Genomic DNA, 111,528 nt, shown 5'->3' on the forward strand with positions numbered 1-111,528 from the left:
CCGGTCCCACAGTTCCGCTTCGGACCGGTCGTTTCCGACGAGAACCGCCTCGCCGTACGGGTCGAGGTGGGGACGCCCCGCCCGCCCGCACATCTGGTGGACTTCGAGGACGGGGAGCCACGCCATCTCCTCGCCGGTGTAGCGCTTTTGGTCGCGAACGACGACGCGCCGCGCGGGGACGTTGACGCCCGCCGCCAGCGTCGGCGTCGCGCAGATGACCTTCAGTTTCCGGTCGCGGAACGCCGACTCGACGAGTGCGCGGTGACCCGTCCGGAGTCCGGCGTGGTGGAACGCCACGCCGTTTTCGACGCACTCTGCGAGTCTCTCGCCCGTCTCCGTTCCGTCCAACTCGGCGACGGCGTCGGCCGTCTCCGGGCGGGAGACGAGTTCCTCCCGCGCGAGGCGTTCGGCGAGCGATTCGGCCTCGCGGCGCGACCGGACGAACGCGAGGCTCTGCCCACCGTTCTCGACGGCGTCGGCGACGAGTGCGGCGGTGGCCTCCGTGTCCTCGTCGTCGTTCGGCCCGGCGTCTTCGGGCGGACAGTCGAGCGTCGAGCCGTCGTCGAACTCGACGGAACCGTCGGCGTAGACGCCGGTCCGAAGCGAGACGGGCCGCCACGTCGTCTCGACGAGTTCGGCGTCCAACCACGCCGCGATGTCTTCCGGGTTGGCCACCGTCGCGGAGAGCGCGACTATCTGGACGCCGGGCGCGCGCCGTTGCAGGGTGGCGAGAGTCACTTCGAGCGTCGGCCCGCGCCCGTCGGACCCGAGGAGGTGCACCTCGTCGACGACGACGCAGGCCAACTTCGACACCCACGACGCGCCGTTTCGGATGGCCGAGTCCACCTTCTCGGAGGTGGCGACGACGACGTCGTTTTCGCCCAGGTCCTCGGCCGGCGAATCGAAGTCGCCCGTCGAGATGCCGACGCTGACGCCGGGCAGTTCGTCGAACGTCTCGTACTTCTCGCGGGCGAGTGCGCGCAGGGGGACGATGTACAACGCGGGGCCGTCGGCGGTGAGCATCGCCAGTTCGGCGATGAACGTCTTCCCCGAGGCGGTGGGAATGGCGGCGACGAGACGGGCACCCTCGGTGACGCCCGCCTCCACCGCGGCGGCCTGCGGAGGGTAGAGTTTCTCGATGCCGTTCGACTCGTAGTGGGCCCGTATTCGGTCCGGCAGGGGGAGGTCCCGGACGTGCATCGTCCGTGTCTGGTCCCGCGGTGGCATAAAAACTCGCGCGTACGCACGCACCGAGAACCGAAGACGGGGCGACGGCTCGCCGGAGCGAGGGCGCTACAGTCTATGGATTACGACGGTACTCTTTTCACCCATCCTGTGGAAGTTTGAGTGAGATTACATGAAGCGAGCCCTCCTTTTGACGGCAGTCGTCCTCGCCTCGGCGGTGGCGGGCGTCGGACTGGCGGACGGTGCTCCGGCGAACGCCTTCGTCACGAACGTCACGGTGTCGCCCGACCAACCGGCTCCCGGCGAGCGGTTCACTATCTCGACGACGGTCCGAAACAGCGACCAAAACGGGACGTCGTTCGAGATTACCGACGTCTACGTCCGTCCCCGCGGCGGAACGAACGACGTCGCCCGCGTCGAGAACCTCGGCACCCTCCCGGCGGGGTCGGAGATGACCGTTCCGCTGACGGCGTCGTTCGACGACCCCGGGACGCGCGAACTCCGCGTGTTCGTGGTCGCTCGGAGCGACGGCGAGTTCGTCCGCCTCCAGTACCCCGTCGTCGTCACCGTCAGAGAGGGCGGACCGCAGGTCGGCATCGACGCCGGAGACGGCGTCGTCGGAGCGACGAAGACGGTCGAAGTGACCGCCGCCAACGGCGAGGACGCGCCGGTTCGAAACCTCAGGCTGTCGCTGAACGGCACCGACGCCGCCGTCGAGAACACGACGCGCGTCCTCCCGACGCTCGCGAGCGGCGAGTCGCGCACGTTCAACTTCTCGGTCACGCCCTCGGCCGAGCGGTCACGACTCGAAGCGCGCCTCCAGTACACGACGCAGGGCGGAAACACGCGCTCCGTTTCCGAGACGCGGACCCTCCGCTCTGACCCCCTCCGCGACGACGTCCGGGTCGACGCGAGCGTCGTCGGGTCCGGGTCGTCCCCGCCCATCGCCGTCGACGTGTCGAACGTCGGCAACGCCCGCGCGGAGGACGCCGTCGTCGAGGGTGTCCGAAACGGGACTGTCCTCTTCAGACGCCCCCTCGGGACCGTCGGTGCGGGGTCGTCCACGACGACGCAGTTCAACGTCTCGAACGTCTCCGGCGGCCCCCTCGACGTGCGCGTCAGATACGAGACGGGCGGGCGAGAGAGCGAGACGACGACGAGGCTCGACTACGCCTCGAACCCAGGCGCGGTCGAACTCACGGGCATCGACTACGAGATGGAGGACGGCCGACTCCACATCTCCGGCAGCACGAGCAACGTCGGCCTCTCGCAGGTCGATAGCGTCGTCGTCCGCGTCGTCCCCGCGGAGAACGTCACACCCGCGCGGCCCAACCGCGAGTACTTCGTCGGGTCGATACCGCCGAGCGACTTCGTCTCGTTCGACCTCTACGCGGACATCGGCGAGAGCGTGAGTTCGGTTCCGATAGAGGTGACCTATCTCTCGGACGGCCAACGCCGGACGGAACGCACCGAGGTAGACGTGCGCGACCTCCAACCCGCCGGGACGACCGACGAGAGTTCCTCGCTCGGGACGCCGCTTCTCGTCGCCGGTGTCGTCGCGTTGCTCGTCATCGTCGGCCTCGGAACGTACGCGTACAGACGGCGGTGAACCGATGCCGATAATCGAACTCGAAGACGTCTGGAAGCGCTACGAGAGCGGGACCGAAACCGTCGAAGCGCTGAAAGCGGTCGATTTCGCGGCCGAACCCGGCGAGTTCGTCGCCGTGATGGGACCGTCCGGGAGCGGGAAGTCCACGATGCTCAACGTCTTGGGCCTGCTCGACGTGCCCACCGAGGGCGTCGTCAGCCTCGACGGGCGAGACGTGACCGACCTCTCGGACGAGGAGATGACGCGCGAACGGAAGCGCTCTATCGGCTTCATCTTCCAGAACTTCCATCTGATTCCGACGCTTTCGGCCGTCGAGAACGTCGAAGTGCCCACCCTGTTCGGAAACGACCCGACGGCCAGACAGCGGGCGTCGGAGCTGCTCGAACGGGTCGGCCTCGGCGAACGACTCCACCACCGGCCCGACCAGCTCTCGGGCGGCCAAAAGCAACGCGTCGCCGTCGCGCGCGCTCTCATCAACGAACCGCGCATCCTGCTTGCGGACGAACCGACGGGGAACTTAGACCGCGACACCGGGCGCGACGTGCTCGAACTGTTCACCGAACTCAAAGTCGAAGCGGACGTGGCCGTCATCGCCGTCACGCACGACGACCAACTCCGGCAGTACGCCGACCGGGTGGTGAACTTGGTGGACGGACGCCTCACCGAGGAGGCGACGGAGGAGTTCACGACATGAGCCGGATAGACGAACTCTACCGTCGGTTCCCCGCGCTGTTGATGGCTCGGCGCAACCTCTCTCGAAACCGGCTCCGGTCGGGGCTCGCGGCGTTGGGTATCATCATCGGCGTCCTCGCCATCGCTTCGCTCGGCATGTTCGGCACGACGCTTCGCGCGGGGGCGACACAGGAACTCGGCGACATCGGCAACGAGATTTCCATCTCGCCGAACACCCAAGAGGGGTTCGACGAACTCACCGACCGCGACGTGACCGAGATACGCCGCGTCGCCGACGACGACGCGGCGGTGGTCCCTGTCCGACAGCGGAGCAGTACGGTCTCTCGCGGGCGCGAACAGTCGATAGTGACGACGTACGGCATATCGAACCCGGGGTCGCTCTACGCGGCGTCGGACGGGCGCGTCCCCGACCGTCTCAGACAGGGCGCGCTCGTCGGGTCGTCGCTCGCAGAGCGGTTCGACCTCGAAGCCGGGAACAGCATCACCGTCGACGACCGGACGTACCGCGTCACGGCCGTCCTCGAAGAGCAGGGCGGCATCTCGCTTTTGAGCCCGAACAACGCGATTATCGTCCCCGCCGAGGACTTCGAGGGGTCGGGCTACTCGCAGGTCGTCGTCAAGTCGCCGTCGGGGGCCGCCGCGAACCAGACGGCGGTGGCCGTCCGCGAGACGCTGAACGAACGCGAAGAGAAGGTTTCGGTGTTCGAGTTACAGAGCATCACCGAGGGAATCGGCCAGTTCTTCGGCATCCTCAACGCCTTCCTCATCGGTATCGGCTCTATCTCCCTCGTCGTCGCGGGGGTCAGCATCCTCAACGTCATGCTCATGAGCACCGTCGAACGGAGACAGGAAATCGGCGTCCTCCGGGCCGTCGGCGTCCAGAAACTCGACGTGGTCCGCATGATTCTCGCCGAGGCGGCTCTGCTCGGGGGCGTCGGCGGCGTCCTCGGGGCGATTCTCGCCGTCGGGGCCGGACTCGTGTTGAATCAGGTCGTCCTCTCTAACCCCCTGTTGACGTTCGACCCGACGAACCTGCTGTACATCGTCCTCGCGGTGGTGTTCGCCCTCGTGACGAGCGTTCTCAGCGGTCTGTACCCCGCGTGGAAGGCCGCAAACGAGACGCCCGTCGAGGCGTTACGGAAGTGACGCTCTGCGGTCCCGCGCTCCCCCGTTCGCCGTCAGAACTCGACCACGGGGATGCCGGTCGTCCCGAAGTCCGTCATCGAGTCGAGCGTCTCCGGGACCTCTTCGAGAGAGACCCGCTCTGAGACCACCGCCGCCGGGTCGAGTTTCCCGTGTTCTATCATCCGGAAGATTTCGTCGTAGCGGGGGCGCGGCATCCCGACCGCGCCGAGGAAGTCTATCTCGCCGAGAACCATCCTGTCTGTCGGAAGCGGCACCTCGCCGCCCTCGTCGCTCGACGTGAGACCGATCTGGACGTGTTGACCGTGGTTTCGGAGACAGCGCACCGAGTTCCGGCAGGTCTCCGCGATGCCGAGTGCGTCCACGGAGACGTCCGCGCCGCCGTTCGTTATCGCGGCCACCTCGTCGGGAACGTCCGCGACCGCCTCCGCGTTCACGGTCTCGACGGCACCTAGCTCCTCGGCGAACGCCAGTTTCTCGTCGAACAGGTCGACGGCGACGACGTTCGCGCCGAGGGCGTCGGCGACGTGGACCGCTGAGAGTCCGACGCCGCCGCATCCGTGGACCGCGACCCAGTCGCCCGCGGTGACGTCGGCCCGATGGACGAGTCCGTGAAAGGAGGTCATGAACCGACAGCCCATGCCCGCCATCTCTACCTGCGAGACGCCGTCGGGGAGGGGAACGACGTTGAAGTCGGCCCACGGGACGTGAAACTGCTCGGCGAACGCGCCCTTCGATTCGGGGGCGAGTCCGAGCGGAATCCGGTTGTCGCAGGTGTTCGAGTGGGCGTTTCGACAGGAGGGGCAGGTCCCGTCGGCGAGGTTGAACGGGACGGTGACCCGGTCGCCCTCGCGGACGTGTTCGACCTCCTCGCCGACGTCCACGACGACGCCCGCGGGTTCGTGACCGAGAACGTGCCCCTCCGGTAACCCCCGCGACTTCCAGACCGGGTCGCCCTGCCACGCGTGCCAGTCGCTCCGGCAGATGCCGCAGACGTCGGTCTCTACCACCACCCCCGTCGGGTCGGGGCGCGGTTCCGCGACGTCTCTGATTTCGAGCGGTTCTCCGTGGTCGGTGAACACTGCTGCGCGCATCGTACCGCGCTAATCGATGGCACGCGGCATAATTCAGGGGGTCGGAGACGAGAAGAGAGCCGAAAGACCCCCGACGTCGTCGAGTTAGATGTAGCCGTGCGTCGCGAGTCGGTCCACCGCCTCGCGGAGGCGTTCCTCGCTGGCCGCGTAGGAGATGCGGGCGTAGCCGGGCGACCCGAACGCGCTTCCGGGGACGGTGGCGACGTGGGCGTCCTCTATCGCGCCCTCGCACCAGGCTTGGTCGTCCTCGTCGACGGGAATCATCATGTAGAACGCGCCGTCGCCGACGGGCACGTCCACGTCGTGTTCGGCGAAGAGGTCGACGAGCATGTCGCGGCGTTCGCGGAAGGCGTCGCGCATCTCGGTGACGGCGTCGTCGGTGTCGGTGATGGCCTCGATACCCGCGCGCTGGACGAAGTTGACCGCACAGGAGACCGAGTGCGAGTGGAGTTTCGCGGCTTGGGAGACGAGTTCCTCGGGCGCACAGAGGTAGCCGAGACGCCATCCGGTCATCGAGTACGCCTTCGAGAAGCCGTTTATCGTTATCGTGCGGTCTCCCATCCCGTCGAGCGACGCGAGACTCGTCTGTTCGACGCCGTACGTTATCTGCTCGTATATCTCGTCGGAGATGACTTTGATGTCGTGTTCGACGGCGAGGTCACGGACGCCTTCGAGTGCCTCGTCCGAGTAGACCGCACCCGTCGGGTTCGACGGGGAGTTGACGACGAGCAGTTCGGTGTCGTCGGAGACGGCCTCGCTCAGGTCGTCTAAGGCGGGTTCGAGTTGGAAGTCGTAGGGCGCGAGGTCCACGCGGTTCAGAGAGCCTCCCGAGAGCTTGACCATCGCCTCGTAGGACACCCACGCGGGGTCCAAGAGAGCGACTTCGTCGCCGTCGTCGATGAGCGACTGGAACGTCTCGAAGAGGGCCTGCTTGCCGCCCGGCGTGACGATGACGTTGTCCGACGTGCAGTCGATGCCGTCGCCGCGGAGTTTCTCGGCGATGGCCTCGCGGAGTTCGGGGACGCCGTTCGAGGAGGTGTAGCCGGTGTGTCCGGACGCCATCGCGTCCTGACCGGCCTCGACGACGTTCTGCGGGGTGGGGAAGTCGGGTTCGCCGACCGAGAGGTCGACGACGTCGATACCGTCGGCTTCCAGTTCGCTCGCGAGGTTGCTTATCGCGAGCGTCGCGCTCGGTTCGACACGTTCTACGCGGTCGGCGAAGTCGAAGTCGCTCATGCTAACACCTCCACCATATCGACCGCGGCGTTTACCGCTTCCGCACCTTTCCCGACGCGTTCTCTGGCTTCGGCGCCGCTCTGTCCGGGGCCGGAGACGCCGAACGTGACGGGTACGTCGCGGTCTACGCTGACGTCCGTGAGTCCCTGCGCCGCCGCGTCGGCGATGACCCTATCGTGGTCCGTGTCGCCGGTGACGATAGCGCCGACGACGGCGACGGCTTCGACGTCCTGTCTCCGGGCGAGTCTGTCCGCGGCCAACGGCGAGTCGTACGCGCCGGGAACGTAGAGCACGTCCACGACGTCGGCGTCTCGTTCCGCGGCCGCGTCCCGCGCGGCCTGTTCCATCTGTTCGGTGACCGAGGAGTTGAACTGGGCCACCACCAGTCCGAGTGCGACCATACGCGTTCGGTTCCCTCCGGCGATAAAAGAACTACCGAAGCGGGTAGAAAGCGTCGCCGAGCGAAGCGAGGCAACAGAAAACGAGCGGGGAACGTAGTGGCCCGCGAGCAGAACGCGCGGCCGAGCGTAAAGGGGCCGGAGACGCGCCTCCGGGACGGGGCAGTCGCGCGGCTACGGTTTGACGAGTATCTTCACTTGGTCGCTCTCGTCGTCTAACAGCGACCGGAACCCAGAGTCGATGTCGTCGAGACCGATTCGGTCCGTGACGAGGGGTTCGACCGACATCTCCCCGCGCGAGAGCATCTCGATGACCGCGCCGAAGTCCTCGTCGGAGCGCGGACCGCTCTGGTAGGCGAGCGTTCCCGTGACGGTTCGCTCGCTCATCACCACGTCGTTCGGGTTCACCGGCACCGCCCCCTCCCAGATGCTCACGATGGTGCAGTTTCCCTGCACCGAGAGCGACTGCAACGCGGCCGAGAGCGTCGCTTCGAGGCCCGCAACCTCGAAAGAGCAGTCCGCCATCGCGCCGTCAGTTTCGTCGGCCACGGCGTCGATGAAGTCGCGTTCCATCGGGTTCACGAGAACGTCCGCCCCGCAGTCGGCGGCGCGCGCCCGCCGCGACTGCCGCGGTTCGGAGACGAGAATCTTCCCCGCCCCCGCCGCGCGGGCCGCTTGGATGACCGAGAGTCCGATGGGACCGCTCCCGACGACGGTGACGGTGTCGCCCGCGCGGAGGCCGGACCGCCGAACCGCGTGGAGACCGACCGCCAGCGGTTCGACTACCGCGCCCTCTTCGAGCGAGATGTCGCCGAGTCGAACGGCCTGATTTTCGTCTACGACGACGCGCTCCGAGAATCCGCCGCCGCCGCCCGAGAGGCCGACGAACCCGCCGTTGACGCAGAGGTGGTAGCGGCCGCGTTCGCACTGCCGACAGTCGCCGCACCATATCGTCGGGTTGACCGCCACCTCGTCGCCGACTGCGACCGATTCGACCTCCGGGCCAACCTCCGCGACGGTTCCGCTGAACTCGTGACCCATCGTTATCGGCATCCGCTCGCGAGTCACCGGATGGGGTTCGTCGTCCGGCACGAATATCGGACCCGCGGTGTACTCGTGAAGGTCCGTCCCGCAGATTCCGCAGGAGTCCACGTCCAAGAGGACGCCCCGCGGACCGACTTCGTCTTCGTCTATCGATTCGACCCGTACGTCCTGTTGTCCGTGGTACCGTGCCGCTTGCATGGCACGTTAACAATTGTCATGCGGACTAATCAAGATGGCAGTGAGGTTTCCTGAATATCTCGGTTTACGACTACATCGGCGGCTACGAACCGGTCGCAGCGCCCACGAGTAAACACAAGAGTTGTAATCTCGGAGTGGAGATGAAAGTCCATGAGTTCGGACGAGGCGTCGTCTCCGTCCGCACCCGCGTCTTCGTCTGCGACGGTCGAAGAGTCCGCTTCGACCCCGACGGAGGCGAAGGCGGGAGCGGAGCGTCGCCACCGCTACGATCACTCTCGCGTCCTCCTCGGCGTCCTCGCCATCACCGCCGCCGCACTCGCCCTCCGACTCGTCGCTCTCGGCGGCCGCATCATGCACTGGGACGAGGGGCGCGTCGGCTACTGGATACTGCGCTATCACGACAGCGGCTACCACGTCTACCGCCCTATCGTCCACGGCCCGTTTCTCCCCGTCGTCAACGACTGGCTCTTCGCCGTCGTCCCGCCCTCCGATTTCGCCGTCCGACTTCCGGTCGCAGTCGTCGGCGGGTTGCTCCCCCTCGCGGCGTGGCTGTTCCGCGAACGCCTCACTCGGACGGAAGTGGTCGCGCTAGCCGCCGTCCTCGCGTTGAACCCGCTTTTGGTCTACTACTCGCGGTTCATGCGCAACGACGTCCTCGTCGCGGCGTTCTCGCTTTTCGCGCTCGGATTCGCCGTCCGCGGCTTCGACACCGGAAGGCTCCGATACGCCTTCCCGGCGGCCGCCTCGATGGGCCTGGCCTTCACGACCAAGGAGAACGCGCTCATCTACGTGCTCTGTTTCGGCGGCGCGGCGTTCCTCCTTTTGGACCACCGGTTGCTCGCCGCGACGGCCCGCGGGGAGTCCACGCGCGACGTCGTCGGCGGTCGGTGGCCGCGCGCCCTCGCCGCGCGACTCCGCGGGCACGGACGGACCACCCGACGGGGTCTCCTCCGCGTCGGCGGGACGTTCGCCGCCTCGCTACTCGTGTTTCTCGCGGTCGTCTTCTTCTTTTACGCCCCGCGCCCGGACCTCTGGCAGGTGCTCGGCACCCCTTCGACGCTTCCGACCGTCGTCGAGGCCGGAACGGTCGGCGCGGCCGAGAAGTTCACCGACACGTGGGCGTCGGGCGGCCACCAAGACCACGCGTACCTCCCCTTCCTCCACGACTTCTTGGAGACGATGGTGTACGGCGCGCCCGGCGTCATCGCGTTCGCCCTCGTCGGCACCGTCATCGACCGCTACGGCTTCCGCGGCGGCCGGTACCGCGAGTTCGTCGCCTTCGCGACGTACTGGGGGTTCGTCTCCATTCTCGGCTACCCCATCGCCACCGACATCGAAGCGCCGTGGGCCGTCGTCCACGCCGTCGTCCCGTTGGCCGTCCCGGCGGCGGTGGGTCTCGCGTTCGTCTTCGAGTCCGGCCGGGACGCCCTCTCTTCGGACGACGCCGTCGGCGTCGGACTCGCGGCACTCGTCGTCCTCGCGTCTCTCGGCGGGGCCGTCGCCGCCAACGCGACGTACTTCAACAGCGCGTCCGAGGAGGACAAACAGGTCCTCCAGTGGGCGCAACCCGAGAACGACCTGAAGCCGACGATGGAGACGGTCGGTGCCGTCGCGCAGTCGAACGAGGGCACCGACGTGTTGTTCTACGGGACGACGGCTCCCGGAAGCGACGAGGAGATGTTCTACGTCGAAAACGAGTCGTCGCTGCGGACGCCGCCGCCCGGGGGTCCGGCGTGGCACGACAGACTGCCGCTTCCGTGGTATCTCGAACTCCACGGCGCGAACGTCACGAGTAGTTCGCCGTCGCTGTCGCCCGCCGAGGCGTTGGCCGACGCCCCGCCCGTCGTCATCGCGAAAGATTACAGCCGCGACGAAGTCGAACCGGAACTCGACGGCTACGAGGCGTACGAACACGAGTTCCGCCTCTGGAACGACGGCGTCGTGGTGTTCATCGACCGGGAGGCTCTCGACGCCGTGAACGGTCCCGACACGAACGCGGACGCGCCCGAAAGCCTGCGCTCGGCGGACGGGCCGAGCGGAACTCCGGCGAGCGCTTCGGTCGCGGTCTGACGGAGCGACGGCCTCTGCTTGGCCACGAACGTGCATACTCACTCGCTCGTTTCGGCAACGTTTATGCAGTTTTGTCCACAACCGAGCGACTGTGACCGTCACCGTACCCGGTCCGACCCTCGGCGTCGTCGGAGGCGGCCAACTCGGGCGCATGCTCGCGGAGGCCGCGGCCCCACTCGGCGTCGACGTGGTCGTCTTAGACCCCACTCCTGACTGTCCCGCCGCGCCGGTCGCGCGAGAACAGGTCGTCGGCGGTTTCGACGACCCCGAGGCGTTTCGCGAACTCGCCTCGCGGGTCGACGCACTGACGTTCGAGATAGAACTCGCCGATTCGGACCTTCTGGAGGAGGTAGCAGAGGAGTTCGGTCTCACCGTCCATCCCTCGCCGGAGACGCTCCGAACCATCGAAGACAAACTCGTGCAAAAGCGCGCCCTCGAAGACGCGGGGGTCCCCGTTCCGCCGTTCCGCGCCGTGGACGACGAGGCGGACCTTCGAGACGCCGTCTCGGAGTTCGGGAGCGTCATGCTGAAAGCTCGAACCGGGGGCTACGACGGGCGCGGGAACGTCCCCGTCCGCGACGAGTCGGAGGCGGCGGACGCTCTGGACGAACTCGACGGCCCCGCGATGGCCGAGGCGTTCGTCGACTTCGAACGGGAACTGTCCGTCATCGCCGTCCAAGGCGACGGCGAGGTGCGGACGCTCCCGCCCGGAGAGAACGTCCACGAAGCCGAGATTCTCCGCGAAACCGTCGTCCCCGCCCGGACCACGGCCGAGGTGCGCGAACGCGCAAACGAGGTGGCGAACGACGTCCTCTCGATGCTCTCGGGTCGCGGCGTCTTCGGCATCGAACTGTTCGAGACGCGAGACGGCGAGATTCTGGTCAACGAGATAGCCCCGCGCCCGCACAACTCCGGCCACTGGAGCATCGAGGGCGCGCGCACCTCGCAGTTCGAACAGCACGTCCGCGCCGTCCTCGGGTGGCCCCTCGGTTCGACCGCCCTCCGGTCACCCACCGTCTCCGCGAACGTCCTCGGCACCGTCGAAGAGACGCGGGCGGCCCGCCTCGGCAACGTCGAGTCGGTTCTCTCCGCCGAGGAGGCGTCGCTTCACTGGTACGGCAAAGACGACGTGCGCCCACTCCGGAAGATGGGGCATCTCACCCTCACCGGAGCGAACGACGCCGACGTGACCGACCTGCTCTCGCGCGCGCGAGACCTGCGAGACGGACTGACCTTCGAGTGAGATTCGACCGAGACCATGACCGAGAACACAGACGCAGACGTGGACGTACAGGACCTCATCGACCGACTCCGCGCGGAGGCAGACGCCGACGCCGACCCGGAGATGACGCCCGACGTGGGTATCATCATGGGGTCGGACTCTGACCTCGACGTGATGTCGGGGGCGCACGACGCCCTCTCGCGTCTGGGCTTTGCAGAACAGACCGACTTCCACGACGCGCCCGACGCGCGCTTTACCTACGAGACGTACGTCGTCTCCGCGCACCGGACGCCCGAACTCATGTACGCCTACGGCGAGACGGCCGCAGAGAGGGGTCTCGACGTGATAGTCGCCGGTGCGGGCGGGAAGTCCGCGGACCTACCGAACATGACCGCGTCGCTGGCGTATCCGCTTCCGGTCGTGGGCGTGCCGGTCCAAGAGAAATCGGTCGACTCCGTCATCGGGATGCCGACGGGCGCGCCCATCGTCGCCGTCGACGCGGGCAAGTCGTTCAACGCGGCGCTCTCTGCGGCGCAGATACTCGCTCGAAGCCACGAGGAGATAGAACGGCGACTCCTCGACTACCACGAAGAGCTGGTTTCCGGCGTCGCAGCGGTGTCTCGCGATATCCACGACTTCGGCGTCGATTCGTTCCGCGCGTCAAGAGAGTAGCCGGCCGGAGAATCTCCCGAGACGCGGTTACTCTTGTTTTTGGGTCATCGGGCGCGTCAGCCCCCCGAAACCGCGAGAGGAACCAAAATCAACGCTTATAGGGGGCGCCTTCTAACCCACGAACGTCAGGGAGACTACCGTATGAGCGAATGGATCGCAATCGGTGCGTTGGGCCTCGTCGGCGTCGGCATCCCGCTTGGGATGATGGCGGTGTCGGCGCTGCTACGTCCGACCGTACCGGAACAAGGGAAGAGCGCCACCTACGAGAGCGGAGAGATACCGACGGGTGCGGCTCGCGTCCAGTTCAATATTCAGTACTACATGGTCGCGTTGCTGTTTCTCGTCTTCGACATCGAAACCGTTCTCCTATTTCCGTGGACCCTCATCTACCGGTCCGCGCTGTCCCAGGGCGCCAGTCTGACGCAGGTGTTGCTGCCGATGCTCGTTTTCATCGGCATCCTCGTCGTCGGCCTGGTCTGGGCGTGGCGTAACGGCGCAGTCGAGTGGGTCAAAAGCCCGCTTGCCAACCGTCGAAAGACAGAGAGACAAACATGAGTAGCGAACACAACCGACCTTTCGTCACGGACGACACCAGAGTACAGACCGAGACGCAGGACGCCCGCCTCACGGGTGCGGACGACCGGTTCAACTCGAAACTTCGCGAGGCGTTCGGCTCGTCGCCGTTCATCCTCACGAAGTTCGACAAGTTCATGAACTGGGTCCGCGGGTCCTCGATGTTCATGCTGCAGTTCGGTATCGCCTGCTGCAGCATCGAAATGATGCACACCTACGCCGTGAAACACGACCTGGACCGATTCGGGTCCGGCGTCCCGCGCGCGTCGCCGCGACAGGCGGACGTCATCATCGTGCCGGGGACCATCGTCTCGAAGTTCGCCCCGCGCATGAAGCGCGTCTACGACCAGATGCCCGAACCGAAGTTCGTCGTCGGCATGGGGTCGTGCACCATCTCGGGCGGTCCGTTCCAAGAGGGGTACAACGTCATCAAGGGCGCAGAGGAGGTCATTCCGGTGGACATCCACGTTCCGGGCTGCCCGCCGCGCCCCGAAGCACTCGTCTACGGCGTCGTCAAACTCCAAGAGCGCATCGCGAAAGGCGAGTCCTCGCCCGTGACGGTCAAGCCGTACGAACTCGAACAGTTCGGCGACCTCTCGCGCGACGAAATCGTCGACAAACTCGCACAGGAGATAGACGAAGACGAACTCGTCATGCGGTACAACTGGGCTGATTCACCATGAGTCTGGAACGGAAGCGAGACGCGGAATCCGTCGAGACGGTCCCGACCACCGGCGACGAAATCGCCGACCTGCTCGGGGACCTCGTCGTCGACCGGGAGGAACACGTCAACGCGCCGGGCTTCGTCATCCGGCCCGACGACGTACAGGAGGTCCTGTTCAAACTCCGCGACGAGGCCGGGTTCGACCACCTCTCTTCTCTCACCGCCGAGGAATACGAGGACCGCTACGAGTCTATCTACCACCTCACGAGCTACGACGACCGGATGCGAGAGGTCAGCGTCGTCGTTCCCGCCTCGAAGGACGACCCGCGGAGCCAGACCGCCTCGCCGGTGTTCGACACCGCGAACTGGCACGAACGAGAGGCGTACGACCTCGTCGGTATCCAGTACGACGGGCATCCCGACATGCGGCGCATCCTCCTGCCCGAGACGTGGCAGGGTCACCCGCTGTCGATGGACTACGACCAAGACCGCCCGCAGATAGTCACGCTCAAAGAACACGCGAACCCCCTCGAAGAGGACCACCGCGGCGAGGACGGCAACACGATGTATCTCAACATCGGGCCGCACCACCCGGCGACCCACGGCGTCCTCCACGTCAAGACGGTTCTGGACGGCGAGCAGATAGCCGACGTCGAACCCGACATCGGCTACCTCCACCGCTGCGAGGAGCAGCTCTGTCAGAACGGGACCTACCGGCACCAGATCATGCCGTACCCCGACCGCTGGGACTACGCGTCGGCCGGACTGCTCAACGAGTGGGCGTACGCGCGCGTCGCGGAGGATATGGCGGACATCGACGTGCCGGAGTACGCGCAGGTCATCCGAACGATGAGCGCGGAACTCTGCCGAATCGCCTCTCACATGCTCGCGGTGGGGACGTTCGCGCTGGACATCTACGGCGACTTCACCGCCATCTTCATGTACGCCATGCGGGACCGCGAGAAGGTGCAGAACATCTTAGAGGACCTCACCGGTCAGCGGATGATGTTCAACTACTTCCGCCTCGGCGGCGTCGTCTGGGACCTTCCGGAACCCCGCGACGAGTTCTTCGAGAACATCCGCGACTTCCTCGACGACCTGCCGACGGCCCTCGAGGAGTACCACGACCTGATCTCCTCGAACGAGATTCTGCAGATGCGCACCGTCGGGACGGGCGTCCTCCCCGAAGAGGTCGCAAAGTCCTACGGCGCGACCGGTCCGGTCGCCCGCGGGTCGGGCGTCGACTACGACCTGCGACGCGACGACCCCTACGGCTACTACGAGGAACTCGACTGGAACGTCGTCACGGAGGACGGCGGCGACAACTACTCGCGCCTCCTCGTGCGCATGCGCGAAGTCGAAGAGTCCGCGAAGATAATCGAGCAGTGCGTCGACCTGCTCGAAGACTGGCCCGAAGAAGAGCGCGACATCCAAGCGAACGTCCCGCGGACGCTCCGCCCGGACGACGACAAGGAGATATACCGGGCCGTCGAGGGCGCGAAGGGCGAACTCGGCATCTACATGCGCTCCGACGGCACGGAAAAGCCCGCTCGGTTCAAGATTCGCAGTCCGTGCTTCTCGAACCTCCAGACGCTACCGGAGATGTCCACCGGCGAGTACATCCCGGACATGGTCGCCAGCCTCGGTAGCCTCGACATCATCCTCGGCGAGGTGGACCGCTGATGTCGGCGACGGTGCTACTCCAGAGCGGAGGCGGAGGTGGAGGCGGCGGGAACGGCCCCGTTCTCCTCCCCGAGACGATAGCGAACGCGCTCGGACTGTCGGGTCTGCTCGGCGACGTCGTCGGCGGACTCATCGGGGCGTTCCTCATCGCGAACATCATGCTCGCGATGACGGCCGTCGCCGGCCCGTGGGCGAAGCGGAAGATAACCGCCGCCTTCACCGACCGCATCGCGGTCGACCGCATCGGTCCGTTCGGCCTCCTCATCATCGTGGCCGACGCCGTCCGATTGCTCTCGAAAGAGCTCATCGTCCCCGAGGGCGTCGACCGCCCGGCGTGGGACATGGCACCGATAATCGTTCCGTTCTCGGCGCTCTTGGGCTTCGCCGTCATCCCGATGGGCAACGGCATCCAACTGGCCGACCCGGAGACGGGGCTGGTGTTCGCCTTCGCGGCGTCCTCTATCGCGTCGCTCGGTCTCGTGATGGGTGGCTACGCGTCGAACAACAAGTACTCGCTTCTCGGCGGTCTCCGCGCCGTCGCACAGAACATCGCGTACGAGATTCCGCTCATCGTCACGGCGGCGTCCGTGGTCATCTTCACCGGCACGCTCCGGACGAGCGAAATCGTCGCCGTCCAGACGGAGCCGCTTTTGACCGTCGCGGGCGTGACGATTCCGCAGTGGTTCGCGTTCGTCAACCCGTTCGCCTTTGCGCTGTTCATGCTCGCGAACCTCGCGGAAATCGGGCGGAACCCGTTCGACATCCCGGAGGCACCGACGGAGATTGTCGCCGGATACCAGACCGAGTACTCCTCGGTCTACTTCGTGCTGTTCTACCTCGGGGAGTTCATCCACATCTTCCTCGGCGGCGCACTCGTCGCCTTGCTGTTCCTCGGCGGTCCCGCGGGACCGGTCCTGCCGGGCATCGTCTGGTTCATCATCAAGATATGGGCGTTCTTCCTGTTCACGCAGTGGGCGCGGTCGGCGATTCCGCGCCTCCGAATCGACCAACTCATGGAAATCGGCTGGAAGGGGATGCTCGTACTCGCCTTCGCTAACCTGGTTCTCACGGCCATCATCGTGGGGGTGCTCGCATGATCGGAATTCTGAAAGGCATGGCAACGACGATGAAGCACGCATTGGACGGACAAACGTTCACGGTCGAGTATCCGGACGTCGCCCCCGAGGTGAGTCCGCGATTCCGCGGCGTGCACAAGTTCAGCCAAGAGCGCTGTATCTGGTGCCGCCAGTGCGAGAACGTCTGTCCGAACGACACGATTCAGATCGTTCAAGACGAACAGCGAAACGGCGAACAGTACAACCTCCACATCGGGCAGTGCATCTACTGCCGCCTGTGCGAGGAGGTCTGTCCCGTCGACGCGATACTGCTCACGCAGAACTTCGAGTTCACAGCCGACACGAAAGACGACTTCGTGTACAACAAAGAGCAGTTGAAGAACGTGCCGTGGTACAAAGACATCGACCCACTCAACTCCCGGAATCCCGACCGCGACGCGTGGATCGGCGAGGGAGAGGGCGAAGTCGACTACCAGTGAGGTGACCGGAGGGTCGCCTCACCGAACGTAGACGTCCGCGGACGAACCGGTTCGGTTCGGCGCTCGGGCGTTCTCGAAATCTACAAAAGGATTCCTCAAGGAGACACAAACAATGGTTTATGAAACCATCGCGTTCGCGCTGTTCGCCCTCGTCACCGTGGGCTGCAGCCTGGGCGTCGTCCTCGTGCGGGACATCTGGCACTCCGCACTCTTGCTCGGGGGCGCGCTCTTGAGCGTCGCGGTGCATTACGTGATGCTGCAGGCCGAGTTCCTCGCAGCCATGCAGATTCTCGTCTACGTGGGCGGGGTCCTCATTCTCATCACGTTCGCCGTGATGCTGACGCGAACCGAAGCGGAGGTGAGTCGTACATGACAACTAAACCCGAACTGAAACTGGGCTCGCATCTGGTGCCCGGTCTGGCCGCTGTTGCACTGTTCGTCGTGATGGCTGCCGTGTTCGTCACGGCCGCGTTCCCCGACCCGCAGGGCTTTGCGGACGGGGCGAACATCACGGCCAGCATCGGCTACGCGATGTTCAACCTCGGATTCGGAGACGTGGCCGGTGAGAGCTTCCTCGTCGCGTTCATCCTCATGGGGATAACGCTCGACGTGGCTCTCGACGGCGCTCTCCACCTCGCGAAACACGAGGGAGACGAGGGACAGACGGAGACGGTTCTCTTGGCCGACGGCGGTCGCAGACTGAAGAACAAGCTGTTCGACGAGGGGGGAGACGACTGATGGTTCCGCCGCAGTACTACCTGCTCTTGTCGGCCGCGCTCTTCTGTATCGGCCTGTTCGGCATCCTGACGCGGCGCAACGCGCTGCTGTTACTGATGTCGGTCGAACTGATGTTGAACGCCGCGAACATCAACCTCGTCGCGTTCTCCTTCGTCTGGGGGAACGTCACGGGACAGACGTTCGCGCTGTTCACGATGGCGCTCGCCGCCGCCGAAGTCGCGATCGGGCTGGGCATCGTCCTCGTCCTCTATCGCAACTTCGACGGCGTCGACGTCACCGACGCGACGACGATGAGGTGGTAACATGGCAGGAATACTCGATTTCACTCCGGCAATCGTCTTGTTGCCGTTCGTCTCGTTCCTCGTCGCCCTCTTCGTAGGCAATCGGTTGCCCAAGGGCGGCGCGCTGGCGGGCATCGCGGCGACCGCGGGTTCGCTCGTGCTGTCGCTCGCGACGTTCTTCGCCGTCAGTCAGGGACAGACGATCGACACGACCATCTACACGTGGGCCACCGGCGCGCAGGACGCGCTGACGCTCACGTTCGGCATCCTCATCGACCCGCTCTCGGCGATGATGCTCGTCATCGTGACGCTCATCGCCTTTTTGGTCCACGTCTTCAGTCTCGGATACATGAACGACGAGGGCGAGACGGGCCTCCCGCGCTACTACGCCGGGCTCGGCCTGTTCACCGCATCCATGCTCGGGTTCGTCGTCGCCGACAACCTGCTCATGGCGTTCATGTTCTTCGAGCTGGTGGGGCTGTGTTCGTTCCTGCTCATCGGCTTTTGGTTCCGCGAGCCGGGACCGCCGAGCGCCGCGAAGAAGGCGTTCTTGGTCACCCGCTTCGGTGACTACTTCTTCCTCGTCGGCGTCGTCGCGGTGTTCGCGACGTTCGGTACCGCGCAGTTCGCGGGCGAGGGCGCGTTCCCCGTGCTCGCAGAGGAAGTACTCGCCGGCAACGCCGAGGCCAACACGTTCGGCTTCGCGCCGCAGACGTGGTTCACCATCGTCGGACTGCTGGTTCTCGGCGGCGTCGTCGGGAAGTCCGCGCAGTTCCCCCTCCACACGTGGCTTCCGGACGCCATGGAGGGTCCGACGCCCGTCTCCGCGCTCATCCACGCCGCGACGATGGTGGCGGCCGGCGTCTACCTCGTCGCGCGGATGTACGGCTTCTACGCGGTTTCACCGACGGCACTCGCGATAATCGCGCTCGTCGGCGGCTTCACCGCGCTGTTCGCGGCGACGATGGCCGTCGTCAAACGCGAGATAAAGCAGGTGCTCGCGTACTCGACCATCTCGCAGTACGGATACATGATGCTCGGACTCGGGGCGGGCGGCTACGTCGCCGCGACGTTCCACCTCATGACCCACGCCTTCTTCAAGGCGCTCTTGTTCCTCGGCGCGGGGTCGGTCATCATCGCGATGCACCACAACGAGGACATGTGGGACATGGGCGGTCTGAAAGACCGAATGCCCGTCACGTACTACACGTTCCTCGCCGGTTCGCTGGCTCTGGCGGGCATCTTCCCGTTCGCCGGCTTCTGGTCGAAAGACGAGGTGCTGTACGAGACGCTCATCCACGGACTGGGCGGCAGTCCGATACTTTTGGCCGCGTACGCGATGGGCCTGCTCGCCGTCTTCTTCACCGGGTTCTACACGTTCCGGATGGTGTTTCTCACCTTCCACGGCGAACCCCGGACGGAAACGGCTCGCAACCCGCACGGCGTCCACTGGAACGTGAAGGGACCGCTCGCCGTACTCGGCGTCCTCGCCGCGACGGCCGGCGTCGTCAACATGGTCCCGGTCGAGAAACTGCTCGGCATCCACGGAATCGACTTCCTCCACCAGTGGCTCGACGGGAGCTATAGCGCGCTGAACGCGCACCACTACGGAGAGATACTCCCGTACAGTTCCTCGTACATCGGCGGCGAGACGACGACGGTGGCGCTCGGCGCTGCCGTCTCGCTCGGACTCGCCCTCGCGGGTGCTGGTCTGGCGTACGCGCTGTACAACGTCCCCGAGCCGGTCGAACACACCGACAAGCTCGGCGGCATCAAGACCGTGCTGTTCAACAACTACTACCAAGACGAGTACCAAGTCTGGCTGGCCACCGGCGTGACGCAACCCGTCTCGCGCGCTGCGGACAAGTTCGACAACGGCGTCGTCGACGGCGTCGTAAACGGCGTCTCCAGCGTCAGCCTGTTTTCGGGTAGTCGCGTCCGGCGGGTCCAGACGGGGGTCGTGAGCAACTACGCCGCGCTCATCACCCTCGCTCTGACGGCGTTACTTCTCGGATTCGGTATCCTCGGAGGGTGGTTCGTATGATAATCGAAGCGCTCATCGCAGTCACGTTCGTCGCCGCGTTGGTCGTGTTCGTCGCACCGCGACAACACGCCGGCGAGTTGGCGGCCGTGCTCAGTCTGCTCCCCGTCGTCGGGAGCCTCTACATGTGGTCACAGTTCGACGCGACCGGAAACGCCTTACTCGGCGGCTCCGCCGCGTTCGAGACGCAGGTCACCTGGCTCACGCTGGGCGGACTCGACTTGAACTGGTACGTCGGCGTCGACGGCATCAGTCTCCCGCTCATCGTCCTCACGACGGTGCTCACGACGCTGGCGATAATCAGCGCGTGGACGCCCATCACGTCCCGGCAGTCCCAGTTCTACGGACTGATGCTGTTCATGGAAGCGAACCTGCTCGGCGTGTTCACCGCGCTCGACTTCTTCGTGTGGTTCGTCTTCTGGGAGGCCGTGTTGGTCCCGATGTACTTCCTCATCGGCGTCTGGGGCGGCCCGCGCCGGAAGTACGCCGCGATCAAGTTCTTCGTCTACACGAACATCGCGTCGCTCGTGATGTTCATCGGCTTCATCGCTCTGGTGTTCGGGCTGGGCGACTCCGTCAGTTCGCTCGGCTTGCCCGAGATATCACAGGCGTTACGCGCCGGCGAACTCGGCGGCTACGGCACGTTGGACGCCGCGACGCTGAAACTCGTCGCCTTCGTGGCGATGTTCCTCGGCTTCGCGGTGAAGGTGCCCGTCGCACCGCTTCACACGTGGCTTCCGGACGCTCACGTCGAAGCGCCGACGCCGGTGTCGGTGATGCTCGCGGGCGTCCTCCTGAAGATGGGGACGTACGCGCTGCTTCGGTTCAACTTCACGATGATGCCCGACGTGGCGCAGGCACTCGTCGTGCCAATCGCGGTCATCGCCGTCGTCAGCGTCATCTACGGCGCGATACTGGCGCTGGCTCAGCAGGACCTAAAGCGCATCGTCGCGTACTCCTCCGTCTCGTCGATGGGGTACGTCATCCTCGGACTCGTCGCGTACACGACGTACGGCGTCGGCGGCGCGACGTTCCAGATGGTCGCACACGGCCTCATCTCGGGGCTGATGTTCATGACCGTCGGCGTCATCTACAACACCACGCACACGCGCATGGTGGGCGACATGTCCGGCATCGCAGACCGGATGCCCGTCACCTCGGGTATCTTCGTGGCCGGCGCGTTCGGCTACATGGGACTGCCGCTGATGGCTGGCTTCGCCGCGGAGTTCTTCATCTTCCAGGGCTCCTTCCAGTCGACGGTCCACTCCGCGATGCCGCTCTTTACGGCGGCGGCGATGTTCGGCATCGTCATCGTCGCGGGCTACCTGCTGTTTGCGATGCAGCGGACGCTGTTCGGCCCGTTCCGGTTCGACGGCGACTACGAGATAACGGAGGCTGCGTTCCACGACGTGGCTCCGCTCGCGGTGCTTCTCGTCCTCGTCATCGTCCTGGGCGTGGCCCCCGACATCTTCTTCGAGATGATTCAAAAAGCAGTTAATCCGATCCTCGAGACGGGAGGTGGCGTCTGATGTCCGCAAGTGCGCTCGCGCTTCAGAGCTCGCTTCCGGACTGGGCGGCGACCGCTCCGGCGATCATACTGGCGCTCGCGGGACTCGCGTTGCTCCTCGTCGATAGCCTCAGGTCCAGCCGAGAGGGCGGCGTGAGCAACGCGCTCCTGGCCGGCATCGCGACGGCGGGGTCGCTTTCGGCGTTCGCCGTCGCGGGCTGGTTCCTCCTCTCGGGGACGGGACAGCCCCAGACGGGCGGCGCGATAACGCTGTACGGCGACGCTATCGTCGTCGACGGGATGAGCCTCTTTTTCACGCTCATCTTCACCGTCGTCGCCGCGATGGTCTCCGTCGCGAGTTACGACTACATCGGCGACAAGTCGACCCGCGGCGAGTACTACTCGCTCGTGATGTTCGCCGCCACCGGCATGACGCTCATGTCGATGGCGAACTCGCTCGCGACGGTGTTCGTCAGCCTCGAACTCGCCTCGCTCCCCTCGTTCGCCCTCGTGGCGTTCCTGAAGACGGACCGCGGGAGCATCGAGGCGGGGCTGAAGTACTTCCTCATCGGCGCGCTCTCGTCTGCGGTGTTCGCGTTCGGCATCAGTCTCGTCTACGCGGCGACGGGGTCGCTCCTCTTGGGCGATATCGCCTCTTCGGTCGGTGACACGCCGTTCGTCGGCGTCCTCGGCATCGGCGTGCTGATGCTCATCGGCGGGTTCTCGTACAAGACGGCCTCCGTGCCCTTCCACTTCTGGGCACCCGAGGCGTACGAGGGTGCGCCCGCGCCCATCTCGGCGTTCCTCTCGTCGGCGTCGAAGGCGGCCGGTTTCGCCGTCGCCTTCCGCGTCTTCGTAGAGGCGTTCCCGCTGGGACAGATTCCCGCGGGCGTCGATTGGGTGCTCGCGTTCCAGGTTCTCGCCGTCGTCACGATGACGCTCGGGAACTTCGCCGCGGCGACCCAAGAGAACGTAAAGCGGATGCTCGCGTACTCCTCTATCGGGCACGCGGGCTACGCGCTTATCGGCCTCGCCGCGCTTTCCGTCGGCGGGCCGAACGCGAACGTCCTCGGTGCGTCGATGGCGCACCTGATGGTCTACGGCTTCATGAACACCGGCGCGTTCCTGTTCATCGCGATGGTCGAACATTGGGGCGTCGGCCGCACGTTCGAGGATTACAACGGCCTCTCGACGCGCGCGCCGATGGCCTGCCTCGCGATGACCGTGTTCATGTTCAGCCTCGCGGGCCTCCCGCCGTTCGGCGGCTTCCTCTCGAAGTACGCCCTGTTCCTGTCGGCCATAGAGGCCGGGTTCTGGTGGCTCGCCGCCTTCGGCGCGGTAAACAGCGCACTGTCGCTGTACTACTACAGTCGCGTCGTCAAGGCGATGTGGATAGAAGACCCGAAGGAGGGGCTCGAACTCGGAACGAAGCCCGTCGGCCTGTACGCGGCCGTCATCTTCGCCGCCGTCGGTACCCTCCTGCTTTTGCCGGCGTTCGCACCCGTCATCGAGACGGCACAGACCGTCGCCGCGGCTCTCTTCTGAGAGTCCGCGCCCGTTTTTCTTTCGACCGCTCGACGCGTCGAGAGCCGTCACTGTACTCGCTTCGTTCGTCTACGCTCTCTGGGGGACCTCCCGTTCCGACAACACCGTCTGTAGCGCCGACGCCACGTCCTCGGACCGTCGCATCGTCAGTCCGTCCGTCGTGACGAACACGCCGTGTCCGTCGACGGTCACGCGGGTCAGGTAGCCGTTTTCGAACGCCCGGATCGTGAACGCGTAGTCGCCGAGTTCGGAACCGCGGTACGCTCGCTTCGCCCGAAAGCCGTCTGTTTCGTGTTCGACGAACCCCGCCAGGTCGGCGTCCGAATCGAGGTCCGAGCGGAGGTACACCTGCGCGAACGATTCGGGTGTAAAGTAGGTGATGCTGCGGAGACTGTCGCCGACTGTCGTCCGACAGGCTGCTTCCAGAGACTCTGCGAACTCGTTTCCGACGATGTCAGGGTCGGCCTCCATGACAGATAGTGACACAGGCGGCTGAGGCATAACTCCATCGCCGGACCGGGGCGACCCGTGACGGTAGGGTTTTCCGGCCAGAGACCGACTTTCCGGCAATGACACGGCGGTTGGTCCTCGGGTGCGGGACGGCCGCGCGCCGGTCCATAGAGCGGATGGCCGAGTGGCCGGGCGAACTCGTCGTCCTCTCGCAACGCGGCGGCGTCGTCGAGTCCTTCCGCGAGGACGGCGTCGTCGTCGACAGGCGCGCGCCCGACGACGCAGAGGCCTACCCCGACCACGCGGACGTCGTCTTCGTCGCGAGCGACGACGCCGAGACGAACGTCGAGGCGGCGCGTCTCGTCCGCGAGAACTACCCCGACGCGTACGTCGTCGGCTATCTCGGACAGGACGCCGCCCACGACGTCCAACGGACGCTCACTTCGCTCGTCGACCGGACGGTGGACGGGCGGGCGGTGCTTTTCGACCGACTCATGAACCTCGCCGGCGGCCAGTCTGCGGACCGCCTCCACCGACTCTATCGCGTCCTCCGGAGCATCGAGGGCCGCCTCGCGGTGGTGATGCACGACAATCCGGACCCCGACGCCATCGCGAGCGCTATCGCGCTTTGCCGCATCGCAGAGACCGTAGGCGTGCCCGCGGACCCCTGTTACTTCGGCGAGATATCGCACCAGGAGAACCGGGCGTTCGTCAACCTGCTCGACCTCGATTTGACGCAACTCGACCCCGGTGCGACGGTCAGCGCGTACGACGGTATCGCCCTCGTCGATCACTCCCGTCCGGGGGTGAACGACGGACTCTCGCCCGACGTCGACGTCGACATCGTCATCGACCACCACCCGCCGCGCGCGCCGGTCGAAGGGCGGTTCCTCGATTTACGTCGGGCTATGGGGTCGACGAGTACGCTCCTCGTGGACTACCTCGAACGTCTGAACGTCGACCCCGACGAGACGGTCGCGACGGCGCTTCTGTTCGGCATCCGAGTCGACACGAGAGACTTCACCCGCGAGGTGTCGCCCGCAGACTTCGAGGCGGCGGCGTTCTGTCTCCCCGCGGCGGACCTGTCCTTGCTGCAACGCGTCGAATCGCCGAGCATGAGTTCGGAGGTGTTAGAGACCGTCGCCCGCGCCGTCCGCAACCGCGACGTGCGGGGCGAGGCGTTGGCGACGAACGTCGGCGAGATACGGGACCGAGACGCACTCGCGCAGGCCGCAGACCGCCTTCTCGGGATGGACGGCGTGAAGATAGTCGTCGTCTACGGATTCAAGGACGGGACCGTCTTCGTCTCGGCGCGCGCGAGGGGAACGGAGGTGGACCTCGGCGAGACGCTCAGAGACGCGCTCGGCCCCATCGGAAGCGCGGGCGGGCACGCCGACATGGCGGGCGCGCAGATTCCGCTCGGCATCCTCGCGGACGTGGGCGAAGACTCCCGCGAGTCGCTCGAACGGGTCGTCTCGGACGTCATCGCGGGGCGGTTCTTCGAGACGTTGGAGGACGCGACGATGATGCTCACCCACGACGAGGACGGGACGGACCTCACGTTCGAGTTCCCGATGGACGAGTGGTGAGTCGGGCGAACGCCGACCGGCGACGGAGTCACCCTTTTGTCTCGGACGCCCGTACCTCCGCCAATGATCGGTAAGGCGACCGTCCAAGAGTACATGACGCGCGAAGTACAGACCGTGTCGCCGACGGATTCGGTCGCCGACGTCGCCCGCCGAATCATCGAGAGCGACGGACACAACGGCTTTCCCGTCTGCGAGGGGCGGCGCGTCGAGGGGTTCGTCACCGCCCGCGACATCCTGTTGGAGGACGACGAAGCGCCCATCTTCACCGCCATGACGGAGAACATCATCGTCGCGCACCCGGAGATGAACGTGACGGACGCCGCGCGCGTCATCCTCCGTTCGGGCATCCAGAAACTCCCCGTCGTCGACGACGCGGGCAACCTCGTCGGCATCATCTCGAACACGGACGTCATCCGCTCACAGATAGAGCGCGCGACGCCGGAGAAGGTGGGGAAACTGATGCGGACGCTCGAACAGATACACGACATCGACATCCACGAGGAGCGCCAGACGGTCGAACTGTCGAAACTCATCCCGACGCAGGGCCGCGTGTACGCCGACGAACTCGAAGGGCGCAAGTACGAACTCGAACGCGGACTCGCGGAACCGCTCGTCGTCATCGAGAACCAAGGGACGTTGGTGCTCGCGGACGGACACCACCGCGTGATGGCCGCAGACCGAGTCGGCGTCGAGGAGATGGAGGCCTACGTCATCGTCCTCGACGACCCCATCGAACTCGGCATGCAGCGAACCGCACAAAAGGAAGGGTTAGAGTCCATCTCGGACATCGAAGTGGTCGATTACGCGCGACACCCGTTGGTCGAGACGACAGAACGCCTCCAGTCGTAACCGTTCAGTCCTCCCCGTCGTCGAACTCCGCCATCCACGCCTCCGCCAGCGAACGCGCCTCCGTCTCGGTATCGACCCGTTCGCGCTCGTACCGCCGTTCCGTGGAGTCTTGATACAGTTGGTCCACTCTGACGACCCACGTCTCGTCGCCTCGCCGACGGAGGCGAACCGTCACGTGCCCGTCGTCTCGTTCCCACTCGGTGATTCGCTCGTCGGCTCTGACTTCGCGCCAACTCATACGCTCGGCTCCGTTCTCCCGCTACAAGTGCTTCCCTTCTCGGAGGCGACGCGCGGTGTCACTCGACGGCTTCGACAGAGTCGGTATCGACCTCCGCGGACGCCAGCGGTCCGCCTCGCTCTCCGCAGAGCGGACACACCGAGTACCCGAGCGAGTCGTATTCGACAGCGTCCGCCCGCGCGAGTTCGCCGCACGTCGCACACTCGAAGTACGAAACCCATTGGAACGACATACAGTCTCGAACGAGAGCATGTACCATAGTTACGCGGCGCTTACCGGCCCGTCGGCCGCCGTCGCGACGGTCGGTACGAGGCGCGTGACCGCGTTCAGACGCCGTCAGGACACGGTACGGACAGGGCCGTCGTCAGACCGCGGCGTCGCCAGCACCCGCGTCTCGCGCGTCGTCCGTCGGTTCGTCGGGTCGACCGACCACGTCGAGTCCGGAGTCGACGCCGGCGAGAAGCAAAAGCGAGTAGTACCGAAAGTAGACCGCGACCGGAACGCTGACGAACAGGCCCGCGACTGCGAGGGCGACGACGTAGAGGAAAACGACGGCACCGAGGAGGACAGACCCGACCGACAGGGCGCCCGAGAGCGGTGAGAACGCGAGGAAGAGAGCGCCGCCGAGGAGGACGAACGGAACCGCGACGACGAGAGCGACGAGGGCGAGCGCAACCGCCATGACCGCGCCCACGAGGATTCCGAGTCCGAAGCGGACGACGACGTACAGCGCGAACTCCTCCCACTCTGCGCGCATCGTCGGGAGGACGCGCCGCCATCCGGCGAGGACGCCGCAGTCCTCGACGAGCATCGCCGGGACGACGAAGTCCCGAGTCAACCCGAGTACGAGTGCGACGAGGAGAGCGACGACGACGCCGACGAGAAAGACGGGGATGACGACGAGGAACAGTTCGGGTCCGAGGGAGACGGCTCCGAGAAGCGCCGCCGCAACCGGCACGGCGAACAGCGAGAACGCGGCGACTCCGAGGAGCAGTCTGAACGCGAACAGTCGCGCTCCGTCGCCGAGGTGAGACCGGAACGGACCGCGGATGCGGACGTCTCGGTCCGCCACCCCGACGACGAAGACGAACTCGAACACGGCCGCCAGAAACGAGTGAAGCACGAAGAGGAGGGCAAAGATGAGGGCGATTCCCGCGGCGATTCGAAGCGCCGAGACGCCGCCGAGCGCAGAGAGCACCTCGTTCGGCGAGAACGCCCCGAGGTCGACATCCGACCCGAACGGGACCCCGGACCCCCCTGTACCGGATGAGGCGGACCCGGACCCGTTGGTCGTCACCGAGGCGTTGGTCCCGGTTCCGACGAAGAAGACGACGAGCGCCAACTTCGCCCACGTCCGGGCGTCGAACGGGAGGAGGAGCGACTCCGTCGCGGTGCGGGCGTCCGAGAGGGCGTCGACTGCGTTCCACGACATAGTCGTGAGTTGCACCTCCGAGCGGGATAAACTCCACTGTCGAGATGGAGACCAGACGACGGCGGCGACGCCTCTACTGGCTCGCGTCCCCGCAGATATTTGTCCGCCGACACGGAAGCGGATGCTATGCCCGCCGCCTTCGAGCGACGAACACGCGACGCTCAGACTGCGCTCTCGGACGCCGGTGCCGACGCGCTCGTCTGTTTCCCGAGCCAGAACCTGTTTTACCTCACCGGGTTCGACGAAGACCCCGGAGAGAGACATCTGCTCTGTCTTCTCCCCGCCGAGGGGGACCCGACGTTTCTCGTCCCCGAACTGTACGAAAAACAGGTCCGAGAGGCGTCGTGGATCGACGACGTGCGGACGTGGGCCGACGGCGACGACCCCCTCGCAGCGGTCGAATCTGTCGTTTCTGACCTCGGCCTCCCGGAGTCGCCGCACGTTCTCGTCGACGACACCATGTGGGCGCGCTTCACGCACGACTTGCGGGCGGCGCTTCCGGACGCGACGTTCGGACTCGCGAGCGAGGTGCTCTCCGCCATCCGGGTTCGGAAGGACGAGGCGGAACTGGACGCGATGAGACGGGCGGCCGCCGCCGCGGACGAGGCGATGGACGCCGTCCGCGCGATGGGCGCCGACGCCGTGGGACTGTCCGAACGCGAACTCGCACAGGAGATAGAGCGACGGTTGGCCGAGGCGGGCGGCGACGGCGTCTCTTTCGAGACCATCGTCGGGGCGGGACCGAACGGCGCGATGCCGCACCACCACCACGGGGACAGAGAGGTGCGCGCGGGCGAACCCGTCGTCCTCGACTTCGGGACGCGCGTGGACGGTTATCCCAGCGACCAGACCCGGACTGTCGTCTTCGACGGCGACCCCTCGGAGACGTTCGAGGACGTCCACGCCGTCGTGCGGGACGCGGTGGCGGCGGGCGTGGACGCAGTCGAACCCGGCGTCACGGCGGAGTCGGTGGACCGCGCCGCGCGAGAGGTCATAGAGGAGGCGGGCTACGGCGACCGGTTCGTCCACCGGACGGGTCACGGCGTCGGACTCGACGTCCACGAGGAGCCGTACATCGTCACCGGAAACGACCGCGAACTGGAGGCTGGGATGGTGTTCAGCGTCGAACCCGGCGTCTACCTGCCCGAGGAGTTCGGCGTCCGGATAGAGGACCTGGTCGCCGTCACGGCGGACGGTTGCGAACGGTTGAACCGCACCGACCGCGGATGGGAGTGCTGACCGCGGCGTCTCACGGCGAGTCGGTGGTAGCGTCCATCTCCCTCGCACCGTTCGTTCGCTCGCCGGCCCCCGACGACCCGCGGGGGAGCGTCACGCGAGAGACGGTGCCCGACTCGCCCGTGGACAGAGAGACGCAACCGCCCGAGTGGGTCACGAACCACTGTACCAACCAGAGACCGAACCCGCTCGCGTGCTGAAGCGGCGTCTCGCCGTCACCGCGTACCGCCTCCAGTTCGTGGTCGGGGATTCCGGGTCCGTCGTCGCTGACCGTGACGACCGTCTCGTCGCCGAGTTCGGCGCGAACCTCGACCGTCGGAGAATCGCCGCCGTGTCTGACAGCGTTCTCGACGAGGTTCTCGAAGGCGACGCCGACGAGCGGTATCGCCTCTACCGGAACCACGTCCGGTCCGACGTACTCTACCGTCGCGTCGGGAGCGTCCCGTTCGGCGTCTGCGACCGTCTCGCGGAGTTTCGGGCCGAGGTCGAACGACTCTCGCGGTCGCATCTCGCTGTCTAACGCGCGTTCGACGGAGCGAGCCTTGTCGGCCAGTTCGGTCATCGAATCGACGCGCCGGACGATAGTTTCGGCGGCGGCGCGGCGGTCGGCCTCGTCTTCTTCGTCGTCGGCGACGAGCGACGCGTAGCCGGAGACGACGTTGAGGTCGTTCCGGAGGTCGTGGCGGAGAACGCGGTTCATCACGCTCAACCGCTGTTCGCGTTGCCGCCGTTCGGTCACGTCCCGCAGCGTCAACACCTCTCCTTCGACCCGTCCCGTCATCGACGTGAAGGAGGAGACGCGCACGTCGTAGATGGCCTCCGAATCCTCCGGCGCGTACTCGAACGTTCGTTCACCGGCTTCGAGGCGGGCCGCCAGTTCCGGCGCGACGGCGGCCAGCGGTTCTCCGCCGATGCCGCCCGCGGTCGGTCCGAGCATCCGCTCTGCGGCGGGGTTGATGTCCGAGATATCGCCCTCGGCGGCGACGACGACTCCGTCGCGCAAATCGTCGATGACGTGGTCTCTGACCGCCTCGCGCGCCGCCGGAAGCACGTCGAACAGGTCGAACTCGACGGTGGCGAGAGCGAACAGGCCGCCCGAAACGGTGAACGCAAGCGGCGTCGGGTCGAAGCGTATGGGGAGCAAGCCGAGAAAGTGAAACACGTTCGTCAGCCACGTCGTCGCCAATCCGGTGAGAAGCAACAGGCTCTGGTCCCGATACTCCCGCCGCGAGACCAGCGCGAGACGGCCCAGAAAGACCGACCCGAGGACGACGAGCGAGTACGCGAAGACGATAAACAGGTAGAAGACCGGACCTTTCTCCGTGGCGATGTAGCTGACGCCGTTTACCGATTCGGTCGTCGCGGCGGTCCACAGGAGCCCCGACGCCGGAGACGTCCACGCCGCGGCCACGACGACGACCGGAACCGACCCGAGACCGGCCCACATCCACGGCCGGAACGCCCACTGGTCCGTGTACGCCGTCGCGAACACGAACCACGCGATGCTCGTGGTCCCGACGAACCCGTACGAGATGCGCGCGAACAGGAGTTTCTGTTCGATGCCGACGCTCGAAAGCTCGCCGAGCGACATCGTCGCCCAGCCCGCGAGTCCGAAAAACAGCAACGAGAGTTCCCGCGCACCGGGTCTGTCGCGCCGGTGCAGAAACGAGAGAGCGAGCGCGACCGAGACTCCCGCAGAGAGAACGAAGAGCGGACTGGCGAGAGTCGTCTGCCAAGCCATTTCATGTTGGTAACCAGTAAGTACAATCATACGTTTCTCATTGAGTATCCGCGACGGTATTCGGACTCGTCACCCTCGCCCGGCGACCGCACGCGGCGAGGACGGGACCCTCGGAGACGGAAGAACGAAGACGGTGGCCGGTTCGCATCGCCGCCACGCTATCCGTGACGGCGAAATCGCGGATCCGAGACGACTTACTCGCCGTCGGCGTCGGCGTCGGAGGTGTCGGACGGGTCGTTCGCGGGACCGACGAGCGAGTCCACGTCGGTGTGTTCGAAGAGCAGGTCGCGCATCCGGTTCACCGTCCGTTCGTCGCGCGTGCGGCCCGACCGGATGACGTCCTCCGCGCGATCGACGACGGTCAGCGTGTCGCCGTTGACCATCATGACCGGTACGCCCTTCGATTCGGCCTTGCCGAGGACGGCCCCCGAGGGCCGGTGGCCGCCGGTGAGGATGATGGTCTTGACGCCGGGGGCTTCGAGTGCGGCGGTGATTATCTCCGACCGGTCGCCACCGGTGATGACCGCGGCGTCCTTCGTGCGCCGGAAGTAGCGCAGGGCGGCGTCGCCGCCCATCGCGCCGACGAGGAAGCGTTCGACGTACGCCTCGGTCTCGCCGCCGGTGACGAGGTCAGCGCCGAGTTCGTCCGCGAGTCCCTCGACGGTGACGCCCGCCAGTTCCTGTTCTCGCGGGACGACGCCGAGGACGGGGATGCCGCGGCCTTCGAGGAACGGCACGACCTCCTGTTCGAGTTCGTCGAACGCGGCGTCGGTGACGCCGTTGAAGAGGACGCCCGTCAGTCGGTCGCCGAACTGCTCTGCGGCCGCGATGACGTCGTCTACGTCCGCCGTCTTCTGGTAGTTGGCGACGAGGACGACGCCCGCGTCGAGTCGGTTCGCGACGTCTACGTCGGTCAGGTCGACGATGCCGCCGGTGGACCAGACGCCGCCGCCCTCGACGAGCATGAGGTCTTTGCCCTCCGCGAGTTGGCCGAAGTATTCGTCGACTATCTCGCCGAGTTCCTCGCCGTCTTCTTGGCCGCGAATCGCGCCGTCGATGAACGTCGGCGAGTAGACGACGGGTTCCATCTGGTGCATCTCGGCGTCGAGTCCGAGCACTTCGCGCGCCAACATCGGGTCTCGGTCGAGGGTCTTGCCGACGTTCGACTGCAGGCGCGTGCCCTTGGGCTTCATGTAGCCCACGTCGAGGCCGCGTTCTTTCGCGAGTTGGCCGAGTGCGAGGGCGACGGCCGTCTTTCCGGTACTTTCGTGGGTCGAGGTGACGAGTAGCGAGTTCATGGGTCTACAGTTGGTCTGGGTCGACGGTGAGTCGCACGTCCACGGCTTTGACGCCGTCGGGCGTGGCGACGAGCGGGTTGATGTCCAGTTCGAGGATGGCCGGGAAGTCCGTGACGAGTTGCGAGAGGCGTTGGATGGTCTCCGAGACGCCCTCGACGTCCACTGGCTCCCGGCCCCGCGCGCCGCGCAGCAACGGCGCTGAGTCTATCTCTTCTGTCATCTCCGTGGCTTCGGACTCGGAGACGGGCGCGACGCGGAACGTCGTGTCCTCCAGCACTTCGACGAAGATGCCGCCGAGGCCGAACATGAGTAGCGGTCCGAACTGCGGGTCTTTGTTCGTGCCGACGATGGTCTCGACGCCGCTGTCTAAGTCCACCATCTCTTGGACCTGCACGCCGATGATGTTGGCGTCGGGTTGGTAGTTCCGCGCCCGCGTGATCAGGTCCTCGTAAGCGTCGTAGACGTTCTCGTTTTCGACGCCGACTTTGACGCCGCCGATGTCGGATTTGTGGAGGATGTCGGGGCTGACTATCTTCATCACCACGTCGCCGTCTATCTCCTCTGCGACTTCGAGGGCGGCGGCGGGCGCGTCCACGATGTCGCCCGTCGGCGTGTCGATACCGTACGCGTCCAACAGGTCCATCGCCTCGACGCCGAGGCGGGTGTCGTCGCGGTCCTCGACGCTCGCGAGGATGTCGCGGGCGCGTTCTCGGTCCACGTCGAACTCGACCGGGTCGTCGTACTGCCGCCGACTGATGTCGCGGTACCGCGCGAGCGAGTCGAGTCCGCCCACGGCCCGGGCGGGGTCGAAGTAGTTCGGGATGCCCGCGTCGGTGAGCACCTCGGCGGCGGACGTGACGCGTTCCCCGCCCATGAAGCAGGCCGCGACGGGTTTGTCGTGTTTCTCTTGGAGTTCGACGGTGTCCTCGGCGAGTTGCGCGTAGTCGAGGACGGCGGTCGGACAACTCAACACGAGGGCCGCTCCGACGTTCTCGTCCGCGAGAGCCACGTCCAACGCCTCGCGGAAGCGTTCGTTGTCGGCGTCGCCGACGATGTCGACGGGGTTGAATATGTTGCCCTCCTCGGGGAGCGTCTCGGAGAACGTGTCGAGCGTCTCGTCGGTGAACTCCGCCATAGAGAGCCGAGAGTCGCCGACGGCGTCGGTTGTCATCACGCCGGGGCCGCCCGCGTTCGTGATGACGGCGATGTCGTCGTTCTCGGGGAGCGGTTGGTTCTCCAGGACCCGGGCGGCGTCGAACAGTCCCTGCACGGACTCGGCGCGGATGACGCCCGCCTGTTCCAGACCGGCCTCGTACGCCTTGTCGGACCCCGCGATGGTCCCCGTGTGACTGGAGGCGGCCTGCGCACCGGCGTCCGTCCGGCCGGACTTGACGAGGACGATGGGGGTGTCTTTCGTCACGTCGCGCGCCGTGTCGATGAACTCCCGCCCGGCGTCTATGCCTTCGAGGTAGCCGATGATGACGTCGGTGTCCTCGTCGTCGCCCCACGTGTCCACGAAGTCCGCCTCGTCCAAGACGGCCTTGTTTCCGAGCGAGACGACGTCTTTGAAGCCGATGCCTTGGTCGTTGGCCCAATCGAGCACCGCGGTGATGAACGCCCCCGACTGGCTCATGAAGGACATAGAGCCCTCCGTCGCGTTCTCGGGACCGAACGTGGCGTTCATCCCCTTCGGCGTGGACATGATGCCGAGGCTGTTCGGACCGACGAGGTTCATGTCGTACTCCTCCGCGACGGCGGTCAGTTCCTGTTCTCGCGTCGCGCCCTCGGTTCCGGTCTCTCCGAACCCGGCGGTGATGACGACGACGTTCGAGATACCGGCCTCGCCCGCGTTCTCGACGACGTCCACCGCGATGTGCGGCGGGACGACGACGACAGCGAGGTCGGCGTCGGAGTCGCCGACGCCCGACACCGCCGGGAGGCCGAACACCTCGTCGTACTTCGGGTTGACGGGGACGACGTCCCCCTCGAAGTCGTCGACGAGGTTCTCCATGATGGCGCGACCGACGGAGCCTTCGCGCTCTGTCGCACCCACCACGGCGATGCGTTCGGGTACGAACAACTCAGATAACTCTCCCATCGCCCGACGGTACTCGCTCTCGCCGCATAAATCCGGGTATGTTATGAATCACATGGACCGTGCGGACAGTTACCGTTCACGGTTTTCGATAAATGTGTTCGAATTATTGTCGGAGTGTACGATTCGAGCGCCGGAACCGAGGGCCGGTCTCCTCGTGTCCCCGCCGGGCTATATCGCCTCGTCGGGTGCGTACTGCTCGCGCGTTCGCTCGACTTCCGCGGCGTACTGTTCGCGTCGTTCGTCGTCGTCCACCGTTCCGAGGCTTCCGGCTTTCGCGTCCACCGCCGCCGTCGTGTCGCGCACGTCGCCGAAACTCGTCAGCGACCGCTCTTTTCTGAGGTACTTCGACCCGTCCGGCGTCGCGTAGACGAGGATGATGATGTTCTGTTCGTCGTCGGAGTACGTCCGCTCGACGAGCCACACGCGCTCGGTTTCGACGGGGTCGTCGCTCTCACTCACGGAATATCACTCGGGTGAATCGACGCCCCGAGCGCGGATAAATCGCCCGCGGGTCGTAGATTGGGACGCTCGCGTTCATCCGAGGACACCGAACCCGAACTGCGGGAGGCCGAAGACGGCCGTCCACGTCAGGTGGATGGCGACGCCGACGAACAGGGCGGGTATCGTCGTGTAGATGCTCGCGACCACGGCGGCCGTCTTGTCGATGGCGATGAGCGGAAACAGGGCGTCGCCGTCCTGACTGATGGCGTTGGCCACCAGCGCGGAGAAGGGGATGGCACCCTCGGCGTAGGCCGCAGAGAGGACGATCTGCGGACCGCACCCGGGGATGAGACCGAGGGCCGCACCCCCTATCGGGGCGAGAATCCCCGCGGCGGCGGCGACGGCGGCGATGTCGACGCCCGAGAAGACGAGAGCGTACTCGTAGAGGAGGTAGGCGGCGACGACCCAGACGGTGACGAACGACGTCTCCATCGCCGCGTGCGTCCCCGTCTCGGCGAGGCTCTCGAAGGTGTCGCGGCCCCCGCCGACGCGTCCGTGCCCGATGTAGTTTCGGCCGACGAAGTAGAGAAACGCCGACAGCGCCGTCCCGGCGACGCCGACGGCGGTGAAGACGCCGGCGTAAGAGAGACCGACCGCGAGCGGAACCTCCGGCGCGCCGCGAACCAAGTAGAGGACGCCCACGACGAGAGCGACGGCCGCCGAAAGCCACCACGCGCCGAGTGCGACGCGACTGACCCATCGTCCGAACGCCGAGTCGCGCGCCGGTCCGTCGTCTGCGGCACACCCCTCCGCGTCCGCGTAGTGGTGGGCTTGGTTGCCCACCGCGGGCGCGGCCACACCACCGTCGGAGAGGGCCGGGCGGAGACTCGCCACCGCGGCGTCGACGCGCCCGACGCCCAGTCCGAACCGGTCTATCGCGTACCCGAAGCAGACGGCGGCGACGAGGGCGATGCCGTAGGCGTACAGCGCCGCCTCCGGAGCGAGTGCGAGCAGGACGAACGCCGAGTCGCCCGCGGTGGCGATGAGTGTCGCGACGACGGTGCCGAACGAGACGGAACCGCGGACGTACAGCGGCATCATCACGATAGCGCCCCCGCACCCGGGCGTAAGTCCCATCAGCGCACCGACGAGGGGGCCGGCGCGGCGATTCTCCTCTAACCGACGGACGAGGCGGCCGTCGGTCCGGTACTGCACGTAACTGAAGACGAGCACCGTCACCGCGACGAACGCGCTCACCTGCACGAAGCCGTCGCGGACGGACGCCAAGAAGATGTCGAGCAGTTCAGACATCCGAACCACTCCCCGTGCGGCACGGTTTTCGATGACGATGCAGAGATAGATTTTCCATTGCTCACCTAAAGATTAGACGCATCTAAAATAAATCTGTGTGTTCGGACCGACGGCGTCGTTCGAGGCGCAAAACTACCGGCAGAGAGCCGTACAGAGGAGTAAGACGCTATCTGGCCCGCCTGAATCGCTACTCGACCACGTCGGCGGACGTCGCGTCGGAGAGTCGGCGCAGTTTCGCCGGGTCGATGGGAAACATCGACGTCGGGGTCCCCGCGGCCGCCCAGACGGTGTCGTAGTCGGCCAACGAGGCGTCGAAGAGGACGCGGAGGTCGGTCTCGTGACAGAACGGGGGGACGCCGCCGATGGACCACCCGACGACGTCGCGTATCCGCCCGGGGTCCGCCATCGACACGTCTCCCGCCTCGACTCCGAGGTGAGTCGCGAGTTTCGCCTCACTCACCCGGTTCGCGCCACTCGTGACGACGACGACGAGTTCGCCGCCGCAGTCGAAGACGAGACTACTCGCTATCTGCCCGACGGAACAACCCACGGCGTCGGCGGCGTCCGCCGCGGTTTTCGTCCCCTCGGGGAACTCCGTTACCGTCACGTCGAAGCCGTATCTGTCCGCCGCCTCGCCGACGAACGTCTCCGCTCTCTGGTGCATACTACCGTGTCGCACGGAGCGGAGCGAAAAGTGATTCGCTTCTCTCCGGGGTGCGACTGTCGGCTCTCCGGGTTTAGGCGCGCCAAAAACATCAGAAATATGAAATGTATTTCAACGCGGGCGACGTACGTCCGGTATGGTCGACATCGGAAGCTTCGCGTTCGTCTTCGTCGCCGGGTTGGTCACAGCGTTCGCGACGGGACTCGGGGCAGTTCCCTTCTTTTTCGTTCGCCACATCGGCGACCGGTGGAACGTCGTGCTCTGGGGCGTCGCGTCGGGAATCATGCTCTCGGCGTCCGTGTTCGGATTGGTGTTGGAAGCGCTCGGCGAGTACGTGCAGGTGTCTCTCGCGGGCGTCTCCGCCGACCCGATACCCGGGCGGACGCTCGTTCTGTTGAGTATCGGGCTGGTCGCGGGCGCGGTGCTCGTCTTCGTCGCGAACCACGTCATCGAGGTGACGGAGGTGCACCCGAAGCGGTACGAACAGGCGGACTTCAAGAAACTGCTTCTCATCCTCGGCGTCTTGACCGTCCACTCGTTTCCCGAGGGCGTCGCCGTCGGCGTCGCGTTCGCCGACTTGGGCCTCGGCGGCGGCGTCGAACTGTTCGGCTTCGCCGTACCCGTCCTCGCCGTCTTCATGACCGTCGCAATCTCCATCCACAACGTCCCGGAGGGCGTCGCCATCTCGATTCCCCTTCGCGCGATGGGCGTTCCGAACTGGCGACTCGTCTGGTGGTCCGTCTTCTCCAGTCTCCCGCAACCCGTCGGCGCGGTCATCGCGTTCTACTTCGTCAACGTCGCCCGGGAATTTCTCCCCGCGGGGTTCGGGTTCGCCGCCGGCGCGATGGTGTTTCTCGTCCTCACCGAGTTCATCCCCGAGGCGGTCGCTCTCGGAGACGGACTCCCGAAGGGCGGCCGCCCGGAACTCGTCGCGGGACTCGTCGCCGGCGTCTCCGTGATGGTCCCGTTGCTGTTCGTCTGAACGCCTCGGCGACGACCGAAACCGGCCGCCGCGAGAAACCGTATTCGGGGATCGAACTGCGCGAAACCTCCGCCGCGAGAAACGGTGTACGAGTTAGTGACTGTGGCCCATCGCCTCGGAGAGCGAGATGCCGAACCGGTCCTCGAAGATGCTCTCCATCTCGTCGTTGAGTTCCTCTAAGTCGGCCGCCGTGTCGCCTTCGCTGTGGTGGACGACGACGTGTGACTGCTGTGCGAACGCCTGCACGACCAAGTCGCCGACGACGCTCGTCGGTTCCTCGCCCTGTTCTGCGAACACGTCGACGAGACCGTCCGGCAGTTCTATCGTCTCGACGTCGCCGTTCGGGCCTTCGATGGTGTAGAGTTCGGTTTCGACCATACGAGTCGTGGGGTCTCTCGACTTAAGGGTCTGTGGGAATCGGACGCCGCCGACGCGGCCAAAGAGGGCCCGCTACGGCCGGATGTACGCGTAGCCTTCGGTCTGCAAGCGCGTCACTTCGACCGCTCCCTCGGGCACCGTCTCGATACCGCCGACGAGGTCTGACTCTTCGAGGCCCTTCATCTGGAGCGTGTTGCTGCAGGCTTTGAACTCGACGCCGTCGGCCAGGAGGTTCTCGACCTCCTCGCCCTCGTCTTCGCGGGTGGTCACCCGCTCTATCCCGCCCGCCTGTGCGACGACGGCCACGTCGTCTATCGTCCCCGACTCGTCTTCGACGAGGTTCCGAACGATGTTGAGCGCCGTCTGCTGTTCTGTTTCGTCGGCCGAAACGAGGTGGACTACTGTCTGCATGCTCGTCGTTCGTCGCCCGGCGGATGGGAAGTCCTCGTGCCTGCGAACTCAGTCGTCCGACTCGACCGCGGCGGGTTCCTCGCTCGCGCGTCGGTCGCGTTCGACGTCTTCGAGATAGCTGTCGGCGTCGAGCGCCGCTTTCACGCCCATGCCGCCCGCCGTCGCGGCCTGCTGGTAGTGGTAGTCGACCACGTCGCCCGCGCCGAAGATGCCGGGCACGTCCGTCGCCGTCTGCCCGCCGTCGGTGCCGCCTTTCGTCTTCACGTAGCCGTCGGCGTCGCGTTCGACGCCCGTCCCTTCGAGGAAGTCCGCGTTCGGCGTGTGGCCGATGGCGTAGAACACAGCGCCCGCGTCGAAGTCGAACTCCTCCGTCTCCGGGTCGTCGAGTCTCTCGGTGGGGTGGCCCTCGGGGTGACGGACGAGGGTGACGCGGTCTATGCCCTCCTCCGGCGACCCGTGGAGTTCGGTCACCTCCGTGTTGAGCATCAGTTCTATCTCGCCGTCGTCGACTTTCTCTTGGACGCGATCTATCCAGTAGTCCTCAGCGCGGAACTCCTCGCGGCGGTGGACGAGATACACCGTCGAGGCGAACTTGGTGAGGAAGTTCGCCTCCTCCATGGCGGCGTCGCCGCCGCCGACGACCACTATCTTCTCGTCGCGGAAGAACGCGCCGTCGCAGGTGGCGCACGTAGAGAGACCGTAGCCCATCAGTTCGTCTTCGCCGGGGACGCCGAGCGTTCGGGCGGACGCGCCCGACGCGGCGATGATGGCGTCTGCGGTGTAGACGTCGCCGTTCTTCAGCGTCAGCGTGAACGGGCGGCCCTCGGAGTCGGGACCCTCCACGGACTCGACGATGCCGTGTCGAATCTCCGCGCCGAATCGCTCGGACTGTTCGCGCATGTTCTGGATGAGTTCGGGCCCGGAGATACCCTCGGGAAAGCCCGGGTAGTTGTCCACCTCGGTGGTGAGCGTCAACTGTCCGCCGGGTTCGTCACCCTCGAACACGAGGGGGTCGTTGTTCGACCGTCCGGCGTAGATGGCCGCCGAAAGTCCCGATATCCCCGATCCCGCGATGATCAGTCTCCGATGTTCGACGAAATCGTCAGCGTCCTCGCTCATGTCTCTGCGTTCGGTACTGCCGCCCTTTTAGGTTCCGCTGTCGTGCGCGCGGCGCGCCGTAACCCGAGAGTCGCCGTGCAGCGAACTCAGACCGCGTCCGCGGCGGGCCGAACCGCGCCGGCGATGCGACAGAGCATCGCCCCCGCGACGAATCCGAGCGAGGCGTACGCGAGTCCGACGAAAAGCGACGGACTCGTCGCCGCGAGGAGGACGCGCCGAGAGGCCACCTGCCGACCGATGCCGAAGTGATAGAGGTCGAACCCGAACGACGGACAGAGACCGAGAACCAAACAGACGAGGAGGCCGTCGTTGCGGTAGGCGTGCACCGCGGCGGCACCGACGACGAGTCCCGCGACGGGGTAGGGATACCAGACGGCCCCGGAGAGCGTCGAGTGCAGGACCAGTTCGTACGCGGCGAAGACGGCGACGCCGAGAGCGACGGCGACGGCGACTGCGCGCCGCGAGGTGCGGACGTCTCGTCCGAGGAGGGCGGCGCGTCGTGGAGGGCGCATACGCTCTGACTCTCGGCGCGCGGTAAAGACGTTCTGTGTCGCGGATGGGCGACTCGAACGGACGGCTTCTTGGTTCGCCGCCGCCCAGAGGGGGTATGTCCGCTGACCTCCACGAGAAGACCGACCGTTACGAGGAGATGTTGGCCGACGCACTCGCGGCGGCGGACGTCGCCGTCCCCGAGGGGACGCCACTCGCCGAGGCGGCAGAGGAGTGCCGCGAGATGGCGCGTTCGTATCTCGAAGACGGCCGCCACTTCCGCGACGCCGACGACTGGGTGAACGCTCTGGCCTCCTTCTCGTACGGCTACGGCTGGTTGGACGCGGGCGTCCGGATGGGTCTGTTCGACGTGCCCGACGACTCTCACCTGTTTACGATGTGAGTCCGGGCCGACCGGCGAACTCCGTCGCCCACAAGAGACTCCACTCCGGGCGACGCCCGTCACGGTATGGTCCGAAAGCGGACGCTGGCGTACGGCGGTATCGCCGCCGCCTCCCTCGTCGCCGGAACCGTCGCGAGAGTCGTCTCCGAACGTCGTTCGACGCCCGCCCTCTCTGCGGAGACGGTCGAAACCCTCGGCGACGCGGAGTTGCGGCGCTACCCGGCGACGGTGGCCGTAGAGACCGTTGCGCCCTCCGAACACCGAGCGTTCGGCCGACTCGTCCGGTACGCCTCCGGGAACAACGACGCCGAGACGGGACTCTCTGCGCTTCCGACCGTCGTGAGCGAAGGCGAGAGGCCCCCCGCGGCGTCCGGGTCGGAATCTGCCGACGACGCCGTCCGGATGGCGTTCTATCTGCCCGAGACGTACGACGTCGAGTCGACCCCCCGTCCCTCGGACCCGAACGTGCGCGTGGTCGAACGGCCGGCGCGAACGCTCGCGGTGACTCCCGTCCCGCGGTGGTCCGTCGGCAACCGCGTCGAACGCGCGCGGGAGAGACTGCTCTCGAACCTGCGAGGAGAGAGCCGAGATATCGACGTGGTCGGCGACCCGTTCGTCCTGCGCTACGACGGCCCGGGGGCGTCGTCGTCGCTCCGGGCGAGCGAGGTTGCGGTGGAGGTGCGGCGAGTCTCCGCGACGGGCGCGGCGGACGGGTGAGCGGTCGATACGGGCCCCGCAAGAGCCTACCGTCTCGGCGACGCTCTCTACGGTATGGTCCGAACACGTGCGCTGAAGTGGGGCGTCGTCGCCGCCGCCTCTCTCGGTGTCGGCATCGCCGCGCGGTCGCTCTACGAGAGTCGCTCCACGCCCGACGTGCCCTACGAGACGGTCGGTACGCTCGACGGCGTGGAACTACGTCGATACCCGACCGCGGTAGTCGCCGAAACCGTCGCTCCCTCGGGTAACAAGGCTTTCAGACGACTCTTTCGGTACATCGCCGGGAACAACGGCTCCGACGCGGAACTGTCGATGACGTCTCCCGTCGCGACCGGAGACGCGGCGCGAACCGCGCGCGCACCCGACGGCGACGACGGAGAGTCGGGTGCCGACGACGCGGGCGAGACACTGCCGATGACCGCGCCCGTGGAGACGACGCGCGACGCGGACGGCGTCAGGATGGCGTTCTACCTGCCGGAGTCGTACGACTACGAGTCCGCGCCTCGTCCCTCGGACCCGAACGTCCGCCTCGTCGAACTGCCGGCGCGAACGCTGGCGGTAAAGCGGTTCTCGTGGTGGGCGACCGACCGCCGGGTCGAACGACAGACGGACGAGTTGCTCTCGACTCTCCGCGGCGACGACGCCGAGGTCAGCGTGGTGGGCGACCCGTTCCTCCTGCGCTACGACGCGCCCGCGACGCCGCCGTTCCTCCGCCGGAACGAAGTCGCCGTCGAAGTCAGGCGAGTCGCCTCTCGGTCCCGGTGAGTCCTCACTCGAACCGGAACGCCGGGCCGTCGTCCGAATCCTGCACTTCCACGCCGAGTGCGGTGAGTTCGTCGCGGAGTTCGTCCGCGCGTTCGTAGTTCCCCGCCTCGCGTTCCGCCTCGCGAACCGAGAGGACGAGTTCGACGAGGTCCTCGGCGACGGAGACGTCGCCGCCCTCGCCGCTATCGCCGAGAGAGAGGCCGAACACGTCGCCGCCGAGTTCGTCGAACGTTTCGACCGCCTCGCGTAGCGCGCGGTAGTCGTACCGCTCTCTCTCGTCGAGGTGGCGGTTGACGGCCCGGACGAGTTCGAGAAGCGCCGCCATCGCCTCGCGCACGTTGAAGTCGTCGTTCATCGCCGCTCGGAAGTCGGTCCGGACGGTTTCGACCGCCTCGCGGAACTCGTCGTCTTCGACCGTCGCGTAGGCGTTCACGCCGTCGATGGCGTCGCGTGCGGCCTCGTAAGCCCGTTCGAGTCTCTCCCATCGCTCTCGGGCCTCCGCCATCTCGTCCTCGCCGAACGTCTGTTCGGACCCGTACGCAGTCGAGAGGTAGAACGTCCGAATCACGTCCACGCCGAACTCCGCGAGAGCGTCGTTCACGTAGAAGAAGTTCCCCAGAGACGAGGACATCTTGTCGCCTTCGGTCTGGAGTAAGCCGACGTGAAGCCAGTAGCGCGCGAACGTCTGGCCCGTCGCCGCCTCGCTTTGGGCCACCTCGTTCTCGTGGTGGGGAAAGACCAGGTCGCGGCCGCCGACGTGGATGTCTATGGTGTCGTCCAGATGCGTCATCGACATCGCGGAGCACTCGATGTGCCACCCCGGGCGGCCCTCGCCCCACGGCGACTCCCACGTGTCGCCGCACGGTTCGCTGACGGGGTCTAACCCGTCTGGACGGTGTTCGGCCACGTCGTCGGGGGCAACGGCACCCGCCTTCCAGAGGGCGAAGTCAGCCGGATTGCGCTTCTCGGAGCGTTCGTCCGCGGGGCCTTGGGACTCCATCTCCTCTACCTTCTGGTTCGAGAGTTTGCCGTAGTCGTCGAACGCCGAGACGTCGAAGTAGACGGACCCGTTCGACTCGTAGGCGTAGCCCTTCTCCATCAGGGTCTCGACGAGGTCGATTATCTGCGGAACGTGTTCCGAGACGCGGGGGTAGACTTCGGCGCGCTTGAGGTTCAGCCCGCGCATGTCGCGGATGACGTTCCCGGTGAACCGCTCTGCGACTTCGGATTCGGTGTCTCCGAGTTCGTCGTCGCCGATTCTGGCGGCTATCTTCTCGTTCACGTCGGTGAAGTTCTCGACGTGGTGGACGTCGTACCCCTCGTGGTCCAGCCATCGGTGCATCACGTCGGCGTGCATCCAGAGGCGGGCGTGCCCGAGGTGCGCGTCGTCCGAGACCGTGAGCCCACAGACGTAGAGCAACACGTCGTCGCCTGTTCGTGGCTCGAACTCCTCGCGTTCGCCCGTCAGGGTGTTGGTCACGGACAGCGTCATCGTGCCGGGTTTGTCCGGGTTCGGTGTTGAATCCGTCGGAAGCGTTGCCGAACGAAGTGAGGCAACGAAACGTGAGCGGGGAGGAACGACCCGCGAACAGCGTGTTCGACCGCAGGGAGAACACGAAGAAGCGAACGGGGAACGAAGCGACCGGATTCCGACGGCCCCGTCGAAATTAGTTTCTCTCTGCCCCGCCTCCGTAGCCCGTGCTTCCAATCATCGGGCATCGAGGCCGACGGCGGGTGGCGGCCGAGAACACGATACGGTCCTTCGAGGCGGCGGCGAACTGGGGAGCGGACGGCGTCGAGTTCGACGTTCGGCGGACGCGCGACGACGAGTTGGTCGTCGTCCACGACGCGACGGTCGACAGAACGACGACCGGCGACGGCCGCGTCGACCGACTCTCGCTCGCGGAGATACAGTCTCTCACCACCGGCGACGGTGAGACCGTTCCCACCCTCGAACAGTCGCTGTCGGCCATCGGCGAGACGGCGCTCGAAATCTGGATCGACCTGAAGGACCCCGACCTCGTCGACGACGTGGTGAGCGCGGTCACGCGCCACGGACTGGCGGAGCGAAGCGTCGTTTTCGCCGGTCAGAAATTCGCCGACGACATCCCGAGGCGTGCGCACGACGCCGGTATCCGAGCAGGAATCACGATCGGACCCGCGCTAGCCGGACGGTACGGCCCCGCCGACCCCTTCGCAGTCATCGAGACGTTGGACGCCGACGCTCTCTTGGTGACCGCCGAGGCGGTCACGGACGCCCTACTCCGGGAGGCGATAGACGGAGACGTCCACACCGGCCTGCTCGTCGACTGCTGAACCGGCGACGCGAGCGAGGTGCGAGGGCTTGGGTTCCGACCCGTTCGGCACCCGACAGAAGACGGACGGAACGCCGAGGCGGTGAGAGAACGCTGCGAGACGACCGCGGCCTATCGAACCATCCCCTCAAGCGAATCCTCCACGAGTCGAAGCGCAGTCGCGCCCTGCCGACGCGGGACGACGACGGCGAGTTCGCCGGCGGCGACGCCCGCGGCGTCCACGAGAACGTCCTCGGCCGCGAGGCGGTCCACGACGGCAGAGAGGGCGCGCGCGTCCACGTCGCCCGTCGCGACGAGTGCCGTCATCGGCCCGTCCGCGGCGACCATCTCGACGCCGCCGACGGTCACCACCCTGTCGTCGTCGGGCGAGGCGTCCACGTCCTCGCCCGCGAGTCCGACACCGCTTCGCATCCGCACCGTCGCGTCGCGGCGGTCCGTCGTCAGGTCGGGCAGGTCGTCGGCGAACCGGCGGAGAGCCGTCGCGACGGAGTCCGTATCTCCTTCGACGCCGAGCGATTCGGCGGCGGCGGTGTAGTTGACGACGCCCGCGCGGAGGGCAGATAGTAGATAGGGGCGCTCTCGGACGGCGTCGCGCGTCTCTGCGGCGAGTGACATACGAGGGAGGTAGCGAGACGGAAAGAAAAATCCCGCGGCGGTCGGTGCGAACTCCGCCTTCCGAAAGACGAAGATTCCTTTCCGTGATGCGAAGTCCCTAAGAGGTTGCTGTCGCTACCTACTCGTATGCAAGCGCTGGTCATCGTGGCGCACGGGTCGCATCTGAACCCGGATTCGAGTGCGCCGACGGAGAGTCACGCGGACACCATCCGCGCGACGGGCGCGTTCGACGAGGTGAAGACGGGCTTTTGGAAGGAGGAACCCTCCCTCCGAGAGGTTCTTCGGACGGTCGAATCCGAGGAGGTGTACGTCGTCCCGCTTTTCGTCAGCGAGGGCTACTTCACGGAACAGGTCATCCCGCGGGAACTCCGCTTGGAGGGGTGGGACGTCTCCGAGTGGAACTCCGACGGGTTGGACGCCGACACGGCGACGCTGAAAGCCTCGGACACCGGCCAAACCGTCCACTACTGCGGTCCGGTCGGCACGCACGAGGCGATGACCGACGTTCTCGTCCGCCGCGCGGAGACGGTGACGGGCGACCCGGACGTGGGTCCGGGGTTCGGACTCGCCGTCGTCGGCCACGGGACAGAACGGAACGAAAACTCCGCGAAGGCCATCGAGTACCACGCCGAACGCGTCCGCGAGATGGACCGTTTCGACGAGGTACAGGCCCTCTACATGGACGAAGAACCGGAGGTGGACGACGTGACCGACTACTTCGACGCAGACGACGTGGTGGTCGTCCCGCTGTTTATCGCCGACGGCTTCCACACCCAAGAGGACATCCCCGAGGACGTGGGCCTCACCGACGACTACCGGACGGGGTACGACGTGCCCGCCGAGGTGGACGGCCACCGCATCTGGTACGCCGGTGCGGTCGGTACCGAGGGCCTCATGGCCGACGTCGTCCTCGAACGCGCCGCCGACGCCGGTGCGGACATCGAAGACGCCATCGCGACCGTTCGCCAACAGACGCGGGAGACGCCGACGGCGGGTGACTGAGATGGAGACAGCACAGGTAGACAGCCTCCTCGCCCGCGCCGACGACGAACCGGTCGAGTTCGACGGATTGTTCGCCGCCCGGGAGGCGGACGGGTACGCGCTACGGACGCCGGAGACGGAACGCGACGGTCTCTCCGAATCCGCCCTCCGGGAGGCCGCCGCCGACGCCGAACCGTACGTGACGAACTGGTACTACTGGGAGATGGACGTGGGACACCGCGGACGGCACCGCCGCGCGTTCCTGCGGAAACTGGAGGCCGCCGACGACCGAACCGTCCCCGAACGCTACGACGACCTGCGGGAGGGACTGCGCACCGAGTGGGGCCAACTCCGCATCACGGCGACCCTCGGAGACGACGGCAGACGGCGGTACGAACTCAGACACGAGGCCGACGAGGGTGCGGACCGCTCGGAACTGGACGAACACGCCGACCCCCTCGACGCCCGGGAACTCGCCACGTACGACGAGAGAGGGCGCTACAGACCGCTGAAGACGGCCCCGACGCTGGCCGACGGATGGGTGTTCCCCGGGTTGGACGGCCGCGACTTGGCGGAAGCGGTCGACACCTTCTATCCGGCGACCATCGCGAACTGGAACCTCGAACGCGAGGGCGAACTCGACGTCTCCCACTGGGAGGAGACGATGGGTCGGCAGACGGGCATCTACAGCGTCATCGACACGTGGAATCGAGGCGAGGGCCACGAACACGTGAACTGGGTCGCAGAGACCTGCTGTGACGACTCGCAGTGTCTCAAACGGAGAGAGTGGCAGTACGACGAGGAGACCGAACTCGACGTCGACGGCGGAGACGGCGCGTTCCCCTGCCGAGAGCCGTGTTCGTTGGTCGTCGCCGCGTCTCGAAAGTGGACCCGACTCGAAGGCGAGGAGTCTCGGACCTACGAGTTCGAACTCACGCCCTCGGAGAAAGAACAGGTCGAAGAGATAATCGACGCCGTCGCGGACGGCCGTATCGACGATATCCGGGAGGCGGACGTCTACGAGGGCGCAAACCGGTACCGCACGCGGTTCCTGCGCGCAAAGCGATTCGACGACGACGGCAACCTCTCCGGCACGCCGACGAATCCCGACGAACAGGCCCGCGGCGACGACTGAGTCGGTCAGACCCCGACTGCCGCGGTCACTGCTCTCGGTGCCGAACGGGCTCGTCGGGGGATGAGTCCCCTCCGAGAGCCGTCTCGACGAGTTTCTCGACCCCCGCGCGGACGCGCTTCGAGACGGCCTGCGGAGTGACGCCCAACTCCGCTGCGAGTTCGTCGAGAGAGGTGCGACTGGGCGTCTCGAAATACCCGCGGCGGGCCGCGAGCGCCACCGCCTCGCGTTGTTTCCCGGTGAGTCGGTACTCGGAGAGTTCGGGGTCCGCTTCCGAGCGGATGCGCTCTATCTCGACGTCGGCGCCCGACCCGCAGACGGTCGCTCTCAGCGCCTGAAGCGCGTCGAAGGACGGGAACCGAGCTTCGATGTGGGCCCCGCGAACCGACCGCGACGACTCGAGGACGGTCACGTCGTTGTCGCGGAAGAACAGATAGAGCATCGTCCAGTCGGACGGTACCGGTTCGGTGACGATTCGATAGAGGCGGCGGTCGCCGACGTCCGCGAGTTCACGGAACTCGCCCACGGTCGGGTCGTCCGCCAACGCGAGTTCGTGCGCGTCGAAGTCGCCGGTGGTCACCCACCAGAAGAACACGTACCGCCTCTCCCCGGAGTCGCCTTCGAGGAAGTGGTAGTTTTCGACCGTGCTGTGCGCGTCGGGCACCGCCTCGAACGTCTTCTGAAACAACGGCGGGTTACAGACGGTTACCGTCGCGACGAAACTCACTGTCGACCCCGAAGGGCCCGCGAAGCATGAACGCTGTTCAGTGAATCGAGAACGTCCCCCGGTTCGTCACATCGGCGTCAGCGCACCAGAAGCATCGTAGCCACGAGCATCGCGCCGATGACGACGCCGACGCCGAGGACGAGAGCGGTGCTCTCGACTGTGGCGACGACCACCGCGGCGACCAGAAGCGAGACGAAGACGAGGCCGGCGAACGGGACGACCCTGCGCGAGGGGACCGGAAGCGACTCCACGAACTCTTCGAGGGGCGAAGGGTCGGGTTCTCGGCGCGGCGGCCGGGCGAACTCCTCGTCGACCGCTATCTCCGACTGCGGGGCCGACTCGGACTCCAGCGTCACCCGAACGTGCGCTTCCTCCGCGCCGTACCCGGTGACGATTCGAAGCGTCCCCGTCACCGGTTCGTCCGGAACGGAGGCGTATATCTGCACGCGTTCCGTGCTCTCGCCTTCGACGAAGTGGTTGCCGCTTTCGAGTCGCGCGACCGACGAGAGTGCGTCATCGAGATGGACGTGTACGTGGACCGCCGCCCCGGCGTTGTCGAGGACGACCGCGAAGGGGCCGTCGGACTCGAACGCCGCCGGGGCGACGATGGTGTGGAGACCGTCTCCGTTCAGTTCGACTCTCAGCGACTCTGACACGGTGTGAACCTCTCGGTGGGTAGTGAAAAACGTTCAGGTCTTGTTAGTCGTCTCGCATGTCCGGCGGAAGCAGGTTCGGGATGCCGTCCTCGATGGGGTACACCTCTCCCGTGACCGTCCCGACGAGGCGACCTTCGAGTATCTCGTCGCCGTCGCGTTCGTCGACCTCCAGTTCGAGGTCGCTCTTGTCGAGCGGATCACAGAGGATGTCCATCAGAGATTCCTTCATCGTGCGACGGATGGACCGGCCGAAACAAAAGGGTACGGATTCGCGGCGATACGACGGCCGGGCGGGCGGGCGATTCGGCCGACGACTCAGCCGTCGTTCTCGAACGGGTTCACGAGTTCGACGGTCTCGGCTCGGTCGGGGCCGACGCCGACGGCGTAGACGGGGACGCCCATCTCCTCGGTCAGGTAGTCGAGATACGCTCGGCCGTTCTCGGGGATGGCTTCGTACCCCTCCGCCGCGACGTCAGCCCAATCGACCTCCGGCCACGGTTCGAACTCGCGGAGAGTCGGTTCGCATTCGGCCCACCGTTCGGTCGTCGCGGGCATCGTCAGCAGTTCCTCGCCGTCTAACTGGTACGAGTGACCCACTTTCACCTCGTCGAGTCCGGCGAGGACGTCGAGGTGGTTCACCGCGATGCCCGTGAACCCGCTGACGCGCGCGGCGTGGCGGAGCATCGGCATGTCGAGCCAACCGATGCGGCGCGGGCGTCCGGTGACGGTACCGAACTCGCCGCCCTTCTCGCGGATGACGTCCGCGAGTTCCTCCTCTCGGTCGTCGTCTTTCAGTTCGGTGGGCATCGGTCCCTCGCCGACCCGCGAGAGGTACGCCTTGACGATGCCGACGACTTCGCCCCGGCCGACGACGGTCGGACCGACGCCGGTGCCCGTGGACGCGCCGCCCGCGGTCGGATTCGAGGACGTGACGTACGGGTAGCTCCCGTGGTCGATGTCGATGAGCGTTCCCTGCGCGCCCTCGAACATCAGGTTCTCGCCGTCGTCGTGGCGTTCCGCGAGGAAGTCGCCGCAGCGTACGGTCATGTTCTCCGCTCTGAGGCGTTCGCCGACTTCGACGAACTCCTCGAAGAGGGCCTCGACGTCGCACTCCTCGCCCGCTTCGAGGTCGTAGACGTTCTCGATGACCGCTCGCTTTTGCGGGACGACGTACTCGAGACGCTGTCGGAGCACCTCGGGGTCCAGAAGGTCGCCGACGCGGATGCCGCGGCGTCCCACCTTGTCCTCGTACGTCGGACCGATACCGCGACCCGTCGTCCCGACGGTCATGTCGGAGTCGGCTTTCGCCTCCTCTTCGATGCCGTCGAGGCGGCGGTGGTACGGCATGATGACGTGCGCTCGGCGCGCGACGCGAACGTCCGGGTCGAGTCCGCGTTCGCGGAGCGTGTCTATCTCCGAAAACAGCGTCCGGGGGTTGACGACGCATCCGTTGCCCAGAACGCCGATTTTCCCCCGAACCGCTCCGCTCGGAACGAGCGATAGTTTGTACTCTGTGCCGTCTTCGACGACGGTGTGGCCCGCGTTGTCTCCGCCCTGATAGCGGGCGACGACGTCGGCGTCTCCGCCCCAGAGGTCGACGAGCGCTCCTTTGCCCTCGTCGCCGAGTTGGGAGCCGACGATTGTGACGGTCATGGTCGGCGGTTCATCTCCCCTGATTAAACAGATTACGGTCCTGTACCGAGAGATATGCACGAACGTGCGGCTGCCTCGGACTCGGACGACGCCGCTACACAGTTCTGTGCATCACCCCGCGAGAAGCGTACCCAAACCGTTATCTACGTCTCACACGAAACGAAAGTCGCCGCGTGCGTCTCTATCGACGAGCTAGAGAGGGTAACTTTTAAAACGTGGCAAGACAAGTTAACAAATGCCATGATAGACCGACTGGAGAAGGAAGTGGACATGTTGGAGCGGCACCTGCAGGTTTTGAAGATGGTCATCGAGAGCGAGCCGATCGGTATCGTCAAGATGTCTAACGAGACCGGCTACCCGCACCACAAGGTCCGCTACTCCCTCCGCGTCCTCGAAGAAGAGAACCTCATCGAACCGTCGAGTCAAGGCGCAATCACGACGGAACGGACGGCCGAGTTCGTCGACGAACTCGACGAGAAACTCGACGAAATCGTCGACAAACTCGACTCGATGAAAATCGAGGAAGCCGCCGAGATAGAAGGCTAATCCGAATTCTGCCGTCACGGAGTGCGCCGCGTGACGCCTCCGTACAGCGCACGCGCCGCGGGTCCTCGACCATCTCTCTTTTCGACGGCCGACGCCCGCCGCGCGATCGGGGCACCCCCCGGACTGACCATCGACTCCGCGAGCGAGAGCGACCGCTCGCGTCTGTGAGTCGCGACCCGAAAAAACCGACCGGCGCGCGGTTCGCCCGCCCTCAGAGGTCGGGCACGTTCACGTGGAACTCGTTGTTCCGCGCTTCGACAAGACAGAGGTGAAAGCCCTGCTTTCGCGAGAGCTTCACGAACGACTTGCGCTTCGACCGAGAGAGGAAGCCGCCGCCCGTCTCCTCGGAGACGGCTTCGAGCGCTTCGGGGTCGAAGAACGACTCGGTGACGTAGAACGCGGTCGAGAACGCGTCGTCGCCCTCCGCGACGGTTCGGGCGTTCCCGATGAGAGAGCCGACCATCGCCTGCGTCGTCGCGTTCCGCGAGGTGTTCATGTCGGCGACGAACAGGGCGTCTCCCATCTGGTCTCGGAAGATGACGTCGAACTCCCGTTGTTCGACGCCGTCCTCGGTTTCGACGCCGACGGTGCCGTGGAGTTCGACGCGGTCTATCTTCGGGATGGCGTCGAACAACTGCGAGAGCGACGCCCGGTTCCCCGTCTCGCCGATCTCGTACAGGAGGTCGGTGACGACCCACTTCGCGAAGCCGTACTCGGTGCTCTCGTGGAGGAACTTCTCGTACGGTTCGCCGTCGACGCCGAGTCCCTCGGTGTCGAACGTCGTGTGGTGTTCGAGTCTGAGGTTGTCGTTGACCTCCTCGCGGGTCACCTCGCCCCTGTGGGCGCGTTCGAGCGTCGCCTCTCCCTTCCGGTCGTAGCGGACGAACAGGTTCGTCCCCGAAAGCGCCTCCCTCGGCGGCATCGACTCCTCGGCGACGAATCCGCCGGAGGCCGCTTCGAGTCGGGTCGAGAGACGTTCGACTTCGGCTTCGAGTTCCTCGACTTGCGCTTCGAGCGTCTCGGCCCGTTCGCGTTGCTCGTCGCGTTCGGCGCGCAGTTCGTCGCGTTCGGCTTCGAGTTTCTCTCGCTGCGTCTGGAGCGTCTCCAGTCTATTTTTCAGTTTCTCGACAGATTTGCGTGCGGGTCCCTCCGAACGCTCCGCCGGAGGCGACTTCGTCGTCGCGTCCTCCGCAGACTTCGAGGAGGTATCGGATGACGAACCCGACCCCGAACTGCGAGAACGCGAGACGGACTGTCTGTCCGGTCGCTTCCGCTTCTGTGCGGCCTGCTGTGACTCCGTTTTCGGCCGCGCGCGCGCCGTCGCCGCCGCGCCCGACCCTCCGTTCGCCGGACCCGACTCGGAGGGGTCTAAAGACGGGATAGAGCGCGCCTCGCGCCACTTCTCCTCCGCGGAGAACGGGTCTTTGTCCGAACCGCCGTCGTCGCTCTCACCGTCGTCGCCGTCCTCGCGGCCGCTACCGCTCTCGTCGTTCGACTCACCCCGCCGTCGCGCCCGTTCGGCGGCGCGCCGCCGTTTCACGCCGTCGTCGCTCTCGGTCGCCCGTCCGCCCGACTCGCGTGCTGTGTCCGCCGTCGCGTCCGCACTCGACGTCTCCGCCTCCTGTGCGTCGTCCGCCTCCGCCGTCGCGGCGTCCGCCGTCTCCACCGCGTCCGTCGCGTCCGGCGTCGGGGGTTCGGCGTCGGCGGCGACGGCGTCCGACGACTCCTCGGCCGTCGGATTCGGGTCGTCGTGGGGGTCCGTCCGACGGGCCGCCGAGGGCCCCTCGGCGACGTCGTCGGGTTCGGCGTCCGCCGCGGAGACGGGGTCGCTGGGCGGTTCCTCGGCGGACTCCTCCTCGCTCTCCGATTCGATTTCGGGGAGTTCGACGATATCCACGTCGACGTCTCTCACCTCGTAGATTCCCACCTCGTCGTTGGCCGTCTCGAACGCCTCCTCGCCGGTGACGAGGCGGCGACTGCTGCCGACGAAGGCGGCGCTCATCGACTTGCCGCCGTGGTAGACGATGTAGTAATCCCCCGACAGGACGTTCTCGCTCAGTTCGACGTAGCCCGTGAACCCGCCCGCGGAGAGCGTCGAGTCCGCGTCCGCGAGGGGCGTCTCGTTCGTGTAGTACTTCGCTCGCGTCTCCCCGCCCGTCTCCATCATCGCAAAGAGGATGGGAAGCGACATGTCGGGCGCGCGGTACGCGGTCAGTTCTGCGTCCTCGAAGTCCTCGATGCCGCCGTCGAAGACGCCGATAACGCGTCCGTTCAGCACGAACGCCCACGTGGTTCCCGTCGAAACGGCCCCGGAGAAATCTCGGTCGGCGAGGCGGTGGAGTCCCTCGTACCCGCCGTCTACGGAGACCGCGTCCCACTCGGTCACCGCGTCGATGATTTGGCTATCCATTTGTCGGTATATCACAGAATGCGAATCAAATACTTTCCGGAGGATTCGCCCCCGAAACCCGCCGTCGCGTCGGACGCGCGTCATATCTCCCGTCGCTCGTGCGCGAGCCGCGCACATCTCTGAGCGACGCTCCGACCCCGAAAACCGCACGACTGCGCCCCCTTCGAGCTCGTTCGTCCCCGCGATATGGTAATATGCCAGACATATCCTCTCGCCGCGTGCGACTGAGGGACGGCGCGCGCGACGAACGACGACACGACGACGCGCGAGAGGGGTGTCGGCCCCCGAACCGAGGCTTCGACGCCGGCGCGGGTAGGTGGGTTTTTGTCAGATCGCGGGTATTCGTTCTCGTGCCTCCGACGCCCCCCGAGACGTACTCGTTCACGCGGTATCTCCGCGCGAAAGAGTCCGTCGACGACGCCGCGCTTCACCGACCGACGCTCGAACGGTTCCGAACCGAACTCGGCCGACTCGCAGACCGGTCTTCGAACCCGGTTCGCATCGTCGACGTCGGTGCGGGAATCGCGTCGATGTGTCGGCGCCTCATCGAGTGGGGCGTCCTCCCCGATAACGTGACGTACGTCGTTCTCGACGCGGACCCGGAGTCCGTTCGAATCGGCCGCGAGACGACGCGCGCGTGGGTCGAAGAGAGCGACCGAGAGGCGGTCTGGGAGTCCGACCGGCGACTCTTCCTCCCCGAGTCGGCGACGACGGTTCGGTTCGTGGCCGACGACGCCTTCCGGCATCTCGAAGGGCAGACGTACGACGTTCTCGTCGGCCACGCGTTCGTCGACTTGCTAGATCTCCCCGACGCGCTTTCGGCACTCCTCGACGGCGTCGCGGCCGAGGGCGTCTGTTACTTTCCGATAACGTTCGACGGGCGGACGACGTTTCGGCCGCCCGGCGACGAGGAGACGGCCCGCGCGATAGTCGAGGCGTACCACGCGACGATGAATCTCGACGAGGGGTCGGCCCGGTTCGGACGGACACTCCTCGACGCCGCCGTCGCCGCCGACGCGGAACTGCTCTCGTCCGGCGGGTCAGACTGGGTCGTTTCCCCGCCGTACGACGACCAACAGGCGTACTTCCTCCACCACGTTCTCGAGTTCGTCGAGGAGTCGGTCGACGGTGAGGCACTCGACGCCGTCGGGGCGGCCGACACACTCGACGAAGAGGGAGTCAGGCGGTGGGTCGACGCGAGGCACGGAGCGGTCGAATCGGGGGAACTGACCTACGTCGCACGGAACCTCGACGTTCTCCTCTCGGCCTGAGCAGTCGGAGGCGCGCCGCCGCGCGGAGACTATCGCCGCCGTCGGGCGTCGGTCCGTCGCCCGGTGACGAGAAGCCAGTCTCGAACGAACCCGAGTAGCAACGGCAGACCACAGAGTGCCGCGCCGGTGACGGCGACGACGCGGGGAGTGGGCGGCGCGAGGGCGACGACGACGTACGCCATCTGGAGTCCCGCGAGGACCCGCCGACTCCGCCGCGGCGGCAGGTCGAACACCGGTCGGTTGCGGCGGCGGCGGACGGCGCGCGCCGCGACGAACGCGTACCGCGCGACGCCGACGGCGAGATACGGCCACGGGACGACGCCGCCGACGACGCCCGCAGTCGCCGCCGCCAGGAGGCCGAACGCGTCGTACTCGACGTCGAGTCGTTCGCCGAGTCGCGTCTCGCAGTTCAGCGCGCGCGCAACCGCCCCGTCGAGAGCGTCCGAGACGACGGCGACCCCGTACGCGAGAGCGGGGAACCACGCGTCGAACTCCGCGGGCCGCACAGCGACGACGGCGAATCCGAGCACCCACGCCGAGAGTACACCGCGGCCGACCGTCACCGCGTTCGCCGGGCCGAGCGTCGAACCGACCGCGTCTCCCGGGGAAGCCCGGTTTTCGGCTCGGTTCGAGACCAGGATCCAACAGACGGCGGCGAGGCCGACGGACGCGCCCGCGAACCACTGACCGGCGACTGCGTCTCCGGCGTCGGTCCGGACGCCCGTCGCGGCGAGGGCCGTGAGACCGAACGCGAGAGCGACCACCGCTCGCGTCCGCCTGACGAGTCTCGGGGGGACCGTCTCCGTTCGCCGGTTCTCCTCGGCGATGTCCGCGTCGCTCACGGAGGAGAGACGGACGGCGGCCGCTTAATCGTTGGCTGATACGACCGACGGCGGCGCCGTCACGCCGCACGCGCCGCGTCTCGGAGCGAGACGGCGGCGAGAACGAGGAGGTAGGTCACGAGAGCCGCTACGAGCACCGTCACGGCGACCGGACCGATCGAAAGAACGCCGAGGGCGGCGACGACGAACGCGACGACGACGGCCGCTACCTGAACGACGAAGCGGTCCCACACCCGGCGGACGCGCGGGGCATCGAGCGAGAGCAGTCCCTCCAGCGTGAGCGTTCCCGCCGCGCCGACGACTGCCGCGAGGGGGTCCGCGGGAGCGGAGACGACGACCCCCGCAGCGAGGAGGGGACAGAGGACGGCGAGCGTCGAGAGTGCGTCGCGGCGGCGGCCCATACTGTAGCTACTCTCGGGGAACTTTTAGCCACGGAGGGTCCACGGCGAGTATGCCAAACGGGTTGGAGTCGCGGGTTCCGGACGCGCGCCGTCGGTTTCTCCTGTTTGCCGCCGGATCAGCGGTGCTCATGCTGGCCTACGCGGCGGTGTACCAGTGGGCGCTCGGAACCTTCGAGGGCGTCTCGACCAGCTACATCCAGTCGCTTCAGGTCGTCGTCGAGACGTTCTCGACCACCGGGTACGGCGAGCAGGCGGGGCTGTGGTCTACGACCCCGATGTTCGTGCTCATGATTCTCATGCAGATAACCGGCGTGGCGATCATCTTCCTCACGCTTCCGCTGTTTCTCGTTCCGCTCGTCGAAGACGCGCTTCGGTCCTCTCCGCCGCCGAAGACCGACCTGACGGACCACGTCGTCGTCTGTACGTTCACCTCCAGGGGCGACGTGCTCGTGAACGAACTCGACTCGATGGGCGTCCCGTACATCGTCGTAGAGAAGGACCGCGAGCGCGCAGAAGAGCTGCACAAAGAGGGCTACAGCGTCATCTACGGCGACCCCGAGGACGTCGAGACGCTGGCGAAGGCCAACGCCGAGGACGCGCTCGCACTCGTCGCCGACGACGACGACGAGACGAACGCGAGCATCATCCTCTCGGCGAGACAGGCCGCACCGGACCTCCGTATCGTCAGTATCGTCGAAGACGGAAACGCGGTCGAGTACCACGAGTACGCCGGCGCCGACCGCGTCGTCTTACCGCGCCGACTCCTCGGCGAGAGCCTCTCTCGGAAGGCGGCGACTGCCCTCTCTACGTCGGTGAGCGACGCCGTCGAAATCGGCGACGACTTCGAGATAGCGGAGGTGTTGGTAAAGCGCGGGAGCGAACTCGAAGGCGAGACCATCGCCGAAAGCGCGATCGGCCGCCGCACCGGCGTGAACATCATCGGCGCGTGGTTCAGCGGCGAGTTCGTCACGCCGCCCGCGCCGACGGCCGTCATCGACGAGCACACGATTCTGCTCGTCACCGGCCGGGAGTCGGAACTCGAGCGAGTCAAAGAGCTCACCCAGTCTCAGACGCGCAGACACCGCCGCGGGAAAGTCGTCGTCGCGGGGTACGGCGAAGTGGGAACGACGGTGGCCGACGCACTCGGCAGTGCGGGCGTTTCGAGCGTCGTCCTCGACGTCGCGGAGATGCCCGGCGTCGACGTCGTCGGCGACGTGCGGAACGAGCGGAGCCTTCGCTCGGCCGGGATAGAAGACGCCCAGAGCATCGTCCTCGCACTCGACAGCGACACGAAAGCTATCTTCGCGACGCTCGTGATAAAACATCTCTCGCCGGAGACGGAGGTCATCGCCCGCGCCAACGACAGCGAGAACGTGGCCAAACTCTACCGGGCGGGCGCGGAGTACGTCCTCGCGCTCTCGACGGTCAGCGGCCGCATCCTCGCGTCGAGCCTCACCGACGAAATCGTCATCGCGCCCGAGTCACAGATCGAACTCGTCCGGACGAGAGCGCCCGAACTCGTCGGAACGTCGCTCGCGGAGGCGGACGTGCGCGCCCGGACGAACTGCACCGTCGTCGCCGTCGAACGAGACGGCGAACTCGTCACCGACGTGGGCCCCGACTTCGTCGTTCAGACGACGGACACGCTCGTCGTCGCGGGCACCGACCCGGACATAAACGCGTTCTACGAGCGCTACACCTGAGCGCTCGCATCGGCGTCGAACGCGGACCGAAGCGGCGCGGGCGAGGAGAGAGCGACCACCCACGCCGCGAACGCAACCGCGCCCGCGAACTCCGGCACGGCCAGTCCCGGACCGAGTCGCACGCCGCGGAGCCACAGTCCCCACGAGACCACGTGCCCCGCGGCCAGAAGTAACGCGAGTCTCCCCGACCGACTGTCCCGCCGTGCGACGCCGTCTGCGGTCATCGTCGCCGTCGACGCGACAAAAAAGGAGACGGCGACCGGAACGTGAAGCGCCGTCCCCGCGGGGAAGACGCCGACCAGACTCAGCGACGCGACAGCGACCGCGTAGCAGGCGGCGACGAGACGCGACTGTCGCCCGAGAGGGAGAGCGTATCCGACCGCGACCGCGCCGCCGACGGCGAGACTGCCGTTGAAAACCGGCGCGGTCGGCGGTCGGACGCCGAGGTCCGAGAGGGCGCTCGCGGCCCACGAGAACGTCGGTGAGAGGGCCGTCGCGAGGACGACGCCGCCGAGTGCGACGAGCGAACCGACCGCTCCGAGTGCACGCGCGGTTCGCCGAGAGACCGGAGCGAGGCGTATCACGGATGGCGATTCGAGAAGAGCGAAACGGTCGGAGACGCGTCCGAGCGTCAGGCTCCGATTTCCGCGCCGGCGTACAGGACGACGACGAGGAATATCCAGACGACGTCCACGAAGTGCCAGTACATCGACGCCGTGCTGACGGAGACGTGTCGTTCCGCGGAGTACTGTCCCATCAGAGCGCGGACGAAGACGATGCCGAGGATGACCGCGCCCAGACTCACGTGCAGTCCGTGGAGTCCGGTGAGCCCGTAGAACGCCGTCCCGAAGATGCCGTCCGTGAGCGAGAAGTTCGAGTGGACGATGAACTCGTAGTACTCGTACACCTGTCCGCCGATGAAGATGAGGCCCAAGAGGAGCGTGACGGCGAGTCCGCCGACGAACTTCTTGCGGTCGTCCTGGCGGATGCCGACGTGCGCCCAGTGGAGCGTGAACGACGAGAGCACGAGTATCGCCGTGTTCACGAGGACGAGCGACCCGAGGAGGTGCGGCAGTTCCTGCGGCGGCCACGTCCCCGCCCGGATGTAGAAGTAGTATCCGAACAGCGCACCGAACGTGCCGAGTTCGGACCCGAGGAAGGCGATCATACCCCACCTCAGTTTGCTTTCGCCTTTCTCGCTCGCACTCCGCGACCAGAAGTGGCTCACGAACGCGTGGTAGAGCCACCCGTATATTCCGACGAGGAACAGCGCGATGCTCCCGACGAACGCCGCCGGACCCACAACGGGGCCGACGATAGCGTCCTCGCCGCGCCCGAGGATGTAGAGTGCGGCGGCCACGTACACGCCTGCGCCGCCGACCGCGGTGACGAACGGCCACCAACTGGCCTCACCGAACCCGCGAGGCCAGTCCTCGACGGCCGGTAAGTGGTGGCCGTGGTCGTCGTGTGTTTCTTCGGTACCCATAGACGCTGGTTGCTTTTCGACTACTAAAAATCCTCCCAAGTTTCCCCCGCGAATCGGCGCGATGGCGAACCGACGCGACGCTCACGATAGCGGCGAGTGGGTCGTCTTCGGTCGCCGGGAGTCGTCAGTCGGCGGTCGACGGCGCGCGGTGGTACGGTCGGGCGAAGATTTCCGTCCGCAGGTCCGCGAGCGCCTCGCGTTCGACCTGCCCGCTACTCATCGCGGAGACGACGGCGAACACCTCCTTTCGAGACACCTTCACGCCTTTGTCCGTGACGGCGTCCTCGGGGTTCGAGAGCAGTTCTCTGAGCGTCCCGACCGACAGGAGAAACGGAATCGCCCACGCGGCGAGGGTGTTGCCGTTTCGGAGCGGAACCGTCTCCAAGTACGTCTGGGCGTCGTCTAAGAACGACGTGGCGTGTTCTGCGGTCCGGCGGACGACGGACGACACCGCACTCTCGTTTTCCGGGGCGAGTATCTCCTCTTGGGAGACGCCCTCCTCTGCCAACCACTCCTCCGGGAGGTAGACGTTGTTCTCTGAGGAGTAGTCGTCGTGGACGTCTTTCGAGATGTTCACGAGTTGGAGGAGGAGGCCGAACTCCTCTGCGGTGTCGTACAGACGCGACCGGCGTTCCGCGGTCAGGTCGTGGCGCGTGACGAGGTTGGTGATGAGGTTGCCGACGGTGCCCGCGGCGTAGTAACAGTACTCCTCTAGCTCCTCGGGCGATTGGATTCTGAGGCCGCCCTCGTCGGCGTAGCGTTCGACGAACATCACCATCCCCTGGACGAGTTCGCGAACCGGCGGCGTCACCGCCTCGCGGACGTCCGCCGGAAGCGCCTCGAACGTGCGGACGACGCGGGGCGCGTCTCGGACGACGCGCCAGTCGTCGTTCATCTCGGCTTCGGACGGGAGGTACGGGGAGACGGCGTCGCTGAACGCCTCGACGTCCGTCTCGTCGTCGGGGTCCAGCGCCGCGTCGTACGTCCGCAGGATATCCGCCTGCGCCTCCGGCGGAACGTTCGATGCGTCCTCTACGGTGTCGGCGACGCGACAGAGGAGGTATCCGATACAGATGTGCGAAGCCATCGGCTCGTCGAGAACGTCCACCGTCAGCGCGAAGGTACGAGAGACCCCTTGAACCGACTTGTGGCACCACTCGAGGTCGGCCCGGTCGACCTGGGGGCGGTCATCCTGCTGAGACATTCGAAGTAGGTGAACCTATGGCGTGAGACGTAAAAAGTTCGTGGGCATGGCCGAGGAGAGAGCGAAGCGAAACCTCAAGTATCGACGATGATAGATTCCTGCATGGACTTCGCGCTCTCCCCGGAACAGAGACAGATTCGCGACGTGGTTTCGGAGTTCGTCGACGAGGAGGTGCGGCCGCGGGCCGCCGAGATAGACGAGACGGACGAGTACCCCGCCGATTTGGTCGCCGAGATGGCCGAACTCGGACTGATGGGGATGCCGTTCCCCGAGGAGTACGGCGGGGCCGGACTCGACTATCACTCGTACGCCATCGGACTCGAAGAGATAAGCCGCGGAAGCGGCGGACTCGGAACCATCGTCGCCGCGCACACCTCTCTCGCGGGGAACATGCTGTACGAGTTCGGCGACGACGACCAAAGAGAGCGGTTCCTGACGCCTCTGAGCGAGGGCACGGAGTTGGGCGCGTTCGCTCTCTCCGAGGCCCAAGCCGGAAGCGACGTACCGGCGATGGGAACGACGGCGACGCGCGAGGGTGACGAGTACGTCCTGAACGGCGGGAAACTCTGGACCTCGAACGGGTCCGAGGCGGACACCGTCGTCGTGTTCGCAAAGACGGACCCCGACGCCGGGAACAAAGGTATCTCCTCGTTCGTCGTCCGCCCCGAGGACGACGACGGGTTCGTCGTCGAGGGAACCGAGCACAAACTCGGCGACAAGGGCTGTCCGACCGCCGAACTCCGATTCGACGAGATGCGTCTCCCCGCGGACCGACTGCTCGGCGAGGAGGGCGAGGGGTTCGTGCAGGCGCTGAAGACGCTCAACGGCGGTCGAATCACCATCGCGGCGCGCGGCGTCGGAATCGCCCGCGCGGCACTCGACGACGCCGTCGACTACGCCGGGGACAGAGAGCAGTTCGGCGAACCCATCGGCGAGATGCAGGCGATAACGCACAAACTCGCCGACATGGACACGAAAGTGCAGGCGGCGAAACTCCTCATGCACAAGGCGGCCGACCTGAAGATGCGCGGCGAGTCGTACGTCAAGGAGGCCGCACAGGCGAAGTTGTACGCGAGCGAAGTCAGCAGAGAAGTCGCGAACGAGGCGATTCAGATCCACGGCGGATACGGCTACACGAAGGACTTCCCGGTCGAACGCTACTACCGCGACGCGAAACTGAACGAGATTTACGAGGGGACGAGCGAGGTTCTCCGAAACACCATCGGCGACCGGGTGCAGAGCGAGCGGTGACTACCGCGTCGAACGCTCCGGCGGGGTCGTCCGTTCGGGTCCGCCCGTCTGCTCCGTCGCGCCCCTCGGTTTCGTTCCGTCCGACGCGACCCGTTCTGTCACCCACTCGTAGTACGACTCGACGCCCGCCTCGCCGCGTTCGGTGAGAGTGTACACGTCGTGGATGCCTTCGGTCCGGCGCGCGAGGTGGCCCTTCGAGACGAGGGCGTCGAGCGTTCCGTAGAACGATTTCGGGTCGATGCGCAGGTCGTACTGCGTCTCCAGACGCGTCTTCAGTTTCTGTCCGCGGAGTTCCCCCGCCTCGTAGAGGAGCGCACAGAGGTCGCGGCGGCGACCGCTCTGAAACCACATACGGAGACGGTCGGCCACCGAGCACACGTCAGTTTCGTTCCCGGTCGGAGCGAACCGGTAGTTTCGATTACCGCGACTCCCTAGGCCCGACCATGAGCGAACGCGAGGCGACGGACAACGGCATCACCGGCCGGTACTACGAGACGGAGACCGAACGCGTCTTGGAGTTCGTCGGCGAACGCGGGACGGCGGCGGTGGCACAGAACATCGAAGGTTACGCCATGCTGAAAGTCCGCCCGACGCCCGACGGCGACGAACTCGAACGCTACTACGGATTCGACATGGCTCTCGACCACGCCGCGGAACTCCTCGGCGTCTCGCCGACGGACCTGCCGGTTCCGGACCCGGCGGCAGACATGGGGATGTAAGCGACGCCGAGAGCGTCAGTCCCGCCGCCAGTAGAACATCGGCCCCAAGAACAGATACGCGAGCGCCAAAAACAGCAGTCCGAACGCGAACACCTCTCCTAACTCCCCGGTGCAGACGATTGCCAACCCCTGTACGACGCCCATGACGAGAGCGTCCTGTGCGTGCAGATCCGGGTAGACGACAGTCGTCACCATCAGGGCCGCAAGGAGGTAGATGAGGGGGACGAGAACCGGCGGTTGCGCGAATCCGGCGAGGACGCCCGCGGCGAGAATCGTCGCCGCCAGCGTCGTCTGGACGCCTTTCGTCTCGGCCACGTCGCCGTCGTAGGCGGTGTAGAGACCGAGTCTGACGACGGCCATCGCGACGAACGCCGCCGCCCCCGCGAGGCCGACGGCGAGTCCGGCGTCGCCCGCCCACCGCGTCTCCAACACGACGGTGGCCACGAGGAACGCCGGCGCGACGCCGAACGAGGCGACGTCGGCCAACGCGTCCAGATACTCGCCGACCGCGGTTCCCCCGCGACGGCGCGCGATGACGCCGTCTAAGGCGTCCGCGATGGCCGCAAGCAGGATGAGTCGCGCGGCGAGGGTGACGTCCACGGACGCGGCGACTGCCGCCAGAAATCCGAGGGCGGCGTTCGAGACGGTTACTGCGTCGGCGAGTCCCATCTTGCCGACGAACCGGGGCATCATACTTCGGCGTCGGCGACCGCGGTTTTTAGCTTTTATATTCTCCCGCCGCGCCGTCGTCGGGTGTCGGCGCGTCGAGAAGATTACGTTCGACGCCCGAACCGGGCCGCATTTACTTCCCGCGTCCCGAGAGACGTGCATGAACGGTTCTCAGGGTTCTGTCCCGTCCCGCCGGGAGTTCCTCGTCGGAGCCGGTGCGGTCGGAGCGAGCGCTCTGGCCGGTTGCTCGGGCGTCTCGGGGTCGAACTCTTCGGGGTCGGACGACTACGACGTGGGGATGACCGCGGTGGCGTTCACCACGCCCGAACTCACGGTGTCGGTCGGCGACGAAGTGGTCTGGCGGAACACGAGTTCGCGGGGCCACACCGTCACCGCCTACGAGGATTCGATCCCCGAGGAGGCCGAGTTCTTCGCGAGCGGAGGATTCGACTCCGAAGGGGAAGCGCGCGACGCGTTCGGAAACGGGCTGGGCGGCATCATAGACAGCGGTAGTTCCTACTCGCACACGTTCGAGGTTCCCGGAACCTACGAGTACGTCTGCATCCCGCACGAGCAGTCGGGGATGGTCGGCACTGTCGTCGTAGAGGAGTAGTCCGGCTCCGAAAAAGTCCGAGTGGTCGAATCGCTCCGCGGACGCGGCCGAGTCAGGCTTCGTCGACCGCGATGTCTTCTTCGTCGACGTCGACTGCGGCTTCCTCCTCGGCGGCGACCTCTTCGGGGCGCGCGCGCAAGGAGAGCTTCTGGACCTCCACCCGGCGGAGCGGGTAGATGGTCTTTGCTTCGCCGTAGATGGCCGACGAGAGGTGGCCCTCTACGATGCTGTCTATGAGTTCCGCGAAGGTGCGCTCCTCTGCGGCCTCTTCGACGAGGTCTATCATGACCCGGCGGATGGCCTTCTCTTGGGAGCGGTCGGCCTTCTTGGTCGTGAACGCCACGGGCTGAACCTGGACGCGGTAGTCGTCCGTCGTCAGAATCGTGATGTTCGCCGCAACCTTCGACGCGCCGCGGCGGACGAGACTACGGAGGTAGTCCCGCGTGAGTTCGTGCTTGACGAACTCCGTGTACGCCGCGTCGGTGGACACGTCGTTCACCTTGAAGGTGAGCTTCGTGTTGTTCGCACCCTGGTCTCCGGTGAGTTCGCCGAGGGTGACCTCGACGGTGCGTCCGTACACCTTCTCCGGCTCGTCGGCCATCGTAGAGCCGATTTCCTGCCGGTCGAACTGCTCCGGAGCCACGAGGGTGTACCATCGCTTGCCGCGCTTCTGCTTCGAGACTGATCGTTCGCTCATGATTGGTAGTTGCGTACTGTGTCGATGACGGCGTCTGCCACCGTCAGGTTGACCACGGCGTCGTCCACCGTGGACTGCAGCCCGCCCGTCGTCTCCCGTTCGATGGTCGTCGTGAGCGTCTCACCCTCGACGACCATCCGGATGGAGTCGGTGTTGTCCGGACGGAGCGACGCGGCCACCGCGTCGGCGGCGTCGTGCGTCGTCCGGAGGCGGGCCGACCGAGACTCGACGGCCCCGGCCGTTCCGTTCTCGCGTTCGTTCTCGCTTCGGTTCGTCACGTCGACGCCTCCCTGACTGCCGCGATTACCTCGGCTTCCTCCGCGTCCGCGTCGAACCGCGCGACGGCCCGTCGAGCGTCGCCGTTCCACGCGCCGCCGTCGTCGCCGAACTCATCGGCGACGGCGGAGGCGGCGTCCGCCGCCCCGCGTTCGACCGCCGCGACGGCCGCGAGGCCGTTTCCGACGGCGAGGACGACGGGTTCCGGCGACCGGAAGTCCCGGACGAGTCGCGCGACGGTGGCGAGGCGACCGACGCTGTCGGCCGTCTCCTTCGTTGCGCGAACGACGAAGACGCTCTCGTAGCGACCGGAACGCCCCTCTCTGATGCCCGCGTGGACGGCGGTGGCGTGGTCGCGCCACGCGTCGAGCGCCGGGACGCGGGCGTCGTGGCCCAACGCGAGGGCGACGCCGGTTCCGGGTCGTTCCCGCGCCGCGGCGTCGAGGACGTCGGCGAAACCGCCGAGCGTCGCGAACGTCGCGTCAGGCGTCGCGTACGGGCGAAGCGCGCGTTCGACGCTCTCGGCCGCCCGCGGCGTCGCCGCGTCGTCGCCCGCGACGTCGAGTGCGAGAAGCGACGCGACGGTCCGGTGGGCTTCCGCGTCGAGTTCGGCGGGCAGGCCGAGTTCCGCGAGCGCCGCGGTGGCCGCCTCTCTGTCGCCCGAAAAGCTCGCGTGCGCGAGCGTTCCGTGGGCGAGTCCGTCCGCGACGTCTTCGACGGGTGCGGCGATACCGGGCCGTCGCTCCACCGCGCCGGTCTGTTCGGCGACGGTGAGGAGACTCCCGTCCGCCGCGCCCGGATGGTCGCCGGCGGCGACGACGCCCGCGAGGGCGAGAAGCGGGTCGGGTCCCGTCTCTCCCTCGGGCGTCAACGCCTCGGCGACGCCGTGGGCGCGGAGACTGGTCGTCCCGTCGCCGGGCGCGATGGTCGCGTCCGCGCCGGGGACGCGCATCCCGACCGAGACGAGCGTGTCGTCCTCGGACGAGGACGCGGCGTCGGCCTCCGGGAACGCGACGGCGCGCACGTGGAACGGCACGCCGACGGTTCGGAGCGACCGGGCGACGAGTCCGCCCGCGGCGAGCGCGTCGCCGTCGGCGCGACAGACGACCCTGACGAACGGGGCGTCTCTCAGCGCGGCGGCGACGCTCTCTACGGGGGCGTCCGGAGCGTCGGCCGGGTCGGGGTGTGCGGACATCGGAGTCGAGGTATCGTGGTGTTACTCTTCGAGGAGGCGGACGGCGACGTCGTAGCTGTAGGTGAAGTCCTCGTCGAGTACGTCGCCTCGGTAGTAGTTGACGAGGCGGCGAATCTTCGACTCGGTGTTCTGGAGCGCTCGCTTGTTCTGCATGTCCTGCGAGTTCTCCTCCATGTGCCGGCGGAGACCGATTGCGCGCTCCATCAGGTTCCGGAGGTCTTCCGGAAGCTCGGGCGCGGCGTCGTTCTCTTCGAGAATCTCGGTGACTTTCTTACCGGTCGCGAGCTTCACGTTCGGAACCGGGGTTCCTTTGACGCCGTCGTCGCGAAGCTTCAGGCCGATCTGGCTGGGCTCGTAGCCCTGCTCCGCGAGTTCGACGACGCGTGCTTCGATGTCTTCGGCGTCGACGTCGCTCCACTCCGGGGGTTCGTCTGCCACCGGCTTGTCCGAGCTGGACGAGCCACGGCGGCGGGTATGCATTCGTGCCATTGTTGTTCGGTTGGAACGGCACAGACCGCAGAAATACGCGACTGGCGACTGACCGCGACCGGTCGAGCGCCACACTTCCGCAATCCCAAGCCGCGCGAGGCGCGGCGAGTCAGATTTGCGGCCGTGCTGTTCCCGTGTGAGTCCATCCGTGCGCCGCGGAAAAGGGTTGCGACCCGCGTCTCGTCTCCGAAAGTCGAAGGCCTTAATACCGACACCAGAAAAGCAGAGAGTGCGTCCGAGGGCTCGTAGATCAGTGGTAGATCATCCCCCTGGCACGGGGAAGGCCCCGGGTTCAAATCCCGGCGAGTCCACTTCCTTTCGCTCACTACGTTCGCTCCAGTCGGCGAGTCCACCACTCACTCTCTCGATACGACCGGCGAATCCACCCCGAACGTTCCGCGGTGACAGGGTTCACGACCGGAGGCACTCCGATGCGGCCGGAGTCGCCGTCAGTCCGAAAACGACACTCTCTACAGAGTCACCACCTGCTCGCGCGTTCGCGCAGTCGCACCTTCTCTCGGCGACGTGCCCTCGTCGCGGGCGTCCGGCCATGTATAGAACACCTGTCGCGACATCGGCGGAAGCGCTTATGCACTGCCCCGAGAGACGTTATCGGAATGACTGGTTCTCCCGGTACGGAGACAGATTCGGAGCCGCACGTCCGCATCCGCCAACAGGAGACCGTCGCGGAACTCGGCCAGGAGGCGCTCGAAACCGACGATATCGACCGGCTGATGGGCGATGCCGCGGCCGCCGTCGCCGAGACGTTGGCCACCGAGTACGCGGCGGTGTTCGAACTGCTCTCGGGCGGGGAGGAACTGCTCCTTCGACGCGGCGTGGGGTGGAGAGACGAAGTCGGGGCGGCGACGGTACCGGCGGACCGAGCGTCGCAGACGGGATACGCGCTGCGCTCCGAGCGTCCGGTCGTCGTCGAGGATATCCGCACCGAAGAGCGGTTCTCCGGCCCCGAACTTCTCACCGGCCACGACGCGGTGAGTGGAATCAGCGCCGTCGTGGGACCGGTCGAGGACCCTTGGGGCGTCTTGGGAACGTACGCGACCGACCGCCGGTCGTTCACGGAACAGGACGCGGACTTCGTCCGGAGCGTCGCGAACGTCCTCACCGCGGCTATCGAGGACGCGGAGACGAAGCGTCACCTCCGGAGGCGAGAGAGCGAACTCGAAGAGATGTTCGACCGAATCACGGACGCGTTCCTCGGGTTAGACGAGAACTGGGAGATAACGTACGTCAACGAACGCGGCGGAGAACTCCTCGACCCCGACGACGACGGACTGATAGGCGAGAACTTCTGGGACCCGTTCGAACCGGCGCTCGGAACGACGTTCGAAGACGAGTATCGAGAGGCGATGGAGACGCAGGAGCCGACGTCGTTCGAGGAGTACTACCCGCCGCTCGAGACGTGGTTCGAGGTCCACGCCTATCCGTCGGACTCCGGCCTCTCGATTTACTTTCGGGACGTGACCGAGCATCGGGCGCGCGAACGGGAGCGGGAACTCTTCAGAACCCTGCTCGACCGGAGCAACGACAGCATACTGGTCATCGAGTCGCAGACGGGGAAGATCCTCGACGCGAACGAGACCGCCTGTCGCCACCTCGGATACGAGCGGGACGAACTGCTCGAGTTGACGGTACCCGAGATGGAGCGGCGATTCGACGACCTCGAGGAGTGGCGGGCCCACGTCGAGACCGTAGAGAAAGAAGGGCCGATTACGGTCGAGGGAGTCCACGAACGGAAGGACGGGACCACCTACCCCGCGGAGGTCAACGTCACGCACGCCGAACTCGACCGAGAGTACATGGTCGCCATCGCCCGCGATATCACCGAGCGTCGAGAGCGCGAGCGCCGACTCAGAGAGTCGAAACAGCAGTACCGAACGCTCGCCGAGAACTTCCCGAACGGCGTCGTCACCATGTTCGACAACGACCTCGAGTACATGCTCGCGGCGGGACGCGGATTCGACGAACTCCCGCTCTCACCGACCGACGTCGAAGAGGAGTCGGTCCGGACGGTGTGGCCCGAGCACGTCTCCGAGGCGATCGAATCCGCCTTTCGAGCGAACTCGGACGGCGAACCACAGACGGTCGAAACCGAGTACGCGAACCGCGAGTGGGTCGTCCACGTGGTCCCGATAGACGACCAAGAGGGGAACGTCTTCGGCGGCATGACCATCGCGCAGGACATCACCGAGCGAAACGAGTACCGAAAGCGACTCGAAGAGTCGAACGAGCGACTCGAAGAGTTCGCGTACGCCGCCTCTCACGACCTCCAAGAACCGCTTCGGATGGTCACGAGCTACCTGCAACTCCTGGAGAGCCGGTACGCCGACGCGCTCGACGAGGACGGCGAGGAGTTCATCGAGTACGCCGTCGACGGCGCAGAGCGGATGCGCGACATGATCGACGGCCTCCTCGAGTACTCCCGCGTCGACACCCGAGGCAACCAGTTCGAGTCGGTCGACCTGAACGAGATACTGGCGGAGACGCGCGAGAACCTGCGGGTGAAGATCGAAGAGACGGACGCGGAGATAACGGCGGAACGGCTCCCGCGGGTGCGGGCCGACCCGAGTCAGATCCAGCAGGTGTTCCAGAATCTGCTCTCGAACGCCATCGAGTACACCGACGACGGACCACCGCGGATACGAATCGAGGCGGAGCGAAACGGGCGAAAACACCGGATTTCGGTCGAAGACGAGGGAATCGGTATCGACCCGGAGGACCGAGACCGCATCTTCGAGGTGTTCCAGCGACTCCACACCCGCGAGGAGCACTCGGGGACCGGCATCGGACTCGCGCTCTGTCAGCGCATCGTCGAACGCCACGGCGGCGACATCTGGGCCGACTCTACCCTCGGTGGGGGGACGACGTTCTCGTTTACGCTGCCGTCGGCGCAGACTGCCGACGAGTGAACGCGCCGGCCGAGTGGGCCACTCATCCGAAACGGAAACGCTGAGCGACTCGGACGCGTTCGCCGACGCGGTGTCGCCCCGCCGTGCCTCTCGCTGGAGTACGCTTATGTATCGTAGCTGTCAGTATAGGACCGTGCCATACCACACCACGCGACGGGGCGTTCTGAAAGCTATCGGCGCGGCGGGAACGCTGTCGGGATTCGTCGGCACCGTCAGCGGTCACGACCGGCCGACGACGGCGCGCTACGCCGCGTTCAACGTAATCGAGTTGGAGACCGAGCAGGTCCAAGAACCGGGCGACCCGCAGGCGGAGGCCGCCGCCCGCATCGTTCAGGAAGTCCGCCCCGACGTGCTCGTCGTCAACGAACTCACGAACAACCTGCAGGAGGGCGAGGCCACCGACCGAGCCAACATCGACGCGTTCGTCGAGAACTACCTCAGCGTCCCACAGAGAGACGACTTAAAGGGAATCCGGTACCCGCACACGCTGCAACCCGACAGCAACACCGGCGTCCTTCCCGAGGCGGAGTACGACTTCAACAAAGACGGCGAGTCCGGCCGACGCCCCGGCGATGCCTACGGGTTCGGTGAGTATCCCGGTCACTACGCGTTCGGCATCGCGAGTCGGTACCCCCTCGATACGAACGCCGTCCGCTCGTTCCGGACGTTCCTGTGGGCAGACATGCCGGACAACCTCATCCCGGTCGAGGGAGACGAGGGCGTCGAAACGAGCGAAGACAGCATCTACCTCACCGAAGAGGAGTTAGACGCGTACCGACTCTCCTCGAAGACGCACATCGACGTACCGTTGAAGATTCGCGGCGAGACGGTCCACGGTCTCTTCTCGCATCCGACGCCGCCCGCGTTCGACGGGCCGAACAACTTCAACGGCCGGTGGAACCACGACGAGGTTCGTTTCTTCGCGGACTACGTCGCGGGCGAAGAGTACATCTACGACGACTCCGGGAAGAGCGGTGGCCTCGACGAGGACGCGTCCTACGTCCTGATGGGCGATATGAACGCGGGTCCGGGGACCGACAGACCGCTCGACCCGGCGACGAAGTACTTCATCGAGAACGACGATTTCGACACCCGAACGCTCCCCACGAGTCCTGGCGGCACGGAACTCGGAAACCCCTACGCGACCGCCGAGTTCGGCGACGGGTCGCACGTCGATTGGGTCCTCCCGTCGCCGGACCTCTCGGTGCGCGCGTCGTCGGTAGTCTGGCCGAGCACGCAGATGACAAGACGCGGCCTCCTCGACGACGTCCGGGAGGCGTCCGACCACCGCATGGTCTGGGCGGATATCACCGCGGAGTGAGACGCGACGCGCGGTTCCCGTCGGGCGGTCGGAGCGTACTCCGGTCGAACGTTCGTCGCCGGCGGGGCGGGGGCGCGACGTCGCGGGCCGGAGGCTCACGCTCTCGGAACACGCGTCACTCATCACCGACTCCTGCCCTCTCGGCGGCCCCGGACGGCCGCGCGTTCGACTCTATCCGAGAGTTGAAAATCGCGCCATATGACAGTAGACAGGGAGTTTATAGCCGGGCGGAACCGGAACTGTCGTATGGCGAACCACTCGGAGACGACGCCGGAGTATTTCCGGCCGGGCGGCGGCAGTTCCGGTGGCGGACAGCGGTTCGAGGCGTTAGCGGACTCGCTCTCGGACGGCGTCTACGAACTCGACGCCGAGGACCGGTTCGTCGCCGTCAACGACGTCGCGGTCGAACTGTCAGGATATCGACGCGACGAGATACTGGGCGAACACGTCTCCGTTCTCTTCGACGACGACGGCGTCTCTCGCCACGAAGACGCCGTCGAGACGCTCCGCACCGAGGAGCACCGAATCGCGACGCTCGAACTGTTCGTCGAGACGGCGCGAGGAGAGACCGTCCCGTGCGAACTGCAGTGCAGTCTCCTCAGAACTGACGGCGCGTTCGATGGTACGGTCGGGGTCCTTCGGGATGCGACGGAAGATGAAGGCGTACCGACGGACGCTGCGGACCGAACGCGCGTCGAGCGTAGTCTCCGGCAACGCGAGGCCGAACTCCGGTCGATGGTGGACGCCGCCGAGGAGTACGCCTTCTTCCGCCTCGACGCCGAGGGGTACGTCGAGAGTTGGAACGCGGGCGTCGAGCGAATCGGGGGGTACGAGTGCGACGAGATTATCGGCGAACACGTTTCGACGTTTTACACCGACGACGCAGTCGAAGACGGGGCTCCCGAACGGAGTCTCGCCGACGCCGCGAAAACCGACACCACGACCGAAGAGGGCTGGCGCGTTCGCAAGGACGGGTCGAGGTTCTGGGCGGAGGTGACGAGAACCGCGATTCGCGACGACGACGGGGAGATAGAAGGGTACGCGACGGTCATCCGCGACATGAGCGAACGGCGCGAACGAGAGCGGCAACTCCGCGAGGAGCGCGACTTGCGGAACCGGGTGTTCGAGACGAGTCCCGTCGGCATCGTGGTGTTCGACCCCGAGGGGAGTCCGGTCGAAGCCAACGACCGAGTGGCGGAGTTGTTCGACGTACCCCCCGAGGCGTTCGACGACTACGTGTTGGGTGACAAACCGCTGTTCGACGAGGAGGGCGACCGAATCGAGTTCGAACTCCGCCCCGCGATACGAGTCATCGAGACGGGAGAGTCCGTCTCGGACCAGCGAGTGCGACTGGAGACGCGGGCGGGCGGAACGCGGTGGCTGTCGATAAACGCGACTCCGCTCACCGACGACGACGGGACGCTCAGTTACGTCGTCGCGACGGTTACGGACGTCACCCAAATCGAAGAGCAGACGCGGCGACTGAGCCGTCGGCGCGACGAACTGGAATCCGAACTCGCGGACGTGTTCGACCGGGTGACGGACGCGTTCTACGCGCTCGACGGGGAGTGGCGGTTCACCCACGTCAACGAACGGGCAGAAGAGCTACTGGCCCGAGAAGAGCCCGAACTGCTCGGAAGCCGCATCTGGGACGAGTTCGAGAACGCCGCGAACTCGAGTTTCAGAGAGGAGTGCGAACGCGCGATGGCGACGCAGGAGCCCTCGACGTTCGAGCATTACTCTCTCTCGCTCGAGACGTGGTTCGAGGTTCGGGCGTATCCCTCCGAGACGGGGCTGTCGGTGTACTTCCAGGACATCGGCGACCGAAAGGAGCGTCAACAGGAGCTAGAGGAGTACGAGACCATCGTCGAAACCGTCGAAGACGGCGTCTGCGTTTTCGACGAAGACGGTCGTTTCAGCCGGGTGAACCGCGCCTACACCGAGATAACCGGGTACGACCGCGAGGAACTCGTGGGCTCGCATTACTCGCTCGTCGTCGATCCGAAGACGGACGAAGAGGACGCGAAGTTCGAATCGGCCATCGACGCGTCTGCGGGCGGTCGGATGGAGTTCGAACTACTCAGGCGAGACGGGAGCGTCGTCCCCGCCGAGAGCACGTACACCCCCCTCGGGGCCGACGGGGACGAACACCGCGGCGTCGTCGGCGTCGTCCGCGACGTCTCCGACCGCAGAGAGCGCCAACGGGAACTCGAACGGTACGAGCAACTCGTAGAGACCGTCTGGGACGGCATATACGCCCTCGACCCCGACGGCCGAATCGTCCTCGCGAACGAGGCGTTCTGCGACCTCACGGGGTACGACCGCGGGGAACTGCTGGGTCAGTCTCCGACGCTCATCACAAGCGAATCGGTGAACCGCGCGGCCAACGAGTTGCAAGCCGAGATGATCGAAGACCCCGAACGGCGGGGGTCTCTCCAGTTCGACATCTTCCGGAAGGGCGGCGAGACGGTGCCGGTCGAGGCTCGGTTCGGTCCGTACGACTACAGCGACGACAGATACGGTCGGTGCGGCGTCGTCCGCGACGTGACCGACAGAAAGCAGTTCGAGGAGGCGCTGACCGCGCTCCACGAGTCGTCTCGCGCCTTCTTGAACGCCGTCTCGGACGAAGACGTCGGCGACATCATCGTCGATGCGGCGACGGACGTTCTTGACCTCTCGGGCGTCGCAGTCTACCGGTACGACGAGACCGACGACCGACTGGTCACCGACGCCACCTCGGTGAAGCCCGACATCGGCACCCACGAGTTCCCCGACTCCGCGGCGCGAGACGGAAGTCTCGTCGGTCACATCTTCACCGACGGCGAGGCGCAGTACTACGAGGACATCCGCGACGCGCCGGTCCTACAGGTGGACCGCCGACGGACGAGCATCCGAAACGCGTTCGGCGTCCCGATGGGCGACTACGGCGTCCTCGTCGTCGGGTCCACGGAGACCGGCGTTCTCGACGACCGGAGGCGGGAACTCGTCGAAGTGCTCGCGGCGAACGCGGAGGCGGCCTACGCCCGGGTCGAACACGAAGACGAACTGCACGGACGGGTCCGACAACAGAACGTCGTCGCGGAACTCGGTCAGCGCGCGCTCTCGAACCGCGACACGGACGCTCTGTTGAACGACGCCGTCGAAGCCGTCGCGGAGACGCTCGATATGGAGTACTGCGAGGTGTTCGAACGCCACCCCGCCGACGACACGCTCCGTCTCAAAGCGGGCGTCGGGTGGGACGAGAGCCTCGTCGGGTCGGCGACGATAGACGCGACGGAGAACTCGCAGGTCAGTCACACGCTCTACTCGCAGAACCCCGTCGCCGTCGAGGACGCGGACGCCGAGAGCCGGTTCGCCGACTCCGACTTGCTGACGGACCGCGGCGTGACGAGCGGAATAACCGTCTCTATCGGTCCGCGGGACGACCCGTGGGGAGTGTTGGCCGCTCACGACACGGACCGACGGTCGTTCACAGAGCGGGACGCGCGGTTCCTTCAGAGCGTCGCGTACGTTCTCTCGGCCGCGATAGACCGCAGAACCCGCGAGCGAGAACTGGTCAGCCAGCGGACGGAACTGCAGAAACGCGAAGAGGCGTTGCGCAACGCCCACGAAACCATCGCGGACCCCTCGCTCTCCTTTGCCGAGCGAATCGACGACCTGTTGGTGGGCGTCCGGAAAGCGGTCGGGACGGAGTACGCGACGTTCTCTCGGGTGCAGGACGGCGAACACGTTTTCGAGGCGATAGAGGGTCCGGACGACTCCGACCTGCGGGTGGGCGACCCCGTCCCGCTCGAACAGCGTCCGAACTGCGAGCACGTCGTCGTGAACGAACAGACGCTCGTTTTCGACGACGTGGCGTCGGACGTCCCGGAGTCGGCCGCCGAATCGACGCTGGACGTCTCCTGTTATCTCGGCGCTCCCGTCGTCGTCGGTGGCGAGGTGTACGGGACGCTCTGTTTCTACGGGACGGACGCGAGAGACCAGTCGTTCTCCGATTGGGAGGTGACGTTCGTCGACATCCTCAGCAACTGGGTGGGGAACGAACTCGAACGCAAACGCGACACCGACCGCCTCGCCGCGCTCAACAGCCTCAACGAAGTCGTCCGCGAGACGACCGAAGCGGTCATCGAACAGTCCACGCGAGAGGAGATAGAACGGACCGTCTGCGAAGCGCTCGCGGAGTCCGAATCGTACGCGTTCGCGTGGCTCGGGTCGGTGGCCCGCGGCACGGACGAAGTCTACGTGCGCCAGGAGGCGGGCGTCGAAAACTACCTCGACGGGACGACGATATCGGTCGACGAGAACTCCCCGGCGAGTCGCGGGCCGACGGGGCGCGCGTTCCGGACGCAGGAGATTCAGGTCGTCCGAGACGTGATGAACGACCCGGCGTACGAGAGTTGGCGTCCGAACGCGAGGGCGCACGGCTACCAGTCGGCGGCGGCGATTCCCGTCGTCCACGACGGCGTGGCCTACGGCGTGCTGAACGTCTACGCCGAACGCCCCGACGCCTTTGCCGACGAGGAACAGGCGGTCATCGGCCAACTCGGCGAAGTCGTCGGCCACGCCATCGCCGCAGTCGAACGCAAGCGAGCGCTCACGAGCGACCAACTCATCGAAATCGACTTCGAGATACGGGACGCGTTCGCGGACTTCGACGTCCCGACGACGGACGACGTGATAACGCTCGACCAAGCGGTGCCGACGGACGACGAGTATCTCGTCTACGGGACGGCCACCGAAAGCGGTATCGAGACCATAGAGGCCGTCGTCGAGAGCATCCCCCACTGGGAGTCCGTCCGCGTCGTCGGCGAAGACGTCGGGCGGATCCGATTCGAGGTCAGACTGGACGAGCCGCCCGTCTTGACCGCTATCGCCGCGCTCGGCGGGTACGTCGAACACGCCGAGATTCGCGACGGGGACTACGCGATGACGATTCACCTCCCCGTCGGGACCGATATCCGAAACGCCATCGAACGCGTCCGAGACATATACCCGTCGGTGACGGTGCGGGCCCAACGGCAGATAGACCGCACCGAGAACGGCTCGAACCGCATCGTCTCCGCGCTCAACGAGGAGTTGACCGACCGCCAGCGGAGCGTCCTCGAATCGGCGTACTTCTCGGGCTTTTTCGAGTGGCCGCGCGAGAGCAGCGGTCAGGAGGTGGCGAACTCTCTCGACATCGCCGCGCCGACGTTCTCACAGCACATCCGGAGCGCCGAGAACAAGATATTCAAAGCGCTGTTCGAGCAGTCGAGCCTCTCTCGGTGACTCCTCCTAAATACTTTGGTGATAGCGTTAACCAACCGTAGTGACTCTCTGGTGGTACGATGAGTGGCGCACACAGACTCACCCGGGCGACGCTGGAACCGTTGACGCTGGACCAGAAGTTCACGCTGCTCGCGGACCGACGACGCCGGACGCTCGTCTTCGTTCTCGGCGAGGTGGCAGACCCCGTCTCCATCGGCGGACTCGGCGAACGACTGGTGGCCCGCGAGGAACCCGAATCGGCGCTCGACCAGTCAGCGCTCGACGACGTCGAACTGGAACTACACCACGTTCACGTCCCGAAACTCGCGGCACACGACGTCCTCGAATACGACGCCGAGTCGGGCGTCGTCTCCCGCGGTCCGCGGTTCGAGCGCGTCCACTCGTGGCTCGAATCGGTCGACGAGCGATAATCGCCGTCGTCGGTCGGTGAGACCGTCTGCGGAGGAGCCACTCGCTCCCGTCTCCCTTCTTTCTGTTCTCGGACGCGTGACACCGGCTCTCGGCGCGTGACGCTTACTGTATCCTCGGCGCTACGCTCCGTCCTCGCTCAGTCCGAGGTCCTCGGCCGCGAGGTCGGTGACGTGGCGGACGACGTCCGGGTCTATCTGGGCGACGTCGTCGCCGTCGTGTAACTGTTCGTTGTGTTTCGCTATCGTCTCCGCCGCGTCGGAGAGAGGGACGCGAGACGTCGTCTCACAGTCGTCACAGACGATGGGAACCCGCGGTTCCTCGTCGGAGTCACTCGGCATGCTGTCGAGGTTCTCGGGACGACGGAAAAACGCACCCGGTTCGCGCGTCGCGGTCGTTCTCGCGGCGCGAGAACCATCTTCGCAAGCTATCTCCGCCGAGCGCGTCTCTCGATGTATGAAGACTCTCATCCGAATCGCCCTCGCCGTCCTCTCGGGCGCGACGACGTTCCTCGTCGCTCTCGTCGTCCTCACGGAGTGGCTCTCGCAGTACATCTGGCCGTCGCTCCTCGTGAGCATCCCCGCCGCAGTCGCCCTCGCGGCGATAGTCGGCGTCGCAGTCGCGGTCATCCTCCGAAACCGAGAGCGACCGAACGCAGAGACGGAGGAGTCTCAGCCGTCGGTGCTGACGAGGTAGACGCCGAACGCCATCACGACGCCCCCGAGAACGAACGCCGGGCCGACGCTCTCGCCGAGGAGCGTCACCCCGAGCAGAGTGCCGACGACCGGTTGCGCGAAAAAGAAGACGGCGACGGCACCGGCATCGAGCGACGCTAACCCTTTGTACCACGCGTACCACGCCGCCGCGGTGCTGAACACGCCGAGATAGACGACAGCGGCGGCGAGCGTCGGCGTCACAGTCGTCGTCAGAGCGGCGTCGAAGACGAGCAGTTCGACGGGGACCAAAAGCGCCACCATCGGCACGGCGGCCACAGTCGAGTACGTCGCCGCCTCTATCGCCGAGTACCGGCGGACGAGTGGCGCGCCGTACACCGTGTACCCGGCCCACCCGAGGCCGCCGAGGAGGAGGGCGACGACGCCGACGACGTTCGACCCGCCGAGCGAACTGAGGTCGTACTGTCCACCGACCACGACGAACGTTCCGACGATGGCCAGCGCCATCCCGGCCGCCCGCCGCCGAGTGAGAGATTCGTCCAAGACGGCGACGCCCAAAAGGAGCGTGAACACCGGCGTCGAGACGGTCAGAAGCGACCCCTGACTCGCGTTCGTGAGGTCGGTGCCGACGAACTGCGCGACGAGCGTCAGACCGACGAGCGCGCCGAGTCCGACGAACTGACGGCGTTCCGACGCCGAAAACGAGCGACCGGGCCGCCGCAGTCGGACGACGACGAGGAGCGTCACCGCCCCGACGGCCAGGCGCAGGAAGGTGAGCGTCACGGGCGGGACGGCGGCGAACCCCCACTTGCTGACGACGTACATCCCGCCCCAAAGCGACGCCGCGAGCAACGGCCCCGCGGCGGCGGGTGCGAACTCGCCGTCGTCCGCGGTGGACGCCGGTCCCGTCTCCGTCTCTCCCGAGCCCATGCGAACGAAGACCGGTGTGGGCCCCATTACTGTTGCTCTCTGGAACGCTTGCCCCACGGAGCGTTCATCTCGCTTCGGATGCTATGGAACCCCATGCCGACCGTCCGGACCAACGACGTACAGACGTACTACGAGCGACGCGGGTCCGGCCCGCCCGTCGTGTTCGTCCACGGCGCTATCCTCGACTCGTCGCAGTGGACACAGCAGATAGACGCCCTGAGCGACGAGTACACCGCAATCGCCTACGACGTTCGCGGGCACGGCCGGACCGGAGGGTCCGACAGAGAGTCGTACTCGATACCGCTCCTCGCCGACGACTTACACGCGTTCGTCACCGCCTTGGACCTCGAAAACCCGGTCATCTGCGGCCTTTCGATGGGCGGGTGTATCGCGCAGGTGTACGCGGCCGCCCACCCCGAGGCGGTGTCCGGCCTGATACTCGCGGACACGTTCACCCCGTACCTGTTCGGCCGCGGCGAGTGGTTCCAGCGGTCGGTGATGCTGAGAGCCGCCGTCCCGCCCGTCCGACTGCTCGGCTACGAACGCATCGAGAGAGCGATGGTGTGGGTCCACGAACGACTGTCGAAGGGTGCAAGCGGCGACTACGAGAGGGTGGAGAGCCTCAGAGCGGAGGGCCCGACGATGGACACCGCGGAGTTCGCCAAGGTGATACGAGCCGTTGCCTCGTTCCACGAGACGCGGGTGGACCACTCGGCCATCTCCGCGCCGACGCTGGTGCTGTACGGCGAACAGGAACCGGCGTTCCTCCGTCGACACGTCTCGAAGATGGCCGCCGACATCCCGAACGCCGTCGTCGAGGAGGTGCCCGGCGGCGGACACGCCTCGAACCTCGACAACCCCGACTTCTTCACCGAGGCGGTGCGGGAGTTCCTCGCGAACGTCCGCCCCGCCGGAGAGAGCGACGGCGCGACGGCGTCGGAGTGACGACGACGCGGGAGACGGCCTGCTCACCGGGGCTTTCGGTCGGTCCGCTCTAACTCGTCTGCGATTCGCTCGACCGCGTCCACTAACCGGAGGAACGCGCCGACCAGCCTGATTCCGAGAGCGAGGACGGTGGCCACCGCGACGAGCCAGACCCAAAGCAGTATCTGACTGGCGACGACGACCGAGTACACGAAGGTGACGACGAGTCCGGCGGCGATAGCGGCTTTCGCGGCCGAAGAGAGTTCGCTTCCGAGGAGGGCGTCGGACATGGGTCGACAGACTACTGAGACGTTACTAAATCCTCGCAATATAATATTTCAGAGAATTAACACTCAGACTTAATTATCGGAGCGAGAGAGGCGTAGACGTGAGACTCCGGACCGACCGGCGCGGCGTCAGCGAGGTTATCAGTTTCGTCCTCATCTTCTCGCTCATCGTGACGTCCGTCGGCCTCGTCTACACCGTCGGGGCGCAGGAACTGACGGACGTGCGCGACTACGAGCGCCTGAACAACGCCGAACGGGCGTTCGACGTCTTCGCAGACAACGTCGAAGACGTGAGCCAACGCGGCGCGCCCAGTCGCGGAACGGAGATAAAACTCGCCGACGCGTCGCTCCGAACCGAGGGACGGACGCGAATCAACGTCACGGGCGACTACCGGACGGGGTCGGTGGACGCCTCTCGCGACTTCGCCACCGGGAATCTGACGCTCTCACCGCTCACCTTCGAAGTCGGCGACACCGGCCGCATCCGGTACGCCGGCGGCGCAGTCGTCCGGGACGACGGCGATGTGGGTTCGGGACGGATGGTCCGCCGCCCGGACAACGTGTTCGACGACGACCGGACGATGTTCACGCTCGTGCAACTCGAACCGCGCGGGTCACCGGTCGTCGCGGGTTCTCAGACGGTTCGCATCCGGACCGAGACGGCCGCCCGGGAGGTGCTTATCGCGGATTCGGGGACGTACGACGAGGTGACCATAAACGTCACGTCCCGGTACGCACCGGCGTGGCGGGAGTACTTCGAGTCGGAGGGACTCGACTGCGAGAGCGTCGTCGCACCGAGCGGTGACGACCCGGGACGCGTCTCTTGTACGCAGACTGACGTGCGACGGCTACACGTGGTGTACGTGAAACTCGTGACGACGTTCGAGTGAATCGTCGGGCGGTCCGAACGGTCGAAAAAGGGTCACCGCGCTCTCAGCGGAACGTCACGTTGACGTTGTTCTCGGTGACGTGGAGATAGGTGATGTACCGCGTTCCGGTCGAGGTGTCGTAGAAGAGCGACCCCGAGGAAGCGCTCCCGTCCACGTGGGCGGTACCGCTCGACCCGCCGCCGTGGTACACCTTCAGTTCGTAGTCGGACCCCATCTCCGTGAGGTAGTGACGCGAGAGGTTGCCGACCGTCTCGGTGTCCGGTCCGCCGGTAGTGTGCGTCTTGTTCTCTCCGTCGTACCCGGAGTGGTTGAACGACACCTCGGTCGCGGTGTCGTCGTCCCACGCGAGGCCCGTCTTCGACGGGAGCGACGGGTCGTCGGTCATCCGGAGCGTAGTCTCGTCGCTCAGGTAGTCGGCGACGATTCGGGTGTCCTTCCCGTCGCACTCCAACCGAATCGGACCGCTGCCGATGGGGATACTGTCGTTCACCCACGCGTGCTTTCCCTTCCCGTCGTTGGGGTCGTCGTAGAGCACCCACATCGTGAGCGTGTCGTCCGGCTTGTTCTTCTCGCAGTTCCCTTTGTCGCTGTCGACGCGTATCAGCACCTCGTACATCCGGCCGTCCTGTTCGGCGTAGAAGGAGAACTTCATGTTGTTGAACGACCCGCCGGACTGTTTGATGTCCACGTCGAACGCGTTGACCGAGTGTCCGGGCGCTTTCCCGCGGAGTTCGACGCCCTCGCCCTTCGAGGGGAGCGCGAAGTCACCGACCTGACCGACCGTCTCCAAGACGACGGTGGCCGTCTGCGCGGAGTGGTCGACGGTGACGCGACCGGTCGTCCGCTCTCGGAAGTAGTCGGCCCATCCCCGGTAGTAGGTGCTCTGCACCTCGACTGAGACCGTCCCGTTCTGAACGGGGTTGTGGTAGGGGCGCGACACTTCCTCGTATTCGGCGCTCTGGTTCGGATAGACGCGGAGCGTCTCGCTGTCTCGCGTCACGAACGCACGCGACGGCCCGCCGGAGGCGTCGCCCGACGTGACGCGGATGACCGGTAGCGTGAGCGTCGCGTCGCGGTAGTGGAACTCCGGCGGCGACACCATCGTGGTTCCGCCGTCCGTGTGTCGCCAGACGCCGCCGCCCTGATAGGCGATTTCGGTGTCGCCGTTCGTGTACGTCACTTCTCCGAGCGACCGGTTGTACAGTTCTTCTGTGTGCGTTCCCGAGTAGTTCGTGTGGACGATGCGTATCCGCCCGGTGTCGGCCGACGCGTCGTACGCCCCGCCGGACGCGCGGCCGAGCGTCACGGACTGGCCGCCGGTCTCTCCGAGGCCGACCATCGCGGTTCGCGCGTCGAACAGCGTCATCGCGTGTTCAGCCCTGTCGAGTTCGGTCGTCTGAGTCGTCCCGTCGATGGCCGTCGCTCCCAGCGTGACTGTCAACCCGGCGGCGGTGACGACCATGCCGATGAGGAGGACGACGGCTATCGTGGGCGACTGTGCGCGGTCCGCCTCGAACCGCCCCCGCGGATGCGTCGAGGCCGTCCGGGCGATTCCGTGCTCCGTTCCGCTCTGTCTGTCGGTCGTGTTCATATCGTGTCCCTCGCTCGGTTCGGCTCCGTCCGCGCGTCGCGGTGCGCAGACGCCGTGTACCCCCCCTCGAACGTCGCGAACGCCGCCCCGTCGCCGTCGAGCGAAGCGGTCGAGTCCGGGGAGAGAGGCTCGGTCGTCGTCACCAACTCGCCTTTGCCGTCGCCGTCCGCGTCGCGAACGACGACGACGAGTGGGCCGCCGGACAGTTCTCCGGGGGCCGCATCGCGCGTCGTCGGGAACGTCACCGACGCGGAGACGTCGAGTCCCGAACTGGTGAGGGTGACGACGGTCCGATTCGGTTGCCCGGACGGCGTCGCCTCGTTCGAAACCGCGACGAGGTAGGTGTTCCCGGCGACGCGCGTCGGCAGTTCCGCGGCGACGCGAATCGCGTCCGCGTCCCCGGACGCCGCCATGCGGTCGGCGTCGGCGAGACTCGCGGCTAACTGCTCTGCGAGCGTCGCCAGTTCCCCGCGGGTGACCTGTTCTCGTTCGTCGTCGACGTACTGCCCGCCCGCAAACAGGAGTCCGGAGACGAGCATCGCGGAGATGGTCAGGGTGAGAACGTACCCGATTGCGGTCGAGACGGCGCGGTCGGCGTCCGCGAACCCGTCGGGAGCCTCACGCATTCGGAACCACAACCGTCGCTTCGTAGTGCGTCGATGGCGTCCGGTACACCAGTTCGAGTTCGGCCCCGTAGAGCGCGCGCGTCCGGTACGGCGACCCACTGGAATCTGCCTCGAAGTCCTCGGCGTGTTCGCCGTACGGCGTATCGACGACGAGCGAGTAGGTTCCGGCGACGTCGTCGCCGTCGTCGTACCGTAACGTGAACGAGTCGTCGATGTCGTCTTCGAAGGTGAGCGCATCGCAGTCCGTCCCGCCGACGGTGCCGTTCGAGAAGTCTATCGTGACGGTTCCGCCCGAGGCGGGCGCGGTACAGGTGGCTGTTCGGGTCGCGTTCTCGAACACCACGACGCTGACGTTCGACCCCTTGCCCTGTCCGACGAAGGCGGTGTACTCCGTTCCCCCGTCGGCGGCCAGCGTCAGGTGGAACACTTCGGCCGTCCCGAGGTCGGTCGGGTCGTCCGTAGTGTCGGTTGCGCTGATGTTCGTCAGTTCCGACCGGTCGACGGTCATCGTGAAGTCACGATAGCCGCCGACGCCCTCCGCGACGGACCAGTTCTCGCTCGGAGTCTTGTTGCGGAACGACCGACTGGCGTCGTCCTGTCTGAGGCGCGTCCCGTTCGTCTTCGCGGTGACGTTCAGTTCCGTCACGGTGTTTGCGACGGCGCGGTGTCGACTCGCCGCGGCGTCCCAGTCGCGCATCGCGGCGTCGAACGCCGTCCCCAGTTCGGAGTAGTTCCGGTTTTCGTGGGCGTTCGCGTCTCTGAGCGAGGTATCGGCGGCGTCTGTCGCGGCGGTCCGGTAGCCCGCGACGGCGTCTGAGTCGCCGCCCACCGACCGCGTCGCGAGGTTGCCCGTGTAGATGACCGTGTTCAAAAGCAACGCCAGAGAGACGAACAACACCGCAAGCGCCAACGCGGCGACGAGCATCAGTTGCGCCCTGTCGTCGCGGCGCGTTCTTCGCGCGGGTTCGACGTCCCTCTCGTCGCCGTCCGGGGGCCGACGCGGCCTCACATCCGCCACGCGACCACCTCCAGTTCGACGACGTTGTACAGAGAGGAGTTCGGCGAGATATCGGGCGCGTAGAAGTCCGACGTCGAAGAGACGTTCGTCCCCGACGGATTCATCTCCGAATCGAGAATCTCGTCGTCGTCGTGGAGGGTGACGGTGCGTGTCGCCACCGACGCGTGGTCGCTCGGTTGGCCGAGGTACACCATCCGCATCCGTCGCCGTTCGTCGCTCCGCATGTAGTAGACGTTGACGTTGAAAGCGATGCCTCTGTCCGCGAGCGTCTCGTTCAACACCGCGCCGAACGGCGTCGGCGGCCCGCCGAGGGGGTAGCCGTCGTTCGTCGCGCCGTGCCAGTTCGAGTCGGACCGGTTCCAGTAGAGCGCCGTCGGTTTCAGGGTCCCGTTCGACGCCTCCGCCGCGAGGATGCCGTCCGCGATGGCGGCCTGTTGGTTCTCGATGTGTTGGCTGGACGTACTCCCGGTGAGGGGGGTAACCGCCGTCACCTGTAACGCAAAGAGGAGACTCGAAAGCAGGAGGATGCCCGCGGCGAACGCCTCCAACGTGTGCGCTTGGCCTCGTCTGTCGGTCATCTCACCACACCCTCACGAACAGTCGGTACGTCGTCTCGTTCACGTGAACCGCGCGGCGGGCCGTCGTCACCGACCGGCCCTCGGGGACGGCGTCGCCCGCCGCGAGCGTCGTTCCGTCGAGAGCGACGACGCCGCCGCCGCGTTCGCTGACGGTGACGTTGAGACCGGTCGACGCGTCGAGTGCGAACACCTCGCTCGGGCCGTCCGCATCGGTGTCGAACCGGCAGTCGGTCGACCCGTCGGTCCCGTCGAAGAATTCGACGGTGCAGTCGGCGTCGAGGACGTAGGGCTCCGCTGGGTCACCCAACACGTCCGTCGCGAGCGTCGTCGCGATTCTGTCCGCGACCTGCGTTCCGTCGTCAGTCCGCTCGAACGGTTCGAAGATGCCGGGGACGAACGCGACGACGAACGCCACCACGAGCAGAAAGAGGCCGACGCCGATGGCGAAGTCGAGCGTCGTCTGCCCCCTGTCGGCGTTCGTTCCCATCAGCCCACCACCACCCACACCGCCAGCGCGATGGTCTGGAGTATCACGACGAACTTGACCCCAGAGACGAGTTGGGCGCTCCGTATGTAGCCGCTTATGAACCCCGAGAGCGCCGCCTGCAGGGTGACGGCGTGGAAGAAGAGCACGGAGAGAAGGTCGATGTCGACGCTCCCGCCGAAACTCGAACCCTGCTGTGCGGCCGCACCGCCGTCGCCGCCCGCCTGCGACGACAGACCGGCCATCACGTCGAGGAACTGCGTCTTCAGGATGGCCATCACCGCGAGCAGGGTGAGATACGTCATGAGGATGATAGCCACCTGCATCCGGGTCCGCGAGATGCGCTCTCGCTCGATGTCGTCTTGGTTCTCGGAGGCTTGCGCCGCCGTCGTCAACACGTCGGTAATCTGGCTGGACGCCTCTTGGGCCTTCGAGATGAGTTTGATCGTTCGAGCGAGGCGGGGGATGTGGTATTTGTTGTTGAACTCGACCATGGCGCTTCGGAGACTCATCCCGTAGTTCACTTTCGCGTGCATCACTTCGAACTCGTCCGCGAGTTTGCCGGAGGAGGTGTCGGACACCGTCTTGATGGATTCGAGAAGCGTCTGGCCGGTGTCGTTGGCGCTCGACAGTTTCCGGAGGTTGTCCGAGAGTTTGCCGGTGACGGCGCTTCGGGACCGGACGTTCCACTCGTAGAAGAACGCGAGCGGAACGCCGACGAGGTAGACGGGGATGTACCACCAGACGAAAGTGCCCCAGACGGGCTGTTCCAACATCCCGGCCCACGTCGTCGGCGCGCCGCCGCCGGAGACCATGATGGCGACGAACACCGCCGCCGCCGGTCCGGTGATGACGAGGCTGTAAATCGGATTCTCGCGGAAGAAGATGTGCGGTTGTCGGAGCAGTTCTCGCGTCTTGTACGTCCCCTCGCGACTGCGGATGCGGTCGAACACGCCGAAGTCGCCGACGAAACTCTCGACGAGGCCCATGTGGAGGAGCCCCTCTCGCTGTCTCTGCTGGAGGCGTTCGCTCCCGCCGGACGGCCGGAGGTAGCCGTCGCCCGGTTCGTCCTGTTTCACCGTCGAGACGAGCACGAGAAAGCCCACTCCTGTGAGCGGAATCAGGCCGTAGACGGTGGCGTACAGCATCTCCTCTCGGGCCTGATTCAGCATGCTCATGATGACGAGGATGATGATGAGAAGCAGGGGAAACAGAGACAGCGTCATGTACATCTCGCCGAACAGTTCGAGCGTCTCGAGCACCGTCTCCTGTTCCTGTTTCGCCGTTCGGAGGTGTTTCTCCTTTTTGTCGTCCAAGAACTGCTCCATGTTGCCGCCGGAGTTGACGATAGAGAGCATGTCGGTCAGAAACTGCGAGAGGTCGTCAGACGGCGTCAGCATCGCTTGCTCGCGAATCGCGTTCCGGTAGTCGGTGCCGAAGTACTCCGTTTCTTGGACGATGCTTTGGAACTCGCGGGCGACTTCGCCGTACGTGTCCTCCGCGCGGCCCATCGCCTCCAGAATCTCCAGTTGGTTCAGTCCGCCCACGGACAGCGCGTACATGAACGACACCGCGTCGGGCAGGAGCATGTTTATCTCGCGCTCCCGCGAGGACGCCTTCGAGTAGGGTATCGCGACGAGCGTTCCGAACCCGAGTCCGAACCCGCCGCTGCCGAAGACGAGTCCGGAGACGAACACTCCCGCGGGCATCGTGAGAGAGCGCAGCAGTTCCGCCGTCGCCTCGTTCGAGACGGGGATGCCGAGACTCAGCGAGTCGGGCGAGAGGAGGCCGAACGCAAAGAGCGAGTAGCCGAGAAGCGACCCGATGATCCAACACAAGAGGCCGACGAGAGTGCCGACCGCGAGGGCGTGCGAGAGGTAGAGTTCGACCGTCGCGGGCATCCGCGCCTGCTGGAGTTTCGTCTCCACGTCCGCGACGAAGTCTCCGTCCTCGTCGAACAGATATCGAAACAGCGGGTAGAACGCGTCGCCGAGGGCGTCGGTACTCCGGTCGAGTCCGTCGGCGTCCGAGGTTCGAGAGTCGAGGCTCACGGGTCAGTCCCCCCCGCCCGTCTCGCCGTCTTCCTCGTCGTCTTCGGGTTCGACGCCCTCGAACTCGCCGAACCCCCACCCGTCCGTGTCGTCGTCTAACTCGGCCACCTCTTGGCCGAGCACGTCTTCGATGCCGAACTCGTCGTCTTCGGTCCACGCGTGGTCCGATTCGACCGCCTCCTCGGCGTCGCCAGACACGTCGGCGTCCGCTATCTCCGGGACGTCAGCCTTCACACCCACGTTCACGTCCGCTTCCGCGTCCACGTCTGCGCTCGCCTCGGCGTCGTCACCGGCGTTCAGCGCGGGCGTCTCCTCGCCGTCGAGTTCGGACTGTTCGTCTCCCTCCTCCAGTTCGGAGGGTTCGTCTCCCTCCCCCAGTTCGGACTGTTCGTCGCCCTCCCCCAGTTCGGGGTCCGTCGCCCGTTCGGTCAGGGCGTCGAGTTCGCGTCTCTCGCCGCCGGTGTCGGCGCTCACGTCGGGCTGGTCTCTGAGGTGAGTGAGCGCGTCCGCGACGTCGCCGGGTTCCTGTTCTCGGAAGTCGGGGAACAGGTCTTCCTCGGCGCGTCGGAGGATTCGATCGCAGAGCGCGAGTATCTCGTCGGTCGGGTCCGGCCGCGGCACCATCTCCTCTTTTTCGGGGTCGACGTCTATCTGGACCGACTCCATCTCTCGGAGGTCTTCGAGGCTCCGTTCGAGTTCGTCGTTGGCCATCAACGCGAGGATGGTCTCGGGGTCGTTGATGTACGCTTGGAGCGTCGCCGCCACCTGCGTGTACGTGTTCAGCCCGTACTTGATGAGGTACGCGAGGACGACCTGTCGCTCGAACAACTGCAGTTCGAGCGTCTCTTGGCTCCACCCGCGGTCGAACTTTATCTCCTCTAAGGTGTTCGAAGAGCCCATCTTGAGGAACTCGTCGGTCTCGGCCTGCCACTGGAACACGTCTTGGACGTTTATCTCGTCGTTCTCGGGGTCGTAGTGGTTTATCTCGGTGAGCGACTTGTTCCGCCGGACCTTGTTCCCCTGCACCCGCGTGGAGGTCTGAATCGACACCAAGTCGAGCGCCGTGAACATCGTCTTCGAGACGTTGATGGGGTCCGTGGTGAAGCGTTTCAGCACCTCGCCGACGCTGTCGGCGTGGAACGTCGTGTACGTCGTGTGCCCGGTGGACATGACCTGAAACAGTGTCCGCCCCTCCTCGCCTCGAATCTCGCCCATCACGATGTAGTCGGGCCGTTGACGGAGTGCGGCTTCGAGCAAGTCGAACTCGTCTACGTCGCCCTTGTCGTCGTCGCTGAACGACGGTCTGGTGACTGAGGCGATCCAGTTTCGCTGCGGCAGTTCGACCTCGCGGGTGTCCTCGATGGAGACGATTTTGGAGTTCGAGGGGATGAAAAGCGACACCGCGTTCAGCGACGTGGTCTTGCCCGACGCCGTCCCGCCCGCGAAGATGAGGCTCTTGTCGTTCTCGATGCAGAGCCACAGGAACGCCATCTCGTCCAACGAGAACGTGTTCCAGTTGACGAGGTCGATGGGGGTGAAGGGGACGTCTTTGAACTGCCGAATCGTGTAGTTCGTCCCGTGGTCCGACACCTCGCGTCCGAGCGTCAGTTGCGCGCGCGACCCGTCGGGCAGGGTGGCGTCCACCTGCGGCCGTCGCTTCGAGATTCCCTTCCCGGAGCGCTGTGCGAGTTTGACGACGAAGTCGTCGAGTTCCGTCTCCTCGTGGTAGACGTTCGAGATGATCTGCTCGTAGTCCGAGTGGTAGACGAACACAGGCGAGTTGTAGCCGTCACAGGAGATGTCCTCGACGTTGATGTCGTGTTTGATGCCGTCGATTCGCTCGTAGCCGATGAAGTCCCGACGGAGGAAGTACAGCAGTTTCTCGACTTGGTACTCCGTCAGCGTCTCGGCGTCGTCGGCCAGAACGGCCGGTTCGGGCCGGGCCGCGATACCGTCGAGAGACGGCGTCTCGGCGACCGGCGGGGCGGCGAACAGGCCGTCGAGACGCCCGCCTAACGCGCCTTCGCTCAGTCCGAGGCGGCGGGCGAACGACCCGAGGGAGGTGTCTCTCGGTCCGGCGTCGGGCGCCGAATCCGCGTCGCCGCCGTCGGTATCGATGCCGAACCGGGACAAAACCGCCTCGAACGTCCCCTCGTCCGTCTCGTCTGAGTCGTCGGAGTCGGTCGGGTCGAACGCCAGCGAGAGCGCCTTCGAGTAGCCGTCTTCGGGCCGTTGGTAGACGTCGTACCGGTCCAACAGGTCGAGGGCTTGCCGTTCGATGACGCCGCGGCGAGTGTCCTCGCCGACGCCGACGGTGCTCTCGTCGTCGTACTTGATGGCCGTCCGGAGTTTGCCGGTGAGAAACTCGGTCAGGTCGGCTTCGATGCGGTTCTGGTACGGTTCTACCTGGTAGTACTTTATCTCGTTTTCCTTTATCGACTGGAAGATGATGATAAACGAGTGCGGCTTGTTCACCCAGTAGCGCTCTATCTCCTGAAAGTGCGTCTTCTTCTCCATCGGCACGGCCTTCTCCAGGTCGTACCGGTTGACCACCGTGGTCGCGCCGCGTTCGTCCGAGAAGAAGTCGTCTTCGTCGAGTTCGTCGCTCACGTCGACCGTTCGTTCGTCGAGTATCTCGGCGAGTTCCCCGGCGCGTTGGCCGCCGCGCGCGAGTGCGTTCTCGGTGTAATCGGGGTCGAACCCCAGTGCGTCCTCGTCGTCGAAACGGACGATGTCTCCGTCCTCGTCGCGGGGACGACTTCCGTCGTCCTCGTAGTAGTACTCGCGCTTGTAGTGTTCCCACATCCAGACGTCCTTGACGACCGGCGTGGTTTCGGGGTCGCAGAACGCCTCGAACTCCGCTTGGATGCGTTTCGCCTCCGAGGCGCACTCGGAGACGTTCTCTTCGGTGTCGACGGCGTGGAAGTCGAGATACTCCTCGGAGTCGACGCTGACCTCTTCCCAACTCTCGCGAGTCGGCGTCGCCGGTTCGACGGAGTCCTCCTCGGAGTCGTCCCACCGCGCACTCGCCGGTTCGTCCGACAGGTCGCGGGGGTCCACCCCCCCGTACAGCGATTCGACGTCGCCCGCCTCGCCGTACTCGTCGAGGAAGTGCGCCCACGTGTACGCTCCGACCGCGACTCTCGGTCCGTCGCCCGCCTCTCCGGCCGACGCCGGGTCGGTCGCCGCCCCCCGCGACGCCCCCGGAGAAACTTCCCCTTCGAGTGCCGACTCCTCCGAGTCGGACCCCCCTTTCAACGCGTCTCGGTCGGACCCCCCGTCGTCAGAACCCGACTGACGAACGGGGGCCACCTCGACGTCGTCGTCGCTAGCCATTGCTCTCCGGTGGATTCCCCCTATCAAAAAGACTTCTGGAGATTTAACAAGTCATTTGGTCTGAAATCTAACAGTATACTACACTATTCGATAATATACTATTGGTGAGATGGCGAGAATTAATCCCTCAGACGTACCTACCGGAACTATTACTCCGATATGGTTCGTAGTTGGCCGCCTCTCAAACCTGTTCCTGAAGTGCCACTTTCGTCCGGGGAACCGGGGGGCGTAATCGGTGATTAACGACGGTGCGCGCGAGTCTGCGGGCGGCGCCTACCACCCGGTTGCCAGCGTCGTCGCGGCGCCGACGGCGACAGTCGTGTCAGGGCTATTTCGAGTCTCGGAGGTGGTCTATTCGTCGCGAGCGTCCGCCACCGGAAGCGTGAAGGAGAACGTCGTCCCCTCGCCGGGGGTAGAGTCGACCCAGATGTCGCCGCCGTGGCGTTCGACGATGCGCTGACAGAGCGTGAGGCCGAGACCGGTCCCGGGGTGTTCGTCTCGCGTGTGGAGGCGTTCGAACACCCGAAAGATGCGCTCTTGGTCCTCGGAGTCGATGCCGATTCCTTCGTCTCGGACCGAGAGACGCCACACATCGCCCGCCCGTTCGGCCGAGACGTCGATGTGGGGCGGTTCGTCGCCGCTGTAGTTTATCGCGTTGCTCAGGAGGTTCTGAAACACCTGCCGCAGTTGCCCCTCGTCCCCGAGGACGCGGGGCAGGTTCTCCCGTTCGACGACGGCGTCCGACTCTTCGACCCGCATCTGCATGTCGGTGAGAACGTCGTCGAGAACCGCGTCCAACTCGGTCGGTTCGAAGGGGTCGCCCTGCGTCTCCACTCGCGAGTACTGAAGCAGGCCGTCTATCATCTCGCGCATCCGCTCTGCGCCGTCGACGGCGTACTCGATGAACTCCTCGCCGTCCTCGTCGAGCGCGTCGGCGTAGCGCTTCTCGACGAGTTGCAGATAGCTCGTGACCATCCGCAGCGGTTCTTTCAGGTCGTGAGACGCGGCGTAGGCGAACTGCTCTAACCGGTCGTTGGACGCTTCGAGACGCCGCTGAATCTCCTTTCGCTCGCTGATATCCCGCCCGAGGCCCACCACCACCGGGTTTCCGTCGGGGTCGTCCAACCTCGTCGCGACGAACTCGTAGGGGATGCGTTCGTCGCGTTTCGTCAGGATGTTCGCCTCCACGCGCACACTTCCCCTCTCGAAGCACTCCGCCATCGCGTCGGCGATGGTCACCCGCGCGTCCTCGTCGAAGAATTCCAGCGTCTGCATGGACTCGATTTCGTCTCGTTCGTACCCCGTCACCTCGCGCAGGCTCCGGTTCCACCGCTGTAGGTTCCCCCCGGAATCGATGACGTAGAACACGTCGTCGATGGCGTTGAGAAGGTTCGAGGTGTACTCTTTGTACTGTCTGAGTCGCTTCTCGCGCTCTTCGAGCGCTCGCTTGGCCTCCTTTCGGGGCGAGATATCCCGGAACAGTCCGACGAAGTACCGTTCGCCGTTGTACCGGAAGTCGTTGAACGAGATACCGAGGGGCACCTCGTGGCCCTCTTTGTGGTGGGCGGGGAGTTCGACGTACTCCCAGTCGATGTTTCGCACCCCCGTTTCGAGATACCGGTTCAACGCGCTCAGGTGGGCGTCGCGGAGGCGTTCGGGGATGATACTGAGTTTGCTTCCCCCGACGAGTTCCGACGCCGGATATCCGAGGATTCGTTCGACCGCCGGGTTCGCGTACTGAATCTCGCTGTCGGAGTCGAGGAGGATAATCCCGTCGGGGATGGCGTCGGCGAGTGCCACGAACGCCTTCGCCGAGGGGTCCGTCTCGACGGGTTGCAGGTCGTCTCTCTCGGAGAGGTCTGCCTCTGCGTCTCGGTTCGGCTGACGGTAGCAGACACCGACGAAGGCGTAGTCGTCTCCGTCAACCACCGTCTCGAAGTGGACTTCGCAGGCGACGACGTCGCCGTCCGCAGTCTCGAACGGGAGCGTCAGCGTCGTCGAACGGCCGTCCGTGGGCGCTTCGGTCAGTAGAGACCGCAGAGACCGAGGGGCGGTGACGAGGACGTCCGCAAACGAGTTCCCGAGTAGCGTCTCCCGGGACCACCCGGTCAACTCCGTGAACGGTTCGTTGACCGTGGCTATCGCGCCGTCCGGCGCGAGGTGAACGACTCCGATACTCGCCCGCGTCAGTAGTGAGGCGATGTGCTGCGTGGCGTCGGAGGCGCCGTCCGACGGCGGCAGGTCGTTTGAATGACCCATCGACCGGTGATAGATGGGTGAGAGCAATAAGCCGTGTCGTTTTCGCGGTGGGAGTCGGGCGGATAATCGAAGAGAGTCGGTCGCACCGCCGTCGGTCCCGTCCGGTTCACCGGCGGCCGAGCAGACGCTTCCAGATGGACCGCGACGACGGCCGTTCGGTCAAAAGCACTGGCGTATCGAGGCTGTGGATGGCGTCGAACGTCAGCGACCCGCGAACGATGCGCGACAGCAGTCCCCGGTCCGTCGCTCCGATTATCACCAAACTGTAGTCGTCGCCGAGACGCCCGAGCACCGAGTCCACGTCTCCGGTTTCGACGAGTTTCTCTGCGCCCGACAGTCCGTGGTCGCTGGCCCACTCGCGCAGGAAGTCGTGTCCGACTTCCTCGTCCGTCGAGTCGGCGACGTGAAGCAGCGAGATATCGACGCCCACGCTCTCCTGTAGGGCGCAAGCGACTTCCCCCGAGAGGTCCGAAGAGGGGCTCTCGTCGACGGGGACGAGTACGTCCGAAATATCGACTTCTTGGCCGTCCAACACCAGAAAGTCACACGGGAGACGGTGCGTCTGTTCGTCTAAGGTGTCCTCGGATCGACCGCCCGCGAACTGCGTTCCCTCGTAGCCCATCACCACCGTGTCGGCACCGGAGGCCTCTATGGCGTCGAACAGCCCCTCGAACCCGTGGTGCGAGAGGATGGTCTCGGTCTCTATCGGAACGTCGAACGCCTCGGCGTCCGCTTTCGCCGCCGCGAGGAGGCTCTTCGAGGAGTCGCCGATTCGGTCTTTGTTCTCGGCGGCGGCGTCGAGTGGCGTCTCGTCGGGGACGGTGACGATGTGCGTCGCGAGCACTCGGCCGCCCTCGTGTTGGGCGAGTGCCCCGGCGAGCGCTATGAGCGTGCTCTCGGTCCGCGGATTCGCCAAGACAACCATAATCGTCGGGTCGTCGCCGTTCATCTGTTCGCGTTCGCTCCCGGACGGTTCGCGCTCGGATCTCTCTCGCGTCCGACCGGAGGGCGGACGTAAGCGAGCAGGTCCCGCGTCTCGCTCGTGACGTCGCTATTCATACAGGACGGTAGGTGTATCCTCGGATAAGAGTGTGTGCATAGTGGACCACCCGGAGGCGGGTCCGGTCCCCGTCGGACGGAGCGAGAGGACTGTATTTCGCGAATCGGTACACCCGTAAGCGAACGCAGCGGTCGAGTGGGACTCCGGAACGCGTGCGAACCGACCGAGACGAGGAGAACGGGCGTGGCGGGATTCGAACCTCGGTCGCTCACTGGGTTCGCTCCCTGATTCGAGTCGCGAACGGTGTGTTCTCGGTCTCGCTTCGCTCGACACGAGAACGGGCGTGGCGGGATTCGAACCCGCGATCGAGAGGTTAGGAACCTCTCGCCCTGTCCACTAGGCCACACGCCCTCGCCGGTGGCTACGAGAACGTCGGCTAAAACAGGTGTGATTCGAAAAGACCGCGGGCGGAGAAGGGAACTGCTCAGTTGGTCTCGGTCGAGGTGGACGTAGACGTCGACGTCTCGGTTCCGGTCTCCTCGTCCTCCTCGTCGTCGCCTTGCTCCATCTCCTTCAGCTCCTCTTCGATTTCGTTGCGTCCGCGTTGGAACTCGCCCATCGCCTGCCCCGTCGAACGGGCAAGTTTGGGAATCTTGTTCGCGCCGAACAGCAACACGAGGACGAGCAGGACGATGAGCAGTTCCGGCCCGCCAGGTATCCCCGGGAACAGGGGGGTAATGATCGATGACATCACTACCAAATCTTAACCTAGTCGCGATTATAGGCTTTTTGCTCCCTTAGCGACACCGTTATCCGAATATTCTCTGCCTATCGACGACGTAACGGGCGTTTCAGCGCGTATAACGACGATGTATCGGTTCACAGCCCGGGCGGGGGGGTTCGGCCGTCGAAGGGACCGGGTCCGCGAGTAGAACGACCCCGACTCCGGCCGTCTGAGCGACGCGAACCGCGAGGGAATTCGGGCGTCTGGCATCTCGGGGATTTTCGAGTCGCGGAGTCGCCGCCCGAGGACGCCGCCGACACCCGGGAGGTATTTGCGCCTGGGCGACGAACGCCACGCCGCATGGATGCGACCGATAGTGACGACGGTGGGCGCGAGTACGACGCGAGAGACGACCACGCCTACCCCGACGAGAAACTGAACGAGATACTCCCGGAACTTCTCGAAGACCCCGAGGTAATCACGTATCTCGAAGCGCAGAACGTCAACGCGGTCACGCGGAAAGGATACAACGACCACGGCCCGAAGCACATCGAAATCGTCCGGAACCGGGCGCTTCGCCTCTACGACCTGTTGAAGGCGGGAGACGTCGAGTTCAACGGCGCGGCCGACCAAGGCCTCGAAGAGGCGGACGAACCGGTCATCGTCGCCCTCGCGGCGACGCTTCACGACATCGGACACATCGTCCACCGAGACGAACACGCGTACTACTCTATCCCCCTCGCCGCGGACTTCTTAGACCGATTCCTCCCGCAGTTCTACGACACCCAAGACACGGTCCGGATGAAAGCGGAGGTGCTGCACGCCATCCTCTGTCACCACACCGAGGAGGACCCCCTCACGACCGAGGCGGGCGTCATCCGCATCGCCGACGCCTTGGACATGGAACGCGGCCGGTCGCGCATCCCCTACGAGAAGGGCGGACGCGGCATCAACACGCTCTCCAGTCAGGCCATCGACAACGTCGCGCTCAAACCGGGCGACAGCAGGCCCGTCCTCGTCGAGATAGAGATGGTCAACGCCGCTGGCGTCTACCAGGTGGACAACCTCCTGAAGGCGAAACTCCACAATTCGACGCTCGAAGACTACGTCCGCATCGTCGCGGTCAACACGCGGGCCGAGGACCAACTGGTCGAGCGAATCGAACTGTAGAACGTCGGTCGAAAACTTCCCGCTCGCCGTTCAGTCGTCCGCGCCGGCGCCGAGCGACTCGGAGTCGGAGATGGTCAGGTTGCCGCCGACCGTCCGGTTCGGATACGGGATGTCGATGCCCGCGTCGTCGAACCGCTGTTTCACCCGTTGGACGTATTTTCCGCGCGTCTTCACGAAGTCCGAGCGACTCGGACTCGCTATCCAAACGCGCGACGTGAGCGTCACGGAGGAGTCGCCGAGTTCGGTCAGTCGCACCGACGGCGCGGGGTCGTCGAGGATGTCGGGGTCGGATTCGGCCTCCTCGACGATTATCTCCGTCGCGGCGTCGATGTCGTCGTCGTAGCCGATGCCGAACGGCACCTGCAGGCGGAGTTTGTCCTTCGCGACGGGATTTTTGATGACGCCGTCTGTCAGTTGCGAGTTCGGCACCGTCAACAGTTCGTTGTCGAACGTCCGAACGCGCGTGACGCGGAAACTGATGTCCTCGACGACGCCGGAGTTTCCGTCCCACTCTATCCAATCGCCGATGCGGAACGGCTTGTCGGTGAAGATGAACACGCCAGCGACGAAGTTCTGAAGGACGTCTTGCAACGCCAGACCGATTGCGAGGGTCGCCGCCGCGGCGATGGTCGCGACGGACTGCAGGAAGTTCGGGAATCCTGCGGCGGCCAACGCGACGGTCAAGGCCGCGAAGATGACGACGACGCCGACGATTCGCATGAGCGGTTTCTTCGCGTGCGCTTCGATTCCCCGTCGATTCATCACCCGCGAGAGAAGCGGAAGGAGGACGGCTTTCCCCGCGAGGTAGACGACGGCGAACGCGACGACGAAGGAGATGGCCGACCCGATGATGTCCGCGAGTCCGACCGGGACGCCGAGGATATCCTGTAGCAACCGAGCGACGAACGTACTTCCGTCGGGCGTTTGGAGGGCGATTGCCGACGTACTCATCGAGTGACCACGGCGGTGTTTCCTCGGGTCTCCACCACGTCTGCGTTCACCCGGTCCGCCAAGTCGTCCGCGAGTTCCTCGACCGACGTCCCGGCCCGCGCCGCGCGGAGGAACTTCACCTTCACGAGGTCCCTATCGCCCAGTTGATCCGAGAGTTCCTCTGTCACCGCGCCGATACCGCTCTTGCCGACCCACACCGTCACGTCGACGTCGTGCGCTCGCTTCCGGAGTTCCTGTCTGTCCATGTGCCACTTATCGGCCGGATACGTTTGAAGGTTAAGGGTGTGTGAACGTCCCGCCGATCAATCGTGTGGGTACCGCTTCGTCGCGCCGCAGTCACACCGGACGACCACCCGTCCGGAGCGGAGTCGAACCCGAGCGTTGACGCCGGGTCGGAGGTAGACGTCGCAGTCGTCGCAGGTGTAGCGACGGAACGCCCGCGGGAGACCGGTCCGATTCCGTTCGGCGATGCGCCGCGCCAGACGGACGTACTCGCGGGACCGGTCGAACTCGCGGTTCGCCGTCGCCTCCCGCGCGAGTTCGTGCAGGCGTTCGATGCGTTCCGCCGCGATGCTCATGGTCCGACGAGAGGGGCGCCCGACAAAGACGTTCCGTTCCGCCGTCTGTCGAACCGGCGTCGAAGTCGGTAGCGTCAAACCGTCGCCCCGAGAACCTCGGCGGCACCGTGAGTCTGCGCGCCCTCAACTATCTGGAACTCGAATCCGAACTGGACCGAAGCGGTATCGGAACGGCGACGGACCAGCAACGCGCGGCACTCTCTCGGACGGACGTGGACGTGGTCACGTCCCCGTGGCGCGGGGGGCATCCGGCGCGCGCGCCGTTCTCTGCGGCGGTCGGACGCGGACTGTTCCGCGATTACGACCTGGCCCACTGCAACCTCGTCGGGCCGGGGTCCGTGGCCGTCGCACGCCACGCCAAGCGCAACGACATCCCACTCGTCCTCCACACGCACGTCACCCGAGAGGACTTCGCCGAGTCGTTCCGCGGGTCCGAGGCCGTCGGTCCCCTCCTCGGCCGGTATCTCAGGTGGTTCTACTCGCAGGCCGACCTCGTTCTCTGTCCTTCGACGTACACGAAGCGCGTCCTCGAATCGTACCCCGTCGATGCACCCATCCTCCCGATGTCGAACGGCGTGGACGCGGAGTCGCTTGCGGGGTTCGAAGAGTTGCGCGCGGAGTACCGAAACCGGTACGAACTCGACGGGATGGCCGTCTTCGCCGTCGGAAACGTCTTCGAGCGAAAGGGCCTCACGACGTTCTGCGAACTCGCCGCAGAAACCGAATACGACTTCGCGTGGTTCGGACCGTACGACACCGGCCCGCACGCCTCGAAGACGGTCAGGCGGTGGGTGACGGACCCGCCGGAGAACGTCACCTTCACCGGGTGGATAGACGACATCCGCGGCGCGTTCGGCGCGGGCGACGTCTACCTGTTCCCGACCAAAAACGAGAATCAGGGTATCGCCGTCCTCGAAGCGATGGCGTGCGGGAAGGCCGTCGTCCTGAGGGACATCCCCGTCTTCGAGGAGTTCTACACGCACGGCCACGACTGCCTGAAGTGTTCGACGAGAGCGGAGTTCCGCCGCGCCCTCGAACTGTTGGCGCGAGACGAGGACCTGCGGCGGCGACTCGGAGAGAACGCCCGCGAGACGGCCGCGGAACACAGTCTCGACCGCGTGGGCGAGCGATTGGCGGCGGCGTACCGCGAGGCGTACGACGCGGAACGGGAGGGTCGGTCGGTGGACCTGTCGCGCCTGCGCTGAAAGTCACAAGCGATTAAACGGTCAGTACCGAATCACGACCGATGGAACCGGTCTCGGTCGCGGCCTTCACCGACACGTACCTCCCGACCGTAAACGGCGTCACGTACACGATAGAGACGTGGCGCGATCACTGGCGGGAACGCGGCGGTCGTATGGACGTGGCCTACCCCGGAAGCGACGGCTACGACCCCGAAGACGGAGAGCATCCCGTCCGGAGCGTCGCCTTTCCCTTCTACGACGGCTTCCGACTGGGCGTGCCGCGGGTCCCCGAGGCCGTTCGGGACGTCGGCCTCGTCCACGTCCACACGCCGTTCGCACTCGGTCTCAGCGGGATGCGACTCGCGCGGCGGAGAGACCTCCCTCTCGTCGCCTCCTACCACACCCCGGTCGGCGAGTACGCGGACTACCTCACGTCGCGCGCTCGGATCGAATCCGGAATCGAGTCGCTCTCGGAACGGTACGAACGCTGGTTCTTCGACCGGGCAGACGCCGTCGTCTGTCCGAGCGAAGACGCCTGTGAGCACCTCGTCTCGGAAGTCGGCGTCGAGACGGAGGTGACCGTCCTCTCGAACGGTATCGACGTAGAGCGGTTCGTCCCGACGGACGCCGCGGACTTTCGCGCGCGCTACGACCTGCCGGACGGACCCCTCCTCGGATACACCGGCCGACACGGCTACGAGAAGAATCTCGCGGAGTTCGTCCGCGCGGCGGCGGAACTGGACGTGACCCTCGTGTTCGGCGGCGACGGTCCCGCGCGGGACGAACTCGAATCGCTCGCGAGCGAACTGGGCGTGGACGCCCGCTTTCTCGGCTTTCTCCCGCGCGAGGAACTGCCCGCCTTCTACTCGGCGCTCGACGCGTTCGTCTTCCCGAGTCCCGTCGAGACGCAGGGGCTGGTCGCGTTGGAGGCCAACGCCTGCGGGACGCCGGTCGTCGGCGCCGACGAGGGTGCGCTCTCGGACACCGTCGTCGACGGCGTGACGGGCTACCACTACGACTACGGCGACGCGCCGGGCTGTCGCGACGCCATCCGCCGGGTGCTGGACGAACGCGAGGCGCTCTCGGAGGCATGTCTGCTGCGACGGGACGAACTCAGCGTCGAACGCGCGGTGGACGAACTGGAGACGCTGTACGGACGGGTGTCGTCGACGAAAAACGAGACGAGTCGCCGGTAGGCGAACGCGGGTTCAGTCGTCTTCTATCGCTTGCGCGATGCGCTGAAGCTGTCGCGTCGCGTCGCGGACTTCGTCGCGGAGTTGCCGAACCTCGCGGACGAGTTCCTCGTTGCCGGCGGAGTCGCTCTCGCCGCGGCCGCCCGCGCCCGGCGGACCGCCGCCCATGCCGGGACCGCCACCCATACCGGGGCCGCCGCCGCCGCCCATCATCCCGCTCATCATCTGCGCGAACGGGTTGCCGCCCGCACCGCCGGGGCCGCCGCCGCCACCCATCATCTCTTCGGGGGAGGGACGCTCGCCGTCGCCCTCCTCGCGTTCCTCCTCGCGTCGCTGGCGAATCTCCTCGACTCGCTCTCGGAAGGACTTCTCTTCGTCGTCTCCGTCCCCTGCTTCGTCCGTCGGTTCCGCCGGTTCGTCGGGTTCTTCGGACATACCCACCGGTTCGACCCGTGGCCGCAAAGGATTGTTGGTACGCGAAAGCGGTCGGTGCGCGAAAGAGGTGGGTCGAGGCCGTCCTCACCCGAACGCGCCGAGACTCGACTGCACGTCGCGCGTCGTCGCTTCCGGGACGACGTCGTAGCCCACCAGGTCGCGTAAATCGACGGCGTACGTGCCTCCGGCCCGGTCGAGGACGAGCAGTCGTCCCTGCACGCCGCGGACGGTTCCGGTCGCCATCGTCTCGGCCACCGGGCGGTCGGTGAGGTCCAACCCGTAGTCGAAGGAGAACTCCCCGAGGAGGTCGAACGCCGACAGCAGTCCGGCCCACGAGGCGTCGTCCACGTCGAGGTGGAGACCGTCTCTTTTCGTCGGCACGCGGACGCGGTCGGCGATTCGCTCTGCGAGTTCGGCCTCCTGTTCCCGCGCGATTCGGCCGTTCGCAACCGTCCGGAGGTGCGCGCCGCGGTCTGCGCCCTGTTCGCGGAGGCGCGTCTCCAGTCGCCACTCCTTGGTCACGCCGACTTTGAACACGTCGGGCGCGAACGCCGCGAGGTAGATGGCGTGGGGGTCGTGGCAGTCCATCTCGTCTTTCAGGCAGGTCCCCGTACATTTCGCACAAACCCACGTCGAACGGTGGTCGCGGCAGTACGGCGCGTGGTCGGCGTCGCAGGGGACGTGTCCGTCGTCGGTGACGACGCCCGCACAGTGTCTCTCTTCGAGCGTGTAGGCCAGTTCCGTCCCCGGGTCCAGAGAGACGTACTCCACGGTGTCGTCGTCACTCAAGAGGAGGCCCGGCCCGCCCGTGTCGTAACCGACGAACTGCACGACTCGCGGTAGGGGTGTGCGGGATAAAAGGCGTGCCGTTCGGGCGCGAATACGATCTCTGCGCCCGTCCCGCCGGAGACGCCGGGGCGTCGGTCACGCGACGAGAGCGCGGTTGCGGACCCGTCTCGGCGACGCGAAAATCCGCACGGGTCGTCGAACCGTAGATAGGTAACCGTCTCGTTGGTCCTCGAACAGATTCGACCCGGGTGTTTTTCTCTCTGCGGATACGAGGCATGCTATGGCATCCCCTGCCAGTGGATCGACTCCGTTCGAACGGTTGAAGAGTCGCTTCGACCGAGATATGGTGTGTCCCGAGTGCGGGTACGACGACGAGGAAGGCGAGTGGCTCTCGACGACTGACGGCAGTCGCGTCGTCTACCAGCATATCTGTCCCTCGTGCGGGAAGGTCCGACAGCACAATTACACGCTGGGAACGTAGTCGCCGGTCGGTCGGCGCTGTTCACCGCGTACTCGCAGTCCGACTCCTCAGAACGGTCCGACGGGGCCGGAAGCGTCGCCGCGACCAGCATCCGCTTTCTCCCGGTCTGCTTGCACACGAAGGCAGACCCCTGAATACTCTGACCTCCGAACTCCGTAATCAAGTGACGGCGACACCGCCGGTACGGCGAGCGAGCGGAGGTTGCAACGTTTCTCGACGGATGTGGCGACGTGCGGTCCCGAGTGAACCGAACGAAGAGAGGCGGTCGAACCCGCCGAAAACGGACCCGAACCAATGCAAAAGAGCATCGAAGTAGAGTACTGGGTCGTCGACGAGGACGGGGAACTCACGGAACCGGAGGAACTGACGGACGTCTCCGAGAACGTCGAAGAGGAGTTCGTGCCTCCGCTCTTCGAGTTGAAGACGCCGCCCTGTGAGACGTACGGCGACCTGCGGTCGGCGTTCGTCGAGCAACTGGACCGCGTGCTGCGGCGGGCCGACGAACTCGACAAACGTCTCGTCCCGTTCGGAACCCCGGTCAACGGCGAGCGTATCGAACGATGGCCGACAGAACGCGGTCGGATACAGAAGCGCGTTCTCGGGACGAACTTCGACTACGCGAAGTACTGCGCCGGAACGCACCTGCACTTCGAGAAGCGAAACGTCGTCGACCAACTGAACACCCTCATCGGACTCGACCCCGCGCTCGCGTTGCTGAACTCCTCGCCGTACTTCCGAGGGACCCGCGTCGCGAACGGCGCGCGCGCCTACCTCTACCGGAAGAAATGCTACGAGAAGTTCCCGAAGCACGGGCAACTGTGGGAGTACGCCGACACCGTCGGCGAGTGGGAACGGCGTCTCGACCGGCGCTACGAGGAGTTCTCGCGGGCGGCCGTCGAGGCGGGTATCGACGAAGAGACCGTCGAGGCTCACTTCACGCCCGACGACGTGGTGTGGACGCCGGTTCGGTTGCGCGACGAGATGCCCACCGTCGAGTGGCGCGCGCCCGACGCGGCGCTTCCGAGCCAGATTCTGCGCGCGGCCGAGGAGATAGACGCCGTGATGGAGCAACTTCACCACACCAACGTCCGCGTCGGCGGGACGACGGGCGGAGTGACCGAAGACGAAATCGTCCTTCCCGGGTTCGAGACGCTCCGCGAGTACGTCAACGAGGCGATACACGAGGGGTTGGAGTCGCCCGACGTCGCGGGGTATCTCGAACGGATGGGGTTCGACGTGCAGGGATACGACCCGATAACGCCGAAGATAGACGGACGCGAGTACGTCACTCGAAGCGAGGCGTGCGAACTCCGCCTCGAATACGCGGAGATGCTTCGACGAGACGTGAGCCGTCTGCTTCGGAACTGAAACCGCGCCGCGCGTCCTCTCGTTACTCGCTCGCGGGCGTGGCGTGTTCCGCGCGCAGTTCCTCGGCGAGTTCCCGCGTCGCGCGACGGATGGCGTCGTCGCTCGACCCGTCGGCCTCCCACCCGAGCGCGGAGAGTTTCTCGACGGAGAGGCGCATCCGCGGCACGTCGCCGGTCCACCCTCTGTCGCCGCCGGTGTACTCGTAGTCGGGGTCAAGCCCCATCTCCTCGCTGACGATGTCGGCGATGCGGGTGACCGATGTGGTCGTCCGCGTCCCGAGGTTGTACGTGTTCAGCGAGTCGGCGGCGTTCTCGACGACGTGGGTGATGGCGTCCACGCAGTCGGTGACGTGGAGGTACGACTTCTCTTGTCTCCCGTCGCCGAGGATGGTGAGCGACTCGGGGTCTTCGAGCAGTTTCTCGATGAAGTCGGGGACGACGTTGCCGCGTTGGTGCGGGCCGACGATGTTGGCGAATCGGAACAGCCAGACGGTGAAGTCCTTGGCGTGGGCGTACGTCGAGACGAGGCCCTCGTCCGCGAGTTTCGACGCGCCGTAGACGCTGATGGGTTCGAGCGGTGCGTAGTCTTCGGGCGTCGGCCGCGGCGCCTCGCCGTAGACCGTCGACGAGGAGGTGAACGCGAGGTTCGTCACGCCCACCTCCTCCATCCGTTCGAGGACGTTGTAGGTCATCTCGGTGTTCTCTTCGAAGAGTTGCCGCGGGTCGGCGTAGTTCGTGTCCGTGTAAGCCGCAAAGTGAAAGACCACGTCCACGTCTTCGGTAATCGCCTCGGCGACGTCGTCGGGGTCGGTCATGTCCGCCTGCACGAACTCCGCGCCGTCGGGGACGCGCGCTCTGTCGCCCTTCGAGAGGTCGTCCGCGACGACGACGTCGTTCTCGGAGAGCAGATGCTTTGTGAGGTGCGACCCGACGAGGCCCGCACCACCGGTGACGACGACGCGCTTATCGGAGAGGTCCATACGGGTACTGCGCCGCATCCGCCCAAGTGCGTTCTGGTCGCTCTCACCGGCTCCGAGTCGGTCGCTCGGTTCGGGAGCTAGTTCGGTCTGCCGAGACGACGACGAAACCGGGGGCGGCGCGCGGCGACGCCGGGGAAACGAAGGGTCTTACCGGTCGGACCGACACCGACCGGGCATGCAGGACGAACCCGAAGTCGTCGTCCTCCGTCTCGGTCACCGACCCGGCCGGGACGACCGGATGACGACTCACATCGGCTTGACGGCGCGCGCACTCGGCGCGGACCGCGCGCTCTTCGTCGGCGACGCGAGCCAATCGAGAGAGACCGTAGACGACATCACGGCGCGGTTCGGCGGGCCGTTCGAGGCCGAGGTTATCGAGTCGTACCGCCCGGTCATCCGCGAGTGGGACGGCGTCGTCGTCCACCTGACGATGTACGGCGAACGCGTCCAGGACGTCGAGGCTGACCTGCGCGAGGCGCACGCGGAGAAACCGGTTCTCGTCGTCGTCGGCGCGGAGAAGGTGCCGTTCGACGTCTACGAGGAGGCCGACTACAACGTCGGCGTGACGAACCAACCCCACTCGGAGGTAGCCGCACTCGCCGTCTTCCTCGACAGACTGTTCGACGGGCGGCAACTGGACCGAGAGTGGGACGGCGCCGACCGACGCGTCGTCCCCATGGAGACGGGAAAGCGGGTCGTCGACCCCGACGAGTAACGTCGCTCCGCCCCCGCCGAACCTCGTCCGCGGTCGTTAGGCGGCCCGTTTCGAGCGTACGGAGCGGCTACTTTTATCCGCTCGGAACGGACGCCCACAGCGTGGTGGTGTCGCCGAACACGTCGTCGAACGTCGGCCGAACGGTCGTCGCCGAATCGCCGACGGGCGGTCTCTCCGACCGACTCGCGAGCGACTTCGACAGCGTCGCGCAGGTTCCGAACGTCCTCGACGCGTCGAGTCAACTCGCTCAGACGGTCGCTCTCGTCTTGGGACTCGCGGTCGGCGTCGCACTCGTCCGTCTCGCGGGCAGTCGTCTCGACGACCGGTTCGGGACGACGACGGCCGAGTTCGTCGAGACGATAGTGACCTCTGGACTGGTCAGCGTCGCGGTGGTCGCGATCGCGTCCATCTGGAACATGACGTTCATCGTCGAGTTCGCGCTCGACTCTGTCATCGTCGACCGGTGGACCGCGATGCGGCAGGTCATCACCGTCGCCCTGTTCGTCACCGCCTACCTCCTCGTTCGGTCCGTCAACCGCTCTATCGACAAACTCGGCGAGACGGAGGCGCTCACAGAGCACCAATCCGAGATAGCCTACCATCTCGCGGATATCGGCATCTTCCTGGTCGCCGGGAGCGTCGTCCTCTCGATTTGGGGTGTCGACCTGACGAACGTGTTCATAAGCGCGGGGGCGTTCAGCGTCGTCGTGGGGCTGGCCGCCAGAGCGACGCTCTCGGCCATGGTCGCGGGGTTCGTGCTCCTGTTCTCGCGGCCGTTCGAGGTCGGCGACTGGATTCAGGTCAAAGACCAGTCGGGCATCGTCGTCGACGTCACCCTGTTCAACACGAAACTCCAGACGTTCAGCGACGAACACGTGCTGATACCGAACGACCAGGTGACGAGCAACGAACTTCTCAACCTGACCGACAACGACCAGCTTCGAATCGAGGTGGCAGTCGGCGTCGACTACGACACCGACCTCGAACACGCCCTCGCCGTCGTCGAGGAGGCCGCCGTCGAGAGCGGGGCGTTCCGCACCTCACCGGACCCGAAGGCCGTACTCCGGGAGTTCGGCGACTCGTCGGTCGTCGTCGAACTCCACGCGTGGATAGACGGGCCGACGAAGCGACGAGTGGAGAACGCCCGGACGGCGGCCATCCGGGCGATTCGGACGGCGTTCGACCGCGAGGGTATCGTCATCCCGTTCCCGCAGCGAGTCGTCGATTCGCGGAACGACGCGGCGTTCCGCGTCGAGTCGGACGACTCCCGGCCCTCCGTCGTCGACCAAGACTGACGCGCCGTCGCGGAGGCGAGCCGACCATCGCAACTTTAAAACGGATTCCCGGCGCAAGCTAACGTAATGGCTTTTGAGGAGCTGCTGAACGACCCTGTCATCCAAAAGTACCTCCACGAACTTGTCGGACCGACGGGGATGCCGGTGGCCGCCGCGCCGCCGGACGGCGAGGTGACGGACGAGGAACTCGCCGAAGAGCTCGGACTCGAGCTCAACGACGTGCGACGGGCGCTGTTCATCCTCTACGAGAACGACCTCGCGTCGTACCGCAGAGTTCGCGACGAGGACTCGGGATGGCTCACCTATCTGTGGACGTTCCACTACGAGAACATCCCCGAGAACCTCGAAGAGGAGATGTACCGCCTCCTCGAAGCGCTCGAAGAGCGACTCGACTACGAACGGACCCACGAGTTCTACCTCTCGGAACCCGCGGGCATCCGGTTCGAGTTCTCGGAGGCGATGGAACTGGGCTTCCAGTGCCCCGAGACGGGCGCTCCGCTCGAACCCATGGAGAACGACGACATGGTCGACTCGATGGAGCGACGTATCGAGGACCTCCGAGACGAACTCAACGTCGACGTAAAGAGACAATCTAACTGATGGTCGTCATCGCAACGAAGTGCTACGTCTCGGGAGACGCCCAAGAACGCGCACTCGACAGTCTCGACTCGTTAGTACGAAACGACATCGGCGAACTCGACGTGGAGTGGGATATCGGCGTCCGCGACGACGACTTCGTCTCGGTGACGGTGACGGGCGACGACGCGACCATCGCCCGGAACCTCCTCGCAGACGAGTGGGGCGAGGTGACGCCGCATCTCTCCGAGGGCGAGACGCACGTCGGAACCCTCGAATCGTGGGACGACGACGGGTTCGTCCTCGACGCGGGCTACGGTAACGAGGTTCGCGTCTCGACCGACGAACTCGGCCTCGGAACCGGGACGGCGACGCAGATTCGCGACCGGTTCGGCATCGTCCAACACGTACCGCTTCAGTTCGTCTACGGCGAGACGCCGCGACTCGCGGACGAAGCGCGCAACCGACTGTTCAACTGGACCCGCGAGGAGACGGGCGGGCGCGTGAACGTCAACAGTTCGACCCGCGGCGAAGTCCGCGCGACGGTGAACCGCGCGGGCCACGCAGAGGACATCGTGACGGTCGAACGCCTCGGCCTCCTCGAACAGAGCATCGTCTGTGCGGAGGGGACGGACCCGCCGGGACTTCTCGCGAGCATCGGTTCGTACCTCCCCGCGGAACTGAAGTGCGTCATATCCTGACCGAGGCATGAACCGACGACTGCTCCTCGCCGTGGTCGCACTCGCGGTTCTCGCGGTTACCTCCGGGTGTCTCGGTATCGGCACGGGCGACGTGCCCGCGGACCGAATCGACTCGGACCCGCAGTCGGAGTACCAGTGGGACGCGAACGCGACGACGCGCATCACCATACAGGAGAGCGCTGACTTCCGCGCCGTCTACGAGATGAATCAAAGCGAGATACAACTGTTCCGCCGCGACGGGTTCGGCGGGCAGAACCCGCTCTCGGTGGAGGCGGTTCGCTACCGGTATCCGAACGGGACGGTCATCACCGGGAGCGAAATCCGCGAACGCGGCGGCGCGGTGAATCAGACGCGAAGCGTCACCACCGTCCAACTTCCGGACGACGCCCCCCCGAACGGCGGCGGTAAACTCGCGTTCACGAGCGAGGGGTCGCCGAAGCGGTTCACCCTCCCGACGTACGTCGAGGGGTCCTACGAGGTTGTGCTCCCGCCGAACCGAGACGTGTCGTTCCCCGTCTTCGGGTCGGTCAACCCCGCGACCGACGAACGGGCGACGGTCGACGGGCAGGTTCACCTCCGCTGGAACGAGGTGACGGCCGACACCGTCGCAGTGCAGTACTACCTCCAACGGGACCTGTACATCTTCGCCGGCATCCTCGCCGTCCTCGCCGTCGTCGGGTTCGGCGGCCTCCTCCACTACCGGCGGCAGATAGAGTCGCTGAAAGAGAAACGCGAGGAGATGGGCCTCGGCGTCGAAGGGGACGACGGCGGTAACGACGGCCCGCCGCCGGGGATGTAGCGGGGTCGGTTCGCCGACCCGATTCGTCCGGTCGCTCGTTTCTCAGTCGTCTGTGCTCTCGTCGTCGCTCTCGGACCACAGGAGGTTCGGGTAGTCGGCGATGAGGCCGTCGACGCCCGCCGCGGCGAGTTTCTCGGCTTGGTACCACGTTCCGATGGTCCACGTGTTCACCGTCCGGTCCTCGTCGTGGGCCTCCGCGACGAGGTCTAGGTCCGTCTCGAACGTGTCGGCCTCGACGTAGTACTCGTCGTTGAAGAAGGGCGTTCCCTTCACCATGTTGTACGGCGGGTGGACCGCCTCGCAGTCGTACTCGCGGGTTATCTCCAGTCCCTCTTCGATCGAATCCCAAAACAGGAACGCGATGGGAACGTCCGGGTCCTCCTCGCGGACGGCGGCCAACGCCGCCTCGTAGAACGAGGAGACGAGGATGTCGTTGTCGTAGTCGGAGGCGATTTCCAGAGCGTTCTCGGTCAACGGCCGCCACGTCTCTTTCTGTTCTTCGAGCGTCTCCTCGGATATCTTCGTCGCGAAGTAGAGGTCCGTCTCCCCCGGATGCTTGAACTCGAGGTTGACGCCGACGTCGTCTGGGATGGCTTCCAGCGACTGTTCGAGCGTCGGAATCGTCTCACCGCTCTCTAACACCTCGGCGTCTTTCAGTTCCTCCCACGTGTAGTCCCAGAGGTTGCCCTCCATGTCCGTCAGGCCGCGTTCGCCGCCGTCTCGGCTGCTCAGTTTGTCGTCGTGGAAGACGACCACCCTCTCGTCGGCGGTCAGCATGATGTCTACCTCTATCATCTCCGCGCCGTCCGCCGCGGCGCGTTCGAAAGCGCCGACGGTGTTCTCGGGATACTGCCCGGCGAACCCGCGGTGAGCGATTATCGTCGGCGAGTCGTCGTGTCCGTCATCGTGGCTCTTTCCGTCGTCCGCGTCTGACCCGCGTGCGCTCGCGGCACCGCTCAACCCCACGGTTCCCACGGCGGCACCTGTTCCGGCGACGAACGACCGTCGGTCGAGTGTGAGTCTGTCTCGCGACATACGAACAGATGGACCAGACGGCAACATATGTTTTTATATTGTCACTATGTATCTCAAATTTCACTACCTGTTAGATCACAACTAATTCGCGCTCGGAGAGGCCACGGAGTTTTTCCCTGACTCCGCGTAAGTGGGGACATGCGAGTCGCAGTCGTGACCGTCGGCGACGAACTACTGGCGGGAGACACGGAGAATACGAACGCGACGTGGTTGTGCGATAAACTCGACGCCCGCGGCGTCGCCGTCGAACGCGTGACCACGCTTCCGGACCGAATCGCCGACATCGCTCGGGTGGTAAACGAGTACAGAGCCGAGTACGACGCCGTCGTCGTCACCGGCGGCCTCGGACCCACTCACGACGACGTGACGATGGAGGGCGTCGCCGCCGCCGTCGGCCGGTCCGTCGAGGAACACCCCGATGCGGTGGCGTGGTTGACCGAACACGGCGGCTACAGCGGAGACGAGTTAGCCGAGGGGACGACGCATCTCCCCGCCCGCGCGCGAATGCTCCCGAACGAAGAGGGAGTCGCCCCCGGCGCGGTCGTAGAGCGCATCTACGTCCTGCCGGGCGTCCCCGAGGAGATGAAGGCGATGTTCGAGTCGGTGGCCGAGGAGTTCGACGGCGACGCGACGTACACGGAGTCCGTCGTCGCCGACGAACCCGAGAGCGAACTCGTCGGGCGGATGCGCGAGTTGCAAGACCGGTTCGACGTGACCGTCGGGAGTTACCCCGGAGAGACGGTCCGACTGAAACTGACCGCGAGGGACGAAGCCGTTCTCGACGAGGCGACGACGTGGCTACGGGACCGGGTCGTAGAACCGAACGGCGGCGAGAAGACTCAGCGGTAGAGATGCCAGAGCCAAGCGACGGTTATCAGGATACTCACGACGAGAACGACGGCACCCGTCGCCTCGATGGGGAACGGTTCCTGGGTAACAAGCGGAATCATTGTCGTATCTGACGGTCGCGGGGGCGCTTCTTAAACGTTCGAGTTTCGGACGCGTCGCACCGCGTCGCTTTTGTGCCGTCCGCCGTTCCATCGAAGCATGCGAATCGGCGTCGTGGTGAACCCTATCGCGGGGATGGGCGGTCGAGTCGGCCTGAAGGGGACCGACGGGAAAGTCGAAGAGGCGCGCGCCCTCGGTGCCGACCCGCGCGCGCCGGACCGCGCCCGCAGAGCGTTCGAGGCGCTAGCCGACGCCGACGACGCCGAACCGCACGACATCCTCACGTGGGGCGGGTCGATGGGTGCGGATGACGCCCGCGCCGCGGGTCTCGACCCGACCGTCCTCGGCTATCCGGAGGAGGCGGAGACGAGTTCCGCGGACACCGCCCGCGCCGCCGAGGCGTTCGTCGAGGCGGGGGTCGACCTCGTCGTCTTCGTCGGCGGCGACGGGACGGCCGCCGACGTCGCGGAGGCGGTGGGTACGGACGTTCCCATCCTCGGCGCGCCCGCGGGCGTGAAAGTGTACTCCTCCGTGTTCGCCGTCTCTCCGGAGGACGCCGCCGCCGTGGCGACGACGTTCGAACGGACCGAACGGCGAGAGGTGATGGACATAGACGAAGACGACTACCGCGAGGGCGAGGTCCACCCCGAACTCCGCGCCGTCGCCGTCGTCCCCGTCGCCGACGACGTGCAGTCGTCGAAGCAACTCGGCGGCGGCACCGTCGACGCACTCGCCGCGGGCGTCGCAGACGACGTCCGCGCGAGTCCGGAGAAGACGTACGTCCTCGGCCCCGGAAGCACCGTCGGCGCGGTGAAGTCCGAACTCGGCTTCGAGGGGTCGCCCATCGGCGTCGACGTCTGGCGCGACGGGGAGGTGGTCTCCCTCGACGCCACCGAAGCGGAGATTCTCGACGCACTCGCCGAGGAGAACGTGATACTCGTCTCGCCCATCGGCGGACAAGGATTCGTCTTCGGCCGCGGCAACCCCCAGTTGTCGCCCGCGGTCGTCCGCCGGTGCGACGTGGAGATAGTCGCCTCGCGGTCGAAACTCGACGACGTGGGCGAACTCCGCGTCGACACCGACGACCCGGAACTCGACGAGGAACTTCGGGGGTGGACCCGGGTCCGAGTCGGGCGATTCGAACGGCGTATGATGCGCATCGTCTGAGAGGTTCGTCGCGGGCGATCGTTCCTTATATTTCTCTCTGCATATAAGGGTGATATGGTGAAGACTAAGGTGGTCGGTCACCAGGGGTGTGGTATGGAGACACGTAAGGTACAGCGACTCGGACCCTCGACGCTGGCGATGACCCTCCCGGCGGAGTGGGCCAAAGAACACGACGTGGAGAAAGGCGACGAGGTGTCGCTTCGGATGGGTGGAAAAGGAACGCTCACGGTCCTTCCGGAATCTGCGAGTCAGGAAGACTCCTCTGCGACTATCCGGGCCGACGCCCTGAATGCCGACGCCCTCGAACGGGCCATCGTCGCGCAGTACGTTCTCGGACGCCGTGTCATCCACATCGAGAAGGGAGAGGGCGCACTGGACTCAGAGCACATCAACGCGGTGTACAAAGCCGAAACCCAACTGATGGGGCTCGGCGTCATAGAAGAGACGCCGGAACGCATCGCGATTCGGTGTTCCGTGGACCCCGAGGACTTCACCCTCGATAACCTCCTGGAACGACTTGAGAACACGGGCAGTACGATGCGCGGCGAGGCCATCAAAGCCCTCGCACACGGCAACTCGGACCTCGCACAGAGAGCGCTCAACCGAGAGCGACAGGCGAACAAGATATTCGTCCTCCTGCTTCGACTCATCTTCACGGCCTACCAGAACCCGAATCTCTGTCGGGCGGTCGGTCTCGAATCCGGCTTTCCGCTCATCGGCTACCGGTCGGTGGCGAAGAACCTCGAACTCACCGCCGACAACGCCGAAGACATCGCGAACATCGTGATGGACGCCGAGGGCCACACCCTCCAAGTCGAGGCGGCGACGATGCGGCGCATCCGCGAGTTCACGGACCAAGTGGACGAGATAACCGAGAAGGCCGTCCAAGCGGTGGTCGAACGCGACTACGACCTCACCGTCGAGTGTCGCGAACTGTTCCGAGAGATAAAGGACCGCGAACGGGACATCCTCCAAGACCTGCCCGAGATGGACAACGAGGAACTCCTCCAGGTCCGCGAAGTCCTCGTGAGTCTCCAGCAGACGGCGCAGTACGCGATGCGGAACGCCGAAATCGCCGCCAACCTGGCGCTCAACGAGGAGTCCGAACACGTCACCATCGGGTGACGCGTCGGCCGCGTCCGGTATTCGTTCGCTATTTCGCCGAACACGGAGAGTGATCGACGCATCCCGGTTCTCCGCGAACCTACCGACTTAGAGTGCGAACAGTCCGTCGTCCGTCGTCGTACGGTCGTCCGTCTCCGCGGGCGTCGTCGTCGCCGTCGGCGTCGGTGCCGTCGTCTCCGCCGGTGTCGCGGTGCGTTCTTCCGAGTCGGGCGAGTCACCGCCGAGGAGTCCGCCCGAGTCGGCGGCCGTGGTCGTCTCCGGCGGTTCCGCCGTCTCCTCGTCCGCCGGGGTGGTCGTCTCCGACTCGCCCGAATCGGTTCCGTTCGTCGGGGCCGTCCCGTTCTTCGTTCCGAAGATGTCCGTCTCGATGGTCTCCTCGTACGTCAGGGGGTCGAGAGGGACGTCCACGGTTCGTCCGCCGCCGACATCGAACTGTGCGGCGAAGTCGATTCGGAGGTCCGTGACCTGATTTCGTTCGAGGTGGGTCACCCACCACTCGTCGAGTCTCTCGTTTCGGACGTACGTCGTCGCCTCGATGGTCTTCGTCGACTTCGGCGCGACGACGTACTCGGACTCCGTCGTCCCGTTTCCGACGGCCACGTCGTTCATCGCGATGTCGTAGCCGAGTTTCGAGACGGTGACGGGGTACGGTTTGGGGTTGTAGACGACGAATCGGAGTTCCAACGGCGTGACAGACTCGTCGACGTCGCCCCACGACGCGTTCGTTCGGTTGACGTACATCACCGGGTCCGAGACGACGGGAGCGTTCGCGTTCACCTCGCGCGTCTCCGAGGAGTTGAACGCGGCGAGCATCTCCGTGTCCACGGACCGAGTGACGTTCGGTGCGTCGGCGGCCCGTCCGAGCGTCGAAGACCGGACCGTGGCGTCGACGGACACCTCCGAATGTTCGCCGTTTTCGACGTGCGAACGCCACCACGTCGAGATGCGCTCGTTTCGCATCTCCGTCTCCGCGGAGAGCGTCGATTCGCCCGACTCGACTGCGACGCCCGCTTTCGACCCTTCGGCCATCTTCACGCCGTTCATCCGCACGTCGTACGAGACGGTGACGCCCCCGAGTGAGACGCCGACGGGGTTAGGGTTCGAGACGACGAGGTCTGTGTGGATGGTCG

Annotated in this window: 111 protein-coding genes and 2 tRNA genes (2 of these 113 cut by a window edge); 54 read left to right on the forward strand and 59 right to left on the reverse strand. The window is 65.8% G+C overall.

Annotated elements, in window-relative coordinates:
- A protein-coding gene (locus tag BM167_RS05210) for a DEAD/DEAH box helicase (RefSeq protein ID WP_092889730.1) crosses the window boundary here: on the reverse strand, positions 1 to 1,200 show its 5' portion. The gene continues 714 nt to the left of window position 1, outside the view; 1,200 of the gene's 1,914 nt are visible here — the first part of the coding sequence; it begins with the start codon at positions 1,198 to 1,200; its stop codon lies off the left edge, out of view.
- A 157-nt stretch (positions 1,201 to 1,357) separates the two neighbouring features.
- Here BM167_RS05210 and BM167_RS05215 point away from each other — a divergent pair, with 157 nt between their 5' ends.
- From BM167_RS05215 to BM167_RS05225, 3 genes are read left to right on the forward strand one after another with little or no spacing between them, the layout of a single operon-like run.
- On the forward strand, positions 1,358 to 2,794 hold the full coding sequence (locus tag BM167_RS05215; protein ID WP_092889733.1) for a COG1361 family protein: 1,437 nt from the start codon (positions 1,358 to 1,360) through the stop codon (positions 2,792 to 2,794).
- Positions 2,795 to 2,798: 4 nt separating this feature from the next.
- Positions 2,799 to 3,488: an ABC transporter ATP-binding protein gene (locus BM167_RS05220; protein WP_092889736.1), complete on the forward strand. Its 690-nt coding sequence runs from the start codon at positions 2,799 to 2,801 to the stop codon at positions 3,486 to 3,488.
- Positions 3,485 to 4,633, forward strand: coding sequence for an ABC transporter permease (locus BM167_RS05225; protein ID WP_092889739.1), 1,149 nt, complete (start codon positions 3,485 to 3,487; stop codon positions 4,631 to 4,633). Before BM167_RS05220 ends, BM167_RS05225 begins: the two co-directional genes overlap by 4 nt.
- 32 nt (positions 4,634 to 4,665) lie before the next feature.
- Here BM167_RS05225 and BM167_RS05230 read toward each other — a convergent pair whose 3' ends face one another.
- The 4 genes from BM167_RS05230 to BM167_RS05245 form a co-directional block, all read right to left on the reverse strand.
- The gene (locus tag BM167_RS05230; protein ID WP_092889742.1) at positions 4,666 to 5,724 is read right to left on the reverse strand and encodes a zinc-dependent alcohol dehydrogenase family protein; all 1,059 of its coding nucleotides are present in this window, start codon (positions 5,722 to 5,724) and stop codon (positions 4,666 to 4,668) included.
- An 84-nt stretch (positions 5,725 to 5,808) separates the two neighbouring features.
- Complete coding sequence (locus BM167_RS05235) at positions 5,809 to 6,960, reverse strand: pyridoxal phosphate-dependent aminotransferase (protein ID WP_092889745.1); 1,152 nt, start codon at positions 6,958 to 6,960, stop codon at positions 5,809 to 5,811.
- Positions 6,957 to 7,361 (reverse strand): 6,7-dimethyl-8-ribityllumazine synthase, encoded by a 405-nt coding sequence (ribH, locus tag BM167_RS05240; RefSeq protein ID WP_092889748.1) that lies wholly within the window; start codon positions 7,359 to 7,361, stop codon positions 6,957 to 6,959. The genes BM167_RS05235 and ribH overlap by 4 nt, the downstream gene beginning before the upstream one ends.
- Positions 7,362 to 7,532: 171 nt before the next feature.
- Positions 7,533 to 8,600, reverse strand: coding sequence for a 2,3-butanediol dehydrogenase (locus tag BM167_RS05245; protein ID WP_092889751.1), 1,068 nt, complete (start codon positions 8,598 to 8,600; stop codon positions 7,533 to 7,535).
- A gap of 150 nt (positions 8,601 to 8,750) precedes the next feature.
- Here BM167_RS05245 and BM167_RS05250 point away from each other — a divergent pair, with 150 nt between their 5' ends.
- From BM167_RS05250 to BM167_RS05315, 14 genes are all read left to right on the forward strand, one after another.
- Positions 8,751 to 10,670 (forward strand): flippase activity-associated protein Agl23, encoded by a 1,920-nt coding sequence (locus BM167_RS05250; protein ID WP_092889754.1) that lies wholly within the window; start codon positions 8,751 to 8,753, stop codon positions 10,668 to 10,670.
- A 91-nt stretch (positions 10,671 to 10,761) separates the two neighbouring features.
- Positions 10,762 to 11,913 carry a 5-(carboxyamino)imidazole ribonucleotide synthase gene (locus BM167_RS05255; protein WP_092889757.1) on the forward strand — a complete coding sequence of 384 codons (1,152 nt, stop codon included), beginning with the start codon at positions 10,762 to 10,764 and terminating at the stop codon, positions 11,911 to 11,913.
- Positions 11,914 to 11,928: 15 nt separating this feature from the next.
- The gene (gene purE / locus BM167_RS05260) at positions 11,929 to 12,564 is read left to right on the forward strand and encodes a 5-(carboxyamino)imidazole ribonucleotide mutase (RefSeq protein WP_092889760.1); all 636 of its coding nucleotides are present in this window, start codon (positions 11,929 to 11,931) and stop codon (positions 12,562 to 12,564) included.
- A 141-nt stretch (positions 12,565 to 12,705) separates the two neighbouring features.
- Positions 12,706 to 13,119 (forward strand): NADH-quinone oxidoreductase subunit A, encoded by a 414-nt coding sequence (locus tag BM167_RS05265; protein WP_092889763.1) that lies wholly within the window; start codon positions 12,706 to 12,708, stop codon positions 13,117 to 13,119.
- Positions 13,116 to 13,820, forward strand: coding sequence for an NADH-quinone oxidoreductase subunit B (locus BM167_RS05270; RefSeq protein ID WP_092889766.1), 705 nt, complete (start codon positions 13,116 to 13,118; stop codon positions 13,818 to 13,820). The genes BM167_RS05265 and BM167_RS05270 overlap by 4 nt, the downstream gene beginning before the upstream one ends.
- Positions 13,817 to 15,484, forward strand: coding sequence for an NADH-quinone oxidoreductase subunit D (locus BM167_RS05275; RefSeq protein WP_092889769.1), 1,668 nt, complete (start codon positions 13,817 to 13,819; stop codon positions 15,482 to 15,484). The genes BM167_RS05270 and BM167_RS05275 overlap by 4 nt, the downstream gene beginning before the upstream one ends.
- Positions 15,484 to 16,581: a complex I subunit 1/NuoH family protein gene (locus BM167_RS05280; protein ID WP_092889772.1), complete on the forward strand. Its 1,098-nt coding sequence runs from the start codon at positions 15,484 to 15,486 to the stop codon at positions 16,579 to 16,581. The genes BM167_RS05275 and BM167_RS05280 overlap by 1 nt, the downstream gene beginning before the upstream one ends.
- Positions 16,578 to 17,039, forward strand: coding sequence for a NuoI/complex I 23 kDa subunit family protein (locus tag BM167_RS05285; RefSeq protein WP_092889775.1), 462 nt, complete (start codon positions 16,578 to 16,580; stop codon positions 17,037 to 17,039). The genes BM167_RS05280 and BM167_RS05285 overlap by 4 nt, the downstream gene beginning before the upstream one ends.
- A 112-nt stretch (positions 17,040 to 17,151) precedes the next feature.
- The gene (locus tag BM167_RS05290) at positions 17,152 to 17,412 is read left to right on the forward strand and encodes an NADH-quinone oxidoreductase subunit J (protein WP_092889778.1); all 261 of its coding nucleotides are present in this window, start codon (positions 17,152 to 17,154) and stop codon (positions 17,410 to 17,412) included.
- Positions 17,409 to 17,777: a proton-conducting membrane transporter gene (locus BM167_RS05295; protein ID WP_092889781.1), complete on the forward strand. Its 369-nt coding sequence runs from the start codon at positions 17,409 to 17,411 to the stop codon at positions 17,775 to 17,777. Before BM167_RS05290 ends, BM167_RS05295 begins: the two co-directional genes overlap by 4 nt.
- A complete protein-coding gene (gene nuoK, locus BM167_RS05300) occupies positions 17,777 to 18,079 on the forward strand; it encodes an NADH-quinone oxidoreductase subunit NuoK (protein ID WP_092889784.1) in 303 nt (100 codons plus the stop codon). Before BM167_RS05295 ends, nuoK begins: the two co-directional genes overlap by 1 nt.
- A gap of 1 nt (position 18,080) precedes the next feature.
- Positions 18,081 to 20,102 (forward strand): NADH-quinone oxidoreductase subunit L, encoded by a 2,022-nt coding sequence (gene nuoL / locus BM167_RS05305; protein ID WP_092889788.1) that lies wholly within the window; start codon positions 18,081 to 18,083, stop codon positions 20,100 to 20,102.
- A complete protein-coding gene (locus BM167_RS05310) occupies positions 20,099 to 21,628 on the forward strand; it encodes a complex I subunit 4 family protein (RefSeq protein WP_092889791.1) in 1,530 nt (509 codons plus the stop codon). The genes nuoL and BM167_RS05310 overlap by 4 nt, the downstream gene beginning before the upstream one ends.
- Positions 21,628 to 23,151, forward strand: coding sequence for an NADH-quinone oxidoreductase subunit N (locus BM167_RS05315; RefSeq protein WP_092889794.1), 1,524 nt, complete (start codon positions 21,628 to 21,630; stop codon positions 23,149 to 23,151). The genes BM167_RS05310 and BM167_RS05315 overlap by 1 nt, the downstream gene beginning before the upstream one ends.
- Before the next feature lie 69 nt (positions 23,152 to 23,220).
- Here BM167_RS05315 and BM167_RS05320 read toward each other — a convergent pair whose 3' ends face one another.
- Positions 23,221 to 23,622, reverse strand: a complete 402-nt coding sequence (locus tag BM167_RS05320; protein WP_092889797.1) for a DUF7522 family protein — start codon at positions 23,620 to 23,622, stop codon at positions 23,221 to 23,223.
- Between the two features lie 98 nt (positions 23,623 to 23,720).
- Here BM167_RS05320 and BM167_RS05325 point away from each other — a divergent pair, with 98 nt between their 5' ends.
- Positions 23,721 to 25,190: a DHH family phosphoesterase gene (locus tag BM167_RS05325; RefSeq protein ID WP_092889800.1), complete on the forward strand. Its 1,470-nt coding sequence runs from the start codon at positions 23,721 to 23,723 to the stop codon at positions 25,188 to 25,190.
- Positions 25,191 to 25,253: 63 nt separating this feature from the next.
- Positions 25,254 to 26,039: a CBS pair associated ParBc domain-containing protein gene (locus BM167_RS05330; protein ID WP_092889802.1), complete on the forward strand. Its 786-nt coding sequence runs from the start codon at positions 25,254 to 25,256 to the stop codon at positions 26,037 to 26,039.
- A 4-nt stretch (positions 26,040 to 26,043) separates the two neighbouring features.
- Here BM167_RS05330 and BM167_RS05335 read toward each other — a convergent pair whose 3' ends face one another.
- The 3 genes from BM167_RS05335 to BM167_RS05340 form a co-directional block, all read right to left on the reverse strand.
- Positions 26,044 to 26,277 (reverse strand): DUF7543 family protein, encoded by a 234-nt coding sequence (locus BM167_RS05335; protein WP_092889805.1) that lies wholly within the window; start codon positions 26,275 to 26,277, stop codon positions 26,044 to 26,046.
- A 58-nt stretch (positions 26,278 to 26,335) separates the two neighbouring features.
- A complete protein-coding gene (locus BM167_RS18340; RefSeq protein ID WP_177213285.1) occupies positions 26,336 to 26,509 on the reverse strand; it encodes a hypothetical protein in 174 nt (57 codons plus the stop codon).
- A gap of 132 nt (positions 26,510 to 26,641) precedes the next feature.
- Entirely contained in the window at positions 26,642 to 27,709 is a 1,068-nt protein-coding gene (locus BM167_RS05340; protein ID WP_092889808.1) for a DUF7544 domain-containing protein, read from the reverse strand.
- A 126-nt stretch (positions 27,710 to 27,835) separates the two neighbouring features.
- On the opposite strand from BM167_RS05340, the gene BM167_RS05345 reads away from it, so the two are divergent.
- Positions 27,836 to 28,948 (forward strand): M24 family metallopeptidase, encoded by a 1,113-nt coding sequence (locus BM167_RS05345; RefSeq protein WP_092889811.1) that lies wholly within the window; start codon positions 27,836 to 27,838, stop codon positions 28,946 to 28,948.
- A 10-nt stretch (positions 28,949 to 28,958) separates the two neighbouring features.
- On the opposite strand, the gene BM167_RS05350 is transcribed toward BM167_RS05345, so the two are convergent.
- From BM167_RS05350 to BM167_RS05375, 6 genes are all read right to left on the reverse strand, one after another.
- On the reverse strand, positions 28,959 to 30,686 hold the full coding sequence (locus tag BM167_RS05350) for a histidine kinase N-terminal 7TM domain-containing protein (protein WP_177213286.1): 1,728 nt from the start codon (positions 30,684 to 30,686) through the stop codon (positions 28,959 to 28,961).
- 194 nt (positions 30,687 to 30,880) lie between these two features.
- Positions 30,881 to 31,984, reverse strand: a complete 1,104-nt coding sequence (locus BM167_RS05355) for a phosphotransacetylase family protein (RefSeq protein ID WP_092889817.1) — start codon at positions 31,982 to 31,984, stop codon at positions 30,881 to 30,883.
- Between the two features lie 4 nt (positions 31,985 to 31,988).
- A complete protein-coding gene (locus BM167_RS05360; RefSeq protein WP_092889821.1) occupies positions 31,989 to 34,082 on the reverse strand; it encodes an acetate--CoA ligase family protein in 2,094 nt (697 codons plus the stop codon).
- 168 nt (positions 34,083 to 34,250) lie between these two features.
- Positions 34,251 to 34,541, reverse strand: a complete 291-nt coding sequence (locus tag BM167_RS05365; RefSeq protein ID WP_092889824.1) for a DUF7967 family protein — start codon at positions 34,539 to 34,541, stop codon at positions 34,251 to 34,253.
- A 75-nt stretch (positions 34,542 to 34,616) separates the two neighbouring features.
- Entirely contained in the window at positions 34,617 to 35,834 is a 1,218-nt protein-coding gene (locus BM167_RS05370; protein ID WP_092889827.1) for a putative manganese transporter, read from the reverse strand.
- Between the two features lie 187 nt (positions 35,835 to 36,021).
- Positions 36,022 to 36,498, reverse strand: coding sequence for a YbaK/EbsC family protein (locus BM167_RS05375; protein WP_092889830.1), 477 nt, complete (start codon positions 36,496 to 36,498; stop codon positions 36,022 to 36,024).
- A gap of 136 nt (positions 36,499 to 36,634) precedes the next feature.
- On the opposite strand from BM167_RS05375, the gene BM167_RS05380 reads away from it, so the two are divergent.
- Complete coding sequence (locus BM167_RS05380; RefSeq protein ID WP_092889833.1) at positions 36,635 to 37,480, forward strand: ZIP family metal transporter; 846 nt, start codon at positions 36,635 to 36,637, stop codon at positions 37,478 to 37,480.
- 93 nt (positions 37,481 to 37,573) lie between these two features.
- Here BM167_RS05380 and BM167_RS05385 read toward each other — a convergent pair whose 3' ends face one another.
- From BM167_RS05385 to BM167_RS05400, 4 genes are all read right to left on the reverse strand, one after another.
- On the reverse strand, positions 37,574 to 37,858 hold the full coding sequence (locus BM167_RS05385) for a DUF7545 family protein (protein WP_092889836.1): 285 nt from the start codon (positions 37,856 to 37,858) through the stop codon (positions 37,574 to 37,576).
- Positions 37,859 to 37,930: 72 nt separating this feature from the next.
- Positions 37,931 to 38,269, reverse strand: coding sequence for a DsrE family protein (locus BM167_RS05390; RefSeq protein WP_092889839.1), 339 nt, complete (start codon positions 38,267 to 38,269; stop codon positions 37,931 to 37,933).
- 48 nt (positions 38,270 to 38,317) lie between these two features.
- The gene (locus tag BM167_RS05395) at positions 38,318 to 39,388 is read right to left on the reverse strand and encodes an NAD(P)/FAD-dependent oxidoreductase (protein ID WP_092889842.1); all 1,071 of its coding nucleotides are present in this window, start codon (positions 39,386 to 39,388) and stop codon (positions 38,318 to 38,320) included.
- A gap of 86 nt (positions 39,389 to 39,474) precedes the next feature.
- On the reverse strand, positions 39,475 to 39,900 hold the full coding sequence (locus tag BM167_RS05400) for a hypothetical protein (RefSeq protein WP_092889845.1): 426 nt from the start codon (positions 39,898 to 39,900) through the stop codon (positions 39,475 to 39,477).
- Positions 39,901 to 39,995: 95 nt separating this feature from the next.
- Between BM167_RS05400 and BM167_RS05405 the strand changes: the two genes are divergently transcribed.
- The 3 genes from BM167_RS05405 (at position 39,996) to BM167_RS05415 (ending at position 41,762) form a co-directional block, all read left to right on the forward strand.
- Positions 39,996 to 40,280: a DUF357 domain-containing protein gene (locus BM167_RS05405; RefSeq protein ID WP_092889848.1), complete on the forward strand. Its 285-nt coding sequence runs from the start codon at positions 39,996 to 39,998 to the stop codon at positions 40,278 to 40,280.
- Positions 40,281 to 40,346: 66 nt separating this feature from the next.
- The gene (locus BM167_RS05410) at positions 40,347 to 40,997 is read left to right on the forward strand and encodes an SOUL family heme-binding protein (RefSeq protein ID WP_092889851.1); all 651 of its coding nucleotides are present in this window, start codon (positions 40,347 to 40,349) and stop codon (positions 40,995 to 40,997) included.
- A gap of 54 nt (positions 40,998 to 41,051) precedes the next feature.
- Positions 41,052 to 41,762 carry an SOUL family heme-binding protein gene (locus tag BM167_RS05415; protein WP_092889854.1) on the forward strand — a complete coding sequence of 237 codons (711 nt, stop codon included), beginning with the start codon at positions 41,052 to 41,054 and terminating at the stop codon, positions 41,760 to 41,762.
- A gap of 4 nt (positions 41,763 to 41,766) precedes the next feature.
- On the opposite strand, the gene cysS is transcribed toward BM167_RS05415, so the two are convergent.
- Positions 41,767 to 43,254 carry a cysteine--tRNA ligase gene (gene cysS / locus BM167_RS05420; RefSeq protein ID WP_092889857.1) on the reverse strand — a complete coding sequence of 496 codons (1,488 nt, stop codon included), beginning with the start codon at positions 43,252 to 43,254 and terminating at the stop codon, positions 41,767 to 41,769.
- A 206-nt stretch (positions 43,255 to 43,460) separates the two neighbouring features.
- On the opposite strand from cysS, the gene BM167_RS05425 reads away from it, so the two are divergent.
- On the forward strand, positions 43,461 to 44,078 hold the full coding sequence (locus BM167_RS05425; RefSeq protein WP_092889860.1) for a glycerophosphodiester phosphodiesterase: 618 nt from the start codon (positions 43,461 to 43,463) through the stop codon (positions 44,076 to 44,078).
- 110 nt (positions 44,079 to 44,188) lie between these two features.
- Here BM167_RS05425 and BM167_RS05430 read toward each other — a convergent pair whose 3' ends face one another.
- Positions 44,189 to 44,692, reverse strand: a complete 504-nt coding sequence (locus tag BM167_RS05430) for a DUF7523 family protein (RefSeq protein WP_092889863.1) — start codon at positions 44,690 to 44,692, stop codon at positions 44,189 to 44,191.
- 126 nt (positions 44,693 to 44,818) lie between these two features.
- Between BM167_RS05430 and BM167_RS05435 the strand changes: the two genes are divergently transcribed.
- Entirely contained in the window at positions 44,819 to 45,694 is an 876-nt protein-coding gene (locus BM167_RS05435; RefSeq protein WP_092889866.1) for a CbiX/SirB N-terminal domain-containing protein, read from the forward strand.
- A 1-nt stretch (position 45,695) separates the two neighbouring features.
- Entirely contained in the window at positions 45,696 to 46,808 is a 1,113-nt protein-coding gene (locus tag BM167_RS05440) for a DR2241 family protein (RefSeq protein ID WP_092889869.1), read from the forward strand.
- Positions 46,809 to 46,833: 25 nt separating this feature from the next.
- Here BM167_RS05440 and BM167_RS05445 read toward each other — a convergent pair whose 3' ends face one another.
- From BM167_RS05445 to BM167_RS05460, 4 genes are all read right to left on the reverse strand, one after another.
- Positions 46,834 to 47,532: a helix-turn-helix domain-containing protein gene (locus BM167_RS05445; protein WP_092889872.1), complete on the reverse strand. Its 699-nt coding sequence runs from the start codon at positions 47,530 to 47,532 to the stop codon at positions 46,834 to 46,836.
- A 77-nt stretch (positions 47,533 to 47,609) separates the two neighbouring features.
- Complete coding sequence (locus tag BM167_RS05450) at positions 47,610 to 48,188, reverse strand: DUF7524 family protein (protein ID WP_092889875.1); 579 nt, start codon at positions 48,186 to 48,188, stop codon at positions 47,610 to 47,612.
- 43 nt (positions 48,189 to 48,231) lie between these two features.
- A complete protein-coding gene (locus BM167_RS05455; RefSeq protein WP_092536263.1) occupies positions 48,232 to 48,417 on the reverse strand; it encodes a methytransferase partner Trm112 in 186 nt (61 codons plus the stop codon).
- An 86-nt stretch (positions 48,418 to 48,503) separates the two neighbouring features.
- Complete coding sequence (locus BM167_RS05460) at positions 48,504 to 49,841, reverse strand: adenylosuccinate synthase (protein ID WP_092889878.1); 1,338 nt, start codon at positions 49,839 to 49,841, stop codon at positions 48,504 to 48,506.
- Positions 49,842 to 50,081: 240 nt separating this feature from the next.
- On the opposite strand from BM167_RS05460, the gene BM167_RS05465 reads away from it, so the two are divergent.
- Positions 50,082 to 50,387, forward strand: coding sequence for a hypothetical protein (locus BM167_RS05465; protein WP_092536257.1), 306 nt, complete (start codon positions 50,082 to 50,084; stop codon positions 50,385 to 50,387).
- A 211-nt stretch (positions 50,388 to 50,598) separates the two neighbouring features.
- Here the strand turns inward: BM167_RS05465 and BM167_RS05470 are convergent, their stop codons facing one another.
- A complete protein-coding gene (locus BM167_RS05470) occupies positions 50,599 to 52,797 on the reverse strand; it encodes a DUF7527 domain-containing protein (protein WP_092889881.1) in 2,199 nt (732 codons plus the stop codon).
- A gap of 350 nt (positions 52,798 to 53,147) precedes the next feature.
- On the opposite strand from BM167_RS05470, the gene BM167_RS05475 reads away from it, so the two are divergent.
- Positions 53,148 to 54,068: a hypothetical protein gene (locus BM167_RS05475; protein ID WP_092889884.1), complete on the forward strand. Its 921-nt coding sequence runs from the start codon at positions 53,148 to 53,150 to the stop codon at positions 54,066 to 54,068.
- A 29-nt stretch (positions 54,069 to 54,097) separates the two neighbouring features.
- On the opposite strand, the gene BM167_RS05480 is transcribed toward BM167_RS05475, so the two are convergent.
- Both BM167_RS05480 and BM167_RS05485 read right to left on the reverse strand, forming a co-directional pair.
- Positions 54,098 to 54,910: a CDP-alcohol phosphatidyltransferase family protein gene (locus BM167_RS05480; protein ID WP_245781306.1), complete on the reverse strand. Its 813-nt coding sequence runs from the start codon at positions 54,908 to 54,910 to the stop codon at positions 54,098 to 54,100.
- Positions 54,911 to 54,969: 59 nt separating this feature from the next.
- Positions 54,970 to 55,311: a hypothetical protein gene (locus BM167_RS05485; RefSeq protein ID WP_092889887.1), complete on the reverse strand. Its 342-nt coding sequence runs from the start codon at positions 55,309 to 55,311 to the stop codon at positions 54,970 to 54,972.
- Positions 55,312 to 55,361: 50 nt separating this feature from the next.
- On the opposite strand from BM167_RS05485, the gene BM167_RS05490 reads away from it, so the two are divergent.
- The gene (locus BM167_RS05490) at positions 55,362 to 57,014 is read left to right on the forward strand and encodes a potassium channel family protein (protein WP_092889890.1); all 1,653 of its coding nucleotides are present in this window, start codon (positions 55,362 to 55,364) and stop codon (positions 57,012 to 57,014) included.
- Here the strand turns inward: BM167_RS05490 and BM167_RS05495 are convergent.
- From BM167_RS05495 to BM167_RS05505, 3 genes are all read right to left on the reverse strand, one after another.
- Positions 57,005 to 57,598 (reverse strand): DUF998 domain-containing protein, encoded by a 594-nt coding sequence (locus BM167_RS05495; RefSeq protein WP_218153765.1) that lies wholly within the window; start codon positions 57,596 to 57,598, stop codon positions 57,005 to 57,007. The two genes, BM167_RS05490 and BM167_RS05495, sit on opposite strands and share 10 nt — an antisense overlap.
- 47 nt (positions 57,599 to 57,645) lie before the next feature.
- A complete protein-coding gene (locus tag BM167_RS05500; RefSeq protein WP_092889893.1) occupies positions 57,646 to 58,500 on the reverse strand; it encodes a cytochrome c oxidase subunit 3 in 855 nt (284 codons plus the stop codon).
- A gap of 124 nt (positions 58,501 to 58,624) precedes the next feature.
- A complete protein-coding gene (locus BM167_RS05505) occupies positions 58,625 to 59,704 on the reverse strand; it encodes a phytoene/squalene synthase family protein (RefSeq protein ID WP_092889896.1) in 1,080 nt (359 codons plus the stop codon).
- Between the two features lie 102 nt (positions 59,705 to 59,806).
- On the opposite strand from BM167_RS05505, the gene BM167_RS05510 reads away from it, so the two are divergent.
- Positions 59,807 to 60,955: an acyl-CoA dehydrogenase gene (locus tag BM167_RS05510; protein ID WP_092889899.1), complete on the forward strand. Its 1,149-nt coding sequence runs from the start codon at positions 59,807 to 59,809 to the stop codon at positions 60,953 to 60,955.
- Here the strand turns inward: BM167_RS05510 and BM167_RS05515 are convergent, their stop codons facing one another.
- On the reverse strand, positions 60,956 to 61,306 hold the full coding sequence (locus BM167_RS05515; RefSeq protein ID WP_245781307.1) for a DNA-binding protein: 351 nt from the start codon (positions 61,304 to 61,306) through the stop codon (positions 60,956 to 60,958). It abuts the gene before it with no gap.
- 92 nt (positions 61,307 to 61,398) lie between these two features.
- Here BM167_RS05515 and BM167_RS05520 point away from each other — a divergent pair, with 92 nt between their 5' ends.
- Complete coding sequence (locus BM167_RS05520) at positions 61,399 to 61,674, forward strand: DUF7111 family protein (protein WP_092889902.1); 276 nt, start codon at positions 61,399 to 61,401, stop codon at positions 61,672 to 61,674.
- A 15-nt stretch (positions 61,675 to 61,689) separates the two neighbouring features.
- Here BM167_RS05520 and BM167_RS05525 read toward each other — a convergent pair whose 3' ends face one another.
- Entirely contained in the window at positions 61,690 to 62,367 is a 678-nt protein-coding gene (locus BM167_RS05525; protein ID WP_092889905.1) for a protein sorting system archaetidylserine synthase, read from the reverse strand.
- A 136-nt stretch (positions 62,368 to 62,503) separates the two neighbouring features.
- Between BM167_RS05525 and BM167_RS05530 the strand changes: the two genes are divergently transcribed.
- Positions 62,504 to 62,956: a cupredoxin domain-containing protein gene (locus BM167_RS05530; protein WP_092889908.1), complete on the forward strand. Its 453-nt coding sequence runs from the start codon at positions 62,504 to 62,506 to the stop codon at positions 62,954 to 62,956.
- Between the two features lie 52 nt (positions 62,957 to 63,008).
- Here BM167_RS05530 and BM167_RS05535 read toward each other — a convergent pair whose 3' ends face one another.
- From BM167_RS05535 to BM167_RS05550, 4 genes are read right to left on the reverse strand one after another with little or no spacing between them, the layout of a single operon-like run.
- Entirely contained in the window at positions 63,009 to 63,653 is a 645-nt protein-coding gene (locus tag BM167_RS05535) for a 30S ribosomal protein S3ae (protein WP_092889911.1), read from the reverse strand.
- The gene (locus tag BM167_RS05540) at positions 63,650 to 63,931 is read right to left on the reverse strand and encodes a KEOPS complex subunit Pcc1 (protein ID WP_092889914.1); all 282 of its coding nucleotides are present in this window, start codon (positions 63,929 to 63,931) and stop codon (positions 63,650 to 63,652) included. Before BM167_RS05540 ends, BM167_RS05535 begins: the two co-directional genes overlap by 4 nt.
- The gene (locus BM167_RS05545) at positions 63,928 to 65,124 is read right to left on the reverse strand and encodes a hypothetical protein (protein ID WP_092889917.1); all 1,197 of its coding nucleotides are present in this window, start codon (positions 65,122 to 65,124) and stop codon (positions 63,928 to 63,930) included. The genes BM167_RS05540 and BM167_RS05545 overlap by 4 nt, the downstream gene beginning before the upstream one ends.
- 21 nt (positions 65,125 to 65,145) lie before the next feature.
- Positions 65,146 to 65,613, reverse strand: a complete 468-nt coding sequence (locus BM167_RS05550) for a 30S ribosomal protein S15 (RefSeq protein WP_092889920.1) — start codon at positions 65,611 to 65,613, stop codon at positions 65,146 to 65,148.
- 239 nt (positions 65,614 to 65,852) lie between these two features.
- On the opposite strand from BM167_RS05550, the gene BM167_RS05555 reads away from it, so the two are divergent.
- The 5 genes from BM167_RS05555 (at position 65,853) to BM167_RS05575 (ending at position 75,539) form a co-directional block, all read left to right on the forward strand.
- Positions 65,853 to 65,924: transfer RNA gene (locus tag BM167_RS05555), tRNA-Ala, on the forward strand.
- Positions 65,925 to 66,230: 306 nt separating this feature from the next.
- Positions 66,231 to 68,540, forward strand: a complete 2,310-nt coding sequence (locus tag BM167_RS05560; protein ID WP_092889923.1) for a PAS domain S-box protein — start codon at positions 66,231 to 66,233, stop codon at positions 68,538 to 68,540.
- Between the two features lie 133 nt (positions 68,541 to 68,673).
- Entirely contained in the window at positions 68,674 to 69,861 is a 1,188-nt protein-coding gene (locus BM167_RS05565; protein ID WP_245781308.1) for an endonuclease/exonuclease/phosphatase family protein, read from the forward strand.
- Between the two features lie 246 nt (positions 69,862 to 70,107).
- Complete coding sequence (locus BM167_RS05570) at positions 70,108 to 75,129, forward strand: PAS domain S-box protein (RefSeq protein ID WP_177213287.1); 5,022 nt, start codon at positions 70,108 to 70,110, stop codon at positions 75,127 to 75,129.
- Between the two features lie 59 nt (positions 75,130 to 75,188).
- The gene (locus BM167_RS05575; RefSeq protein WP_092889929.1) at positions 75,189 to 75,539 is read left to right on the forward strand and encodes a DUF7344 domain-containing protein; all 351 of its coding nucleotides are present in this window, start codon (positions 75,189 to 75,191) and stop codon (positions 75,537 to 75,539) included.
- 120 nt (positions 75,540 to 75,659) lie between these two features.
- Here the strand turns inward: BM167_RS05575 and BM167_RS05580 are convergent, their stop codons facing one another.
- Positions 75,660 to 75,878, reverse strand: coding sequence for a DUF8149 family protein (locus BM167_RS05580; protein ID WP_092889932.1), 219 nt, complete (start codon positions 75,876 to 75,878; stop codon positions 75,660 to 75,662).
- A 115-nt stretch (positions 75,879 to 75,993) separates the two neighbouring features.
- Here BM167_RS05580 and BM167_RS05585 point away from each other — a divergent pair, with 115 nt between their 5' ends.
- Positions 75,994 to 76,233 carry a DUF8147 domain-containing protein gene (locus BM167_RS05585; protein ID WP_143095474.1) on the forward strand — a complete coding sequence of 80 codons (240 nt, stop codon included), beginning with the start codon at positions 75,994 to 75,996 and terminating at the stop codon, positions 76,231 to 76,233.
- On the opposite strand, the gene BM167_RS05590 is transcribed toward BM167_RS05585, so the two are convergent.
- Positions 76,209 to 77,141, reverse strand: coding sequence for a DMT family transporter (locus BM167_RS05590; protein ID WP_092889936.1), 933 nt, complete (start codon positions 77,139 to 77,141; stop codon positions 76,209 to 76,211). The genes BM167_RS05585 and BM167_RS05590 overlap by 25 nt on opposite strands.
- 93 nt (positions 77,142 to 77,234) lie before the next feature.
- Here BM167_RS05590 and BM167_RS05595 point away from each other — a divergent pair, with 93 nt between their 5' ends.
- Positions 77,235 to 78,086 (forward strand): alpha/beta fold hydrolase, encoded by an 852-nt coding sequence (locus BM167_RS05595; RefSeq protein ID WP_092889938.1) that lies wholly within the window; start codon positions 77,235 to 77,237, stop codon positions 78,084 to 78,086.
- Between the two features lie 23 nt (positions 78,087 to 78,109).
- On the opposite strand, the gene BM167_RS05600 is transcribed toward BM167_RS05595, so the two are convergent.
- Positions 78,110 to 78,355, reverse strand: a complete 246-nt coding sequence (locus BM167_RS05600) for a DUF8066 domain-containing protein (RefSeq protein ID WP_092889940.1) — start codon at positions 78,353 to 78,355, stop codon at positions 78,110 to 78,112.
- 98 nt (positions 78,356 to 78,453) lie between these two features.
- Between BM167_RS05600 and BM167_RS05605 the strand changes: the two genes are divergently transcribed.
- Positions 78,454 to 79,242, forward strand: a complete 789-nt coding sequence (locus BM167_RS05605) for a DUF7289 family protein (protein WP_092889942.1) — start codon at positions 78,454 to 78,456, stop codon at positions 79,240 to 79,242.
- Positions 79,243 to 79,285: 43 nt separating this feature from the next.
- Here the strand turns inward: BM167_RS05605 and BM167_RS05610 are convergent, their stop codons facing one another.
- From BM167_RS05610 to tatA, 11 genes are all read right to left on the reverse strand, one after another.
- Positions 79,286 to 80,833 carry a DUF7289 family protein gene (locus BM167_RS05610; protein WP_092889944.1) on the reverse strand — a complete coding sequence of 516 codons (1,548 nt, stop codon included), beginning with the start codon at positions 80,831 to 80,833 and terminating at the stop codon, positions 79,286 to 79,288.
- Entirely contained in the window at positions 80,830 to 81,459 is a 630-nt protein-coding gene (locus BM167_RS05615; RefSeq protein WP_092889946.1) for a DUF7266 family protein, read from the reverse strand. Before BM167_RS05615 ends, BM167_RS05610 begins: the two co-directional genes overlap by 4 nt.
- The gene (locus tag BM167_RS05620; protein WP_143095475.1) at positions 81,452 to 82,477 is read right to left on the reverse strand and encodes a DUF7261 family protein; all 1,026 of its coding nucleotides are present in this window, start codon (positions 82,475 to 82,477) and stop codon (positions 81,452 to 81,454) included. The genes BM167_RS05615 and BM167_RS05620 overlap by 8 nt, the downstream gene beginning before the upstream one ends.
- Positions 82,465 to 83,055: a DUF7288 family protein gene (locus tag BM167_RS05625; RefSeq protein WP_092889952.1), complete on the reverse strand. Its 591-nt coding sequence runs from the start codon at positions 83,053 to 83,055 to the stop codon at positions 82,465 to 82,467. Before BM167_RS05625 ends, BM167_RS05620 begins: the two co-directional genes overlap by 13 nt.
- A gap of 1 nt (position 83,056) precedes the next feature.
- The gene (locus BM167_RS05630; protein ID WP_092889955.1) at positions 83,057 to 83,542 is read right to left on the reverse strand and encodes a DUF7287 family protein; all 486 of its coding nucleotides are present in this window, start codon (positions 83,540 to 83,542) and stop codon (positions 83,057 to 83,059) included.
- Positions 83,542 to 85,590: a type II secretion system F family protein gene (locus BM167_RS05635; RefSeq protein ID WP_092889958.1), complete on the reverse strand. Its 2,049-nt coding sequence runs from the start codon at positions 85,588 to 85,590 to the stop codon at positions 83,542 to 83,544. Before BM167_RS05635 ends, BM167_RS05630 begins: the two co-directional genes overlap by 1 nt.
- Before the next feature lie 3 nt (positions 85,591 to 85,593).
- Positions 85,594 to 88,926 carry an ATPase, T2SS/T4P/T4SS family gene (locus BM167_RS05640; protein ID WP_092889962.1) on the reverse strand — a complete coding sequence of 1,111 codons (3,333 nt, stop codon included), beginning with the start codon at positions 88,924 to 88,926 and terminating at the stop codon, positions 85,594 to 85,596.
- Positions 88,927 to 89,277: 351 nt separating this feature from the next.
- On the reverse strand, positions 89,278 to 91,185 hold the full coding sequence (locus BM167_RS05645; protein WP_092889965.1) for a PAS domain-containing sensor histidine kinase: 1,908 nt from the start codon (positions 91,183 to 91,185) through the stop codon (positions 89,278 to 89,280).
- A gap of 106 nt (positions 91,186 to 91,291) precedes the next feature.
- Entirely contained in the window at positions 91,292 to 92,134 is an 843-nt protein-coding gene (locus BM167_RS05650) for a universal stress protein (protein WP_245781309.1), read from the reverse strand.
- A 389-nt stretch (positions 92,135 to 92,523) separates the two neighbouring features.
- Positions 92,524 to 92,596 (reverse strand) — tRNA-Arg (locus BM167_RS05655).
- Positions 92,597 to 92,669: 73 nt separating this feature from the next.
- Positions 92,670 to 92,936, reverse strand: a complete 267-nt coding sequence (gene tatA / locus BM167_RS05660) for a twin-arginine translocase TatA/TatE family subunit (protein ID WP_092889968.1) — start codon at positions 92,934 to 92,936, stop codon at positions 92,670 to 92,672.
- 333 nt (positions 92,937 to 93,269) lie between these two features.
- On the opposite strand from tatA, the gene BM167_RS05665 reads away from it, so the two are divergent.
- On the forward strand, positions 93,270 to 94,079 hold the full coding sequence (locus tag BM167_RS05665; RefSeq protein WP_092889973.1) for an HD domain-containing protein: 810 nt from the start codon (positions 93,270 to 93,272) through the stop codon (positions 94,077 to 94,079).
- Positions 94,080 to 94,109: 30 nt separating this feature from the next.
- Here BM167_RS05665 and BM167_RS05670 read toward each other — a convergent pair whose 3' ends face one another.
- From BM167_RS05670 to BM167_RS05680, 3 genes are read right to left on the reverse strand one after another with little or no spacing between them, the layout of a single operon-like run.
- Positions 94,110 to 95,030, reverse strand: a complete 921-nt coding sequence (locus BM167_RS05670; RefSeq protein WP_092889976.1) for a mechanosensitive ion channel family protein — start codon at positions 95,028 to 95,030, stop codon at positions 94,110 to 94,112.
- Complete coding sequence (locus BM167_RS05675; protein WP_092889979.1) at positions 95,027 to 95,275, reverse strand: YhbY family RNA-binding protein; 249 nt, start codon at positions 95,273 to 95,275, stop codon at positions 95,027 to 95,029. Before BM167_RS05675 ends, BM167_RS05670 begins: the two co-directional genes overlap by 4 nt.
- 57 nt (positions 95,276 to 95,332) lie before the next feature.
- Entirely contained in the window at positions 95,333 to 95,608 is a 276-nt protein-coding gene (locus BM167_RS05680) for a ribonuclease P protein component 4 (protein ID WP_092889982.1), read from the reverse strand.
- Positions 95,609 to 95,721: 113 nt separating this feature from the next.
- On the opposite strand from BM167_RS05680, the gene BM167_RS05685 reads away from it, so the two are divergent.
- Both BM167_RS05685 and BM167_RS05690 read left to right on the forward strand, forming a co-directional pair.
- A complete protein-coding gene (locus BM167_RS05685; RefSeq protein WP_092891121.1) occupies positions 95,722 to 96,813 on the forward strand; it encodes a glycosyltransferase family 4 protein in 1,092 nt (363 codons plus the stop codon).
- 41 nt (positions 96,814 to 96,854) lie between these two features.
- A complete protein-coding gene (locus tag BM167_RS05690; protein WP_092889985.1) occupies positions 96,855 to 97,988 on the forward strand; it encodes a glycosyltransferase in 1,134 nt (377 codons plus the stop codon).
- 12 nt (positions 97,989 to 98,000) lie between these two features.
- Here BM167_RS05690 and BM167_RS05695 read toward each other — a convergent pair whose 3' ends face one another.
- Both BM167_RS05695 and BM167_RS05700 read right to left on the reverse strand, forming a co-directional pair.
- Positions 98,001 to 98,420 (reverse strand): hypothetical protein, encoded by a 420-nt coding sequence (locus BM167_RS05695; protein ID WP_092889988.1) that lies wholly within the window; start codon positions 98,418 to 98,420, stop codon positions 98,001 to 98,003.
- A gap of 84 nt (positions 98,421 to 98,504) precedes the next feature.
- A complete protein-coding gene (locus BM167_RS05700) occupies positions 98,505 to 99,251 on the reverse strand; it encodes a DUF2797 domain-containing protein (protein ID WP_092889991.1) in 747 nt (248 codons plus the stop codon).
- A 238-nt stretch (positions 99,252 to 99,489) separates the two neighbouring features.
- On the opposite strand from BM167_RS05700, the gene BM167_RS05705 reads away from it, so the two are divergent.
- A complete protein-coding gene (locus tag BM167_RS05705) occupies positions 99,490 to 99,690 on the forward strand; it encodes an HVO_0649 family zinc finger protein (protein ID WP_092889994.1) in 201 nt (66 codons plus the stop codon).
- Between the two features lie 294 nt (positions 99,691 to 99,984).
- The gene (locus tag BM167_RS05710) at positions 99,985 to 101,058 is read left to right on the forward strand and encodes a glutamate-cysteine ligase family protein (RefSeq protein WP_092889996.1); all 1,074 of its coding nucleotides are present in this window, start codon (positions 99,985 to 99,987) and stop codon (positions 101,056 to 101,058) included.
- 22 nt (positions 101,059 to 101,080) lie between these two features.
- On the opposite strand, the gene BM167_RS05715 is transcribed toward BM167_RS05710, so the two are convergent.
- On the reverse strand, positions 101,081 to 102,037 hold the full coding sequence (locus BM167_RS05715) for an NAD-dependent epimerase/dehydratase family protein (protein ID WP_092889999.1): 957 nt from the start codon (positions 102,035 to 102,037) through the stop codon (positions 101,081 to 101,083).
- A gap of 175 nt (positions 102,038 to 102,212) precedes the next feature.
- On the opposite strand from BM167_RS05715, the gene BM167_RS05720 reads away from it, so the two are divergent.
- The 5 genes from BM167_RS05720 to BM167_RS05740 all read left to right on the forward strand — a co-directional run bounded on the left by BM167_RS05720 (position 102,213) and on the right by BM167_RS05740 (position 106,123).
- Positions 102,213 to 102,752, forward strand: a complete 540-nt coding sequence (locus BM167_RS05720) for a tRNA (cytidine(56)-2'-O)-methyltransferase (protein WP_092890002.1) — start codon at positions 102,213 to 102,215, stop codon at positions 102,750 to 102,752.
- 101 nt (positions 102,753 to 102,853) lie between these two features.
- Complete coding sequence (locus tag BM167_RS05725) at positions 102,854 to 104,047, forward strand: mechanosensitive ion channel family protein (protein WP_092890005.1); 1,194 nt, start codon at positions 102,854 to 102,856, stop codon at positions 104,045 to 104,047.
- Positions 104,048 to 104,113: 66 nt separating this feature from the next.
- On the forward strand, positions 104,114 to 104,647 hold the full coding sequence (locus tag BM167_RS05730; protein ID WP_092890008.1) for a transcription factor: 534 nt from the start codon (positions 104,114 to 104,116) through the stop codon (positions 104,645 to 104,647).
- Positions 104,647 to 105,324 carry a DUF2110 family protein gene (locus BM167_RS05735; RefSeq protein ID WP_092890011.1) on the forward strand — a complete coding sequence of 226 codons (678 nt, stop codon included), beginning with the start codon at positions 104,647 to 104,649 and terminating at the stop codon, positions 105,322 to 105,324. Before BM167_RS05730 ends, BM167_RS05735 begins: the two co-directional genes overlap by 1 nt.
- Positions 105,325 to 105,331: 7 nt before the next feature.
- Positions 105,332 to 106,123, forward strand: coding sequence for a DUF5803 family protein (locus tag BM167_RS05740; RefSeq protein WP_092890014.1), 792 nt, complete (start codon positions 105,332 to 105,334; stop codon positions 106,121 to 106,123).
- Between the two features lie 42 nt (positions 106,124 to 106,165).
- On the opposite strand, the gene BM167_RS05745 is transcribed toward BM167_RS05740, so the two are convergent.
- Positions 106,166 to 107,158: a glycerophosphodiester phosphodiesterase gene (locus BM167_RS05745; protein ID WP_092890017.1), complete on the reverse strand. Its 993-nt coding sequence runs from the start codon at positions 107,156 to 107,158 to the stop codon at positions 106,166 to 106,168.
- Between the two features lie 138 nt (positions 107,159 to 107,296).
- Between BM167_RS05745 and BM167_RS05750 the strand changes: the two genes are divergently transcribed.
- The 3 genes from BM167_RS05750 to BM167_RS05760 all read left to right on the forward strand — a co-directional run bounded on the left by BM167_RS05750 (position 107,297) and on the right by BM167_RS05760 (position 110,398).
- The gene (locus BM167_RS05750; RefSeq protein ID WP_092890020.1) at positions 107,297 to 108,007 is read left to right on the forward strand and encodes a competence/damage-inducible protein A; all 711 of its coding nucleotides are present in this window, start codon (positions 107,297 to 107,299) and stop codon (positions 108,005 to 108,007) included.
- 198 nt (positions 108,008 to 108,205) lie between these two features.
- Positions 108,206 to 109,273 carry an ATP-NAD kinase family protein gene (locus BM167_RS05755; protein WP_092890024.1) on the forward strand — a complete coding sequence of 356 codons (1,068 nt, stop codon included), beginning with the start codon at positions 108,206 to 108,208 and terminating at the stop codon, positions 109,271 to 109,273.
- Positions 109,274 to 109,366: 93 nt separating this feature from the next.
- On the forward strand, positions 109,367 to 110,398 hold the full coding sequence (locus BM167_RS05760; protein ID WP_092890027.1) for a phosphate signaling complex PhoU family protein: 1,032 nt from the start codon (positions 109,367 to 109,369) through the stop codon (positions 110,396 to 110,398).
- A gap of 87 nt (positions 110,399 to 110,485) precedes the next feature.
- Here BM167_RS05760 and BM167_RS05765 read toward each other — a convergent pair whose 3' ends face one another.
- Positions 110,486 to 111,528 carry the 3' portion of an LEA/WHy family protein gene (locus tag BM167_RS05765; RefSeq protein WP_092890030.1) on the reverse strand. It continues 169 nt past the right edge of the window, so only the last 1,043 of its 1,212 coding nucleotides appear in the window; its start codon lies off the right edge, out of view; its stop codon occupies positions 110,486 to 110,488.

This window comes from Halopelagius inordinatus (assembly GCF_900113245.1).
GTDB lineage: Archaea > Halobacteriota > Halobacteria > Halobacteriales > Haloferacaceae > Halopelagius > Halopelagius inordinatus.

Excerpts from the sequence above, each read along its gene's own strand:
- BM167_RS05650 (WP_245781309.1), bottom strand. The coding sequence starts at position 92,134 with ATGAACGGCGACGACCCGACGATTATGGTTGTCTTGGCGAATCCGCGG.
- BM167_RS05755 (WP_092890024.1), top strand. The coding sequence starts at position 108,206 with ATGCGAATCGGCGTCGTGGTGAACCCTATCGCGGGGATGGGCGGTCGA.
- BM167_RS05465 (WP_092536257.1), top strand. The coding sequence starts at position 50,082 with ATGATAGACCGACTGGAGAAGGAAGTGGACATGTTGGAGCGGCACCTG.
- BM167_RS05345 (WP_092889811.1), top strand. The coding sequence starts at position 27,836 with ATGCCCGCCGCCTTCGAGCGACGAACACGCGACGCTCAGACTGCGCTC.
- BM167_RS05690 (WP_092889985.1), top strand. The coding sequence starts at position 96,855 with ATGGAACCGGTCTCGGTCGCGGCCTTCACCGACACGTACCTCCCGACC.
- BM167_RS05625 (WP_092889952.1), bottom strand. The coding sequence starts at position 83,055 with ATGACCGACAGACGAGGCCAAGCGCACACGTTGGAGGCGTTCGCCGCG.
- BM167_RS05285 (WP_092889775.1), top strand. The coding sequence starts at position 16,578 with ATGATCGGAATTCTGAAAGGCATGGCAACGACGATGAAGCACGCATTG.
- tatA (WP_092889968.1), bottom strand. The coding sequence starts at position 92,936 with ATGTCATCGATCATTACCCCCCTGTTCCCGGGGATACCTGGCGGGCCG.
- BM167_RS05295 (WP_092889781.1), top strand. The coding sequence starts at position 17,409 with ATGACAACTAAACCCGAACTGAAACTGGGCTCGCATCTGGTGCCCGGT.
- BM167_RS05290 (WP_092889778.1), top strand. The coding sequence starts at position 17,152 with ATGGTTTATGAAACCATCGCGTTCGCGCTGTTCGCCCTCGTCACCGTG.
- BM167_RS05340 (WP_092889808.1), bottom strand. The coding sequence starts at position 27,709 with ATGTCGTGGAACGCAGTCGACGCCCTCTCGGACGCCCGCACCGCGACG.
- BM167_RS05310 (WP_092889791.1), top strand. The coding sequence starts at position 20,099 with ATGATAATCGAAGCGCTCATCGCAGTCACGTTCGTCGCCGCGTTGGTC.
- BM167_RS05275 (WP_092889769.1), top strand. The coding sequence starts at position 13,817 with ATGAGTCTGGAACGGAAGCGAGACGCGGAATCCGTCGAGACGGTCCCG.
- BM167_RS05515 (WP_245781307.1), bottom strand. The coding sequence starts at position 61,306 with ATGTGGTTTCAGAGCGGTCGCCGCCGCGACCTCTGTGCGCTCCTCTAC.
- BM167_RS05500 (WP_092889893.1), bottom strand. The coding sequence starts at position 58,500 with ATGGGTACCGAAGAAACACACGACGACCACGGCCACCACTTACCGGCC.
- BM167_RS05730 (WP_092890008.1), top strand. The coding sequence starts at position 104,114 with ATGGCTTTTGAGGAGCTGCTGAACGACCCTGTCATCCAAAAGTACCTC.
- BM167_RS05535 (WP_092889911.1), bottom strand. The coding sequence starts at position 63,653 with ATGAGCGAACGATCAGTCTCGAAGCAGAAGCGCGGCAAGCGATGGTAC.
- cysS (WP_092889857.1), bottom strand. The coding sequence starts at position 43,254 with ATGACGCTGTCCGTGACCAACACCCTGACGGGCGAACGCGAGGAGTTC.
- BM167_RS05335 (WP_092889805.1), bottom strand. The coding sequence starts at position 26,277 with ATGAGTTGGCGCGAAGTCAGAGCCGACGAGCGAATCACCGAGTGGGAA.
- BM167_RS05280 (WP_092889772.1), top strand. The coding sequence starts at position 15,484 with ATGTCGGCGACGGTGCTACTCCAGAGCGGAGGCGGAGGTGGAGGCGGC.
- BM167_RS05400 (WP_092889845.1), bottom strand. The coding sequence starts at position 39,900 with ATGCGCCCTCCACGACGCGCCGCCCTCCTCGGACGAGACGTCCGCACC.
- BM167_RS05225 (WP_092889739.1), top strand. The coding sequence starts at position 3,485 with ATGAGCCGGATAGACGAACTCTACCGTCGGTTCCCCGCGCTGTTGATG.
- BM167_RS05430 (WP_092889863.1), bottom strand. The coding sequence starts at position 44,692 with ATGTCACTCGCCGCAGAGACGCGCGACGCCGTCCGAGAGCGCCCCTAT.
- BM167_RS05455 (WP_092536263.1), bottom strand. The coding sequence starts at position 48,417 with ATGAAGGAATCTCTGATGGACATCCTCTGTGATCCGCTCGACAAGAGC.
- BM167_RS05735 (WP_092890011.1), top strand. The coding sequence starts at position 104,647 with ATGGTCGTCATCGCAACGAAGTGCTACGTCTCGGGAGACGCCCAAGAA.
- BM167_RS05670 (WP_092889976.1), bottom strand. The coding sequence starts at position 95,030 with ATGAGTACGTCGGCAATCGCCCTCCAAACGCCCGACGGAAGTACGTTC.
- BM167_RS05265 (WP_092889763.1), top strand. The coding sequence starts at position 12,706 with ATGAGCGAATGGATCGCAATCGGTGCGTTGGGCCTCGTCGGCGTCGGC.
- BM167_RS05675 (WP_092889979.1), bottom strand. The coding sequence starts at position 95,275 with ATGGACAGACAGGAACTCCGGAAGCGAGCGCACGACGTCGACGTGACG.
- BM167_RS05375 (WP_092889830.1), bottom strand. The coding sequence starts at position 36,498 with ATGCACCAGAGAGCGGAGACGTTCGTCGGCGAGGCGGCGGACAGATAC.
- BM167_RS05645 (WP_092889965.1), bottom strand. The coding sequence starts at position 91,185 with ATGGGTCATTCAAACGACCTGCCGCCGTCGGACGGCGCCTCCGACGCC.
- BM167_RS05590 (WP_092889936.1), bottom strand. The coding sequence starts at position 77,141 with ATGGGCTCGGGAGAGACGGAGACGGGACCGGCGTCCACCGCGGACGAC.
- BM167_RS05440 (WP_092889869.1), top strand. The coding sequence starts at position 45,696 with ATGGAGACAGCACAGGTAGACAGCCTCCTCGCCCGCGCCGACGACGAA.
- BM167_RS05325 (WP_092889800.1), top strand. The coding sequence starts at position 23,721 with ATGACACGGCGGTTGGTCCTCGGGTGCGGGACGGCCGCGCGCCGGTCC.
- BM167_RS05220 (WP_092889736.1), top strand. The coding sequence starts at position 2,799 with ATGCCGATAATCGAACTCGAAGACGTCTGGAAGCGCTACGAGAGCGGG.
- nuoK (WP_092889784.1), top strand. The coding sequence starts at position 17,777 with ATGGTTCCGCCGCAGTACTACCTGCTCTTGTCGGCCGCGCTCTTCTGT.
- BM167_RS18340 (WP_177213285.1), bottom strand. The coding sequence starts at position 26,509 with ATGTCGTTCCAATGGGTTTCGTACTTCGAGTGTGCGACGTGCGGCGAA.
- BM167_RS05435 (WP_092889866.1), top strand. The coding sequence starts at position 44,819 with ATGCAAGCGCTGGTCATCGTGGCGCACGGGTCGCATCTGAACCCGGAT.
- BM167_RS05750 (WP_092890020.1), top strand. The coding sequence starts at position 107,297 with ATGCGAGTCGCAGTCGTGACCGTCGGCGACGAACTACTGGCGGGAGAC.
- BM167_RS05585 (WP_143095474.1), top strand. The coding sequence starts at position 75,994 with ATGAAGACTCTCATCCGAATCGCCCTCGCCGTCCTCTCGGGCGCGACG.
- BM167_RS05575 (WP_092889929.1), top strand. The coding sequence starts at position 75,189 with ATGAGTGGCGCACACAGACTCACCCGGGCGACGCTGGAACCGTTGACG.
- BM167_RS05370 (WP_092889827.1), bottom strand. The coding sequence starts at position 35,834 with ATGTCTGAACTGCTCGACATCTTCTTGGCGTCCGTCCGCGACGGCTTC.
- BM167_RS05570 (WP_177213287.1), top strand. The coding sequence starts at position 70,108 with ATGGCGAACCACTCGGAGACGACGCCGGAGTATTTCCGGCCGGGCGGC.
- BM167_RS05715 (WP_092889999.1), bottom strand. The coding sequence starts at position 102,037 with ATGGACCTCTCCGATAAGCGCGTCGTCGTCACCGGTGGTGCGGGCCTC.
- BM167_RS05545 (WP_092889917.1), bottom strand. The coding sequence starts at position 65,124 with ATGTCCGCACACCCCGACCCGGCCGACGCTCCGGACGCCCCCGTAGAG.
- BM167_RS05460 (WP_092889878.1), bottom strand. The coding sequence starts at position 49,841 with ATGACCGTCACAATCGTCGGCTCCCAACTCGGCGACGAGGGCAAAGGA.
- BM167_RS05680 (WP_092889982.1), bottom strand. The coding sequence starts at position 95,608 with ATGAGCATCGCGGCGGAACGCATCGAACGCCTGCACGAACTCGCGCGG.
- BM167_RS05695 (WP_092889988.1), bottom strand. The coding sequence starts at position 98,420 with ATGTCCGAAGAACCCGACGAACCGGCGGAACCGACGGACGAAGCAGGG.
- BM167_RS05355 (WP_092889817.1), bottom strand. The coding sequence starts at position 31,984 with ATGAACTCGCTACTCGTCACCTCGACCCACGAAAGTACCGGAAAGACG.
- BM167_RS05520 (WP_092889902.1), top strand. The coding sequence starts at position 61,399 with ATGAGCGAACGCGAGGCGACGGACAACGGCATCACCGGCCGGTACTAC.
- BM167_RS05610 (WP_092889944.1), bottom strand. The coding sequence starts at position 80,833 with ATGAACACGACCGACAGACAGAGCGGAACGGAGCACGGAATCGCCCGG.
- BM167_RS05550 (WP_092889920.1), bottom strand. The coding sequence starts at position 65,613 with ATGGCACGAATGCATACCCGCCGCCGTGGCTCGTCCAGCTCGGACAAG.
- BM167_RS05745 (WP_092890017.1), bottom strand. The coding sequence starts at position 107,158 with ATGTCGCGAGACAGACTCACACTCGACCGACGGTCGTTCGTCGCCGGA.
- BM167_RS05640 (WP_092889962.1), bottom strand. The coding sequence starts at position 88,926 with ATGGCTAGCGACGACGACGTCGAGGTGGCCCCCGTTCGTCAGTCGGGT.
- nuoL (WP_092889788.1), top strand. The coding sequence starts at position 18,081 with ATGGCAGGAATACTCGATTTCACTCCGGCAATCGTCTTGTTGCCGTTC.
- BM167_RS05760 (WP_092890027.1), top strand. The coding sequence starts at position 109,367 with ATGGAGACACGTAAGGTACAGCGACTCGGACCCTCGACGCTGGCGATG.
- BM167_RS05360 (WP_092889821.1), bottom strand. The coding sequence starts at position 34,082 with ATGGGAGAGTTATCTGAGTTGTTCGTACCCGAACGCATCGCCGTGGTG.
- BM167_RS05410 (WP_092889851.1), top strand. The coding sequence starts at position 40,347 with ATGGTCCGAAAGCGGACGCTGGCGTACGGCGGTATCGCCGCCGCCTCC.
- BM167_RS05250 (WP_092889754.1), top strand. The coding sequence starts at position 8,751 with ATGAGTTCGGACGAGGCGTCGTCTCCGTCCGCACCCGCGTCTTCGTCT.
- BM167_RS05390 (WP_092889839.1), bottom strand. The coding sequence starts at position 38,269 with ATGCAGACAGTAGTCCACCTCGTTTCGGCCGACGAAACAGAACAGCAG.
- BM167_RS05270 (WP_092889766.1), top strand. The coding sequence starts at position 13,116 with ATGAGTAGCGAACACAACCGACCTTTCGTCACGGACGACACCAGAGTA.
- BM167_RS05470 (WP_092889881.1), bottom strand. The coding sequence starts at position 52,797 with ATGGATAGCCAAATCATCGACGCGGTGACCGAGTGGGACGCGGTCTCC.
- BM167_RS05740 (WP_092890014.1), top strand. The coding sequence starts at position 105,332 with ATGAACCGACGACTGCTCCTCGCCGTGGTCGCACTCGCGGTTCTCGCG.
- BM167_RS05615 (WP_092889946.1), bottom strand. The coding sequence starts at position 81,459 with ATGCGTGAGGCTCCCGACGGGTTCGCGGACGCCGACCGCGCCGTCTCG.
- BM167_RS05705 (WP_092889994.1), top strand. The coding sequence starts at position 99,490 with ATGGCATCCCCTGCCAGTGGATCGACTCCGTTCGAACGGTTGAAGAGT.
- BM167_RS05720 (WP_092890002.1), top strand. The coding sequence starts at position 102,213 with ATGCAGGACGAACCCGAAGTCGTCGTCCTCCGTCTCGGTCACCGACCC.
- ribH (WP_092889748.1), bottom strand. The coding sequence starts at position 7,361 with ATGGTCGCACTCGGACTGGTGGTGGCCCAGTTCAACTCCTCGGTCACC.
- BM167_RS05350 (WP_177213286.1), bottom strand. The coding sequence starts at position 30,686 with ATGGCTTGGCAGACGACTCTCGCCAGTCCGCTCTTCGTTCTCTCTGCG.
- BM167_RS05710 (WP_092889996.1), top strand. The coding sequence starts at position 99,985 with ATGCAAAAGAGCATCGAAGTAGAGTACTGGGTCGTCGACGAGGACGGG.
- BM167_RS05215 (WP_092889733.1), top strand. The coding sequence starts at position 1,358 with ATGAAGCGAGCCCTCCTTTTGACGGCAGTCGTCCTCGCCTCGGCGGTG.
- BM167_RS05505 (WP_092889896.1), bottom strand. The coding sequence starts at position 59,704 with ATGTCTCAGCAGGATGACCGCCCCCAGGTCGACCGGGCCGACCTCGAG.
- BM167_RS05315 (WP_092889794.1), top strand. The coding sequence starts at position 21,628 with ATGTCCGCAAGTGCGCTCGCGCTTCAGAGCTCGCTTCCGGACTGGGCG.
- BM167_RS05510 (WP_092889899.1), top strand. The coding sequence starts at position 59,807 with ATGGACTTCGCGCTCTCCCCGGAACAGAGACAGATTCGCGACGTGGTT.
- BM167_RS05485 (WP_092889887.1), bottom strand. The coding sequence starts at position 55,311 with ATGGGCCGCCGCCGCGACGCACTCTCGACGCTCGCCGTCCTCTGTCCC.
- BM167_RS05490 (WP_092889890.1), top strand. The coding sequence starts at position 55,362 with ATGCCAAACGGGTTGGAGTCGCGGGTTCCGGACGCGCGCCGTCGGTTT.
- BM167_RS05600 (WP_092889940.1), bottom strand. The coding sequence starts at position 78,355 with ATGTCCGACGCCCTCCTCGGAAGCGAACTCTCTTCGGCCGCGAAAGCC.
- BM167_RS05525 (WP_092889905.1), bottom strand. The coding sequence starts at position 62,367 with ATGATGCCCCGGTTCGTCGGCAAGATGGGACTCGCCGACGCAGTAACC.
- BM167_RS05415 (WP_092889854.1), top strand. The coding sequence starts at position 41,052 with ATGGTCCGAACACGTGCGCTGAAGTGGGGCGTCGTCGCCGCCGCCTCT.
- BM167_RS05380 (WP_092889833.1), top strand. The coding sequence starts at position 36,635 with ATGGTCGACATCGGAAGCTTCGCGTTCGTCTTCGTCGCCGGGTTGGTC.
- BM167_RS05580 (WP_092889932.1), bottom strand. The coding sequence starts at position 75,878 with ATGCCGAGTGACTCCGACGAGGAACCGCGGGTTCCCATCGTCTGTGAC.
- BM167_RS05330 (WP_092889802.1), top strand. The coding sequence starts at position 25,254 with ATGATCGGTAAGGCGACCGTCCAAGAGTACATGACGCGCGAAGTACAG.
- purE (WP_092889760.1), top strand. The coding sequence starts at position 11,929 with ATGACCGAGAACACAGACGCAGACGTGGACGTACAGGACCTCATCGAC.
- BM167_RS05320 (WP_092889797.1), bottom strand. The coding sequence starts at position 23,622 with ATGGAGGCCGACCCTGACATCGTCGGAAACGAGTTCGCAGAGTCTCTG.
- BM167_RS05235 (WP_092889745.1), bottom strand. The coding sequence starts at position 6,960 with ATGAGCGACTTCGACTTCGCCGACCGCGTAGAACGTGTCGAACCGAGC.
- BM167_RS05530 (WP_092889908.1), top strand. The coding sequence starts at position 62,504 with ATGAACGGTTCTCAGGGTTCTGTCCCGTCCCGCCGGGAGTTCCTCGTC.
- BM167_RS05560 (WP_092889923.1), top strand. The coding sequence starts at position 66,231 with ATGACTGGTTCTCCCGGTACGGAGACAGATTCGGAGCCGCACGTCCGC.
- BM167_RS05665 (WP_092889973.1), top strand. The coding sequence starts at position 93,270 with ATGGATGCGACCGATAGTGACGACGGTGGGCGCGAGTACGACGCGAGA.
- BM167_RS05595 (WP_092889938.1), top strand. The coding sequence starts at position 77,235 with ATGCCGACCGTCCGGACCAACGACGTACAGACGTACTACGAGCGACGC.
- BM167_RS05405 (WP_092889848.1), top strand. The coding sequence starts at position 39,996 with ATGTCCGCTGACCTCCACGAGAAGACCGACCGTTACGAGGAGATGTTG.
- BM167_RS05245 (WP_092889751.1), bottom strand. The coding sequence starts at position 8,600 with ATGCAAGCGGCACGGTACCACGGACAACAGGACGTACGGGTCGAATCG.
- BM167_RS05230 (WP_092889742.1), bottom strand. The coding sequence starts at position 5,724 with ATGCGCGCAGCAGTGTTCACCGACCACGGAGAACCGCTCGAAATCAGA.
- BM167_RS05385 (WP_092889836.1), bottom strand. The coding sequence starts at position 37,858 with ATGGTCGAAACCGAACTCTACACCATCGAAGGCCCGAACGGCGACGTC.
- BM167_RS05630 (WP_092889955.1), bottom strand. The coding sequence starts at position 83,542 with ATGGGAACGAACGCCGACAGGGGGCAGACGACGCTCGACTTCGCCATC.
- BM167_RS05395 (WP_092889842.1), bottom strand. The coding sequence starts at position 39,388 with ATGAGCGAGGACGCTGACGATTTCGTCGAACATCGGAGACTGATCATC.